Source organism: Rhodococcus sp. GQ147, from assembly GCF_059759155.1.
The window spans coordinates 172514-285108 of the sequence record NZ_JCAXDU010000001.1 but is presented as its reverse complement, the minus strand read 5'-3'; the positions used below and the strand labels follow the sequence as shown (position 1 = coordinate 285108).

Here is a 112595-nt window from a genome sequence, read left to right as displayed (position 1 = left end):
CTCGTGTTCGAGGACACCGAGTGGGACTACGCGACCTTCGACGCGGAAGCCAACCGGCTCGCCCGGCACCTCGTCGCACTGGGCGTGGGGCCGGAGACGCTCGTCGCGGTGGCGATGCGGCGCTCGCTCGAACTGCCGCTCGCGATCTACGCGATCGTCAAGGCCGGTGGTGGGTACGTACCCATCGACCCGGATCATCCCGCCGATCGCACCGCGCTCGTACTCGATGGGGCGCGTCCCGCATGCGTCCTCACCACGAGCCGTGAGGGTGTCGACGTCGCGACGACCGTTCCGGTGATCGACGTGGATCGCCTCGACCTCGGTCACCTGCCCTCTCACCCTCTCGACGACTGCGAACGGCTCGGCTCCCTGAGGCCTGACAACACGGCCTACGTGATCTACACGTCGGGGTCGACGGGCCGTCCCAAGGGTGTCCAGATCACCCACCGGCAGGTCGCCAACCAGTTCCGCTGGGCGCAGCGCACATTCCCGCATTCTGTGGGGGATGTGGTCCTGCACAAGACTCCCGTCACCTTCGACATCTCCACATGGGAATTGTTCTGGCCGTTGCAGACCGGGGCGACGGTCGTGGTGGCCCGGCCCGACGGGCACCGCGACCCGCAGTATCTCGCCGAGACGATCCGTCGCCGGTCGGTGAGCTCGGTGCATTTCGTGCCGTCCATGCTCGATGTCTTCTGCGAGTCCGCGGATTCCGGCGACCTCGCATCGCTGAAGTACGTCTTCGCGGCCGGGGAGGAACTGACCGCCGACACCGTCGACGCCTACCGGGCGATCGGCACGGCGGCACTCGTCAACTGGTACGGCCCTGCGGAAGCAACCGTGGTCACCAGTGTGGACACGGCCCGAGTGCACGGCCGGCCGGTGCCGATCGGTGCACCGGTCGCCAACACGACGGTGCACGTACTCGACAGTCGGCTCCGGCCGGTGCCGGTCGGAAGCGTCGGCGAACTGTACGTCGGGGGAGTGCAACTCTCCCGCGGATACGCCCACGCAGCGGTTCTCACGGCGGAGCGTTTCGTCGCCGATCCCCGCAACACCGGAGCGCGGTTGTACCGCACCGGAGACCTCGTCCGGTGGAGAGAGGACGGCAGACTCGACTACCTCGGCCGGTCCGATTTCCAGGTCAAACTGCGCGGGCAGCGCATCGAGCTCGGTGAGATCGAAGCAGTGCTCGTATCGCGACCCGAGGTGGCGCGCGCCGTGGTCACCGTCGTCGCGGGACCGGACGGAGGCGACCGTCTCGCGGCCTATGTCGTCGCTGCCGAAGGAGTGTCGCTGGATGTCGGCGAACTCGCCGTGCATGCGCGGCATTCGCTGCCGTCGTACATGGTGCCTGCGGTCCTCGTGCCCTTGCACGAACTGCCGCTCAACGCCAACGGCAAGCTCGACCGGAAGGCGCTTCCCACCCCGGTGATCGACACCGTCGCGTACACGGCGCCGCGTACTCCGCTCGAGGAGCTCGTCGCAGGCGTCGTCGAGGAGGTCCTCGGCGTCGAGAAGGTCGGTGTGGACGACGACTTCTTCGCGCTCGGCGGCAACTCGTTGAATGCGACGCAGGTCGCGAGCCGGCTCCGCGACAGCGTGGGCGCCGACGTCCGCGTCCAGTGGTTGTTCACCGACCCCACCGTCGCTGCACTGGCAGGACGCATCTCGGCCGAACGCGACGCCAGCGAGGAGTTCGATCCCTTCGCCGACAGTGCGATGCAGGTGCTGCTCCCGCTCCGGGCACGCGGTTCCCGGGCACCACTGTTCTGTGTCCATCCGATGTACGGACTCGCGTGGACGTACTCGGGCCTGACCCGCTTCGTGCACGATCGGCCGATCTACGGCATCCAGTCGAAGGCGCTGTCGGAGGACGGATACCTGCCGGAGTCCCTGGCCGGGATGGCGGCGCGATACGTCGAGGAGATCCGGACGGTGCAGCCACACGGTCCGTACAACCTCATGGGCTGGTCGCTCGGTGGTGTGCTCGCGCACGAGATGGCCGTGCAACTGCAGGCGGCGGGGGAGAGCGTCGACTGCCTCGCCATGCTCGACAGCCATCTGAATCTCGATGTCGGCGACTTCCGGGGAGCGATCCGCGACGAGCTCGAACAGATCGGCGTCGTCCTCGACGACTCGGCCGACGTGACGAGCCTGTCGGACGAGCATCTCCAGCGCGTGATGGAGACCGTTCCGCAGGAGATGGTCACGCTCACCGCGGAGCGTTTCCGCAATCTGTACGAGAGTGCGCTGCGATCGGCGGAACTCATCGCGTCGCACACCCCCGGGGTGTTCGAAGGAGACCTGATGTACTTCAGCGCGGCCGATCATCCGCCCGCCCAGGACGGTGCCGCGGGACGCTGGTCGCACCTGGTGACCGGAACCATCTCGGACGTTCCGATCGACTGTGTGCACGGCGCGATGACCACACCCGAGTCGCTGGCAGCGATCGGGCCGGTGCTCGAGGAACACCTCCACAGGGAGTGGATGTAACGAGTTGCTCCCGGACGACGACGCATGTAACTGTACGTAGGCCGCCATCGGGTAGGTTCCGTTCGAGCATCGGACCGCACCGCGCCCGACGCCGACCACCACTGCCTATTCGAAAAGGTGAGAGAACCGTATGAGGCATCCGATGCGAGGATCCGGACGACTTCGCGTACTGACCGTCGGCGCGGCATGCGCAGTTTTCTCGGCTGCGTTGTCTGTGGCTCCGGCAATTGCCCAGCCGGCAGACCCTGTGGCCGAGAACCAACAGCCGCTCCAGTCGGTGACCAGCGAAAACGGCTCGAAGATCACCCGTATCGAAAACTACGGCGAGCAGCAGCTGCTCGTCTACGTCTACTCCGCCTCGATGGACAAGGAGATCCTGCTCGACGTCTGGCGTCCCGCCGACACCAGCGAGCCGCGCCCGACGCTGTATCTCCTCAACGGAGCCGGTGGTGGCGAGGACAGCGCGACCTGGCGCTTCCGCACCGACGCGATCGAGTTCATGAAGGACAAGAACGTCAACGTCGTCTCCCCGGTCGGTGGCAAATGGAGTTATTACACCGACTGGAAGGAAGAGGACCCGGTTCTCGGTGTCAACAAGTGGGAGACCTTCCTGACGAAGGAGATCCCGCCGCTGATCGACGCGGCGCTCGGTACGAACGGGATCAACGCGATCGCGGGTCTGTCGTCCTCGGGTACGTCGGTCCTGCAGCTGCCCATCGCTGCACCCGGCCTGTACCAGGGCGTCGCGGCGTACAGCGGCTGCGCCCAGACTTCCGACCCGATCGGGCAGCAGTTCGTCAAGCTCGTCGTCGAGACCTGGGGTGGCGGCGACACCCGCAACATGTGGGGTGAGTTGAACGATCCGGCCTGGGCAGAGAACGATCCCTACGTGCACGCCGAGGAGCTGCGCGGTCTCGATCTCTACATCTCCAACGGCACGGGCCTGCCGGGGCGCTACGACACCCTGAACGGTCCGGAGATCGACGGCCAGGTCGACGTGCTCGCCAACCAGATCGTGGTCGGCGGCGTCATCGAAGCGGCGACCAACTACTGCACGCACAACCTCCGTACCCGCCTCGACGAGCTGGACATCCCCGCCACCTACAACTTCCGCGACTCCGGCACCCATTCGTGGGGTTACTGGCAGGACGATCTGAAGGACTCGTGGCCGGTGCTGCAGAAGGCCCTCGGCCTCTGACCGTCCTCGTCGGTCGGTTCGTGTGACCGACCGGAAAGGCCCCTACCGCTTGGCGGGTTCTAACGGTGGTCGCAACACCCCGAGTTTCGGGAGGTTGCGACCACCGTGTCTTTTTCGGAGACGACCACGTCGTTGAAAGTCCGTTTCCTGGCGTTGATGGATGAGGTCGGGAGCGTGGCTGAGGTCGCGCGTCGGCTCGATGTCGATCGGAACACCGCGTATGGATGGGCTCGGCAGGCCGGGTTGTCGTCGCACCGGTTGGGGCATCCATGCAGGGGCCGAGTATCTGCAACTGCGCGGGCTGGGGATGACGCGGCGAGAGGCCGTGGAGCGTGTCGAGGTCGATGAGCGAACTGCGCGTGGCGCACGGCCACGCCCGAAACCGGCGCTGCTCGCCTGAGCTTGGCACGAGCCGGTTTGTCGACCCGATGGTGATGATCAGCGAGCGTCCCGCCGAGGTCGAGGATCGTGCTGTTCCAGGCCATTGGGAAGGCGACCTGGTGCGCCACGAGGCGCTGTGCAACCGAGCGGAGGTGAAAGACCTGCGCCGTTGTGCTGTCGCAGCAGCATAACGAAGCTGGGGGCAGCCTGAACCGGGAGACGCCGGCGAGGGGTGGCAAGCAGCCCCGACAACGACGGGACAGGCCAGCACTACCGGATGGTCTGGGTCCGGCAAGCATGAGCATTCCTGGGGCAGGTGCGAGAGCAGGTGAAGTCTCGGACCTTTGCTCCTCTTCCGGTGCGGGAGAGAATGATGCCCAAGCCGGGGAGCGGCAAGCTCAGGCGGCTCGGTATCCCCACGGCGATGGACCGCACGGTGCAAGCGTCGCTGTTGTGCTGGTGTTGGAGCCGATCTTCGAGGCGGATTTCACACCGGTCAGCTACGATTTCCGTCCGAGGCGTCGCGCTCAGGACGCGATCGCCGAGATGCATGCTTGGGGGACCCGAAATCATCATTGGGTGTTCGAGGCCGATATCGCGGCGTGTTTCGACGAATTGGACCATTCCGCGATCATGGAGCGGGTCCGCACTCGGATCGTCGACAGGCGCGTTCTAGCTCTGATCAAGGCGTTTGTCGAAGGCGGGCATCATGTCCGGCGACGGAACGGTCAGGGAATCCGACACCGGCACACCCCAGGGCGGCATACTCTCACCGCTGCTCGCCAACATCGCTCTGACGGTGTTGGATGCACATTTCTGTGCGAAATGGGACGCCCACGGCAGTTCCTACGGGCGCGAGGTGCACCGCAAACGCGGCGGCGCCACCTATCGGATCGTGCGGTATGCGGACGGTTTCTTCGATCATGGTGGTCGGAACCAAAGCGCATGCGGATGCACTCTGGGACGAAGTGGCGGACGTGATAGCCCCTTTGGGGCTGCGGCTGTCCGCCGAGAAGACCCGGGTATGCCACCTGGACGAGGGTGTCGACTTTCTGGGGTTCCGCATCCAGCGGCGTCGCAGGAAGGGCACGAACAAGATGAGTGTCTACACCTATCCGTCGAAGACGGATCACGTGGGCGGATCTCTACCGACGGTTCCTGACCGGCAGGCCAGGTAATCGTCCGCAGGAGAACGGGATCGTCATGTTCGACACCACCACCGTTGCGGTTACTCGGTATCGGTGGCGAGCGAGCAACATCCCCACACCATGGTCCAGCACGGGAACGTCGGTTCCCGCCTGAGGGTGGCAGTCCGTGGAGCGCCGGATGCGATGAGAGTCGCACGTCCGGTGCGGAGGGCGGGCCGGGGAAACGGACCGGGGGTAATCCCGACACCGCGCCCCGGTCCCACCCCTACATCACCGGGGAGCAGAACAGTCCGCGATCGTCACGCTCGTCGAACGCACGACCCGTTACGTGATGCTCGGGCACCTGCCCGACGGGGACCACCCTGCCGAGACGATCCGTGATGTCCTTGTGACGCTGGTCGGCACGCTGCCGGTCCGTGTCGACGAGCGAATCGCCGGGTGGCCCTATCCGTTCTCGGGTAGGTCGCACGGCACCGCGTGGGCCGCAGCGTATCCGGGGTCGAGCGCCGACTTCACGAGGTGGAGCGATTCGGGTCGTACGAGGATCGTGGAGTGGTCGGCGGGCGAATCCGGGCAGCCGTCCTGAACCCACACGTTGTGGACCTCGGCGTCCGGTCCCGGGCGCAGGAACGAGCTCTCGGGCGGTGTGACGATCTGATCGTGGCGCGTCGCGATCGAGGTGTAGGTCACGCCGGGAAGCGTGTCGCCACCCTCGTTGAGATTGCTGAGCATGCGCGACCCGATCAGCTGCTGCTGCCCGGCCGCGCCGAGATTGCTCCCGCGGAACAGCAACTCGGCCAAGGCATCGTTGCCGTTCGTCACGCCGAGCACCGCGAGCACCGTGTACAGCTGCTGCAGGCCGTTGAAGGTGGTGCCGTGATTCGTCGCGCCCAACATGACGAGGTTCCGGACCCGGTTGCGGGAGGGATCCGTCGCGTCCGTCCCACCCTCGAACTTGAGGTACTGACGGGAGACGACACCCCCCTGCGAGTGGCCGACCAGATCCACCTGCTCGGAGCCGGTGTGCTCGCGAACGGCATCGACGAACGTTCCGAGTTCCACGGCGGACCGTTCGATGTCCGAGACACCCCAGACCGTGCGCTCGGGATCGAAGTATCCCTGCGCAGCGCCGTAGTTCAACGCGTACACGCAGTAGCCGAGCCGTGCGAGTTCGGGAGCGACGTAGACCCATGTGGGGTACATGCCCGTCCCGGTGCCGTGCACGAGGACGACCGGCCGGGGATGGTCCGGCGACGGGACGCAGCCGAGGTCGTTGGCTCCCTCGACCCCCTCACCCATCGTGCTCAGCAGGGTCGCGAGGGGGCTCCCCGGAGCGTCTGCCGAGGTGGGCAGGGGAGCCGGATCGGGCACGGTGATGGTAGGCGCCGGCGCGGCAGGGGCAGGATCGGCCGCCGATACCGCCGGGGTGGCGAACATCGACGACGCAAGGGCGAGGGCAGCAGTGGCTGTGGCTACGACGCTGCGACGCGCACGGATCATCGGTACTCCTCGACGAACATGGGGATCGTATGTTCGTGCTGGTTGGGGGATCGCCGAGTAGGATAGCAGCCCGTCGGGGGACGTTCCGGGCAGCGGAAGATCAATTCTGTTCGGCCGAGCGCCGGTAACCGACGACGGCGGGGACCACGAAGACCGCCACCATCCCCACCGACCACGCGACCGTCTTCAGGAAGGGCTCGGCGACAGGCCCTCCCATCGCCAGCGCGCGCATCGTGTCGATCGCGCAGGACATCGGCTGGTTCGCCACGACGGGTTGCAACCAGCTCGGATACGCCATGACCGGCACGAACCCCGAGTTGAAGAACATGAGCAGGGTGCACAAAATCGAGACGGTCTCGACCAGGGGCGTGCGCCCCGGCAGAGTCGCCAGAGCGGTCACCATCATCGCGAAGCCCAGACCGAAGATCAGTGGGACCACGAGGATGAGCAGGGTGGGACCGAGGCCCTGGGTGAACCGGAAGCCAAGCGCCATGCCGGCGGCGAAGATCACGAGAGAGGTGACGAACACGCGCACCATCTCGGCCATCAACCGGCCCACGAGCCCCGCCGAACGATGAACGGGCAGCGTGTGGAAGCGGCTCAGCAGGCCGGAATCACGTTCGGTGCGCAATCCCACCGCGCTGACCACCGAGCCGAACATTGCGCCGACGAGCACGATCATGGGGACGGTGCCGAAGATCGACGAATAGCCGGTCGCGGCGGTGATGCTGTCGCCGAGCACGATGCGGAACATCACCAGGGTGAGCGCCGGATAGATGAGCGCCTGGATCATCGTGGCGGGATCACGGGCCCATCTGAGCAGCAGTCGACCGCACTGCAGGCGGCTGTGCTCCCACAACGCACCGAGGGAACTCTCGCTGCGGATGCGATCCGGTTCGGGATAGGCGAAGGCGCGGCCCGGCGTCCCTGCCCGCTCTCGCGATCGGGCCCGCGCCCGCTGTGTCTCGACGGTCTCGCTCATCGATTCACTCCCGCCTCGTCGCGGCCCACACGGCGCCCGGGATGCAGATCACGGCCAGCCCGATCATCCAGAACAGGCTCGGCCGGAAGACTTCCCAGGTCACCCCGTCCTGGGCCATATCGCGCATCGCGAAGGAGAACTGCGAGATCGGCTGGTTGCGGACGAACGGTCTGATCCACTCGGGAAATCCCTCCTCGGGCACGAAACCGCACGAGAGCATCCCGAGGATCAGCTGCGGCAGGGTCAGCGCCTGCGCTGTCGCCTCGGGGCTCCGGGACAGACATCCGATCGCGTCGGCGCCCAGGCACAACAACAGGCTGATGATCAGTGCGGTCGCGCAGAACAACACTGCCTGCCCGGGGCCGGCGGAGAAACGGAAACCGATGAAATAACCGAATCCGATCGCGGCGGCCAAGGAGATGACCGACCGCACCATGCTCGCCGTCATCCGTGAGGCCAGGGGCGCCGCCGGGGCGACGGGCAGCGTCTGCAGACGCGAGGTCACGCCGGTCGTGCCCTCCTGCGCTGCCAGCTGCGCCGCCGAGATGGCGGTGAAGGCCATCGACTGCAGCACGATGATGGGCATCAGGAATTGCGCGTAGTCGATGCCCTGCAACTGCATGACGAATTTGAGCGGCAGATAGAAACCGAGACCGAAGACGAACGGTGCCAGGACCGCGAGGACCAGCTCGCCGTACCGCGCCATCGTGCGCAACGACCGGAGCGTCAGCACCCACCACTGCTCGACCCCCGACGGCGTGATCCGGCGGTGGACGCCTCCCCGGCGTGCGGGAAGGGTGGACGAGGAGTCGGTGAACGAGACCGTGGGGGTCTCCGTCCCGCGGACCGTCTCGTCGGTGCGGGCCGTCACGGCCGCTCACCTGCCGACGCAGGCTCCGCCCGCTCCGGGTCGGGAAGTGCTGCCGGGCCGCCGTCCGTGAGGCCACCGTCCGCCGGGTCGCTGCCGTCGGGAGCGGATGCGGAGTGCCTGGTGAGGCGGAGGAAGACGTCGTCGAGCGAAGGACGTCGCAGGCCGATGTCGGCGAGTTCGATGCCCAGGGGTTCGATGCGCCGCAGCACCTCGGTGAGGGTCGCGGCGCCGTCGGGCGCCGGGACGGACACCCGATCCGTGTCGGGGACCGTGCCCACGAGCACGTCCTGGGGGAGGAGACCGTCCAGGACGTGCAGGATCTCGGGGATCGCCCGCGGGTCCACCGGAACGATCTCGCAGTGGGTGCCACCGGCGGAGGACTTCAGCTGGTTCGCGCTGCCCTCCGCGATCACGGTGCCCTTGTCGATGACGATGATGTTGTCGCTCAGCACGTCGGCCTCTTCGAGGTACTGCGTGGTCAGCAGCACCGTGATGCCCTGCTCCTTGAGCGCTGCCACCAGCGACCACACACCCTGCCGGCTGCGCGGGTCGAGACCGGTGGTCGGCTCGTCGAGGAAGACCACCTTGGGCCGGACCACGAGGCCGCACGCGATGTCGACCCGTCGACGCATACCGCCGGAGTAGCCCTTCACTGGACGGCGACCGGCGTCGACGAGATCGAACTCCCGGAGCAGCTCGTCGGCGCGTCGGGTAGCGGACTTCTTGTCCAGGCCCATCAGGCGCCCGAACAGGATCAGGTTCTCCCGGCCGGTGAGAGTGTCGTCGAGTGCTGCGAACTGGCCGGTCATCATGATCGAACGCCGGACCGCCGCGGCGTCGGCGACCACGTCGTGCCCGGCGACCACGGCGCGACCCGAGGTGGGGCGCAACAGCGTCGACAGCACCTTGACCATCGTGGTCTTGCCGGCGCCGTTGGGGCCGAGGATGCCGAGGACACGGCCCGGCGGTGCAGAGAAGCTGATCCCGTCGAGTGCGTGGACGTCGCCGAACGACTTGTGGACGTCCTCCACGAGAACTGCCTGGTCGTGATCGCTCACATCACACCCCGCCGTAGATCTCGGTCCCCGTCGGGGACGGGTCGGTCCGTCACCGTCGGAATCGTACCGGGGCGAACGGTCCCGGGAGGGGCGGACGGACATGCGCGTCGGCGCCGACGCCCTGCCCCTTGGGGTGTCCACGCCGGCCGGTCAGGACCAGACGCCGAGATCGTCGAGGTGTTCGACGAGTCGATGGGCCCCGTCGGTGAAGTGTTCGCGCGTCTCGCGTCCGGCGGCCTCGACGTCACCGGTGCGCAACGCCTGCAGCAACCGTTCGTGCGAGGCGACCGCATCCGTCCCCCAGCTGCGCGCCTTCTCCTAGTACATGATCCGCCTTGTCACTTCACGGTCTCGGTAGCATCACAGCCGGAGGTGACATGTGGCACACCTACCGTGCCCTAACCTGGCTCGCAACGCACTGGATGGTTTGGTTGGCGGGTGAGCACCGGAGTATCACGCCGACGGTTACTGGGAGGGGCCGCCGGCGGATTGTTCGCGTGGGGTGCGACCGCGGGGAGCGGTCGTGCGGCTCCGCCACGCAGGCTTCCTCCACCCGACACCGTCACCGATCCCGCGAGGATGAGTGCGGTCGAGGCGGCAGCGCTGCTGCACGCCGGCGAACTGCACCCGCGCGAACTGCTCGATGCCTGTCTGGACCGCACGCGCTCGTACGACGGAGCGATCGGTGCGTGGATCCGGCTCTACCCCGAAGTGGCCTACGCGGCGGCCGAGGCGGCGGGGGAGCGGCTCGCCCGTGCGCGCCGCGATCGGACCCCGGCGCCGCTCGTGTGCGGGCTCCCGATCGCTCTCAAGGACATCTTCGCGGTGTCCGGGCTTCCGCTCACCGCGTCGAGTCGCGTCCTCGAGGGCAACATCGCGGCCGGGCACTCGGGTGTGTGGCGTCGACTCGAGGACGCCGGTGCGGTGCTCATGGGGCACGCGCACACCGACGAGTTCGCGATCGGTGTCGCCACCCCTCAGGTGGGCAATCCGTGGAACACCGAGATGTCGCCCGGCGGATCGTCCGGCGGCAGCGCGGCCGTGCTCGCCGCGCGGTTCGCGCCCCTCGCGATCGGTAGCGACACCGGCGGTTCGGTCCGGTTCCCGGCGAGCGCCTGCGGTGTCTCGTCGATCAAGCCGACCTACGGGCGCATCACCTCGCACGGCATGATCCCGCTGACCTGGACCCGCGACCACGTGGGTCCGATGGGCCGCAGCGTCGCCGACGCGTCCCTGATGATGACCGTGCTCGCGGGCGCGGATCCGGCCGACCCGATCACGGCACTCGGCCCCGACGTTCCCGAGGGCGGTTATCCCGTGACGGCCGTCGGGGGAGCGAGTCCCCTCGCCGGCGTGCGGATCGGACTGCCCGTGAACACGAATCCCGCACCCCCCGAGGCGGTGCAGCGCGTCGTCGACGACGCGGCACGGGTGGCGGAATCGCTCGGTGCGGTCACGGTCCCGGTGACGATGCCGTCCCTGCCGGAATCCCTCGCGACCGGCGACCAGGTCGAGATGGGTGCCTACCACCAGCAGTTCACCGACCGGCTCGGCCTGTATCGCCCCGAGAACGCGGTGGCCGCGGGCACGGCGGTGGCCTCGCTGGCCGTGCCGGTGGGCGACTACCTCACCTTCGAACGCGACCGTCTGCGGTACCAGAGCGACTACAACCGGATGTTCGTCGACCAGGATCTCGACGCGATCATGCTGCCCGGCGCCTCCGTCGACGGCGCACGACGCCAGGAGTTCCTCGGCATCAGTGTCACGGCCGGAGTGACGGGCCCCGTGCGATGGGCGAACTACTCCGGTGCCCCCGTGGTGACCCTGCCCGCCGGGTACTCCGCCGCGACGGGGATGCCGGTCGGTGTGCAGCTCGGTGCGCGGCCGTGGCAGGACGAACATCTCATCGGCATCGGGCTCGAACTGCAGGAGGCACTGCCGATCTGGCGCGACGAGCCGCAGCTCGTCGCCGCCGGCGCACGGGTCCCCGAGGTCGCGCAGGTGCAGCCGGGCCCCGGTCCCGACCCGACGAATACGATCGGGGCGGCCGCTCCGGTTCGGACCCTGCCGATGAACCCCATCGGCTAGGTTCGACCACGCGGATCCGACCGCACGGCGTATCGCCGAGGTGTACATCACGCACCGTCGTGAGTTGAACTCTCGGCCGTGCTCCTGCATACTGGTCGGGTTGCCTTGACCGGGCCATGGATGTTTCGCGGCTCGGATCGGGAAAGACGTGACAGTCGCGGATCGAGCCTCACGGCCTGGTCGCGGCCACATGCAAGACGGAAGCAGTACCCCTGTGTGCTCCTGTGGAGCGCAGCCGGTTCCGTTCCTTGCGGTGTCGAAGCCTTCCAGCATCGACGCCGGGGAATGAGCGGCGGGCCGACACGCCCGACCGCGTGGACCGGAGAACAATGACAGATGAACAGCGGCAAGCGGATCGGATACGTCCGGCTCGCACTGTGTTCGAGTGCTGTTCTCGGTCGCCGTTCCCTGGGGAACTGTGCAGACGAGGTGGTTTCCGGCTCCGCCGGGGATCACGAAACGCGGCAAGAAAAGGACACTAAGCGTGGCGGGACAGAAGATCCGCATCAGGCTCAAGGCCTATGACCACGAGGCGATCGACGCATCTGCGCGCAAGATCGTCGAGACGGTGACCCGTACGGGTGCCCGCGTGGTCGGCCCGGTGCCGTTGCCCACTGAAAAGAACGTGTACTGCGTCATCCGCTCGCCGCACAAGTACAAGGACTCGCGCGAGCACTTCGAGATGCGGACGCACAAGCGGCTCATCGACATCCTCGACCCGACGCCGAAGACCGTCGACGCGCTCATGCGCATCGATCTCCCGGCGAGTGTCGACGTCAACATTCAGTGACATTCGATTACAGCGAGCTTGTGAAAGACGCAGCGGAGACAACACATGACTAACCAGATCAAGGGAATCCTGGGCACCAAGCTCGGCATGACCCAGGTCTTCGACGAGAACAACCGGGTTGTCCCGGTCACCGTCGTCAAGGCCGGACCGAACGTGGTCACGCAGATCCGCACCGAGGAGCGCGACGGCTACAACGCCGTGCAGCTCGCCTACGGTGCCATCGCGCCGCGCAAGGTCAACAAGCCGGTTCGCGGCCAGTTCGAGAAGGCCGGCGTCACGCCGCGCCGTCACCTGGTCGAGCTCCGGATCGAGGACGCCTCCGAGTACGAGGTCGGCCAGGAACTCACCGCCGAGGTGTTCGAGGACGGCGCCTACGTCGACGTCACCGGCACCTCGAAGGGCAAGGGCTTCGCCGGCACCATGAAGCGTCACGGCTTCGCCGGCCAGGGTGCGTCGCACGGTACGCAGGCCGTGCACCGTCGTCCGGGCTCCATCGGTGGTTGCGCCACCCCGGGCCGCGTGTTCAAGGGCACGCGCATGTCCGGCCGTATGGGCTCCGACCGCATCACGACGCAGAACCTCTCGGTCCACAAGGTGGACGCCGAGAACGGTCTGCTGCTGATCAAGGGCGCGATCCCGGGTCGCAAGGGCGGCCTCGTGATCGTCAAGACCGCAGTGAAGGGTGGTGCACGGGCATGACCAGCACCGAGACCGCAACCAAGCTGACCCTGGACGTCAAGGCCCCCGGTGGCCAGACCTCCGGCTCCGTCGATCTCCCCGCCGAGATCTTCGACGCTCCCGCGAACATCGCGCTGCTGCACCAGGTCGTCACCGCGCAGCTCGCCGCGGCCCGCCAGGGAACGCACGCCACCAAGACCCGCGGCGAGGTCCGCGGCGGTGGCAAGAAGCCGTACCGCCAGAAGGGCACCGGCCGCGCACGTCAGGGCTCGACCCGTGCGCCGCAGTTCGCCGGCGGTGGCACCGTCCACGGCCCGCAGCCGCGCGACTACAGCCAGCGCACCCCCAAGAAGATGAAGGCCGCCGCCCTGCGCGGAGCCCTCTCCGACCGGGCGCGCAACGAGCGCATCCACGTGATCACCGAACTCGTCGCGGGTCAGACCCCGTCGACGAAGAGTGCTCGCACGTTCCTGGGCGAGATCAGCGACCGCAAGAAGGTCCTGCTCGTCGTCGGCCGTGAAGACGTGGCGGCGTGGAAGTCGGTTCAGAACCTTCCCAACGTCCACGCGCTCGCGCCGGATCAGCTGAACACCTACGACGTGCTCTACAGCGATGACGTCGTGTTCAGCGTCGAGGCGCTCAACACGTTCATCCACGGGCCGGCCGAGTCCGGCCAGGAAGTGAAGGAGGAGAGCAAGTGAGCACGATCGCCGATCCTCGCGACATCCTGCTGGCTCCCGTCGTCTCCGAGAAGTCCTACGGGCTGATGGAAGAGGGCACCTACACCTTCCTGGTCCACCCGGACTCGAACAAGACGCAGATCAAGATTGCCGTCGAGAAGGTCTTCGGCGTCAAGGTGAGCAGCGTCAACACCGCCAACCGTCAGGGCAAGCGCAAGCGGACCCGGTTCGGTTACGGCAAGCGCAAGAACACCAAGCGCGCGCTCGTGACCCTCACGGCCGACAGCAAGCCCATCGAGATCTTCGGAGGCCCGGTCGCCTAGCGATCGGAACTCTCGAGAGATAGAGGACGAGAAGACTCATGGCAATCCGTAAGTACAAGCCGACTACGCCGGGCCGTCGTGGCGCCAGCGTGGCGGACTTCGCCGAGATCACTCGGTCGACGCCCGAGAAGTCGCTGGTGCGCCCGCTGCACGGTCGCGGTGGACGTAACGCGCACGGCCGCATCACCACCCGTCACAAGGGTGGCGGACACAAGCGCGCCTACCGCCTGATCGATTTCCGTCGCAACGACAAGGACGGCGTGCCGGCCAAGGTCGCTCACATCGAGTACGACCCCAACCGCACCGCGCGCATCGCGCTGCTCCACTACGTGGACGGCGAGAAGCGCTACATCATCGCCCCCAAGGGCCTCGTGCAGGGTGCTCCCGTCGAGTCGGGCCCCAACGCCGACATCAAGCCCGGCAACAACCTGCCGCTGCGCAACATCCCGACGGGTACGACCATCCACGCGGTCGAGCTGCGTCCGGGTGGCGGCGCCAAGATGGCCCGCTCCGCCGGTGCGAGCATCCAGCTCCTCGGTAAGGAAGGCACCTACGCCACGCTGCGTATGCCCTCCGGCGAGATCCGTCGCGTCGACGTGCGCTGCCGCGCCACCGTCGGCGAGGTCGGCAACGCCGAGCAGTCGAACATCAACTGGGGCAAGGCCGGCCGTATGCGCTGGAAGGGCAAGCGCCCGACCGTCCGTGGTGTCGTGATGAACCCGGTCGACCACCCGCACGGTGGTGGCGAGGGCAAGACCTCGGGTGGTCGCCACCCGGTCAGCCCATGGGGCAAGCCCGAGGGCCGCACCCGCAAGAACAAGGCGTCCGACAAGCTCATCGTCCGTCGTCGCCGTACCGGCAAGAAGCGCTAGTCAAGGAGGGAGTTAGAGAATGCCACGCAGCCTCAAGAAGGGCCCGTTCGTCGACGACCACCTCCTGGCGAAGGTGGACACGCAGAACGAGAAGGGCACCAAGCAGGTCATCAAGACCTGGTCGCGCCGTTCCACGATTCTGCCCGACTTCATCGGTCATACGTTCGCTGTCCACGATGGACGCAAGCACGTGCCGGTGTTCGTCTCGGAGTCCATGGTCGGTCACAAGCTCGGTGAGTTCGCGCCGACCCGTACGTTCAAGGGCCACATCAAGGACGACCGGAAGAGCAAGCGTCGATGAGCACTGAAACCACCACCAACAGCGCTCGGGCTGTTGCGCGCCACGTGCGCGTGACCCCGATGAAGGCGCGCCGCGTCGTCGACATCGTTCGCGGTAAGTCCGTCGAGGAGGCCCTGGCCATCCTCAAGTTCGCGCCGCAGGCCGCGGCCGAGCCGGTCGCCAAGGTGATCGCGTCGGCCGCTGCGAACGCGCAGAACAACTACAACCTCGACCCCAGCACGCTCGTCGTCGCGACTGCGTACGTGGACGAGGGTGCGACCCTGAAGCGGTTCCAGCCGCGTGCCCAGGGCCGTGCGTTCCGCATCCGCAAGCGGTCGAGCCACATCACCGTGATCGTGGAAAGCGTCGGGTCGGCCTCGACTCGTAACCGCCGGAAGGGAGCTCAGTAGTGGGCCAGAAGATCAACCCGCACGGCTTCCGTCTGGGCGTCACCACCGACTGGAAGTCTCGTTGGTACGCGGACAAGCAGTACGCGGACTACGTCAAGGAAGATGTCGCGATCCGCAAGTTCCTGGCCTCCGGCCTCGAGCGCGCCGGCATCGCGAAGGTCGAGATCGAGCGCACCCGCGACCGTGTGCGTGTGGACATCCACACCGCTCGTCCCGGGATCGTCATCGGACGCCGCGGCGCCGAGGCCGATCGCATCCGCGCCGAGCTCGAGAAGCTGACCGGTAAGCAGGTCCAGCTGAACATCCTCGAGGTCAAGAACTCGGAGTCCGAGGCTCAGCTCGTGGCGCAGGGCGTCGCCGAGCAGCTCTCGAACCGTGTCGCCTTCCGTCGTGCGATGCGCAAGGCCATCCAGTCGGCCATGCGTCAGCCGAACGTCAAGGGCATCCGCGTGCAGTGCTCGGGCCGCCTCGGTGGCGCCGAGATGTCGCGTTCGGAGTTCTACCGCGAAGGTCGCGTCCCGCTGCACACGCTGCGCGCGGACATCGATTACGGCCTCTACGAGGCACGGACCACCTTCGGCCGCATCGGCGTGAAGGTCTGGATCTACAAGGGCGACATCGTCGGTGGCCGTCGTGAGCTCGCTGCTGCTGCAGCTGCTCCCGCCGACCGGCCGCGTCGTGAGCGTCCGAGCCGCCCGCGTCGTTCCGGCGCGTCGGGCACCACCGCGACGAGCACCGAGGCCGGCCGCGCCGCATCGAGCGACGCTCCTGCCTCGACCGAGAACAAGGAGGGCTGACGCAATGTTGATCCCCCGGCGGGTCAAACACCGCAAGCAGCACCATCCGAGCCGTACGGGTGCCGCCAAGGGCGGAACCCAGGTGGCCTTCGGTGACTACGGCATCCAGGCTCTCGAGCCGGCCTACATCACCAACCGGCAGATCGAGTCCGCTCGTATCGCCATGACCCGGCACATCAAGCGTGGCGGCAAGATCTGGATCAACATCTTCCCGGATCGCCCCCTCACCAAGAAGCCTGCCGAGACCCGCATGGGTTCCGGTAAGGGTTCGCCGGAGTGGTGGGTCGCGAACGTCAAGCCCGGTCGCGTGCTGTTCGAGATGAGCTACCCCAACGAGGAGATTGCGCGCGAGGCTCTGCGTCGCGCGATGCACAAGCTCCCCTGCAAGTGCCGCATCGTGACGAGGGAGGAGCAGTTCTGATGGCTACCGGTACCCCCGCCGCGGAACTCCGCGAGCTGAGCGACGAAGAGCTGACCGACAAGCTCCGCGAAGCCAAGGAAGAGCTGTTCAACCTCCGCTTCCAGATGGCCACCGGCCAGCTGGACAACAACCGTCGGCTCCGCGTGGTGCGCAACGAGATCGCCCGTATCTACACGGTGCTGCGCGAGCGCGAGCTCGGACTGGCCACCGGCCCGAATGCGGGTGACGTGGCATGAGTGAGGAAAAGGCAGTGAGCAACCAGGAACAGCGCGCGAGCCGTAAGGTCCGCATCGGTTACGTCGTCTCGGACAAGATGGAGAAGACCATCGTCGTCGAGCTCGAGGACCGGGTGAAGCACCCGCTGTACGGCAAGATCATCCGCCGTACGACCAAGGTGAAGGCGCACGACGAGAACGGCCTGGCCGGCATCGGCGACCGCGTGCAGCTGATGGAGACCCGTCCGCTGTCCGCGTCGAAGCGCTGGCGTCTGGTCGAGGTGCTCGAGAAGGCCAAGTAAGGCCTCCTCGTCCTCGACAGGACCGAGAACATGCAGCACCCCACCACCCGCACCGCGGGCGGTGGGGTGCTGTGCGTCGGGTAGTAGGTGCAGCCCTCGCGTGGGGGAGCGGTGGACGTCGCTGCGACACGCCCGGTTCCGGGGTGGGGAGTGACATCACAATTCGCGAATTTGCCCTGCGTACGGTATATGGCCTACTCTGGACGGGTTGCTTACGGGACCCGTGTGTGATTCGCGCGTGCGCCGCAGGCAACCGACGACCGCGTACGTCCAGGTCGGAAATCTGACGTACACACCAATCCAGGTCAAGGAGAAGTAAGTGATCCAGCAGGAGTCGCGACTGCGCGTCGCCGACAACACGGGTGCCAAGGAGATCCTCTGCATCCGCGTTCTCGGTGGCTCGTCCCGTCGCTACGCCGGAATCGGTGACGTCATCGTCGCCACCGTCAAGGACGCGATCCCCGGCGGCAACGTCAAGCGTGGCGATGTCGTCAAGGCCGTGATCGTGCGCACCGCCAAGGAGCGCCGCCGTCCGGACGGTTCCTACATCAAGTTCGACGAGAACGCTGCCGTCATCATCAAGGGCGACAACGATCCTCGCGGCACCCGCATCTTCGGACCCGTCGGTCGCGAGCTCCGCGACAAGCGGTTCATGAAGATCGTCTCGCTCGCTCCGGAGGTGCTGTGATGAAGGTGCACAAGGGTGACACCGTGCTCGTCATCTCGGGCAAGGACAAGGGCGCCAAGGGCAAGGTCATCGCGGCCTACCCGGCGACCGGCAAGGTCCTCGTCGAGGGCGTGAACCGTATCAAGAAGCACACCGCCGTCTCTGCGAACGAGCGTGGCGCCTCCTCCGGCGGCATCGTGACGCAGGAGGCCCCGATCCACGTTTCCAACGTTGCGGTCGTCGACTCGGACGGAAACCCCACCCGCGTGGGCTACCGCACCGATGAGGAAACCGGCAAGCGCGTTCGGATTTCCCGGAAGAACGGGAAGGACCTCTGACATGACTTCCACCGAGAACAAGACCCAGCCGCGCCTGAAGGCCCGCTACCGCGCCGAGATCAAGGACGCGCTGAACGCGGAGTTCGACTACGCGAACGTCATGCAGATCCCCGGCGTCGTGAAGGTCGTCGTCAACATGGGTGTCGGCGACGCCGCCCGCGACGCGAAGCTCATCAACGGAGCCGTCAACGACCTCGCGCTCATCACCGGTCAGAAGCCGGAGATCCGTAAGGCCCGCAAGTCCATCGCACAGTTCAAGCTGCGCGAGGGCATGCCGATCGGTGCGCGCGTCACGCTGCGCGGCGACCGCATGTGGGAGTTCCTGGACCGTCTCGTGTCCATCGCGCTTCCCCGTATCCGGGACTTCCGCGGCCTCAACGGCAACCAGTTCGACGGCAACGGCAACTACACGTTCGGCCTGAACGAGCAGTCGATGTTCCACGAGATCGACGTGGACAAGATCGATCGCCCGCGCGGCATGGACATCACTGTCGTGACCACCGCTACCAACAACGAAGAAGGCCGTGCCCTGCTCAAGCACCTCGGCTTCCCGTTCAAGGAGAACTGAGCCCATGGCTAAGAAGGCACTGGTCAACAAGGCCAACAAGAAGCCGAAGTTCGCGGTGCGCGCCTACACCCGCTGCCAGCGCTGCGGGCGCCCGCACTCGGTCTTCCGCAAGTTCGGACTCTGCCGCATCTGCCTTCGCGAGATGGCACACCGCGGAGAACTTCCGGGAGTTCACAAGAGCTCCTGGTGACGTGAGCGGTGGGCGGAGGACCGAGAAGTTCTCCGCCCACTGTCACGCTGTCATGGGTTCGTCGCCGATCCGTCGACGAATCCGCTATCGAAACCGAGTTTCGATGTAGGCCCACGGCCGGCATGTTCCGGCGTTGCATGGGAACCGCATCGAGAAAGGTGAACAGGTCAGCCATGACCATGACCGACCCCATCGCAGACTTCTTGACGCGTCTGCGTAACGCCAACACGGCGTACCACGACGAGGTCAAGCTCCCGTCCTCGAAGATCAAGGTGAACATCGCCGAGATCCTCAAGCGCGAGGGCTACATCTCCGACTACCGCACCGAGGACGCCGAGGTGGGCAAGACCCTCATCGTCGACCTCAAGTACGGACCTTCCCGTGAGCGCAGCCTTGCCGGCGTGCGCCGCGTGTCGAAGCCCGGCCTGCGCGTGTACGCGAAATCCACCAACCTGCCCAAGGTCCTGGGCGGCCTCGGCGTGGCGATCATCTCCACGTCCTCCGGCCTGCTCACCGATCGCCAGGCGGCCAAGCAGGGAGTGGGCGGGGAAGTCCTCGCCTACGTCTGGTAAAGGGAGGCCACCACAATGTCGCGAATCGGAAAACTCCCCGTTGCAGTTCCTTCGGGCGTCGAGATCACCATCGACGGCCAGGATGTTGCAGTCAAGGGCCCCAAGGGCAACCTGTCCCTGACGATCGCCGAGCCGATCGCCGTCGCCAAGGGTGAGGACGGGGCAATCAACGTCACGCGCCCGAACGACGAGCGTCGCAGCCGCGCGCTGCACGGCCTGTCGCGGACGCTCGTGCAGAACCTCATCGTCGGTGTCACCGAGGGTTACACCACCAAGATGGAGATCCACGGCGTCGGCTACCGCGTGGCCCTCAAGGGCAAGGACCTCGAGTTCTCGCTCGGCTACAGCCACCCCGTGCTGATCGAGGCGCCCGAGGGCATCACGTTCGCCGTCGAGAACCCCACGCGCTTCTCGATCTCGGGCATCGACAAGCAGAAGGTCGGCCAGATCGCGGCCAACATCCGCCGGCTGCGCAAGTCCGACCCCTACAAGGGCAAGGGCATCCGCTACGAGGGTGAACAGGTCCGTCGCAAGGTCGGAAAGACGGGTAAGTGATCATGAGCCAGACCGAGAACCAGAAGGCCAAGCGCATCCCGCGCGGCAAGGACGCCTCCACCACGCGTCGCCTTTCGAAGACGCGTCGTCACTTCCGCCTCCGCAAGAAGATCTCCGGCACCGCCGAGCGTCCCCGCCTCGTCGTCAACCGGTCCTCGCGCCACCTGCACGTGCAGCTGGTCGACGACCTGACGGGCACCACTCTCGCCGCAGCGTCGTCCATCGAACCCGATGTGCGCGCTCTCGAGGGCGACAAGAAGGCTCGCGGCGCGAAGGTCGGTCAGCTGATCGCCGAGCGCGCGAAGGCTGCCGGCGTGGAAGCCGTGGTCTTCGACCGCGGTGGCCACACCTACAGCGGACGCATCGCGGCCCTCGCGGACGCGGCTCGCGAAAGCGGGTTGAAGTTCTGATGACCATTTTCTCGAACGGAAGGAACGCCTGATGCCGGGACGTCAGCGGCGTGACGGCGGCAACGGCCCCGCCGGACAGAACCCCAACAGCGGTGACAACCGTGGCGGTCGCGACCGCCGCGACCGCGACTCGCGCGGCGGCAACGCTGCCGAGAAGTCGAACTACATCGAGCGTGTCGTCTCGATCAACCGTGTGTCGAAGGTCGTCAAGGGCGGTCGTCGCTTCAGCTTCACCGCTCTGGTGATCGTGGGCGACGGCAACGGCCTGGTCGGCGTCGGCTACGGCAAGGCCAAGGAAGTTCCCGCGGCCATCCAGAAGGGTGTCGAGGAAGCTCGCAAGAACTTCTTCCGCGTCCCGCTCATCGGCGGAACCATCACCCACCCCGTCCAGGGAGAGGCTGCAGCCGGTGTCGTCCTGCTGCGTCCGGCTTCCCCCGGTACCGGTGTCATCGCCGGTGGCGCTGTGCGCGCGGTGCTGGAGTGTGCGGGTGTCCACGACATCCTGTCGAAGTCGCTCGGCTCCGACAACGCCATCAATGTGGTGCACGCGACGGTTGCGGCCCTCAAGGGTCTGCAGCGTCCCGAGGAAGTCGCGGCTCGCCGTGGCCTCACCCTCGAGGAAGTTGCCCCCGCCGGCATGCTGCGCGCACGTGCACAGGCTGCTGGGAGCGTGAAGTAATGGCAGAGCTGAAGATCACCCAGATCAAGAGCACCATCGGGGCCAAGTCGAATCAGCGCGACAGCCTCCGGACCCTCGGTCTGCGGAAGATCCGCCAGTCCGTCGTCCGCGAGGACAATGCGCAGAATCGTGGCCTCATCAACGTGGTGCGTCACCTCGTCACCGTTGAGGAGGTCTGAGAATGACCATCAAGCTGCATCACCTGCGCCCGGCTCCGGGTGCGAAGACGGACAAGACCCGCGTCGGACGCGGTGAGGGTTCGAAGGGCAAGACCGCCGGCCGCGGTACGAAGGGCACGAAGGCACGCAAGAACGTGTCGCCGGCCTTCGAGGGTGGCCAGATGCCCATCCACATGCGTCTGCCGAAGCTCAAGGGCTTCAAGAACGCATTCCGTACCGAGTACCAGATCGTCAACGTCGGGGACATCGCTCGCGTGTTCCCCGAGGGTGGACAGATCGGTGTCGCGGACCTCGTGGCGAAGGGTCTGGTTCGCAAGAACCAGCTCGTCAAGGTCCTCGGCGAGGGCGAGCTGACGGTGGCCGTGCAGGTCACCGCCGACAAGTTCTCGGCCTCCGCTCAGGAGAAGATCGCTGCAGCCGGTGGCAGCGCGACCGTCCAGGCCTGACCTGTACTTTCGCGTGTGAGTCACGGCTGTCGAACGGCCGCGGTGCAGATACCTGCACCGCGGCCGTTCGCGCGTTCGCACCGGTGTCCCAAGCTGCGTTCGCAGCGGTGACATAGGCTACCGGGCTACGCCTCTCATCGGGGCCCACTGTTAGAGTTTCAGAGTTGTCTACCGTCCGACGGATCCCTCTCGATCCGTCGTCCCCGATCGGCCCGCCAGGAGGATCTTTGCTTTCCGCCTTCGTCTCGGCCCTCAGGACACCGGACCTGAGGCGGAAGATTCTCATCGCCCTCGGGCTCGTGGCGCTGTACCGCCTCGGTGCTACCGTGCCGTCCCCGGGCGTCGACTACGGCAACGTCCAGGCCTGTGTCGATCAGCTCGCCGGCAGCGAGCAGGCCGGCATCTACTCGCTGATCAATCTGTTCTCCGGCGGCGCGCTACTGCAGTTGTCGGTCTTCGCGATCGGCATCATGCCGTTCATCACCGCGAGCATCATCGTCCAGCTGCTCACCGTGGTCATTCCACGCTTCGAGGAACTGCGCAAGGAGGGCCAGTCCGGCCAGGCCAAGATGACGCAGTACACGCGTTATCTCGCCGTCGCGCTCGCCGTCCTGCAGGCCACCGGCATCGTCGCGCTCGCCGCCCGAGGGCAGCTGCTGCAGGGCTGCTCGGAGCCGATCCTCGCCGACGACAGCATCTTCGGGATGGTCGTCATCGTGCTGGTGATGACCGCCGGTGCCGCCGTCGTCATGTGGTTCGGTGAGCTCATCACCGAACGCGGTGTCGGCAACGGCATGTCGCTGCTGATCTTCGCCGGTATCGCGGCCGCGCTGCCGAGCGAGGGTCGCATGATCCTCGAATCCCGCGGCGGCCTCGTCTTCGCGATCGTCTGCGTCGTGGCCCTGGCCCTCATCACGGGTGTCGTGTTCATCGAGCAGGGTCAGCGCCGGATCCCGGTGCAGTACGCCAAGCGCATGGTCGGCCGTCGTATGTACGGCGGTTCGTCGACCTACCTGCCGCTGAAGGTCAACCAGGCGGGCATCATCCCCGTCATCTTCGCGTCGTCGCTGCTGTACCTGCCCAATCTCGTCGCGCAGCTCACCGGTGCCACGACGAACCCGGATCCGAGTTGGTGGCAGCGGATCATCAACGAGTACCTGGTCAATCCGAACAACCCGGTCTACATCGCGATCTACTTCGCCCTGATCGTGTTCTTCGTCTTCTTCTACGTCGCCATCACCTTCAATCCGGAGGAGCGGGCCGACGAGATGAAGAAATACGGCGGCTTCATCCCGGGCATCCGCCCCGGTCGCCCGACCGCCGAATATCTCAGTTTCGTGCTCAACCGCATCACGGTTCCGGGCTCGATCTACCTCGGCCTCATCGCGACGCTGCCGAACTTCTTCCTGTCCGGCAGCCAGACGGCCTCGAGCATCTTCGGTGGCGCCGCGGTTCTCATTCTCGTCAGTGTCGCGCTGGACACTGTCAAGCAGATCGAAAGTCAACTGATGCAGCGCAACTACGAAGGGTTCCTCAAGTGAGACTTGTACTGCTCGGTCCTCCCGGTGCCGGCAAGGGCACACAGGCCGCGATTCTGTCCGAGAAGCTCGGCGTCCCCGCCATCTCGACGGGCGATCTTTTCCGCGCGAACATCGGGCAGGGCACCCCGCTCGGCGTCGAGGCCAAGAAGTACATCGACGCGGGGGAGCTCGTTCCCGCCGAGATCACCAACAACATGGTGCGTGAGCGTCTGGCCGAGCCCGACGCCGCCAACGGCTTCCTCCTCGACGGCTTCCCGCGCAGCGTGGAGCAGGCCAAGGAACTCGAGAACATCCTGAAGGATCTCGGTGTCGAGCTCGATGGCGTGCTGTCCTTCGTCATCGACGAGGACGTCGTGGTCGAGCGCATGCTCGCCCGCGGTCGCGCCGACGACACCGAAGACGTGATCCGCAACCGTCTCCGGGTCTACCGTGAGGAGACGGCCCCGCTGCTCGACTACTACGCCGACTCGATCATCACGGTCGACGCGATCGGTGAGGTCGAGGAGATCAATTCGCGGGCTCTGTCCGCACTCGGAAAGTAGACGGGTAGTTCGACATGGGTTTCGGGCGCAAGCGCTCAGTGGTTCCGTTCCGCACCTCGGGTGAACTCGACGCGATGGCGGCGGCGGGAGCCGTGGTCGGTGCCGCACTCGTCGCAGTGCGCGAGGCCGCCAAGCCGGGCGTGAGCACCCTGGAACTCGACCAGGTGGCGGAATCGGTCATCCGCGATGCGGGGGCCGTTCCGTCCTTCCTGGGCTACCACGGCTTCACCGGTTCGATCTGTTCGTCGGTCAACGAGGTCGTCGTCCACGGCATCCCGTCGGTGTCGGTGGTGCTCGCCGAGGGCGACCTCGTGTCGATCGACTGCGGCGCGATCCTCGACGGCTGGCACGGCGACTCGGCATGGACCTTCGGGATCGGGGAGCTGTCGCAGGCCGACATCGACCTGAGCGAGGCCACCCGTCTGTCGCTCGAGGCCGGTATCGCGGCGATGCTCCCGGGCAACCGCCTGACCGACGTCTCGCATGCGATCGAGCAAGGCACGCATGCCGCCGAGAAGGTGCACGGCCGCTTGTACGGCATCGTCGACGGCTACGGCGGTCACGGTATCGGGCGCGAGATGCACATGGATCCGTTCCTCCCCAACGAAGGCAAGCCGGGCAAGGGCCCGAAGCTCGTCGTCGGATCGGTGCTCGCCGTCGAGCCGATGCTCACCCTCGGTACCTACGAGACCGAGGTCCTCGACGACGAGTGGACGGTGGTGACCGTCGACGGCAGCCGGGCCGCGCACTGGGAGCACACGGTAGCGGTCACCGAGGACGGCCCCCGTATCCTCACCGTCCGGCCGGAGTGACGCGAGCGGTCGTACTCCGCGGCGTCATACGTCGACGAGGAGCGTGACCGGTCCGTCGTTGACGAGGCTCACCTCCATGTGGGCCCCGAACTTCCCGGTCTCCACCGTCGCGCCGAGATCTCGTAGAGCGTTCGCGAACGCATCGACGAGAGGTTCGGCGATCGGGCGGGGAGCGGCGGCCGACCACGACGGACGCCTGCTCTTCCTCGTGTCGGCCATGAGCGTGAACTGGCTGACCACCAGGATCGGGGCGTCGACGTCGGAGGCGGATCGCTCGTCCTCGAGGATGCGCATCGTCCACACCTTCCGGGCGAGCGTCGCGGCCTTGGTCTCGTCGTCGTCGTGCGTGACGCCGACCAGCACGAGCAGACCGTGACCGTCTTCGGCCGGCGTGATGCGGGCCACCTCGGCTCCGTCGACCGCCACCGCCGCCGTGGTCACCCGCTGGATCAACGCCCGCACGTGCGGTCCTCCTCCTGGTCGTGGGCACGAGTGTGCCGGAGCTCATTTGTCCTGGACGGTCAACTTCCCGTACCATTGATCGGTGGTGCGCGCTGCGCTCCGATCGGTCCCGTGTCGAATTCCTTCGAATCTCGGTTCGTGTCCGGTCCCGGAGTTGCCGAGCGTCACGGTAACGGATGCCGATGCAACCACAACGCCGAACAACGGATCGCGGAGGATATGGCTAAGAAAGACGGGGCAATCGAGGTCGAGGGCCGGGTAATCGAACCGCTGCCCAATGCGATGTTCCGCATCGAGCTGGAGAACGGGCACAAGGTTCTCGCCCACATCAGCGGAAAGATGCGTCAGCACTACATTCGTATCCTTCCCGAGGACCGCGTTGTCGTGGAGCTTTCTCCCTACGACCTCACGCGTGGACGCATCGTCTACCGCTACAAGTAACGAAGCTTCCCCGGCCACACGGTCGGGGAGAATCATGTCGCCGGGCCGGCTCTGCCGTGTCCGGCGGCGCACATACAGGAGATCGGACTTACGTGAAGGTTCAGCCTAGCGTCAAGAAGATCTGCGAGAAGTGCAAGGTGATCCGCCGTAACGGTCGGGTCATGGTGATCTGCGAGAACCTGCGTCACAAGCAGCGTCAGGGCTAGATCCACCTTCGTCTCGAAGATCTGCTTGGCAACAAGCACGAAGACCTTCCAGCACCAGTCGCGTGGTTACGATCCTCGATCCGTCGAGGAGCTGCGCGATCAACCCCCGGTACGGAGGCCGGGGCCCCACTGTGTTTTTGAATCACACAGTTCTTCGACGCAGGGGACGGGCTGGGAGCAGACCTCCGCACACCGAATAGGAATGCCACATGGCACGTCTCGCAGGTGTCGATCTTCCCCGCGAAAAGCGGATGGAGATCGCACTCACGTACATCTACGGCATCGGCCGTACCCGCTCCCAGGAGATCCTCGAGGCCACGGGTGTCAACCCGGACCTGCGCAGCAAGGATCTGACGGACGAGGACCTCGCCAAGCTCCGCGAGTACATCGAGGAGAGCTACAAGGTCGAGGGTGACCTCCGTCGCGAGGTTCAGGCGGACATCCGCCGCAAGATCGAGATCGGCTGCTACCAGGGCCTGCGACACCGTCGTGGTCTGCCCGTGCGTGGACAGCGCACCAAGACCAACGCCCGCACCCGCAAGGGTCCGAAGCGCACCGTCGCAGGAAAGAAGAAGTAATGCCTCCCAAGTCACGCAGCACCGGTCCGAAGAAGACCCAGAAGGCACGGCGCAGGGACAAGAAGAACGTTCCGCACGGTGCCGCTCACATCAAGAGCACGTTCAACAACACCATCGTGTCCATCACGGACCCGCAGGGCAACGTGATCTCCTGGGCGTCCTCCGGCCACGTCGGCTTCAAGGGTTCGCGCAAGTCGACCCCGTTCGCCGCACAGCTCGCCGCCGAGAACGCCGCCCGCAAGGCGCAGGAACACGGTGTCAAGAAGGTCGACGTCTTCGTCAAGGGCCCGGGCTCGGGCCGCGAGACGGCGATCCGTTCCCTCCAGGCCGCAGGCCTCGAGGTCGGCACCATCTCCGATGTCACCCCGCAGCCCCACAACGGTTGCCGTCCGCCCAAGCGGCGTCGCGTCTAACGGGAAAGGAAGGTAAAGAAAAATGGCTCGTTATACCGGTCCCGTTACTCGTAAGTCGCGTCGTCTCCGTGTCGACCTGGTCGGAGGCGATCAGGCCTTCGAGCGTCGCCCCTACCCGCCCGGCCAGCACGGCCGCGCGCGGATCAAGGAGAGCGAGTACCTGCTCCAGCTGCAGGAGAAGCAGAAGGCCCGCTTCTCGTACGGCGTCATGGAGAAGCAGTTCCGTCGCTACTACGAAGAGGCCGCAAGCCGCCCCGGCAAGACCGGTGAGGTTCTGCTGGTCATCCTCGAGTCGCGCCTGGACAACGTCGTCTACCGTGCCGGCCTCGCCCGCACGCGTCGTCAGGCCCGCCAGCTGGTGAGCCACGGCCACTTCCTGGTCAACGGCAAGAAGGTCGACATCCCCAGCTACCGCGTCTCGCAGTACGACATCATCGATGTCCGCGAGAAGTCGCTGAGCACGCTGCCCTTCCAGGTCGCCCGCGAGACCCAGGGCGAGCGCCCGGTTCCGGGTTGGCTGCAGGTCGTCGGCCCGCGTCTGCGAGTGCTGGTCCACCAGCTCCCCGAGCGCGCGCAGATCGACATCCCGCTGCAGGAACAGCTGATCGTCGAGTACTACTCGAAGTAAGACACCTCGGTGTCGTGGTGTCCTCCGGTCCGTCCGGGCGGGAGGACACCGCTCCATTCCACTAGGGCGTCATATGGCGGACGCCCACAAGGAGGCAACAGATGCTCATCTCTCAGCGACCCGCACTGACCGAAGAGGTCATCGCTGAAAACCGCTCGAAGTTCGTCATCGAGCCGCTCGAGCCTGGCTTCGGGTACACCCTCGGCAACTCGCTTCGTCGCACCCTGCTCTCGTCGATCCCGGGCGCCGCTGTCACCAGCATCCGCATCGACGGCGTTCTCCACGAGTTCACCACCGTTCCCGGGGTGAAGGAGGATGTCACCGACATCATCCTGAACCTCAAGGGTCTCGTGGTGAGCTCCGAAGAGGACGAGCCGGTCACCATGTACGTCCGCAAGCAGGGGCCGGGCACCGTCACGGCCGGCGACATCGTGCCCCCGGCCGGTGTCACCATCCACAACCCGGATCTGCACATCGCCACCCTGAACGACAAGGGCAAGCTGGAGATCGAGCTCGTCGTCGAGCGCGGTCGCGGCTACGTTCCTGCCGTGCAGAACAAGGCGTCCGGCGCCGAGATCGGCCGTATCCCGGTCGACTCGATCTACTCGCCGGTGCTCAAGGTGACGTACAAGGTGGAAGCGACCCGCGTCGAGCAGCGCACCGACTTCGATCGGCTCATTCTCGACGTGGAGACCAAGAACTCGATCAGCGCGCGGGACGCGCTCGCCTCGGCGGGCAAGACCCTCGTGGAGCTCTTCGGTCTGGCTCGTGAGCTGAACGTCGAAGCAGAAGGCATCGAGATCGGTCCCTCGCCCGCCGAGGCCGACCACATCGCCTCCTTCGGACTTCCGATCGAGGACCTCGACCTCACGGTCCGGTCCTACAACTGCCTCAAGCGCGAAGGTGTCCACACCGTCGGCGAGCTCGTGGCACGGACGGAATCCGACCTGCTCGACATCCGCAACTTCGGCCAGAAGTCCATCGACGAGGTCAAGGTCAAGCTGCACTCGCTCGGCCTGTCCCTCAAGGACAGCCCGGCATCGTTCGACCCCAGCACCGTCGCCGGCTACGACGCCGCGACCGGTACCTGGAGCGATACCGAGGCCGGCTCCTTCGGTGACAACGACGGCAACGAGGACTACGCCGAGACCGAGCAGCTGTAGCAGCTCACGGTCCGTTACTAGGAGAAAATCATGCCCAAGCCCAAGAAGGGCGCCCGCTTCGGCGGATCGGCCTCGCATCAGAAGGCGCTCATGGCCAACCTGGCCACCGCGCTCTTCGAGCACGGCCGCATCACCACCACCGAGGCCAAGGCCAAGGCCCTGCGCCCGTACGCCGAGAAGCTCGTCACGCACGCCAAGGCCGGCACGCTGGCCTCGCGTCGTGAGGTGCTGAAGGTCATCCGCAACAAGGACGTCGTCCACTCGCTGTTCGCGGAGATCGGTCCCTCCTTCGAGGACCGCAACGGCGGTTACACCCGCATCATCAAGACGATGCCGCGCAAGGGCGACAACGCCCCCATGGCCATCATCGAGCTGGTGCGCGAGAAGACCGTCACCTCCGAGGCCGACCGCGCTCGCCGCGTCGCCGCCTCGCAGGCACCCGCCGAGGACAACGCGGTCCAGGCCGTCGAGGCCGAGGCCACCGACGCCGAGGTCGCGAACGCCGACGCCGTCGTCGAGGGTGTCGAGGACACCAACGCCACGGCTGCCGACGCACCCGAGGCGGACGAGGCCAAGAAGGACTAATCCACTTGGTTTCGGCATCTGCTGAAGCTCACGAGCCCGCCGACCCTTCCGAGGGCGGCGGGCTCGTGGCTTCTCACGAGACAACCCGTCTGCGACTCGACATCGCGTACGACGGCACCGACTTCTCCGGCTGGGCACGGCAGCCCGGACGTCGCACGGTGTGCGGGGAGATCGAGGAAAAGCTCTCCGCGATCGTCCGCACCCCCGTGCTGCTCACCGTCGCCGGTCGCACCGACGCCGGCGTGCACGCTTCCGGGCAGGTCGCCCACGTCGACGTCCCCACCGCGGTGCTGCCCGACGATCCGTCGCGCTGGGTCCGCCGTCTCGCACGGTTCCTGCCCCGCGACGTGCGGGTCACCGGGATCTCCGTCGCCCCCGAACATTTCGACGCGCGTTTCTCGGCGATCCGGCGCCACTACGAATACCGCCTCACCACAGCGGTGTACGGCGCCGAGCCGCTGCGTGCCCGCGACACCGTCGCGTGGCCGAAGGCCGTCGATCTCGATGCGATGCAACGCGCGTCGCAGTCGCTGCTCGGCCTGCACGACTTCGCCGCCTTCTGCAAGCGGCGGGAGGGTGCGACGACCGTACGTGAACTGCAGCGATACGACTGGACCCGCGAAGGCGACATCCTCACCGCCTATGTCAGCGCCGACGCCTTCTGCTGGTCGATGGTGCGCAGCCTCGTCGGCGCGGCCCTGGCCGTGGGGGAGGGGCGTCGCAGCGTCGAGTGGATGACGGCCCTGCTCGACGAACGCGAACGTGCGGCGTCCGTCGCGGTGGCACCGGCCCACGGCCTGTCACTGGTTCGCGTCGACTACCCTGCTGACGAGGAACTCGCCGCGCGCAACGCTGCGACGCGGGAGATGCGCGGGCCCATCACGCCCGGCTGTTGCGGATGAAGGGAACGAATGTGCGCGCACGACGGTTTGCGTTGATGGGGACGATCGGGGCGCTCGCCGTCTCGTCGCTGGTCCTGTCCGGTGCCGCGGTCGCCCACGCCGAGGATCTCCCGGCCGCCGCGACCGGCGAGACTCGGTCGCAGAGCGCGACTGTCGAACGCATCGAGAAGCACACCGACCGCGATTGGTCGCTGTTCGTGTACTCGCCGTCGATGGAACGCACCATCGAGCTGCAGGTGCTGCGACCGGCCGACACGAGCGCGCCGCGACCGGTCTTCTACCTGCTCAACGGTGCCGGCGGGGGACTGGACCGGGCGACCTGGCGCGAGCAGACCGACATCGTGGAGTTCTTCGGCGACAAGAACGTCAACGTCGTCACTCCGGTCGGTGGCGCGTTCAGCTACTACACCGACTGGCTCGAGGACGATCCCGTTCTCGGACGCAACAAGTGGACGACCTTCCTCACCGAGGAGATCCCGTCGGTGGTCGACGAGACGCTCGGCGCGAGCGGCCGCAACGCGATCGCCGGTGTGTCGATGTCGGCGACGTCGGCGCTGGCGCTCGCCCAGCAGGCGCCCGATCTCTACCAGGCGGTGGGTTCGTACAGCGGATGCGCCGAGACCGCCTCGGAGATCGGTTCGCGCTATGCGGAGATCGTCGTCGCGTTCGGCGGGGGCGAGGTCGAGAACATGTGGGGACCGGTCGCCGGTGAGCACTGGACGGAACAGGACGTCGTGCTCAACGCCGAGAAGCTGCGCGGCAAGGCCGTGTACGTCTCCACGAGCAGCGGTGTCCCGGGCCCGTACGAATTGAAGGCATGGGAGCAGGACGGTGTCGCCGTCCTTCCCGATGTGGCTCTGCTCGGGATCATCGAGGCCGGCGTGAACGATTGCACGACGCGACTGCGCGGTGCGCTGGACGCAGCCGGGGTCGAGGCGACCTACTCGGTCCGGCCCGACGGTACCCACACCTGGGGCTACTGGCAGGAGGCCCTGCACGAGTCGTGGCCCGTGCTCGGCGAGGCCATCGGCGCCTGAGCCGAGAGCGCTGCGCTCGATAAGACACCCGGGGGGTGAGGTCCGCGACCTCACCCCCTCGGGCGTTCTCACATGTTCGTCGGATCAGCCAGTCCAGGAACTCGAGGACGTTGCTGATGAGCGCATCGAGCGAACCGGGAAGCGGCCGAGCGCCTCGGCGATCATGCGGTGGCCCTCGGCCTCGTAGCAGTCGTCGCCCACATGGAAGGCCCACACCGCGACCGCGACCGCCGCGCGGACACGTCGGCGGAACCAGGCGTCCTCCTCACGGGGATCCTCGCCGTAGCCACGCAGGAAGGCCTGCTCGGCACCGGGGACCCGGAGGAACTCGCGTACCGCGAGCCGCTCGAAGTCCTCACCCGCCGGGCGCATCGCGGCACGCCCGAAGTCGATCACCTTCACCACACCGATGTCGTCGGCGAGCCAGTTGCGGCTCTGCCAGTCGCCGTGGGTGGGCACCAGGGTGGCCGTCGGTGTCGGCCATCCCTCGACCATCGAGCGCAATCGGCCGGCGACGTCGGGACCGATACGGTGCGGCGCCGCGAGCCACCGCAGCGTCTTCGTGTTCGCCGATCGCTCGTACCCCTCGTCCACCACATGCTCCTGGCGATGGAACTGGGCGAGCAGCGCGCCGGCCTGTTCGTAGACGTCGAGACGGGACGACGCGGCGGTGCCCAGGACGAGCCGTCCCGGAAGGTATTCCGTCACGACGAGTTTCGTCGCGCGGTCGGCGAACACCATGCGGGCGGCCCGACCGCACCGTACCCACGGAGCGGTCCACCGCTCGTGCGCGCTGATCTCGCGGCCGATGTGCCGATCCGGAGTTCCGCCCGCCTTCACGACCAGCAGCCCGTCGTCGGTGTCGACCTCGAGGACAGTGGTCGACACCAGTCCCCAACTCATGTCGGAGACCACGACGATGCGGCCGAACCGCTGCGTCAGCAGGTGGCGTTGCTGTGGAGTGAGCCGCTCCAGGGCGTCCGGCATGAAGGCACTCTAGCGATCTTTCGCCGCGAAAACCCCTGTCGCTTCCGGCTTGTGATCGTTCACCCCGCGAGGGACCGCGCGATCACGAGTCGCTGAATCTGATTGGTGCCCTCGAAGATCTGCGTGATCTTCGCGTCGCGCATGAAGCGCTCGACCGGGAAGTCGCGGGTGTAGCCGTATCCACCGAGGACCTGCACAGCGTCGGTCGTGACCTTCATGGCGGCATCCGTCGCGACGAGCTTGGCCACCGACGCCTGCCGCGAGTAGGGCAGGCCGGCGTCCTTGCGCCGGGCAGCGTCGAGATAGGTGGCGCGGGCCGAGTCGACGGCGGCGGCCATGTCGGCGAGAACGAAGCCGAGGCCCTGGTGGTCAATGATGCGCTTGCCGAAGGCCTGCCGTTCCTTGGCGTAGGCCGTCGCCTCGTCGAGGGCGGCCTGGGCCAGACCCGTCGCGACGGCGGCGATCCCCAGGCGTCCGGAATCCAGTGCGCTGAACGCGATCGGCAGTCCCTGTCCCTCGGCGCCGATCCGGCGCTCGGCCGGGACGAAGGCGTCGTCGTAGTGGGCGGAGGTGGTGGGGATGGCGTGCAGGCCCATCTTCTCCTCGGGCTTGCCGAAGGACAGGCCCTCGGTGCCGGCGGGCACGAGGAAGCACGAGATGCCCTTGCTGCCGGTGTCGGCCGTGCGGGCGAACAGGGTGTAGAAGTCGGCCTTGCCGCCGTTGGTGATCCACGCCTTCGAGCCGGTGATGCGGTAGCCGCCGTCGACGGGCTTCGCGCGGCACGCGAGGGCCGCGGCGTCGGATCCGGCCTGCGGCTCGGAGAGGCTGTACGCGCCGATGGTGTTGCCGCCAAGCATCTCCGGGAGCCACTTGTTCTTCTGCTCGTCGGTGCCGTGGGTGGCGAGCGCGAAGCACGACAGCCCGTGCACGCTCACCGCGACCGCCACGGCCGCCCAGCGGGCGCCGAGTTCCTCGAGGACCTGCAGGTAGACCTCGTAGGGCTGGTCGCCGCCGCCGAACTCCTCGGGGTACGGCAGGCTCAGCAGTCCTGCGGCGCCGAGTGCGGGGAAGACGCCCTCGGGGAAGGTCTCCTTGCGCTCGTGCTCGTCGACGCGCGGGGCGAGTACCTTGTCGGCGACGTCGCGGGTGAGGTCGATCAGGTCGTAGGCCTCGCGGGTGGGAAGCAGACGCTCGACGGGCACGGTGGTTCCTCCTGGAAGGCTGGGGACCGAAAATAGTACTGAGGACGATACTGCAGTACTGTTTTCGGTATGGCAAGAGTCGGTAGCCGGCGACCCACCGCCCGGCAGGCGCAACTGTTCGACGATCTGGTCGCGTTGTTCCTGGCAGAAGGCTTCGCACACCTGACCCTCGACGACATCGCCGCGCGCCTGCGCTGCTCGAAATCGACGCTCTACACACTCGCGGAGAACAAGGACCGGCTCGTCTACGCGGCGACCGTCCACTTCTTCAAGGGTGCCGCCGAACGGGTCGAGGCCGACGTCGCGCGGGCCGCGGACGCCCAGGCACGCATCGGCGTCTATCTCGAGGCCGTGGGGCGCGAACTCGAACCCGCCTCCACGCGGTTCATGGAGGACATCGCCCACACGCCGGTCGCGCGCGAGGTCTACGAACGCAACACCCGGTTCGCCGCCGACCGCGTCCGCCAGCTCATCTCCGAGGGAGTTGCGGCCGGCGAACTGCGCGACGTCCACGCGGCGTTCGTCGCCGACGTCGTGGCCTCGGTCATGGTGCGTATCCAGCAACGGCAGGTGGCCGAGGCAACCGGTCTCGAGGACGCACGTGCCTACCGGGAACTCGCCGCACTGCTCGCGCACGGGCTCTCGACCGCACCGCACCTACGATCGACCCTATGACCACGGCTGCACCGAACGATCCGATCCGCCTCGAGGTCGTCGTCGCGAGTGTCCGCGCCGGTCGCATCGCGCCGGTCGTCGCAGACTGGTTCGCGGCCACCGCACGGCGTCGGCCCGAGTTCGACGTCGGCGTTCTCGATCTCGCCGAGACTCCGCTCCCGCACGACCTCTCGGGCGGTCCCGACGCCGACGCCTTCACCGGTCGCATCGGTGCTGCGGACGCCTTCGTGGTGGTGACCTCCGAGTACAACCACGGCTATCCCGCCGCGCTGAAGACGGCCATCGACACCGTCAAGCACGAATGGCGCACCAAGCCGGTCGGATTCGTCTCCTACGGTGGCCTGTCGGGCGGATTGCGCGCGGTCGAGCAGTTGCGGCAGGTCGTCGTCGAGGTCCACATGGTGCCGGTGCGGCAGTCGGTGAGCTTCCACCGCGTCAAGCACGCCTTCGCGGCCGACGGCACCACCACGGACGAGGCCGCGATCGACGGCGCAGAACGCATGCTCGACCAGATCGCCTGGTGGGTCCGCACCGTCCGCGCCGGAACCGCCCTCGACCGCTATCCCGGCTGAGGCGCCGGATCCGGCATGCGCGACCGGCCGAGATGGGTGCTCTCCGCCGCGATCGTCACGAGGGTGAGAGACGTGCGTTCGCCGCCTACCGTGAGCACCACACGGCCCCCGGCCGCTCCGGGTTGGAGCAACGACACCGTGGGGCGCTCGCGCGGCCATCCGTCCGGGTGGATGTGCACGTGGATCGCGGTCGCGTGCGGCATGGACGAGGTGGGCGGGACGCCGTCGTAGACGACCGTGTCGAAATCGTGGTCGCCCGCGTACTCGCCCGCCAGACGCAGCCGGTCGGGTCCGGCCGCGGATCCGACCAGGCCGCGCCACGCACCGGACCGGTCGGTGTGGACGACGACCCGCGCCCCCACCGCTACGGCGCGGAAGACCACCTGCTGGGCGAGATACAACTCGCCCGCGATGTGGACCGAGCGGACTCCGGGACCGGTGAGACGCGCGGTGACGGCGCGACCGGCGTCGTCCGATCCGATGAGCTGCCCACACCCACCGGCCGGAAGAGCGAGGGCGTCGAGTTCCCCGCTACGCGATTCGCGCAAGGGAACCCGGTCTTCCAGTTGCGGAACCCCGAGGGGCAATGCCGCTGTGAGGAGTTCGGCGTGACGTCCGTACGCCGGGAACAGTCCGGCCACCGAGGGGACGTCCGCCTCGCGCGTGGTGAACCGTGCCAGCGCCCCGACCCGAACCGACCCGTCATCACCCGGTCGCAACCGGAGGACCAGTGTCGACGCCAAAGTTGGATGCGACCAGATCGCCGCCGTGTGGCGGCGGTCGATCCGACGTGGGTCGAAGGCGCCGCCCGAGTCGAACGCGGAGGCCAGGGCGACGTGCCGGCGCGTCGGGGCCCACTCCGTCGCCGGGACCCCGTGGGAGATGCGCAGCGCGGCCTGTTCGATCTCGCTCGCGGTGAGCAGTCGCGCACCGTACCCGGCGTCGCCGAGCGCGCGGATCACGCGCCGCGCCGCCGCGACGACGGTCCGGGCGGCACCCTCGGAGCCTCCGCCCCGACGGGCGGCAGCGGCCGCGCAGGACGTGACGTCGAGTCGGAGCACCACCCGCACCGTGCGTTCGGCCGCGGCGGGAAGCGGGCCCAGCAACTGTGCGTAGGCCTGCCCCGCGGGGGTCGAGTCGCGAACCCGGCGCCCCTGCACCACGACATCGATCCCGTCCAGGACGACGTCGTGCCGGTACAGGCAGGCGGCGATCGCGTCGAGGGGGAGCGTTCGCCCCGTCTCCTCGCTGTCGCGCCCGAGTCGGGTGATCGCACCGGCCGGTGAGAACGGTTCGAGAACCACGGTCGCGTACGGGCCGTCCCATAGCACCCCCACCGGGACTGCCGACCCGACGTGGAAGTCGCGGAGGACACCCGAGACGGAGACGTCGTCCGGGCGTCGGCGCAGAACGGTCGCGATCCATTCGGCTGTGCCGCGTCCGCCGATCCGCACGAGGCACAGCGCGGCCGGTGGCACGGCGATCGCGCAGGCCACCCACACGGACGCCCCCGACACCACCGCCAGCGTCCATACGAGGGCGGCGACGCACTGGGCACCCACGAGCCGCACGGCGACACGGCTTCTCGCATCACCTGCTGCTGTGCTGATCCGTGCACCGGTGGGCGCTGTGCTGACCCGTGCACCGGTGGGCGCTGTGCTGACCCGTGAATCCCCCGACTCGAAGACGGTTCGTTGCATCGATCCCCCCCGAACGACGGCCGGCAATGATTCCGGCGCGGTGCCGACCTTCCCCCTGACCGCGCGGAGCGCCTGTGGTGGACGCCCGACTGGACTGTACTGTGTTGCGCCAGAGAGCGTGCCGTACGGGGGGAGATCGATGGCAGCGCAACCGACCACGCGATGGCAGGTCAGTGGATACCGTTTCCTGGCACGACGCATGGATCATGCGTTGGTGCGGGGCGACGTACGAATGATCCACGATCCCATGCGTTCCCAGTTCCGGGCGTTCGTCGTCGGAGCCGTCGTCGCGTGTGTCGTGCTGGGAGGCTGTGCCGCCCTTGCCCTGTTCCGCCCCCAGGACCGGATCGGTGATGCTTCCGTCGTCGTCGGACGCGACTCCGGTGCGCTCTACGTCGCGATCGGCACGACCTTCCATCCCGTCCTGAATCTCGCGTCGGCCCGGCTGATCCTCGGATCGCCCACCGAACCGGCGGTCGTAGCCGACGAGGAACTGACGACACGACCACGCGGACCGCTGGTGGGGATCCCGGGTGCGCCGTCCTCCCTGGTCCATGATGCAGAGGAGGTGCCGTGGACGGTGTGCGACGTCGCCGACCCGAACGGTCTGCAGTCCTCGACCACCGCCGTGCTCGCCGGCACACCCGACCACCGGGCAGGCTCGGTGCTCGCCGACGACGAAGCGCTCCTCGTGGCCGCGGACGGCAGATACCACTTGCTCTACGAGGGCAGACGCGCCGAAATCGACCCGAACGACCGGTCGCTCGTGCGCCTGCTGGGCATCGACGTCTCCCGTGCGCGCCCCGCGAGTCCCGGACTGCTCGCCGCCGTGCCGGAATCGCCGAAGCTGGCGGCACCCCACATCACCGGCGCCGGAGGTGTCCCGGGCATGTCGATCCCGGGTGTGCGAGTCGGGTCGGTCGTCGCGGTGTCCGAACCGGACGGGCAGAGTTTCCACGTAGTGCTCGAGAACGGTGTGCAGGAGGTCTCGCGGGCCACCGCACATCTCATCCACTTCTCGGATTCGCAAGGAGCACCCGAGATTCCGGTGATTCCACCCGACGTCCTCGCAGCCGCGCCGGTCGTGCACGAACTGCCGGTCGACACCTTTCCCGAGGTCGTCCCGCGCATCGTCGATCCGGGGGAGAGGCCTGTGGCGTGCTCCACCTGGCAGCCCGGCACAGGCGAGAACGACCGGCACCGCTCGACTCTGCGGTTGTCCGCGGGGACGGCCCTGCCCACCGGCAAGGACGCCGTGCCGGTGGTCCCGGCCCAGGCGGACGATGCCGGACCGCAGGTCGACGCGATCCACATCCCGCCGGGCCGCGGCAGATACGTGCAGACCACCTCGCTGACCTCGGACACCGACCGTCTCGGTTCGTTGTTCTACGTCGCCGACACCGGCGTGCGGTACGGCATCACCGATGCGGACGCCGCTGCGGCACTCGGCTTCACGGATCCACCCGCCCGGGTCCCGTGGCCCATCCTGCAGTTGCTCGCTCCGGGACCCGCGCTCGGCCGGGAACAGGCGCTGCTCGCACACGACGGTGTCGCCGCCGACCCGGAGGCGGTCCCCGTCGGGGCGGGCAACTGATTCAGGTCCGTGATCGGGCGAGTCGTCGTGCCGGTGCAGTGAGGACGAGAACGAGGGCGGTCGCGGCGATCACGGCCGCAGCCGAGATCAGTGCGATGGTGCGCGGCCGGTGATCCGGTACCGGGGGAGGAGTCGGCTCGGCGACGGCAACCGCCGGCATCGGCTCCGCGCGCCCGGCCGGCAGCGGCGCGGTGACGGCGGCGAGCGGGTCGACGACCCCGTGGCCCACCTGAGGATTCCATCCTTCCGCGGGGGAGTGGGCGGTGCTCTCGATGCGCGTCATCACCTCTCGGGCGGACAACTGCGGGTACCGCGAGCGCACCAGCGCGACCGTCGCCGCGACGAGCGGCGCCGCGAAACTCGTCCCGGACACCGGTCTGCCGCCCTGGGGGCCGGGGATCAGGTCGGCCAGACCGTCGGTGCCGGGATTGAGTGAGACGAGCCCGCTCCCGGGAGCGGCGACGTCGACCCACGGCCCGGGCAGACTGTACCCGGCCGGTGTGCCGTCGTCCTCGACCGCGCCGACGGTGAGGACGTACTCGTCGTACCAGGCCGGTGATGCCAGGGTGACGACCGAATCCCACGGATCCGCACCGGGATCGGCCGGATCCGCCGAGCGCGGATTGCCTTCGCGGCAGGTGTCGGTGTTGCCGGCCGCCGCGACGACGACCGCGTCGTGTACATCCGTCGCGTACTGCACTGCCGCTCCCAGCGGACCGTCGACGAGGCCTTCGGCGACCGTCCGGCAGGCGACCTCGGAGATGTTGACGACGGTGGCGCCGAGATCCACCGCCTGCCGGACGGCCGCCGCGAGGGTCCGTACGTCGCCGTATCCGGAGGCGTTGCGCGCGGCATCGTCGTCCGATCGGGAGCGGTCGGAGAAATGGCCGCTCGACTGGCGGATGGCGATGATCCCCACGTCGGGTGCGCCACCGGCGAAACCCGATCCGGGTGTCGGCCGCGCCGCGATCAGGCCGGCGACGAGGGTGCCGTGCGCGTCGCAGTCCTCGGTGCCGTCACCCGTGGACACGTAGTCGCCACCCGGCCTCGGGGCCGGCAACCGCGGATGCGGATGGACCCCGGTGTCGATGACGGCGACCACCTGCCCCGCTCCCCGGGTGATCGGCCACACGGACGCGAAGTCGAGGATGCGTTGTGCCCGAGGGATCTGCGGTCCGTCGGGAGCATCCGGCAGTTCTGCGCACAGCACCCGCATCTCGGTGGCCTCGGGAGGCGCAGGCGTCGCGCCGGCGGGCAGTTGCGCCGGATCGGGTACCGGGGGCGCGGCGGTCGCGAGACCCGGAGTAGTGGTCGCTATCAGGGCGGCGAGGGCCAGGACCGCGAACCGGTGTGACAGCCGCACCGTCACAGTCCGCGGATCGCTGCGTACACACCGGCGACCCAGCAGGCCAACGGCACGACGGTGGCGATGGTCGCGTACTCCGCGATCTCGGCGATCCGGCGTTGTACCGGGGTGAACGTCCGTCGCGGCGCGACCACACCGAAGAGGAAACCGGCACACGCGAGACCCGTAGCGGATGCGAACACCGCCCACGGCGGCAACGCTCCGCTCGCTGCCGCACCGACGAGCAGCCCGAGCAGCAGTACCGCGCCACCGGCCACGAGGGGAGCCGCCTGCGCGGTCGCGGTGTAGGTGCGGCCTCGGAAGACCAGGACCACGGCCGACGCCACGGCCAGTGCTACCGCGGGCACGGACACGTCTCCGTCCAACGGGAACGCGGCGCACCACGCTCCGCCCGCCGTGAGTAGGACGACGGCGTGGACGATTCCGGTGAGCGCGCTCCGTGCTCGATTCGCACGGTGCTCGAGCTCCGCCTGTGACGGCAACCCGGACACGCTGCTCTCGGGGGTCTCCGGTTCGAGCGGAGCGCCCGGAGCAGGGACCGGGGGGATGGGGAGTTTCGCGAGCATCGCCGCGAGGCGTGGTGCCGTGCCGGCGAGCAGCAGCGCCACCACCACCGTTCCGGCTCCGAGGGCGCGCGCCTCGAGTTCGGTGGTCGACGCGAGGGTGGCCGTCACGACGACGCCCGCGGCGGTCGCGGCGACCGCCGTGCACGGTGCGAGGCCGATGCGGGTGGCACGCACGGCGAGCACTGCGACCGCACCGGTCAGTGCCGCGGCGAGGACGAGACGCGGCGCCGGCGATTCGCCGGGAACGAGCAGCGCCCCGGCCGTCGCTGCGAGCGGGAAGGCGCACCACAGCAGCGCGGTCGCGGTCCGTCGATCGTCGTGGAGCCGGGCGAGGATGCCTGCGGCGAGCAGCACCAGGAGAGGCAGCGCGGCGCACACGGCTCCGAGGGCGAGACGGCTCGCGCCGTCGGGCAGGAACAGCAACGGTACGCAGCCCGCGGCGAGGGCGACCGGACCCAGGACGGCCGCGATGAGACCCGACGGGCCCGCACCCCACGGCGTCGTGGTCCGGTCCGAGGCCGCGACGCTGTACATGACGTCGTCGAACAACGGTGGAGGAGCGGGGGATCCGGCGTCCTCCAGGACGAGGATCTCCCCGTCGCGGACGCCGTGCTCGTCGAGACTCAGCGCACCGGACAGCGGGGCCCGACCGATCCGGGCGAGCGCCCAGCCGTCGGGTTCCGTGCGTTCGGGTGTCGCGTCGAAGTCGTTGTCGGGCCGGTGGCCGGCGACGAGATTCACGATCCCCGGGAGCAGCAGCGCCACCGGAACGTCGAGGGGCAGTGCGAGATCGACCTCGGTGTGGCGGGCGAGCACGGTGATCCGGCACAGATCCGGGGCGCCCACCTGCCCCGGGGTCTCGGATCGCGCACGCACAGATGTCATCGGCCTCGGTTCCCCCCGTCACTGCAGTCCGAACGACGCAGACCATACGACATCGTCCCGACCGGTGTCGTGCCCGAGTTGTCCGTCGAGGGGCCGAGGGGCGAACAGGAGCACGGAAGGTCGCAGCCATGGGTTAGTCTTCCACGACCGTGGGGCCGTAGGGGGCGGCCGACGGCGTTCCGGGGGGTGACGAACGTGAGTACCGTGCGTTTCGTACGCAGAGCACGGCGGGAGGCACCGCGCGCTCCCAGCGGCGAGGTGAGTGTCCAACCGCCACCGGACATTCCCCGGGCCACGCCCGGCAATCTGGTGACCAGACTGCTCCCGCTCGTGATGGTCGCGGCGATGATCGGGATGGTCGCGCTGATGTTCACCACCGGCGCCGCACGCAGCCCCATGGCGATGATCTTCCCGCTCATGATGGTCGTGTCCCTGGTGGGCATGCTCGCCAACGGTGGTCGCAGCGGGGGAACGAAGACCGCCGAGGCGAACGAGGACCGCAAGGACTATCTGCGCTATCTCGACCAGCTCCGGCGCGAGGTCACCGAGACGGCGCACGAACAACGTCGGGCGCTCGAATGGTCGCATCCCGACCCGGCCCTGCTGTGGACCCTCGCCGGCACCGTCCGGATGTGGGAGCGGCGCAGCACCGATCCCGACTTCGGTCACCTCAGGGTGGGGCGCGGCGGGCAGCGACTCGCGACCCGACTCGTGCCTCCGGACACCGGGCCGGTCGAGGATCTCGAACCCGTCGCCGCCCTGTCGCTGCGCAGGTTCGTGCGCGCGCACTCGGTGGTGCAGGCGCTGCCCACGGCTGTGTCGCTGCGGGGTTTCGCGGCGATCGGCCTCGAGGGCGATCGCCGCGCGGCGCGCTCGCTCGCTCGGGGGATGCTCGCGCAGGCGTGCACCTTCCACGGTCCCGACACACTGCAGGTCGCCGTCGTGTGCGGGCCCGACACCGCTGCGGAATGGGAATGGATCAAGTGGCTGCCGCATGCGCAGAACCCGGTCCTGCGCGACGGTGCGGGCAGTGCACGCACGGTGTTCGGTTCGCTGTTCGAACTCGAGACCGATCTCGCGGCGGTCCTCGCCGGTCGCAGCAGATTCGTCCGGAACGCCCCGGCCACCGAGGGTGCCGTGCACCTCGTCGTGGTCGTCGACGGCGGGGTCACGGGATCGGGTTCGGGGGTGCTCGACGACGGTCTCGACGCAGTGACCGTGCTCGACCTCTCCGGTTACGCCACGCGGCTCAGCGCGACGCGCGGCCTGCGCCTGGTGGTCGAGGAAGGACGGGTCGGGGTCGCCACCGGCACCGACGTCGACATCTTCGCCGATGCCGACGGCATCGGGACTCCGCAGGCACAGACGTTGGCCAGACTGCTCGCGCCGTACCGGGTGACGAGCGGAGCGGTGGACGAGAGCGCCGGCGACGACCGGCCGTCGAGCTGGCAGGAGCTGCTGGGCCTCGGGGACGTGGCCCGCTTCGACCCCGCGCAGGTATGGGTGCCACGCCGCGGGCGCGACCGCCTGCGGGTACCGATCGGTGTCGGCATCGACGGTGCGCCTGTCGAACTCGACCTCAAGGAGGCCGCCGAGAACGGGATGGGACCGCACGGACTGTGCATCGGCGCAACCGGATCGGGAAAGAGCGAGTTCCTGCGGACGCTGGTCCTCGGTCTCGTGGCGACGCACCCGCCGGAGGCACTCAACCTGGTCCTCGTGGACTTCAAGGGCGGCGCGACCTTCCTCGGTCTGGACCGGATCTCGCACGTCGCGGCGGTGATCACCAACCTCGCCGACGAGATCGCGATGGTCGACCGCATGAAGGACGCCCTCGAAGGCGAGATGAACCGCCGCCAGGAACTGCTCCGGACCGCAGGCAACTTCGCCAACGTCGGCGACTACGAGAAGGCCAGGGCGGCAGGTGCACCGCTCGACCCGCTGCCCGCGCTGTTCATCGTGGTCGACGAGTTCTCCGAACTGCTCTCTCAACAGCCCGAATTCGCCGACCTCTTCGCGGCGATCGGACGCCTGGGCCGGTCGCTGCACATGCACCTGCTGCTCGCCAGCCAACGACTCGACGAGGGTCGCCTCCGCGGTCTCGACAGCCACTTGTCGTACCGCATCGGCCTGAAGACCTTCTCCGCAAACGAATCGCGGAGCGTTCTCGGCGTTCCCGACGCCTACCACCTGCCGTCGACACCCGGCGCCGGATATCTGCGGACCGATTCCGCCGACATCCAGCGGTTCTCCGCGGCGTACGTCTCGGGGCCGTACGAGCCCGGCCGCCCCACCCGGCGCACCCGATCGGCGGTGCCGGCCGGCACGTCCCGGCCCCGGCTCTTCACCGCGCGGGCGGTGCCGGTCGACGCCGGTCCGCCCGCCCCGGTCACGGAGCCGCTCCCGGTTCTTCCCGCGGGCGACGGCCGGAGCGTGCTCGAGGTGGTCGTCGACCGGATGCGGGGGCACGGAACACCGGCGCACGAGGTGTGGCTTCCTCCGCTCGACGACTCCCCGTCGCTCGACATGCTGCTGCCCAGGTCGGTGCTCACCGGCGACGTGCCGCGTCACGCAACCTTGCGCACCGTCGTCGGTGTCGTCGACCGGCCGTTCGAGCAACGCCGCGACCCGCTGGTGGTCGACCTGTCCGGGTCGGCCGGCAACGTCGTGGTGGTCGGCGGCCCGCAGTCCGGGAAGTCCACACTGCTGCGCAGCCTCGTCCTGTCGATGGCCCTCACGCACACCGCTGAGCAGGTGCAGTTCTACGGTCTCGATTTCGGTGGTGGCACGTTGTCCGGTCTGGCCGGCCTGCCGCACGTCGGTTCCGTCGCGGGGCGGCACGACACCGACCGGGTGCGCCGCACGGTCGCGGAGATGATGTCGCTGCTGCGTCGTCGCGAACGGTCCTTCGCCGAGAACGGCATCGAGTCCATAGCTCAGCTGCGGCGGATGCGCGCCGACGCGGTCGCACCGGCCACCGGCGATCCGTTCGGCGACGTCTTTCTCGTCGTCGACGGTTGGCCGAGCATCCGGCAGGACTTCGAGGCACTGGAACAGACGATCGGGATCCTCGCCGCCCAGGGTCTGTCCTACGGCATCCACGTGGTGCTCAGCGCCCCGCGCTGGGGTGACGTGAGGCCCGCCATGCGCGACCTGCTGGGTACGCGGCTCGAACTCCGCCTCGGCGACCCGTCCGACTCCGAGTACGGCCGAAAGAGAGCGGCGATGGTGCCGGAAGGGCGGCCGGGACGCGGTATCGACCGCGATGGCCTGCACATCCTGGGGGCGCTGCCGCGGGTGGACGGAAGCTCCGATCCGGCCGATCTCGCGGTCGGCGTCGCAGCGGCGGTCGAGGCTGTCCGTGCTGCCACGCCGGGGCGTTCGGCGCCACCGGTGCGCATGCTGCCCGAACGCATCGACCGGCCCGACCTTCTCACAGCTCTGCCCTCAGGGTGGCCGCCACCGGCCGACGCGTCCCCGGCGGCCCGGCTCTCCGTCCCGATCGGCATCGACGAATCCGAACTCGCGCCCGTATCGGTGGATTTCACCGACCATCCGCACCTGCTGATCTTCGGCGACTCGGAGTGCGGCAAGACCAATCTGCTGCGAGGGCTGTGCCGCGGACTGGTCGAAGCCGGCAGCGGTGCGCAGACCAGGATCATCGTCGGCGACTACCGCCGCACGCTGCTCGGTGTCGTGGGCGGCGACCATCTCGGGGGATACGCTGCGTCGGCAACGGTCCTCGCAGCCATGGTCCGCGAACTCGCCGGCATCTTCGAGCGCCGGCTGCCGGGCCCCGGCACGACGCAACAACAGCTGCGCGATCGATCGTGGTGGACCGGACCCGAAGTGTTCGTGGTGATCGACGACTACGACATGGTCGCCACCTCTGGCCAGAATCCGCTGCTGCCGTTGCTCGACTATCTCCCGCAGGGACGCGACATCGGCCTGCACCTGGTGGTCGCACGTCGCTCGGGTGGTGCCGGACGCGCGATGTACGAACCGATCCTCGGGCGTCTGCGGGAGTTGTCGACTCCGGGTCTGATCATGAGCGGTAGCCGCGACGAGGGAGCGCTCGTCGGCGCGGTCCGTCCGTCGCCGGTGCCGCCGGGCCGCGGCACACTCGTACGACGCGACGGCACGGCGCTCGTCCAGACCGCGTGGGCGCCGGAGGTGTGATGGCGCTCCGGGACGAGACGGTCGTCGCGGTCGCGTTCACGCTGACACCTGGATCCGTCCACATCGGATGGTCCGGAACCACGCGCAGCGTGCCCGCTCTCGCCGCGGATCTCGGCGACCGACGGGTCTACGGAGCGGCAGCGGAGGAACCGTCGGAGCCGGCCGGCGTCGCAGGACTCATGGATGTCACGGAACTCGTGGATGCGGCCGCGGTCGAAGGGGAAACCGAACTCGGAGAACTGCTGAGCGGGCTCGTCTCCTACGCCGCAGCGACCGTGGGCGCACCGGACATCGGCGGGGTGGCGTGCGCGATACACCCGACCTGGTGGAACGAGCGGCGCCGCGATCTCTTCCGGACCGCCGTGCGGCAGGTCGCAGGCGATACGATCCTGCTTCCGGCCGCGGTGGCCGCCGCGCGCGCCGCCGATCCTGCGCCGCACGAGCGGTGTGCGGTGCTCGAATTCGCCGCCGGGGGAGTCACCGCCGTGAGCATCGCTCCGCCGGGGCCCGACGGGCCGACCGTCGAACGACTCGCACGCGATCCGGGTCTGTCGGTGCACTCCCCGGACGCCGCGATGCGACTCGAGAACCTGCTGACCTCGGTGTGCGGCGGGGCTGGGCCGGAGGTCGTGGTGGTGACCGGCGGCCCGGGCGAACCGTCCGGTGTCGAATTCTTCTCTCTCGCAGTTGATTTCGTGGGTTCGGGTCGGCGGGTCCTGCCCGTCGCGGCCTCGGAGATGCTCAGCGCCGTGACCGGCCCTCCGGCGCCACCGGCAGGAACCGGAGGGACCGCGAGAGCCGCGGCCATCGCTCCGACGACCGACGGACCCGACAGGACACTGCCGTGGCTCAGCGAGGTGCGCGCACGCCCGGATCCCCCTCGTGGCGGGCGGGCCGGCACGGTGCCCGCGCTGGTCGTCGCCGGGGCGGTGATTCCGTTCCTGCTCGCCGCTGCGATCTTCCTGTGGCCGCTTCTCACCGGAGAAGGTGGAGACGCGGAGGTCCCGGCTCCGCCGGAAGTCGTTGCTGCAGAGGAGCCGCCGACCGACGCTCGTGAGCCCGAGTCGGCCGCCGACGCCGGTCCCTCCCCGTCGACGCGGATCGACGCCGGTCCGCTGCACCTCGACCTGCCGGAGGGCTGGCGCGTCCGCGACCCCGCGACCGTGCCCGAGGGGCGCGCGGAACTGATACCGGTCGGCGGAACCGATCGCCGGATCCTGGTCGTGTACCGCGATCTTCCCGACGGGATCGACGAGCGCTCGGTCGCCTCCGCGTTGGCGGAGCGGGCCGCCGAACGTGCACCTGTTGTCCGCGACCTCGACACCGACACGACCTTCGCCGACCGCAAGGTCGTGGCGTACACCGAAGTTCCCGACGACTACTCGGTGGTGCGGTGGTCGGTCCTGGTCTTCCCCGGACTTCAGGTCTCCGTGGGATGCCAGTACCTCGAGGGGGAATGGACCCGTATCCGGAGTGAATGCGAGCAGGCCGTCCACACCCTCCGGGGCGGGTGAGAAAAGTAGGTCCACGAATTTCGGAAGGCGCGGAACCGATACCGGATCGGGTGCGTCCAACCAGATGTAGGAGCCAGGACCGGCTCGACACCGAGCCGGATGATCCACGCACGAGCGAAGGAGTACGCCGTTGACCCAACCGACCGGCAATTCGAATCACCTCACCACCGATGTAGCGACGATGGAGGTCGTCGCGGGACAACTCCAGGACTCCCGCGCCGAACTCGACGCGATCCTCGGTCGTCTGACGGGCGTGGTGCAGTCCGCGCCGTCGGTCTGGCGGAGCCGCTCGGCGGAACAGTTCGCCGGAATCATGGAGCGCTGGAACGTCAACCACACCAAGCTGTCGAACGCCCTGGACGAACTGGCAGAAGCCGTGCGCACCAGTGGACGGTCGTACGCCGCTGCCGAGGACCAGCAGGCCCAGTCCTTGTCGGCGATCGACCCCGATGGCGGTTCGGTGCTCAACGGGTCGTTCAACTGATCGCCGGTCGCTCCGGCACACAGCCCTCCGGCACACATTCGAGAACAAGGAGAACGATCCGTGTCCGAGATCTATCAGAACTTCGCCGGCGTCGCCGACCTGCACGCCCAGCTCGTGTCCGGTCAGAAGGCGATCGAGGCGACGCTCGACCGCATCGAGGGGCAGGTGGCGCCCCTCATCGCCACCTGGGACAGTGGGGCGCAGGAGCGCTACGCCGCCACGCAGGCTCGCTGGAACGAGGCCGAGGCCGGCCTCATCCAGGTGCTGCACGACATCGGTCGGGTGGTCTCGACCGGTAACGACAACATGCAGGAGGTCGAGCGACTGAACCAGCAGCGCTTCCCGGGCTGATCCGGGTCTGCCGGATCCGGACCGATCCGGCGCTGTCACGTCCCGGTGGTGGAGAGGCCGCCGGGACGTGCTGCTGCTTCCGGGGTGCTCCAGCGGAGGGTGCGCAAGGGCAGGGCTGCTGCGGCGCTTTGACCGGCCCGGCGTCCGCCCGGTAGAGTGTCCCCTCGGCGTGTCGCACGTCGTCGTGCCCTGTGGTGCGACGAACACCTCTCCCGGGTCCCAACTGGCCGCCGGGCGTGGCAACCGTCGGCATGCAGGCCAGCAGCGAAACGATAGACGAGGAAGATCTGTGTCTACGTACACACCGAAGGCCGGCGACGTGACCCATCAGTGGCACGTCATCGACGCCACCGACGTGGTGCTCGGCCGCCTCGCGGTGCAGGCGGCAAACCTGCTCCGCGGCAAGCACAAGCCCACATTCGCGCCGCACGTCGACGGTGGTGACTTCGTCGTCATCATCAACGCCGACAAGGTTGCCGTCTCCGGCAACAAGCGGACCGACAAGTTCCTCTACAGCCACTCCGGTCACCCGGGCGGTCTGCGGGCTCGTTCCGTCGGCGAGGTTCTCGAGAAGAACCCCGACCGTCTCGTGGAGAAGGCCGTCACCGGCATGCTCCCGAAGAACAAGCTCGGTCGCGCCATCGCGAAGAAGCTGAAGGTCTACGCGGGCCCGAACCACCCCCACGCCGCGCAGCAGCCGGTGCCGTTCGAGATCAAGCAGGTGGCACAGTGACGACGCCCGAGGAACAGAACGTGAACCCCGAAGAGTACGTCGAGAACGTCGAGGTCGCTGCAGACGAGTACGTCGAGGACGTCGTCGAGGCACCTGCTGCCCCGATCGTGTTCGACCGTCCGGTCCAGACCGTCGGTCGCCGTAAGGAGGCTGTCGTCCGCGTCCGCCTCGTGCCCGGCACCGGCAACTTCACCCTCAACGGCCGCACCATCGAGGACTACTTCCCGAACAAGGTGCACCAGCAGCTCGTGAAGTCGCCCCTGGTGACGGTCGAGCGCACCGAGTCGTTCGACATCCACGCACGCCTGCACGGCGGCGGTCCGTCCGGCCAGGCCGGCGCGCTGCGTCTCGCCATCGCGCGTGCACTCACCGAGGTCACCCCCGAGGATCGCCCCGCGCTCAAGCGTGCCGGCTTCCTCACGCGTGACCCGCGTGCCGTCGAGCGCAAGAAGTACGGCCTGAAGAAGGCCCGTAAGGCATCGCAGTACTCCAAGCGCTGATGTGCCGCCGACGCTGATTTCGTCAGAGTCGGCACCTGTTCCATCACGAGAGCAGGCGTCGGTAGACATCTCCTACCGGCGCCTGCTTTCGTGCATTCTGTCCTCTATCGACACCCGCGGCGGGGGCCGCACACGACTGGGAGGCTGTGTACATGGGTCGGTTGTTCGGCACCGACGGAGTCCGGGGCTTGGCCAACGCCGAGCTCACATTGGAGCTGGCAGTACGCCTGGCAGGCGCTGCGGCAGCGGTCCTGGCCCCGCAGGGTGCCGAGCGGCGACCGGTCGCGGTCGTGGGTCGAGATCCACGCGCGAGCGGGGAGATGCTCGAGGCGGCCGTCACGGCCGGACTCACCGCAGCCGGAGTCGACGTGGTGTCGGTGGGCGTACTGCCCACCCCAGCGGTCGCGTACCTCACGGGTGACTACGGCGCCGACCTCGGCGTGATGATCTCCGCGTCGCACAATCCGATGCCTGACAACGGCATCAAGATCTTCGCAGCCGGCGGGCACAAGCTCGACGACGAGGTCGAGGACCGGATCGAAGCGGTGCTGCACGGCGACGCCGAGAGCGCCGCACGCCCCACCGGCTCCGGTATCGGCCGGGTGCGCGTCGTGTCCGACGCCCTCGACCGCTATCTCGCGCATCTCGCGACGGCCGTGCACCAGCCGCTCACCGGTACGACCGTAGTGGTCGACTGCGCGCACGGCGCCGCCTCGCAGGCCGGCCCGGCCGCCTACGCGGCCGCAGGTGCCACGGTCATCGCGATCAACGCCGAACCCGACGGACTGAACATCAACGACGGCTGCGGATCCACGCACCTGTCCGTGCTGCAGCAGGCCGTGCTCGAGCACGGCGCCGACCTCGGTCTCGCGCACGACGGCGACGCCGACCGCTGCCTCGCCGTCGATGCGACCGGCACGGTGGTCGACGGTGACGCGATCATGGCGATCCTCGCTCTCGGCATGCACGAAGCCGGTGAACTTCCCGACGACACCCTCGTCGCCACGGTGATGAGCAATCTCGGTCTGCATCTCGCGATGCGCGCGGCGGGGATCCAGGTGCGCACCGTCGGCGTGGGCGACCGCTACGTGCTCGAGGAGCTCCGCCGCGGTGGCTACGGCCTCGGCGGTGAGCAGTCCGGCCACATCGTCCTGCCCGCGCACGGTACGACCGGCGACGGCGTGCTCACGGGCCTGCGCCTGATGGAGCGGATCGCCACGACGGGTCTGCCGCTCGCGAAGCTCGCCTCGGTGATGACATCGCTTCCGCAGGTCCTCGTGAACGTGCGGGTCCACGACAAGGTCGCCGTCGCGAGCGATCCTGCGGTGGCGGACGCGGTCGCGGAGGCCGAGCGCGAACTCGGTGAGACCGGCCGGGTGCTGCTGCGTCCGTCGGGCACCGAGCAGCTCGTACGCGTCATGGTCGAAGCCGCCGACGACGATCACGCCCGGGCGGTCGCCGACCGTCTCGCGGGAGTCGTCGCCGCCGTCTGACCTGCGCGGTCCCTGCCCTTCGCTGCCGGTTTCCGCTCGCAGTCACGCTGCGGTGGAACCGGATCGTCCTGCGCTGCGTCCTAACCCTTCGAGAGGGTTCGGTGGGTGAAGGGCGGACATGGACACACAGCACAGCACGATCCAGGTCGACGGCGACGCGGTGCGAGCCGTCGCGGCACGACTCGAGGAGGTCGCCGAGGACGCCGACGACGAGATCCGTCGTGGCTTCGGCGGTCTCGTCTTCGACGGCTCCGGTGCCGGATCGACGCACCGGTCGGCCGGCGTTCGCGTCGAGACCGGATATCGCAGGATGCGTGCGACGTGTGAGAGCTGGGCGGCGACCGTGCAGGCGCACGCCGACGCATTGCGCGCGGCGGCAGACAGATACCGGCACCAGGACGACGCGACCGGCATCGCCCTCACCGCTGTGACCGGTGCCGAACTCGACAGCGTCGGGTTCGGCGACGCAGGGACCCGGCAGCCGTGAGGACCCCTCCCGAGAGCGCAGGCGACATCCTCGACGCGGGAGCGCCCGGCCTGGCCCGTCTGACCGACCTCGTGCAGTCCCTGCACACTCTCGGGCTCGAGTCCGGCTGTTGCGTCGCGGACGTCCGGGCACGCTACGACGAGGAACGAACCCTCTCGTTGCCCGCCCTCGCCGACGACGCCGCCACGACGCGCTCGCTCGCGACCTCGCTCGGTCGTCGGACCGACGAACAGCGTCGCCTCCTGCAGCAACTCGACGAGTCGTGGGACGGATCCGCCGCCGACCGGGCTCGCGCCGAGCTGACGGCCACCGTCCGTTCCGGAGTGGCGCTGTGTGCGTCGCTGACCGATCTCGCGGTCGCGCTGGAATCGGCGGCCACCGCGATCGCCGCAGCGTTGCGTGAGAAGGCCCGCGTCGTCGGGGAACTCGCGGAAGGCACCGTCGACGGTCGCACGAGGGACGAGATCGACACGATCGTCGCCGGAGCGAGCGGTGGCCCGCACGGACCGAGCCCGGAGGAGCATGCCCGCTGGTTCGGTAACCCGCCCGGTGGCAACCTGGGCGACCCGCCCGGTGGCAACCTGGGCGACCCGCCCGGTGGCGACGTGGCCGACCCTGCCGCCGAGTGCCGGAGATGGATGGAGGAACGTCTGGTCCCGGCGGTCCGGGACGCCGTCGACGTGGTGCTCGGGGCATGTGAGGAGGCCGGCCGCCGGATCGCCGGCAGCGTCACCGACCTGGCGACGACCACCGAACGCGTCGCCGATGATGCCGGAGCGGCGGCCGCGGGCGTATCCGGTGCCGGGACGGTGGCTCCCGTCGTCGACGACGGGTCGATACAGCACGGACCGAGCGACCCGCCGAATCAAGGTGCACTGCTGACGGTTCCCGGGATCCGACCGGGCGAACGCAGACGCGAACATGCCTCCGGACCGATCGAGGACGACCGCCGGCAGGACGAGAACGACGAGGGCGATACGGGAGTCGTGCTCGCAGAAGCCGGGCCGCTGTGACGCGAACGACGGAACGGAGGTCCGTCAGCGCCCGAGGAGCAGGTTGACCTGCGTGCCGAGATCGCGATCGACGACGTCGGGGTCGGAGATCACCGTGGAGCCGGGCAGCTCCGTGGTGAGGTCGGAGAAGATCGCGTACGTCTTGTCGCCCGTGAGACGGTGCAGCAGGAAGCCGGTGAGCAGCGCACGAGTGCGTTCCTGGGTGCGACGCTCGGCACCACCGACGCCGAGCACTCCGAGCAGGCGGCGCCCCTCGACGAGTCCTTCGTCGTTCGCCTTCTCGACGACCCGCAGCTGCACGTCGTCGCTGCCCCAGCCCCGGGCGACCGCGACGGCGTCGCTGGTCATCGACCCGATGCTCTTCTCGCCGACGAGGACGAGGCCCGGTGCCCGCACGCGGCCCGCGGCTTCGGAGGCAGCGGGGGAGACGGGCGAGGGGTAGAGCGCGGCGACGGCCGCGACCTCACGCCTCGCTGCGGCGAGTACCGCCGCCCCGGCACCCGATCCGTGGCCCACCAGCGCGAGCTTCGACGGATGGACACTGATCCGCCCGGTACCGAGACGCACGCCGGTGCAGATGTCGAGGGTGGTGAGCAGGTCGGTCGACAAGCCGATCGCCGACGGCACCGGTCCGCGTTCGGTGTTGGGTGCGCCTACCACGATTCCCCAGGACGCGAGGTGCTCGAAGAGCTTCGAGTACTTCGTGACCCCGGTGAGCCAGCCGTGCCCGAACGCGATCGCGGGCAGGTCGAAGCCTTCCGCTGGGGTGTACACGACACCCGGCTGACCGGCGAGCGCCAGGTCGCCGCGCAGCACCGAGTGCGGGCCGCGCCGGGAGAGTTCCTGAGCCAGTTTCTTGGGGTTCGCCGCCACGGCCTGAACGTTAGCGGATGGCGCTGCCCGCCGGGGTCGGTGCGTACCGGACGGCGTGCCCCGATGCAGGTGTACGGGCTCACCGGTGTGTTGTTCCCGGGCGGGGGTCGACCAGTACCCTGCTAGGCATGTGCGGAATCGTGGGCTATGTCGGGCACCGTCGTGCTCTCGACGTCGTGGTGGAAGCGCTGCGGCGGATGGAGTACCGGGGTTACGACTCGGCGGGAATCGCCATCCTCGACGGCAAGGGTGGTCTGGCCGTCGAGCGGAAGGCGGGGCGGCTGGTCAATCTGGAGGCCGAGCTCGCCGAGATCGGCGAGGAGCACTTCGCCGGTACCGCGGGGATGGGGCATACCCGGTGGGCCACCCACGGTCGTCCCACCGACCGCAATGCGCATCCGCATCGCGACGCGACCGGCAAGGTCGCGGTGGTGCACAACGGCATCATCGAGAACTTCGCGCCGCTGCGTGAGGAGCTCGAGAAGTCGGGTGTGGAGCTGGCCAGCGACACCGACACCGAGGTCGCGGTGCATCTGGTGGCCCGCGCCTACGCCGAGGGTCCGACGGCGGGCAACTTCGTCGACAGCGCTCGCAGTGTGCTGCGCCGCCTGCAGGGTGCGTTCACACTGGTCTTCGCCCACGCCGATCATCCGGGCACGATCGTCGCGGCGCGCCGGTCGACGCCGCTGGTCGTCGGGGTCGGCGACGGTGAGATGTTCATCGCCTCGGACGTCGCGGCGTTCATCGAGTTCACCCGGGAGGCGGTCGAGCTCGGTCAGGACCAGGTCGTGGTGATCACGAACAACTCCTACGAGGTCACCGACTTCGACGGCAACACCGACGTGGCGACGCGGCCGTTCACCATCGACTGGGATCTTGCCGCCGCCGAGAAGGGCGGCCACGACTACTTCATGCTCAAGGAGATCGAGGAGCAGCCGTCCGCGGTCGCCGACACCCTGCGCGGTCACTTCGTCGACGGGTGCATCGTGCTCGACGAGCAGCGCCTGTCCGATCAGGAACTGCGCGACATCGACAAGGTGTTCGTCGTCGCCTGCGGCAGCTCGTACCACTCGGGCCTGGTCGCCAAGTACGCGATCGAGCACTGGACCCGCCTGCCCGTCGAGGTCGAGCTGGCCTCGGAGTTCCGCTACCGCGATCCGGTGCTCGACCGGTCCACGCTGGTCGTGGCGATCTCGCAGTCCGGGGAGACCGCCGACACCCTCGAAGCGGTCCGGCACGCCAAGGATCAGAAGGCGCGGGTGCTGGCGGTGTGCAACACCAACGGCGCGCAGATCCCGCGGGAGGCCGACGCGGTGCTCTACACCCGCACCGGCCCGGAGATCGGTGTGGCCTCGACGAAGGCGTTCCTGGCGCAGATGGCCGCGAACTACCTCGTGGGTCTGGCGCTGGCGCAGGCGCGCGGCACGAAGTATCCCGACGAGGTGGCCCGCGAGTACCAGGACCTGGCGGCGATGCCGGAGAAGATCGCCGAGCTGCTGACCGGCATGGAGCCGGTGCGGGCGCTGGCGCGGGAGCTGTCTGCCTCGCCGGCCGTGCTGTTCCTGGGTCGGCACGTGGGCTACCCGGTCGCGCTCGAGGGTGCGCTCAAGCTCAAGGAGCTGGCGTACATGCACGCCGAGGGTTTTGCGGCCGGTGAGCTCAAGCACGGCCCGATCGCGCTGATCGAGGACGGGCTGCCCGTCATCGTCGTGATGCCGTCGCCGAAGGGCCGCGCCGTGCTGCACAGCAAGCTGCTCAGCAACATCCGCGAGATCCAGGCCCGCGGGGCCGTCACCGTCGTCATCGCCGAGGAGGGCGACGAGACGGTCCGGCCGTTCGCCGATCACCTCGTCGAGATCCCGTCGTCGGCGTCGCTGCTGCAGCCGTTGTTGTCGACGGTGCCGTTGCAGGTCTTCGCCGCGGAGGTCGCGCAGGCCCGTGGTTACGACGTCGACAAGCCCCGCAACCTCGCCAAGTCGGTCACCGTCGAATAGCGACCCACCCGCCGGTGCAGGAGGGACGATGCGCAGTTTTCACCCGTCCGACGTGGTCCGCGCGGCGGAGGCGCCGCTGCTGGAGTCTCTCCCCGAGGGAACCCTCATGCGGCGCGCGGCCTACGGACTCGCGCGGGTCGTGGCTTCCGAACTGCGTGAACGCACCGGTGGGATCGCCGGTCGGCGGGTGAGCCTGCTCGTCGGGTCCGGCGACAACGGCGGCGACGCGCTGTGGGCGGGAACCTTCCTGCGCCGGCGGGGCGTGTCCGTCACTGCACTGCTGCTCGACCCCGACCGGGCGCACCCCGCGGGTCTGCGGGCACTGCGGAAGGCCGGCGGGCGGATCGTCCCGGCGACTCCAGAGCACCTCGGCGACCCGGACCTCGTGCTCGACGGCATCGTCGGCATCTCCGGGCGCGGCCCGCTGCGACCGGCGGCGGCCGCGCTCGTGGACGAGATCACCGCGCCGATCATCGCCGTCGACATCCCGAGCGGTGTCGACCCCGATACCGGTGCCGTCGACGGACCGGCGATCACGGCCGCGGTGACCGTCACCTTCGGCGCCTACAAGCCGGTCCATGCACTCGGCGCCACGCGCTGCGGTCGCGTCGAACTCGTCGACATCGGACTCACACTCCCGGAGGCCGGGCTGGTCGCGGCGGAACCGTCCGAGATCGGCGCGATCTGGCCGGTGCCCGGCGCCGAGGACGACAAGTACTCCCAGGGTGTGGTGGGTGTCCGTGCCGGCAGCGCCCGGTATCCGGGGGCGGGTGTGCTGTGCACGGGAGCGGCCGTCGCCGCGACCTCCGGCATGGTGCGCTACGCCGGGTCGGGTGCCTCCGAGGTGCTCGCGCGGTTCCCCGAGGTCGTCGTGTCGCCCTCGGTGGCCGAGACCGGGCGGGTGCAGGCCTGGGTCGTGGGGCCGGGTGCCGGTACCGACGATGAGGCCTGCGCGAACCTGCGCGACATCCTCGCCACCGACCTGCCGGTGCTCGTCGACGCCGACGGACTCACGCTCCTCGCCCGCGAACCCGGTCTCGTGCGGGGCCGGTCCGCGCACACCCTGCTCACCCCGCACGCCGGCGAGTTCGCACGCCTGACCGGGAACCGCCCCGAACCGGACCGGGTCGCGGCGGTACGTTCCCTCGCCGCCGACTGGGGAGTGCACGTGCTGCTCAAGGGGCGCGCGACGCTCGTGGCACGGCCCGACGGGCACGTCTTCGTCAACGATGCGGGCGGTTCGTGGGCGTCGACCGCGGGTGCCGGGGACGTGTTGGCCGGTGTCATCGGGTCGTTGCTCTCGTCGGGCATGCCGGTGGACCTGGCCGCGGCGGCCGGTGCTCGGGCCCACGCCCTCGCCGCGAACCTGGCCGCGCAGGACCCCGAGTCCCCTGGAGCGGCGCCGACCTCGGCGAGCGCGATCCTCTCGCGACTCGGCGACTCGATTCGTCTGCTGCGCACCCACATTGCCGAATCGTGACGTGGTACACGGGGACACGACGTCGGCGTCCGACGGCACAGTGGCAGGATCGACAGACGTGACCACGACCCAACGCACCCCGCGACCTGCACGTACCGTCCTTCCCCAAGCCGAAGCCCTCATCGATCTCGATGCCGTGGCGGAGAACGTACGAGCGCTCCGGGAGTACGCGGGTCCCGCTGCGGTCATGGCCGTCGTCAAAGCCGACGCCTACAACCACGGGGCCGTGCCGGTCGCGCGTGCCGCGCTCGCCGCAGGCGCCCGCGAACTGGGTGTGACGACGCTCGGCGAGGCCCTCGAACTCCGCGCCGCGGGTATCGAGGCTCCGATCCTGTCGTGGCTGCACACCGCCGACTCCGATTTCGCTCCCGCCGTCGAGGCCGGGATCGAACTGGGCGTGTCCTCGCCGCGGCATCTAGCGGCCGTCGTCGAGGCGGCGCGGCAGGTCGGGGTCACCGCGACCGTCACGGTCAAGGTCGACACCGGCCTCAACCGCAACGGTGTCGCCGTCGACGAGTGGGACGACATGGTGCGCGACCTGGGCCGGGCACAGGCCGAAGGTGTCGTGCGGCTGCGTGGAGCCTTTTCGCACCTCGCCCACGGCGACGAACCCGAGCATCCGGGCAACGCCGAGCAGCGCGACCGGCTGAGCGAGGCCGTCGCGGATCTGCGGCGGCACCATCTGGCTCCCGAAGTGGTGCACCTGTCGAATTCCGCGGCCACCGTCACCCGTCCCGACCTGCGATTCGACATGGTTCGGCCCGGAATTGCGATGTACGGGTTGACACCGATCCCGGAACTCGGCGACCTGGGCTTCCGGCCGGTGATGACCGTGCGGGCGAGGGTGGTGCTGGTGAAGAAGGTGAAGGCGGGAGACGGGGTGTCCTACGGGCACACCTGGACTGCTCCCGCGGATACGACGGTGGCGCTGCTGCCCATGGGATATGCGGACGGGATCCGCCGCAATCTCAGCGGGCGCATCGAGGTGCAGCTCGGCGGGCGCCGGTGCCCGCAGATCGGGCGCGTGTGCATGGATCAGGTCGTCGTCGACCTCGGCCCCGATGGGGCAGGAGTAAGCGAGGGCGACGAGGTGTTGTTCTTCGGTGACGGGCGTCACGGAGAGCCGAACGCCCAGGACTGGGCGGACAAGCTGGGCACGATCAACTACGAGATCGTGACCGGCATCGGCGGACGGACCGTCCGGACCTATGTCGGAGCGAAGGGAGCGTGACGTCATGTCCCTCGTGAACAGGATGGGACTCCTCGGTGCGAGCCTTGCGACGCTCGCATCGTCGGCGGGACTGTACGCGGTCAAGACCGCGGGCGCGCCCGCCCATGAGATCTATCAGAACGAGGACTTCGACGAGATCCTCCGGCTCCCGCGCCGCATCGTGACCACCGAGGACGGTGTCCCGCTCGTGGTCCGCGAGAGCGGCTCGGCCCTGGCTCGGCTCACCGTCGTGTTCGTCCACGGCTACTGCCTGCGCATGCAGGCCTGGCATATGCAGTACCGCCACCTGCGCGAACAGTGGGGGCGTGACGTGCGTGCCGTCTTCTACGACCAGCGTGGTCACGGCGAATCCGGTTTCTCCGGTGCCGCGACGTGCACCATCGCGCAGCTCGGCCGCGACCTGGGCCGGGTGATCGACGAAGTCGCGCCCACCGGTCCGGTGGTGGTGGTGGGCCACTCGATGGGCGGCATGACCGCGATCGCGCTCGCCTCCCAGCGGCCCGACCTGTTCGGTGAACGCATCGTGGGCGTCGGTCTGCTGGCGACCACCGCGGCAGGGCTCAGCAAGACCGGTATCGGACGCAATCTCGAGAACCCGGTGATCGACGCGTTCCGGTACGCGGCGCGTACCGCACCGGGATTCGTGCAGTTCGCGCGCGGCGCGGCCCGTGCCGTCGTGACGCCGATCCTGCGTGCGGCGTCCTACGGCACGGTCGTGAGCCCCCGCCTGGTGAAGTTGTCCGACCGGATGCTCGACGAGACGTCGGTGCTCACCATCGTCAACTTCCTCCGCACCCTCGAACTGCACGACGAGTCCGCGGCGCTTCCGGTCCTGGGCACCGTGCCCGTGCTGGTGCTGTCCGGCGACGCCGACATGGTCATCCCGTACGCGAGTTCCGAGGCGCTGGCGGAGCAACTGCCCGATGTCGAACTCAAGCGGGTACGTGGTGCCGGGCACCTCGTGCAGCTGGAGTTCCCCGAGGTGGTCGACCGTGCCCTCGATCGTCTGATCCAGCGGAGTTTCACGCAGGGAGTGAACGGAAGGCAGATCGCAATTGGGTGATTCGCAATCGAGTGGGCCGCAGGTGGGGGAGCAGACCATCGAACTGCCGACCGTGGAGGACACCGAGGCGTTCGGGTGCAGGCTTGCAGCCGGGCTGCGGGCCGGCGACCTCGTCGTGCTCGACGGGCCGCTCGGCGCGGGAAAGACGGCGCTGACCCGCGGAATCGCCGCCGGCCTCGGGGTGGAGGGACGCGTGACCTCCCCGACCTTCGTCATCGCCCGCGAACACCGTCCCGGTAGTCCGGAGGGACGCGAACCGGTCGGGCTCGTCCACGTCGACGCCTACCGTCTCGGCGACGGACCGAACGCCCTCGACGAACTCGACGCGCTCGACCTCGACACCGACCTGACCGACACCGTCGTGGTGGTCGAATGGGGCGGTGGCTTGGTCGAACAGCTCGCCGAACGGCATCTGAGGGTCCGGCTCCGGCGCGACCCGGGCACCGACGTCCGTCGTGCCTCGTGGGAATGGATCGGCTGAGCCACCGGCAGTCCGCATGCCGGTGGCTTCCGTCACTGCACACCGACCGGGCAGGTCGCGCGGGGTAGGCTGGTACATCGTGCTCGTGCTCGCTGTCGATACCGCCACCCCCGCCGTGACCTCGGGAGTCGTCCGTCTCGACCGCGGTCGGGACGATGCCCGACCCGAGACGGTCGCTGCGCGCGTGCTCGACAATCCGCGAGCGCACGCCGAAGTCCTCACTCCGCAGATCCTCGAATGCCTCGCCGAGGCCGGCGCTGCCCCCACCGATCTCGACGCGATCGTCGTCGGCATCGGACCCGGCCCGTTCACGGGTCTCCGCGTCGGCATGGCCACTGCTGCGGCCTTCGGTGATGCGCTCGGCATCCCCGTGCACGGGGTGTGCAGCCTCGACGCGATCGCCGCGGACGTCCACCGGGAACACGGTACGGACGACGATCTGCTCGTCGTCACCGACGCCCGTCGTCGCGAGATCTACTGGGCACGCTATTCCGGCGGCCGCCGCGTCGAAGGACCCGAGGTGCGCAAGCCCGCCGACGTGCCCGCCGAGCCGTCGGTGCGGGTGGCGGGCTCGTCGTCGCACGTCGCGCTGTTCGACCTTCCGGCGGTGGACGTGCAGACGCCGTCCCCGGCGGGCCTGGTGACAGTCGCGGCCGACGCCCTGCGCGCGGGCGCCGAACCGGAGCCGCTCGTGCCCCTGTACCTGCGCCGCCCCGACGCGGTGGAGACCGCGAACCGCCGAGCATGAACACCACACCCGAGGAGAATACGGCCGCAGAGAACGCGGTCGTCATCGACGCACTGCGCCCCGAGGATGCACCCCGCTGCGCCGAACTCGAACAGATCCTGTTCCCCGGCGACGACCCGTGGAGCGCCGACGCCTTCCGTTCGGAGCTGGCCTCGCCCCACAACCGCTACTTCGCGGCCCGCGACCCGCAGGGCCGGCTGATCGGTTACGCGGGACTCGCGCGACTCGGTACGGCCATCGAACCCGAATCCGAGGTGCACACCATCGGTGTGGACCCCGTGGCGCGCCGCCGGGGGATCGGCGGAGCCCTCCTGGGGGAGTTGCTGGCCGTCGCCGACCGCTGGGGAGGGCCAGTCTTCCTCGAGGTGCGCACCGACAACGACGCGGCGATCGCCCTGTACCGGCGCGAAGGCTTCGAGATCGTCGGAACCAGGAAGCGTTACTACCAGCCGAGCGGCGCGGACGCGTACACGATGCGTCGTCCGGATCCGCGAGAGGAGTCACCGGCGTGAGCACCACCAGCCCCCGATTCGAGCTGCCCGAGCGCCCCGTGGTGATGGGCATCGAGAGTTCGTGCGACGAGACCGGTGTCGGCATCGTCCGCTGGGTGGGTGACGGCACCCTCGAGCTGATGGCCGACGCCGTGGCGTCGAGCGTGGACGAGCACGCCCGCTTCGGTGGTGTGGTGCCGGAGATCGCATCCCGCGCCCACCTCGAAGCCATGGTGCCGACGATGCGGCGCGCCCTCGACGAGGCCGGGATCGAGAAGCCGGACGCGGTGTGCGTAACCATCGGGCCGGGTCTCGCGGGAGCACTTCTCGTCGGTGTCGCCGCTGCCAAGGCCTACGCGGCAGCGTGGAACGTGCCGTTCTTCGCGATCAACCACCTCGCGGGCCACGTCGCGGTCGACACCCTCGAGCACGGACCGATGCCGCCCTGCGTGGCGCTGCTCGTCTCCGGTGGTCACACCCACCTGCTGCACGTCGAACATCTCGGCAAACCCATCGTCGAACTCGGCACCACCGTCGACGACGCCGCCGGGGAGGCCTTCGACAAGGTCGCGCGACTGCTGGGGCTCGGTTATCCGGGCGGTCCCGAGGTCGACAGGCTGGCCCGCCAGGGCGACCCCTCCGCGGTCGTCTTTCCGCGGGGTATGACCGGTCCGCGCGACGCGCGTCACGACTTCTCGTTCTCCGGTCTCAAGACCGCGGTGGCCCGCTTCGTCGAAGCGAAGGAACGTGAGGGCGAGCCGGTGCCGGTCGCCGATGTCGCCGCGGGCTTCCAGGAGGCGGTGGCGGACGTGCTCACCATGAAAGCTGTGCGGGCCGCCCAGGATCTCGGTGTCGACACGCTCGTCCTCGGTGGTGGAGCGACCGCCAACAGCCGGTTGCGCGCACTCGCCGAGGAACGGTGCACTGCTGCGGGTATTACCCTGCGCGTGCCGCGGCCGAAGTTGTGCACCGACAACGGCGTCATGATCGCGTCGCTGGGCGCGCATCTCATCGCCGCGGGGGCGCAGCCGTCCTCGCTGGGCGCTGCGACGGATCCGGGCCTGTCGGTGTCGGTGTCGCAGGTCGTGGCCTGACCTTTCCCGACCGACCCCCACCCGAGGAGGGCGCGCTGCCTAGGTGGGGGCGATCTCCGAGGTCCCGGATCCGGTGGTGGTCTCCCCGGTGGTCGTTTCCCCCGTCGTGGTCTGTCCGTTGGATGGCACGGTCGTGCCCTCCTCCGTGACGGACGCGATCGTGGAGGACACGTCGGTCGGATATGCGCCGGTGGACGACGCGGACGGCGTCTCGGTCGGCGAGGTGGTCGACGGGGGTGTCGGGCTCACACCGGTGCTCGGTTCGGTCGTCTCCGGATCGGTGGGCGCAGGGCTCGTCGTCTCCGGCGGTGTGGTCGGCTCGGTGGTGTCGGGAGCCGTCGTGTCGGGAGCCGTGGTGTCCGGAGCGGTCGTGTCCGGAGCCGTGGAGTCCGGAGCCGTGGAGTCGGGATCGGGCCTCGGTGCGGTCTCGGAATCCGGCGACGTGAACGGTCGGTCCGGGTCGGACTCTTCCTCCGCTGTCGACCCGGGGGTCGGCACCTGATCGATCGGCGTGGGCGTCACGGTGGTGCTCGACGACTCGGGCACAGTGGGCCACGGATCTTGGGTCGACGGAACGGTGTGCTCGACGGTCGGCAACGGCCAGGGAACCGTCGTCGGCGCGGGTGCGTCCCGGGTGCTCCGGGACGTCACGGGTTCGGGCGGCGGGTTGTGGGACGGGACGGCCGACTCGCCGGGACCGGCCTCCTGCGTGGGGACGTCGCCGCTCGTGAAACGCGGCGACACCTGGGCGTCGCTGCTGTCGCGTTCGGTGAAGTGCTGGGTGGCGAAGCCGGCCATGATCGCACTGAGCACCAGGAGCCCGGCGACCGCACCGGAGACACGACCCGAGGACCGGTTGCCGGTGCGCGACAGGGCGCCGACCACGGTGTATCCGACCGAGGACGGGGAATCGGCCGACAGTGCCGCACCGATCGCGGCAGCCGCTCCCGGTTCGGGGACGGTGACGATCTCGCCGTCGAACTCCGCCGAGATCGCCGCGGCGAGGACGGGGGACGCGGCCGCGCCCCCGATGAGGGCCATGGTCTCGGGGACCGGATCGGTGCTCGAGCAGATGCGCCGCGTGAACGCCGCCGCTTCGTCGGCGAGATCGGTCGTCAGTTCGTCCAGTTGCGCTCGGGTGATGGTGACCGTCGCGTCGGGACCGGCCTCGGCGATGTCGATGCGGGTCGTCGTCGCCGAGGAGAGTGCCTCCTGGGCGCCCTGGCACCGGGCCGCCAGCAGGCCGGGGTCGATCTGCCTCCGGGTGCGCATCCGCTCGGTGGCGTTGCGGACATGATCGAGCACACGTGCGGTCAGGGCGTCGCCGCCGACGGTCTCGGTACGTGCGGACCGCAGCAGGGTGCCGGTCTCGCGGTCGAGGACGGAGACGGTCGTGCCGGTGGCTCCGATGTCCACGAGCGCGATCGCGCCGGGTTCGCGACGGACCCCCACTGTGTAGAGATACTCGAGGGCGGCGGTGGTCTCCGGAACGAGGCGGACCATGTGGCCCGTCCGCTCGGCGGCCGTGCGGATCTCGTGCGCCTGTTCCTCGGTGCGGTATGCGACCGTGATGATGGCGGGACTGTCGGCTCCGCGGGCGGTTCCGCGAGGAGACGTGAGCGAGACGGCGTCGAAGACGAGATCTCCGAGATCGCGCCCGGGCTGCGACTCGGAGGCGAGTCTGCGGAATTCCGTTGTGGGCGCGTGTGCAGCATCGACGCGCAGGGCCGAGCCGGCGCCGGAGGCGCCGACGGAGATGCCGAGCGACGTGGGCATTGTTCACCTTCCGTGCGTGATCGACGACCAGGCGTCCAGGGCCTACCTCGGCTGAGGTCACCGAACGATCACGCTCATGGGTTTCCGTTATTCAACCGTAACATGACGTCGGGTTCCACGCAGGTCGGCGTGTTTGCACCCGTTGCCCTTGAGCGCTGGCACTCTCGTGTATAGAGTGCTAGTGACACCGAGCGCCGGCCCGGCACCCGCGACGACGGGACGCGTGCGGAGTCACCGTGATGACTGAACACACCCGTGTCCGAGAACACCGGTTCTCGGACCCCATTACCCCTGAAAGTGGAGGGCTCATCGTGGCGAGCGTGAACATCAAGCCGCTCGAGGACAAGATCCTCGTCCAGGCCAACGAGGCCGAGACGACGACTGCCTCCGGCCTGGTCATCCCGGACACGGCGAAGGAGAAGCCCCAGGAGGGCACCGTCGTCGCCGTCGGACCCGGCCGCTGGGACGAAGATGGCGACAAGCGCATCCCGCTGGACGTCAAGGAAGGCGACGTCGTCATCTACAGCAAGTACGGCGGAACCGAGATCAAGTACGCCGGCGAGGAGTACCTGATCCTGTCTGCGCGCGACGTCCTGGCTGTCGTCGCCAAGTAGGCCGCTTGCATTCCGCCCCGGTGTCCCGTTTCGGACCCGGGGCGGAATACGTTGGGGAACATCCGAGTCCAGGAGTAGTCGCAGAACATGTCCAAGCAAATCGAGTTCAACGAGACCGCGCGGCGGGCTCTCGAGCGCGGTGTCGACCAGCTGGCCGACGCCGTCAAGGTGACGCTCGGCCCGCGTGGCCGGCACGTCGTGCTCGCCAAGGCCTTCGGTGGTCCCACCGTCACGAACGACGGTGTGAGCATCGCCCGTGAGATCGAGCTGGAGGATCCGTTCGAGAACCTCGGCGCCCAGCTCGTCAAGAGTGTCGCGACCAAGACCAACGATGTCGCGGGTGACGGCACCACCACCGCGACCGTTCTCGCCCAGGCGCTCGTCAAGGCCGGCCTGAAGAACGTTGCCGCAGGCGCCAATCCGATCGCGCTCGGTGCCGGTATCGCCCAGGGTGCGGACAAGGTGAGCGAGGCTCTGCTCGCTGCCGCCACTCCCGTCGAGGGCAAGACCGCCATCGCGCAGGTCGCCACCGTGTCCTCGCGCGACGAGGAGATCGGTGAGATGGTCGGCGAGGCGCTGACCCGCGTCGGGGAGAACGGTGTCGTCACCGTCGAGGAATCCTCCACCCTGAGCACCGAACTGGTCGTCACCGAGGGCGTGCAGTTCGACAAGGGCTTCCTGTCGCCCTACTTCATCACGGACATCGACGCGCAGGAAGCTGTCCTCGAGGACGCGCTCGTCCTGCTGTACCGCGAGAAGATCAGCTCGCTTCCCGACTTCCTCCCGCTCCTCGAGAAGATCGCAGAGTCCGGCAAGCCGGTCCTGATCATCGCCGAGGACATCGAGGGCGAGCCGCTGTCGACCCTGGTGGTCAACGCGATCCGCAAGACCCTCAAGGCCGTTGCCGTCAAGGCTCCGTACTTCGGTGATCGCCGGAAGGCCTTCCTCGAAGACCTCGCCGTTGTCACCGCGGGTACGGTCATCAACTCCGATCTGGGTCTGTCCCTCAAGGAGGCCGGACTCGACCTGCTCGGCTCGGCCCGCCGCGTCGTCGTCACGAAGGACAGCACCACGATCGTCGACGGTGCCGGTACCGCCGAGGACATCGAGGCGCGCGCCGCTCAGCTGCGTCGTGAGATCGAGGCCACCGAGTCCGACTGGGACCGCGAAAAGCTCGAAGAGCGCCTCGCGAAGCTCGCCGGTGGCGTCGCCGTCATCCGTGTGGGTGCGGCGACCGAAACGGACCTCAAGGAGCGCAAGTTCCGCGTCGAGGACGCAGTCAACGCCGCGAAGGCGGCCATCGAGGAGGGCATCGTCCCCGGTGGCGGGTCGGCTCTCGTACAGGCCGCACGCTCGCTCGAAGAGCTCCAGGCGTCCCTCTCCGGCGACGCCGCCACGGGCGTCGCCGCGCTGCGCACCGCGCTCACCGCGCCGCTGTACTGGATCGCCACGAACGCCGGCATCGACGGTGCGGTGGTCGTGAGCAAGGTCGAGGAGACGGGTAAGGGCTTCAACGCCGCGACCCTCTCCTACGGCGACCTCGTCGCCGAGGGCGTCGTCGACCCGGTGAAGGTGACGCGTTCCGCCGTCGTCAACGCCGCGTCGGTCGCACGCATGGTGCTCACCACCGAGAGCGCCGTCGTCGACAAGCCGGAGGAAGAGGCCGAGGCCGGGCACGGCCACGGTCACGCGCACTGAGCGACCGGTCAGGGCCGCGGACCCGCCGCCCGGCGGGTCCGTAGGTCGAGCCGGACGTGAAAGTCGTTCCGGACGGCACGAATACAGCGAGGCCCCGCAAGGAATGTTCGCATTCCCTGCGGGGCCTTCGTCGTATCGACGCAACTCCTCCAACCGGCCTCCCGGTCGTACCGTCACGGTCGTGTCGACATGATCACGACCGTGACGGTGTTGACATGGTCACGACCGTGACGGTGTTGACATGGTCACGACCGTGACGGTGTTGACATGGTCACGACCGTGACGGTGTCGTCACGGGGCGGGTGACCGCCTCACACAGCGACCTTCCGCCGTCGTTGCCTCGTGTACATCTCCCGCTCGGTCTCCGACATGCCGCCCCAGATGCCGTACGGCTCGGCGACGGCGAGGGCGTGGTCGCGGCAACGGGCCAGCACGGGGCAGGTGCGGCACAGCTCCTTCGCGCGGTTCTCCCGCTGGGCGCGGGCACGACCGCGCTCTCCGTCGGGGTGGAAGAACACCGAGGAGTCCACACCACGACACTTACCGTGCATCTGCCAATCCCAGAGGTCCGCGTTGGGGCCGGGCAGTGTGTGTGGTGCGGGCATGTGGCACTCCTTTGCAGCAAGCTCGCGTGAATCGTGCGAGCGGACCGTGGACACATCGGGATTCCCGCTGTGATCCGAATCAAACAAACTCACCGTAGGATCTGTATCGATTCGTCGTCAATGTTTTCGATGAGTGGGATAGTCCATAACCGAACAGCCAAGATTTAACCGCGGAAATATTTACTTTCGTGAGGAGTCGTGCCTGTGCGCTGCGGGCGGGGGTGATCCGGGGTATCTTATGCTCCCGATGTGGGTAAAAAGCCCCTTACTCCCTGGTAACCCGGCCTTTCGGCGGCTGGATGCGGACTCCGACTCGGCCTCGGAGGTCGGGGCGGCACCATACATGCACCACGCATGTTTTAACTCGATGTTTAACAAAATGTTCGGAAATGTCTTCTGTGCATCCCTGCGTTCCAATCATCGAGACTATTTGCGCTCGCGGTGATAATTTCTCTCCGACAAATGCCCGGCGTCGGCCCGGAGCCCCGCGTATCGTCGGTATCCGCTGGTGCGATGATTCCGCGATGGCACATTCCGACGCCCGCCGGTACACGGCACCGACACCGTCCGACCGCCATGCGATCCTGGTCGCCGCGGCCTTCGGCTCGTCCCCGGGGGCACATCCGCTCCCTGAGGCGCACGGACCCGAACAGAACTGGTTGCGGGCCGTCGCGCTCGGTGGACAGGGACGTTACGCCGCCGCGCGGGCCGAGCTGGCCCGAGTGCGTGGAACCGGAGGAGTGTGGTCGTCGTTCGGAGCGAGCACCGAGGCCTCCCTTCTCCGTCAGTTGGGCGGACATCGCGCGGCCGCCGTCCTGGACGGACGTGCTCTCGCGGAGGCGGGGTCGCTGCGAACCAGCTCCGGGAGCACTGTCGCCGCACGGCGCGACGTCGGCACTGTCGCCGCACGGCGCGACGTCGATGTTGTCGCTGCATGGTGTGACGCTGCCACGGGGTTGGCGGCCGATGCGCTCGGGCGGGGCCGTCTCGCGGTGTGCGGGTCGCTGCTCGACCGATGCGCAGCCGCTCTCGACGCTGCCGAATCGGAAGCGGGGGAGAAGGCCTTCGTGCGACAGCGGATCCGTCTCGCATGGGTCGGGGCCGAATCCGCTCTCGCGGCAGGCGACTTCACCCGTGCGCGCAGCCGGGCGGACCGCGCGGTGGAACTTGCGGACGGATTCGGATCGATCCGGCACTCCGTGAAGTCGGACCTCGTTCGGTCGGCCTCTTTGACCGGACTGCCCGACCATGGTCCGGCTATGGATCTGGCCGCCGACGTCCTCGCGCGCGCGGAGGAACACGAACTCATTCCGTTGCAATGGGCCGCGGCGATGCTCCTCGACGGGCTGGGGGCAGGGAGAGATGCGGGTCGCGTCCGTGATCTCGATGCGGGTCGCGTCCGTGACTTCTGCGCGACCGTGATCAAGGGGCGTGGGGGTCGCTTCGTGACCTTGTCTGCCTGCTGAGTTCCATTCGCGCGCGGGGGGTGACCGGACCGGTCGGTCGTTGTAGTTACTCTGGGGGTGTTCCACGGTCAGGTGGAAGCCCGCCCGGGGGGGTGGTGCCGTCTGTAACGCCAGGACTTGCGCAATCGATGACTGTTATGGGTGAGGAGTTGGACTCCGCGGTTGCTGCGGCTGCGCAAGGCGACCGGGCGGCTCTCGCTCAGGTTCTTGCAAGTGTCCGGCCCCTCGTCGTGCGGTACTGCCGCGCACGGGTCGGATCTGCAGAGCGCGGCCAGCTCTCTGCAGACGACGTTGCACAGGAGGTGTGCCTGGCCGTGATGACCGCTTTGCCGAGATATCAGGACCAAGGCCGCCCCTTCATGGCGTTCGTGTACGGGATCGCTGCTCACAAGGTCGCCGACGCGCACCGCAGTGCGGCGCGCAACCGCGCGGAACCCGTGGCGGATGTGCCGGAGGTGATGTCGCTCGACGACAGCCCCGAGGAATACGCGATCAACTCCGAGGCGGGCCGGCAGATGAAGCAGCTGCTGGGCATCCTCCCGGAGAAGCAGCGCGAGATCCTCATCCTCCGTCTCGTCATGGGATTGTCGGCCGAGGAGACGGCCGCAGCAGTGGGTAGTACTGCAGGAGCGATCAGGGTGGCCCAGCACCGGGCCATCGCGAGACTCAAGAAGGAAGTCACGAGAGCAGGTGAGCGGAATGGGTAGGGGGCGTTTCTCGGGCGACGGCTTCGACGACGAGTTTCCCGACGACGAAACCTCCGTGGACCTCGCCGCCGTGCGTCGTGACGACGCGCTGATCGATGCGATCTCCGGTAACGGGCTCGTCGAGACGAAGGACAACGAGGAGTACGAACTCGCCACTCTGCTCGCCGACTGGCGTGCAGAGATCCTCGCCGAACCGATGCCCGCCGGCCCCGACCTCGACGAAGTGGTCGCCGCCGTCCACCGGGAACTGGGAACACGGGAAACGCTCGCTCGGGCCCCGGAGGTCACCCCTCTGCGCCCGCGATCGAAGGGGCAACTCCGGTTGCTCCGTCCGCTCGCAGGTGCAGCAGCGCTCGTCGCCATCGCCGTCGGCAGCGCGACCGCCGTGTCCTACGGCGCCGAGCCCGGCGACCCGTTGTGGGGCGTCAAGCAGGTCGTGTTCAGTGAGCAGGCGCAATCCACCGAGGCCCGGATCGACACCACATCGACCCTGGAGCGTGCCGAACAACTCATCGCCGAGGGCAACACGGAGGAAGCACGCGAGTTGCTGACGTCCGCGGAGTCCCGTTCGGGCGACGTCCGGGACGCGGAGGAGCGCGATGCGCTCGGCGACTGGGTGCAACGCCTCGCCGAGGAACTCGGCCGGTTGGTGCCGCAGGTGCCTCCGCCGCCGGCAGCGCCGGTGGCACCCGAGGTGCCGGTGGTTCCCGGTGCCGTCGTGCCCCCGCCGGTCACGAAGCCCGGCACGGATGGGCAGCAGCCTGCCCCGACGACCGGTGCGGAAACCGGCACGACCGTGCCGCCCACTTCCACGACGGTGGATCCGACCATCCTTCAAGCGCCGCCGCCTCCGGTTTCGAACACCACGACGCCGTCGCAGACCGCGCCACCGCCCCCGTCGAGCACGCCGGGTCCGTCGGTGCCCAGCGAGGCTCCTCCGTCGACCTCGGCTTCTTCCCCGACTCCCGCTCCGACGACGACGGCATCGTCGCCGCGGTCGACGCAGGACGGACCGGGAGCAGATTTCGCTCCGGGGTCCGTGACCACTTCGGAAGGCGGCTAGAAGTACAGAACGACCCGGGCCCGGCAGCATGTGCTGTCGGGCCCGGGTCGTTCGTGGAAGTGACGTGATGCGTGGTCCGCGTGGGGAACAGTCGGTCAGGAATCCAGACCGTAGGGGTCGACGGGAAGAGCCTCGTTCATGGACGCGTCCGCGTAGCCGCGGCAGTAGTCCCAGGTGACGTAGGCGTCGGGGGACGGATCGAAGGCAGGCTCGTGCGGTCTGACGGTGCCGTCGACGAGCAGCTGCAGCAGGTTCGCCCGCAGCATGTCCCAGTCGTGGTAGTGGTCCTGGTGGCAGTCCTCGCAGCACACCACGAGTCCGCGGACGCCGCGGGGAGCCAACAGCGCCTCGTAGACGGCCAGGTCTGCGAGGTCCTCTTCCACCGCGAGCCGCTCCGCAGGATCCAGGGGCTGGCCCGGCTCGATCGCGTCCAGTGCTGCGGACGGATCGTCGGGGTCTCCTGCGAACGGGTCCGGTGGGAGTCCGGGAGGCAACTGATCACGCACGACTCCACGGTACGCAGACCGAGGGGGTCTGCGCCAGCGGTCGCCAGGGGACACGCCGTGAAATCACACGGGGTGATGTGACGAACATCGGGGAACAGGGTGGGAGCCGAGCTTGTTCCCCGAACAGATAACATGAAGGGGTGCGTGCCGCTCTCCAACCGCCCGTCGGTGCGACGAGCGCGCACAGCCTTCATTCATTCCTGCTGTCGGACGGTTCTGCCGTCCGCTCCCATCGACTGTCACGGAGGGTCCGAACCGCATGAGTAGTACCGGAGGGCGCGTGCACACCGGCGGTGACGACCCGAACAAGGTCGCAATGCTGGGTCTGACCTTCGACGACGTGCTGCTGCTTCCCGCGGCTTCCGACGTCGTCCCGAGTCAGGTCGACACGTCGAGTCAGCTCACCCGCGAGATCCGCCTGCGGATCCCGCTGGTCAGCTCCGCGATGGACACCGTCACCGAGTCCCGCATGGCCATCGCGATGGCCCGGGCCGGTGGTATGGGCGTGCTGCACCGCAACATGCCCACCGAGGTGCAGGCCGCGCAGGTCGAGACCGTCAAGCGGTCGGAGGCCGGCATGGTCACCGATCCCGTCACCTGCAAGCCGACCGACACGCTGGCCGAGGTCGACGCGAAGTGCGCGCGATTCCGCATCTCGGGTCTGCCGGTCACCGACGACGAGGGTCAGCTCGTCGGCATCATCACCAACCGCGACATGCGCTTCGAGGTCGACCAGAACCGCCCGGTCGCCGAGGTCATGACGAAGGCTCCGCTGGTCACGGCCCGCGAAGGCGTCACCGCTGAGGCCGCGCTCGGTCTCCTGCGTCGCCACAAGATCGAGAAGTTGCCGATCGTCGACGGTCAGGGCAAGCTCACCGGCCTGATCACCGTCAAGGACTTCGTCAAGACCGAGCAGCACCCCAACGCCACGAAGGACCGCGACGGCCGTCTGCTCGTCGGTGCCGCCGTGGGCGTCGGCGACGACTCCTGGACACGCGCCATGACGCTGGTCGATGCCGGAGCCGACGTTCTCGTCGTCGACAGCGCCCACGGCCACTCGGCCAACGTGCTGTCGATGATCTCGAAGCTCAAGAGCGAGGTCGGCGACCGCGTCCAGATCATCGGCGGCAACGTCGCGACCCGCGAGGGCACCGAGGCGCTCATCAACGCCGGCGTCGACGCGGTCAAGGTCGGTATCGGCCCCGGCTCGATCTGCACCACGCGTGTCGTCGCGGGTGTCGGCGCGCCGCAGATCACGGCGATCCTCGAGGCGTCCACGGTGGCGCGCGCCCACGGCGTGCCGGTCATCGCCGACGGCGGTATGCAGTTCTCCGGCGACGTCGCCAAGGCTCTGGCGGCCGGTGCGTCCACCGCGATGCTCGGTTCGCTGCTCGCCGGCACCACGGAGTCCCCGGGTGAGCTGATCCTGGTGAACGGCAAGCAGTTCAAGAGCTACCGCGGCATGGGCTCGCTGGGCGCGATGCAGAGCCGCGGCGAGGCCAAGTCGTACTCGAAGGACCGCTACTTCCAGGACGACGTGCTCTCCGAGGACAAGCTCGTGCCCGAGGGCATCGAGGGACGCGTGCCGTTCCGCGGCCCGCTGCAGCAGGTCACGCACCAGCTCATCGGTGGCCTGCGCGCAGCGATGGGTTACGCCGGCGCGACGACGATCGAGCAACTGCAGGAGGCGCAGTTCGTGCAGATCACCGCCGCCGGCCTCAAGGAGAGCCACCCGCACGACATCACGATCACTGCCGAGGCGCCGAACTACGTGGTCCGGTAGTTTTCGCGTTCGCAGCAGGGTCCCGTTCCGATTAGGACGGGAGCATCGTCCAAGAGGAGAAAGGGGCGCGCGTGCGCGACCTCGTTGAAATCGGCATGGGTCGCACGGCCCGACGTACGTACGAGCTGGGCGACGTCGACATCGTCCCGTCGCGCCGGACGCGGTCGTCGAAGGAGGTGTCGACGGCCTGGCAGATCGACGCCTACCGTTTCGACATCCCGGTGCTGGCGCACCCCACCGACGCGCTGGTGTCGCCCACCTTCGCGATCGAGCTGGGCAAGGCCGGCGGTCTCGGTGTCATCAACGGCGAGGGCCTGTGGGGTCGTCATGCCGATGTCGACGCCGTCGTCACCCGTCTCGCGGAGATCGCGAGCACGGATCCGCGCGCAGCCGTCCGTTACCTGCAGGAACTGCACACGGCTCCGCTGCAGGGCGATCTGCTGGCCGCGGCCGTCGCACAGGTGCGGGATGCCGGGGTGACCACCGCGGTCCGCGTCAGCCCGCAGAATGCGCGCGCCCTCACGCCCGAACTCGTGAAGGCGGGCATCGATCTCCTCGTCGTCCAGGGCACCATCATCTCGGCCGAGCATGTGGCCCACGGTGAGGACGAGCCGCTGAACCTCAAGACGTTCATCTCGGAGCTCGACGTGCCGGTCATCGCCGGTGGTGTCAGCGACCACCGCACCGCGCTGCATCTGATGCGCACGGGTGCGGCCGGTGTCATCGTCGGCTTCGGCTCCACGAAGCAGGCGACCACCACGTCCTCCTCGCTCGGTATCGGCATCCCGATGGCCACGGCCATCGCCGACGCCGCTGCGGCCCGGCGCGACTACCTCGACGAGACCGGGGGCCGTTACGTCCACGTGCTCGCCGACGGCGACATCGAGAACGCCGGCGACCTCGCGAAGGCGATCGCGTGCGGCGCCGACGCGGTGGTGCTCGGCGCGCCCCTGGCTCTCGCCGAGGAGGCCGCGGGTAAGGGCTGGTACTGGCCGTCCGTGGCCGGGCATCCGTCGATGCCGCGCGGCGCTGCGGTCCGGGTCGCCGAGGACGGGCGACCGGGCCTCGGTCGGGTGCTGTTCGGCCCGTCCGATGACCCTTCCGGTTCGCTCAATCTTGTGGGCGGCCTGCGTCGATCGATGGCGAAGGCCGGATACTCCGATCTGAAGGAATTCCAGAAGGTCGGTCTGTCGGTCCGCGGATAAGGACCTTCCCGGTACATCCCGATGGCCGGTCACAGCGTCGCAGGACGCGGTGACCGGCCATCGATTTTTCTCACACTTCGTTTTCGTGCAACTCCACGTAACGGGTAGAGTCGGGGCTGTGCCTGTAGTCACACCGCCGAAGCGCATACTTGCCGGTAACAACTCTCGCCGCTGGAGGTTCCATGGGTAAGCAACGGGTCACGGACTACGACGTCCTGATCGTCGGATCGGGTTTCGGTGGGAGCGTCACGGCGTTGCGCCTCGTGGAGAAGGGCTACAAGGTCGGCGTTCTCGAGGCCGGTCGCCGCTACGCCGACGCCGACTTCGCGAAGACCAGCTGGGACCTGCGCCGCTTCCTCTGGGCGCCCAAGCTCGGCTGCTTCGGCATTCAGCGCGTGCACCTGCTGCGCGACTGCCTGATCCTCGCCGGTGCCGGCGTGGGCGGCGGGTCGCTGAACTACGCGAACACCCTGTACAAGCCTCCGGCGCCGTTCTTCGAGGACCGCCAGTGGGCGCACATCACCGACTGGCAGGACGAACTGAGCCCGTACTACGACCAGGCGAAGCGGATGCTCGGCGTGGTGCAGTACGGCCGGATGACCGACGCCGACAAGGTGATCAAGTCGGTGGCCGACGACATGGGCGTCGGCGAGACCTTCATCCAGACGCCCGTGGGCGTGTTCTTCGGCGAACCCGGCCGCACGGTCGCCGATCCCTACTTCGGTGGCGTGGGTCCCGACCGCACCGGCTGCATCGAGTGCGGTGAGTGCATGACGGGATGCCGCCACGGTGCCAAGAACACCCTCGTGAAGAACTATCTGGGTCTCGCCGAGCGGGCGGGAGCCGAGATCGTCCCGCTGACCACCGTCACCGATCTCCGTCAGGCCGCCGACGGCACCTGGGACGTGATCACCGAACGCACCGGCGCGTGGGTCCGCAAGCGGCGGCGCACCTACTCGGCCGCGCACGTCGTCCTTGCCGCCGGAACGTGGGGCACGCAGCACCTGCTGCACCACCTCAAGGACACCGGTGCGCTGCCCGAACTGTCCGACAAGGTCGGCGAACTGACCCGCACCAACTCCGAATCGATCGTCGGCGCCGGGAAGATGCGGATCGATCCCGATCTGAAGCTCACCGAGGGCGTCGCGATCACGTCGTCGTTCCACCCCACCCCCGACACGCACATCGAACCCGTGCGGTACGGCAAGGGATCGAACGCGATGGGCTTGCTGCAGACCCTCATGACCGACGGCGACGGACGCACCCCGCGCTGGGTGAAGTTCCTCGGGCAGGTCGTGCGGAACCCCGTGAAGATGCTGCGGATGCTCTCGGTGCACCGGTGGAGCGAGCGCACCATCATCGCGCTGGTGATGCAGAACCTCGACAACTCCATCACCACCTACACGACCAAGGGTGTGTTGGGCCGCCGCAAGGTCACGAGCAAACAGGGCCACGGGCAGCCGAATCCCACCTGGATCCCGGCCGGCAACGAGGCCACGCGCCGCATCGCCGAGAAGATCGACGGTGTCGCGGGCGGCACGTGGGGTGAGATCTTCAACATTCCGCTCACCGCACACTTCCTCGGTGGCGCCGTGATCGGATCCGATCGCGACCACGGGGTCATCGATCCGTACCACCGCGTCCACGGCTACCCGACGCTGAGCGTCGTCGACGGCGCCGCGGTCTCCGCGAACCTCGGTGTGAACCCCTCGCTCACCATCGCGGCGCAGGCTGAACGCGCTGCGTCGTTGTGGCCCAACAAGGGTGAGGACGACCAGCGTCCCGAGCAGGGACAGCCCTACCGTCGTATCGCGCCGATCGAACCGAAGAACCCCGTGGTGCCCGTCGACGCACCTGGTGCGTTGCGACTGCCGGTCGTCGAGGTCAAGCACAGCGGCGTCGCGTAGCGACCCGGAAGTGATCGGATGAGCGGCCGCGTCGGGAACACCCGGCGCGGCCGCTTAGACTGTTCGGGTGTCGTCGCAAAGCCAGCAGTCCAGACCGGTCGTCGTCGTCGATTTCGGAGCTCAGTACGCGCAACTGATCGCTCGGCGCGTTCGTGAGGCCAACGTCTACTCGGAGGTCGTGCCCCACACGGCCGGTGTCGAGGAGATCGCGGCGAAGAACCCGCGCGCGGTGGTGCTGTCCGGTGGCCCCGCCAGCGTGTACGAGGAGGGCGCACCGCGTCTCGATCCCACGCTGTTCGATCTCGACGTCCCCGTCTTCGGCATCTGCTACGGCTTCCAGGCGATGGCGCAGGCGCTCGGCGGCACGGTCGCGCACACCGGCTCGCGCGAGTACGGCCGCACCGAGCTGTCGGTCTCCGGAGGTGTGCTGCACGACGGTCTGCCCGAGACGCAGCCCGTCTGGATGAGCCACGGCGACGGCGTCACCGAGGCCCCCGAGGGCTTCGAGGTCACGGCGACCAGCGCCGGTGCCCCGGTCGCGGCGTTCGAGGACCGCGCCCGTCGCCTCGCCGGTGTCCAGTACCACCCCGAGGTGCTGCACTCGCCCCACGGCCAGCAGGTGCTGAGCCGGTTCCTGCACGACATCGCCGGAATCCCGGGCGACTGGACTGCAGCGAACATCGCCGACGCGCTCGTCGAGCAGGTCCGCGAGCAGATCGGCGACGGTCGTGCCATCTGCGGCCTGTCCGGCGGCGTCGACTCCGCCGTGGCGGCCGCGCTGGTGCAGCGCGCCATCGGCGACCGCCTGACCTGTGTGTTCGTCGACCACGGCCTCATGCGCGAGGGCGAACGGCAGCAGGTCGAGAAGGACTTCGTCGCCGCGACGGGTGCCCGTCTGGTCACCGTCGACGCGTCCGAGACCTTCCTGCGCGAGCTCGCCGGCGTCACCGACCCCGAGACCAAGCGCAAGATCATCGGCCGCGAGTTCATCCGTTCCTTCGAGGGCGCGGTCTCCGAGGTGCTCGGCGAGGGTGCCGACAAGGGCGAGACCGTGAAGTTCCTCGTGCAGGGCACCCTGTACCCGGACGTCGTGGAGTCCGGCGGCGGTTCCGGCACCGCGAACATCAAGAGCCACCACAACGTCGGTGGACTTCCCGAGGACCTCGAGTTCGAGCTCGTCGAGCCGCTGCGCCTGCTGTTCAAGGACGAGGTGCGCGCGGTCGGACGTCAGCTCGGTCTGCCCGAGGAGATCGTCGGCCGCCAGCCGTTCCCCGGCCCCGGCCTCGGCATCCGCATCATCGGTGAGGTCACCCGCGAACGCCTCGAGATCCTGCGCCGCGCCGACTCGATCGCCCGCGAGGAACTCACCTCCGCCGGCCTCGACGGACAGATCTGGCAGTGCCCGGTCGTGCTGCTCGCCGACGTCCGCAGCGTGGGCGTGCAGGGCGACGGCCGCACCTACGGACACCCGATCGTGCTGCGTCCGGTCTCCAGCGAGGACGCGATGACCGCCGACTGGACGCGCCTGCCCTACGAGACCCTCGAGCGGATCTCCACTCGTATCACCAACGAGGTGACGGAGGTCAACCGAGTGGTGCTCGACGTGACGAGCAAGCCCCCGGGAACGATCGAGTGGGAGTGATTTCCGCTCGCCGTAAGCGGTGAGACGACGTCCCCCGGACCGGTCAGGTCCGGGGGACGTCGCGTAGGTGGGGGTGGTTATCTCCGGCGGTTGGGGAGGAAGACCAGCACCGCTCCGATCAGCAGGGCCGCGCCCACCAGGACCCATCCGAGGTCGACGGCGGCGAGGAACTCGACGGAGAACGGCCCGATCATGGCCCATCCGCTCACGACCAGCGCTGCCAGTGCGGCGAGCAGGAGCAGGAGCGACGGTCCCTTGCGGGTGCGCTCGGTCCGATCCTCGGTGTGTGTTCCGGTTTCGTGATCAGCCACGACGCACCTCCAGAGATCCGAATTCCATGTTCGCGTTCAGGTCCAGGACCGGCCCGTCGTCGACTCCGTCGGCACCACCGTCGATGCCGGGGGCGGGGCATCCCCTGATCTCACCGGGACCGACCGTGCAGTCGGCGCGGACGTCCAGGTTCTCCGGCAACAGCACCTCGACGCTGCCGAACCGGCCGTCGACCTGCACCGTGCGGTCCTCGGTGAGTTCGAGTCCCCGCAGATCGAGGGTCATCGCCCCGAACTGGAAGCTGTATTCGGACTCGAGCTGATCGGTACTGGTCGGAGCCCAGGTCCGGTCGCCCCAGTTGGAGGTGTCGACCGGGCCGGCGATCGAGGCGAGGACGACGAATCCGAGGAGGGGGCCGGTGACGACGAGCAGTCCGTGCCCGCGGTGCAGGAACGCGCCGATCAGCAGGCCCAGACCGACGACCGCGAGGGCCGCGGCACCCACCCGGGCGGGGGTCACCCAGGCCAGGTCGGCGGCGGCACCGAGCGCGCCGGTCACCGCAGCGGCGATCACGGCCAGTCCGAGAACCGTCGTGGTCAGGCGCGAGCGTCGATTCGTGACGATTGCAGGTTCGTGCTTCGGTGCCGGTTCGGGCAGATCCCATGCGAACGGGGCGACCCCGAGGGGATCCCATGCCGGCGGTGCCGAACGGTGGGGGGAGAGCGCGTCGACATCCGGGAGCGGAACGTCGGTGTCCTTGCGGTCGGTGTCCTTGCGGTCGGTGTCCTTGCGGTCGGTGTCCTTGCGTAGGTCGGGCATCGGGGACGTCTTCCTCTCAGTCGCCTCGGTGGGCGCTGTGGAATCGGTGCCCGAAGCAGGGGTGTCCGAGGCGTCGGTGGTGCTCAGGACCTCCGTCGCGTCGGTGGTCTGCGCAGGCGGGGTTGCCGCTGTGCTGGTTGTCTTTGTGCCGGCTGCCTCTCCGCCCGGTGTCGTCGTGGCCGCCGGACCCGCCTGCATGTGCCATGCACCGGTGTGTGCGCCCCACGGGGAGCAGTACGCGTTCGTCACCGGAGGCTGAGGAAAGGCCGCCTGGGTGGGGAAGGAGGTTCCCTCGGGCGCCGGCAGCACCGGCGGTTCGGGACGCCGCTGATAGAGCAGCCACCAACCGCCGAGCAGCAGGAGCGTTCCGATGAATCCGGAACCGCCCGAACCCGCACCCACCGGACCGATGGCACCCGCCGCGATCGCCAGGGCCACGAGGAGTACGACGACCTTGGTGGTCGAGTCCGAGCTCGCACCCCGCCCGACGAGCGATTCGAGCGAGGAGACCTGGTCGCCGTGACGGGGGAACATCAGCCAGGCGGCCAGATAGAGGACGAGACCGCCACCGCCGAACAGCGCCGACGCGACGAAGACGACACGGATCAGCACGGGATCGACGCCGTAGCGCACTCCGATACCCGAGCACACACCCGCGATGTGCCCCTCCTTCGGCAGACGCACGGGGCGGGTCCGCCACATGTCCGCCACCTGGTCCTGAAAGCTCCTCGTGTCCATGGCACCCATCCTGCTGGGCTTCCGCGCGCGGCACATCAGGGACCAACCCTGATTTCCGAGGGCCCGATCGGAACCCGGACATCAGGGTTCGTCCCCGATGCCGGGCCGGCGATCTCCGTGCCAGTATCGAGGTGTGCAACCGGTACCTGGATTACCCGTGACCGTTCCCCGCCTCGAACGACGGGTGGGCGGTCGCATCGTGGGCGGTGTGGCCGGCGGTGTCGCCGACCATCTCGGCATCGACGCCACCAAGGTGCGGGTCGCGTTCACAGTGCTCGCCGCCCTCGGCGGGTTCGGGATCGCGGCCTACGGCTTGCTGTGGATGTTCGTGCCCCCGGGCTCCGACACCGATCGCCCCACCGGCCCCGAACGGCGCCGAGCCATCGGCCTCGCCTTCATGGGTATCGGCCTGGCGGTGGGTCTTTCGTGGCTGTTCAGTGGTGGTGCCGCCGGGGTGGTGCTGCCGATCGTCGTGGTGGTCGTCGGTGCGGCGCTCGTATGGCGTGAATTCGACGTCGAAGGCCCCCGATCGGTACTCGGTCTGCCCGCACATCCGACGGTCCTCACATGGGCCCGCGTACTCGGCGGCCTGACCCTCGTCGTCACCGGACTCGGAGTGATGGTCATCGCGCAGGTCGACGTCGCGGCGCTGCGCTCGTCGCTGGTCGCCGTGGTGGTCACGCTGGTCGGTGCCGCCCTGCTGTCGGTGCCGCTGTGGATCCGGATGTGGCGTGCCCTCGAGACCGAGCGTGCCGCCCGGGTGCGCAACGAGGAGCGCGAGGAGATCGCGTCGCACCTGCACGACTCGGTACTCCAGACCCTCGCGCTCATCCAGAAGCAGGCCGGCGACCAGCAAGAGGTCGTGCGACTGGCGCGCAGCCAGGAACGCGAACTGCGCCGCTGGCTGTTCGGTGGGGACGAGACGCCGAGCACCTCGCTCGCCGAGACGCTGCGCACCATCGCCGGGGAGGTGGAGGACCAGTACGGTCTGTCCGTTCAACCCGTCATCGTCGGTGACGTCGCGCCGGATGACAGCGATCTGACCCCCGAGGCCGCGACCGCCGTGCTCGGCGCGACCCGCGAGGCTCTCGTCAACGCCGCCAAGCACGCCGGGGTGGACAGCGTCGACCTCTTCGCGGAGGTGGAACCGCATCAGGTGAGCGTGTTCGTGCGCGATCGCGGCGTCGGATTCGATCCCGACGAGGTGCCGGCCGATCGGCAGGGTCTGGCCAAGTCGATCCGGGCGCGCATCGAACGTCGCGGCGGCCGGACGGTCGTGAAGTCGAGTCCCGGAAAGGGAACCGAGGTGCGCATCCATGCACCGCGCGCCGGCCGGACGGAGACCGAACGCGAACAGGACACCGAGTCGACCTTAGAGTGGGGGGTGAACGACCCCCACCCCGAGGAGCAGACACAGTGACTTCGATTCCGGCGACATCGTCCGATGCCACCGAGAACAACCGTCCCTATCGTGTCTTCCTGGTGGACGACCATGCGGTCTTCCGCTCCGGAGTGCGCGCCGAACTGGGGCGCGAGGCCGACATGGAGATCGTCGGCGAGGCCGGGGGAGTCGCCGAGGCCGTCGCCGGGATCGAGGCGACCAAGCCGGATGTCGTGCTCCTCGACGTCCACATGCCCGACGGCGGCGGCGTCGCCGTCCTCCAGCGGATCCCGGACGGGCCGGTCTGCCTGGCGCTCAGCGTGTCCGACGCAGCCGAGGACGTCATTGCCGTCATCCGCGCCGGCGCCCGCGGGTACGTGACGAAGACGATTTCCGGTCCGGATCTGGCCGACGCCGTCCGGCGGGTCGCAGGGGGAGACGCCGTGTTCAGTCCGCGTCTGGCCGGTTTCGTGCTCGACTCGTTCACCGGCCGGTCGGCCGCGCCGGAACCGCCCCTCGATCCCGAGCTCGACTCGCTGACGCCGCGGGAACTCGAGGTGCTGCGCCTGCTCGCTCGCGGCTACACCTACCGTGAGATCGCCGAGGAACTCGTGATCTCGGTGAAGACCGTCGAGACGCACGCGTCGAACGTGTTGCGCAAGACGCAGCAGTCGAACCGCAACGCGCTGACCCGTTGGGCACACCGCCGCCGCATCGACTGAGCGTGACCGGTGCTCGTCGTGCCGATGCCGGCGGCGTGCAGTTCTCGTCGCTCGCGAGCGAAATCATCGACGAGGACTGCGCAGCCGGCGCGGATCAGACGACCAGCGCGATGATGACGGCGACGAGCAACGCCACCAGGATCACCGCGATCATCGCCGCCATCGCCAGGGGTGCATAGGCGACGATGCGGTCCTGCGGGTTGTCGGGCACGGGGCCCTTCGGGAGCAGGCGGTCGAGCAGATCCGCCGGGGCGAAACCCTTCGCCGACTTCTTCGGACCACCGGTGGCCTGCGTCGCGGCACCGAGGGGGCGGTCGACGAAGGAACCACGGGGGCGTGCGGGTTCGGCGAAGTGCGCGGAACGCTGTGCCCACGACGGGATCGTGCCGTCCTCGTTCTGGATGGGACGGCCGCGCAGGGCCGCCGCCGATCCGCTCGGTCCGAGGACCACGCGGGCGAGGAGATCGCGCGCCTGCGCCATCGTCGGGCGTCGCGCCGGATCGGGCTGGAGCATCTCGAGCAGGGGCTCGGTGAGCGGACCGGTGTGCGTGGGCATGATGATCTCCGCCCGCGCGACCCGGTGCAGCAACGCGATCGAGTCGGTCTCGAAGCCGAAGGGCGGTTGCCCCTCCACCGCGGTGTAGAGGGTGGCGCCGAGCGAGAAGACGTCGCTGGCCTCGGTGGGATCGTTGCCGCGCGCGACCTCGGGTGCGAAATAGGCGGGGGTGCCGATGATCACGCCGTCGGGGTCGTTGTCGCCCTTCGCGCGAGCGATGCCGAAGTCGCTGATCTTCACGATGCCGGCGTCGCGGCCGCGTTCAGCGATGAGGATGTTGCCGGGCTTGACGTCGCGGTGGACGATCCCGGCGGCGTGCGCGGCGGTGAGGGCGTCGGCGACGTTCGCGCCGATCTGCGCCACCACGTACGGCGGGAGAGTGTCGACGACGTTCATCACCTGCGCCAGGCTGCGGGACGGCAAGTGCTCCATGACGAGCCACGGTTCGCCGTAGTGCAGAGCCATGTCGTACATCGAGATGGCGTGCTCGTGGGCGAGTTGGGCGGCGGCCCGGCCCTCCCGGAGCGCGCGGCGGCGAAGATCCTCGGCCTCGTCGGGATCGAGGTCTGCGGTGGAGATCACCTGCTTGACGGCGACGTCGCGGCCCAGACGGTTGTCGCGGGCGAGCCAGACGGCACCCATGCCGCCACCGCCGAGCTTGGAGTCGAGCCGATATCGACCGGCCACCAAGTGATCCGGTCCTACGGCCCGTCCTGCCCATGCCTGCTCCGCCACTCGATCGAGAGTAGTCGATCGGAGGTGTTCGCCCCGGCCGAAAAACGTGTGAGCTGCACTGTAGTCACCGTCGGGGGCGGTGTTCCCGGCTTGACGGGAAGGATTCGGGTCGGTTCTACTTGATGGGGATCGAAAGTATGTTCGAATAGAGTGCGAGCCGGGCCACGACTTCCCCGTGGTCGGCCGGTCGTGTGTGTCAGGCGGCAGGCGGATGACAGGGGTGACAGTGGGCGAGGTGGCCGAATTTCCGGTGGACGACGAGGAAGCGGGTCGCGCGGAGCGGATCGAAGCGTTGCGACGTCGGATCGCGGCAGTGCCGGCGCGGGGCGAGGTCCAGTCCGTCGCGCGAGGCCGGGTCGAGGCCCCCTCCGACCGCATCCTGCCCGTCCCGGCTCCGCTCGCGGAACTGTTGCCCCAGGGCGGATTGGTGCGTGGCAGCGTCGTCTCGGTCTCGGGGGCCACCTCCCTTCTCCTCGGGATGCTCGCGTCCGTGACTGCCTCGGGCGGATACGCCGCCGTGATCGGTCAGCGCCGGCTGGGTCTGCTCGCCGCCGCGGAGATGGGAGCCCGTCTGCACCGGTTGGCTGTGATCCCCGATCCCGGACCGGATCCCGTGGAGATCGCCGCGGTGCTGCTCGACGGGATCGACCTGGTGGTGTTGGGGCTCGGTGGGGCATCGGTGCCGCCGTCCCGCGCTCGTGCGGTCGCCGCCCGGGCGCGGAGCAAGCAGTCCGTCCTCGTGGTCACGGACGGTCGCTGGGAGGGTGCACACGTGCGACTGGAGGCGCGGGTCGACGGTTATCGGGGTGTGGACGGTCCCGGCCGGGACCGGCTGTGCGCGACCCGCTTGTCGGTCCGGGCGCACGGGCGTGCGTTTCCTCCGCGCGCCACCCGCGTGGAGGTGTGCGCCGGCCGCAGTGCCGTCGAATGGGCGAGTGAGGAGCGAAATCGGCTGGAGGACGGGCATTTCCGTAAAGCGGTCCGGTGAACGACTCGTCCTCTCGACGGGCGCCCGCGCGGGTCGCGGCCCTCTGGTGCCCCGACTGGCCCGCCGTCGCCGCCGCCACCGCCGCGGAGTTGCCCGCGACCGTCCCGGTGGCGGTGGTCTCGGCGAATCGTGTCGTCGCCTGCTCGGCCTCGGCGCGGGCTGCGGGTGCCCGGCGCGGCCTGAGACGACGTGAGGCGCAGGCACGCTGCCCGGAACTGCATGTGGCCCGCTCGGATCCCGACCTGGAAGCGCGGACGTTCGAGGCGGTGGTGGCCGCAATCGATGCGGTGGCCCCGGGCGTGGAGGTGCTGCGCCCGGGTCTGGTGGTCCTCGCCGCGCGCGGTGCAGTCCGGTGGTTCGGTTCGGAGGAGGCCGCCGCGGAGGCCCTGATCGACGCGGTCGCGGCGACCGGCGTGGAATGCCAGGTCGGTGTCGCCGACGAGTTGTCCACAGCGGTCCTCGCCGCGCGCCGGAACGCGCTGGTCCCGACGGGGAGGGGCGCCGAGTTCCTGGCGCCGCTGCCGGTCTCGTATCTCGCGGTGGAACCGGCGCTGGCGGCTCCTCGGCGGGCCGACACGGTGGATCTGTTGCGCCGTCTCGGTATCCGCACCATCGGAGCGTTCGCCGCGTTGTCCCCGATCGATGTTGCGTCACGCTTCGACGCGGACGTCGTCGCTGCGCACCGGAGCGCACGGGGCCTGCCGGAACGTCCCCCGTCGGGGCGGCCGATCCCTCCGGACCTGACGGTCGAGCAGCCCTGCGACCCGCCGGTGGAGCGGGTCGACGCCGCGGCCTTCGCCGGTCGCGCACTGGCCGAACTGCTCCACACCAGGCTCGCGGCAGCGGGAGTCGCATGCACGCGACTGCTCGTGACGGCACGCACCGGGGCAGGGGAAGAACTCGCGCGCACCTGGCGCTGCGCCGAGCCGCTCACCCCCGAGGGTACGGCCGATCGTGTGCGATGGCAGCTCGACGGATGGCTCACCGGCCGCAACACGAACCGGCCCACGGCGGGAATCGTGCTGCTACGTCTCGAACCGGTCGAGGTCGTGGCCGCCGGCGCGCTGCAGCTCGGGCTCTGGGGCGGTGTCGGCGACGAGGACGAACGCGCACGTCGGGCGCTCGTCCGAGTGCAGGGCCTGCTCGGTGGGGACGCCGTCCGGATCGGAGTGCTCGGCGGCGGCCGGGGACCCACCGAACGGATCGTCCTCGTGCCCGTCGGCGACGAGGCGATACCGCACTCCGACCCGGACGCACCGTGGCCGGGCCGGCTCCCGCCCCCGGCTCCCGCGCTGGTGTTGCACACACCTCCCGCGATCCGGCTGGACGACGACGTGGGGAATCCGGTCTCGGTGACCGAGCGCGGACTGCTCAGCGGGTCACCTGCTCGGCTGCGATGGGGAAGTCGCAGCTGGACGGTGATCGGATGGGCCGGTCCGTGGCCGGTGGACGAGTACTGGTGGGATCCGGCCGCCGCCCGGTGCGCCGCCCGTCTGCAGGTGCTGCTCGAGGAATCACGGGCCCTGCTGGTGTTCTTCGGTGCCGACGGCTGGCGGGTGGAGGGCGTCTACGACTGAGTAGGCTCGAGCATCATGAGATCTCCGGTCCTCACCGTCGCGCCGAACGGGGTCGCCCTGGCGTATCGCGAATACGCTGCGTCCCGCGAATCCGCGGGGTCCGCCGCCCGTTCCGTGCCCGTACTGCTTGTGCACGGGATGGGGGGTGACGGGCGCACATGGACCCGGTTCGCCGGAAACCTGGTGAAGGCGGGCCGACGGGTGATCACCGTCGACCTGCGCGGGCACGGACGCAGCGGCCGGGCCCCCTCGTACCGTTTCGACGAGTTCGCCGCCGACGTCGCCGGCCTGTGCGCCCACCTGGGTGTCGAGGCCGTCGATCTCGTCGGGCACTCGCTCGGCGGTCATGTGGGATCGCTGGTCGCGCAACAGAATCCCGGCCTCGTCCGGCGACTTGTCCTCGAGGAGACACCTCTGCCGTTGCGGGAGGGGGATCCGGTTCCGGAGGTGCCGGCCCACCGCCCGACTCCCGCGGAGTTGTGGCACGCCGCGACCAGCATGGCGCTCAACCCGCGCGCGGTCACCGCCTTCGACCGCTCGATGACGCCGTCGGTCGTCGCCCAGTTCCACACGCCGAATCCGGTGTGGTGGAAGCATCTTCCGTCCCTCGACGCTCCGACCCTGCTGTTGCGCGGAGCGCGCCGCGGCAGCATGGTCGACCCGCGCCTGCTGACGGCGGCAGTCGACGCGCTGCCTTCGGCCTCAGTGCGGGAGATCGGCTGCGGGCACAGCATCCACCGCGACCGTGCCCGCGATTTCGCAGCGGCCGTCGTCCCGTTCCTCACGGATCGAACGATTGCCTAGACTGGACGATCGTGCGCATCGCGACCTTCAACATCAACGGAATCCGCGCCGCACAGCGCCGCGGATTCGAGGACTGGTTGCGTGAGCGCAACCCCGACGTGGTGGCCCTGCAGGAGGTACGCGCTCCGGCGGCTGCGATCCCGCAGGGAGTCTTCGGCAAGTACCACCTCGCCTACGACGAGGGCACCCTTCCCGGCCGCAACGGCGTCGGAATCCTGACCCTGCACGAACCTGCCGCCGTGCGCACCTGGAGCGGCACCGCACTGCTGCGACTTCCCGGTGAGGAACACGTCGACCGGATCGAGTTCGATCGGGGAGCGCTGGCACGCGGACTGTCCGAATTCGCCCACGAGGGGCGGTACGTCGAGGTGGATCTCGCCCACGCACCGATCACCGTGGCGTCGCTGTACCTGCCGAAGGGCGGGCTCCCGGCGCACCTCCAGAAGCCCGGGCGCATGCGCGACGAACCGGACGGTGGGATGCGCTACCAACGCAAGATGCGGTTCCTGTCGGCCTTCGCCCGGCAGCTGACCCGTAGCCGACTCGCGGCGCGCGCCCAGGGGCGGGAGTTCCTGATCATGGGTGATTTCAACGTCGCCCACACGCGCTACGACGTGCGCAACTGGCGGCGTCGCGGACAGGCCGAGGGCTTCCTGCCCGAGGAACGCGCCTGGTTCGATTCACTGTTGTCGCCGCGCACGCTCGTCGACGTCGTCCGCCGGCATCATCCCGAGGTCGACGGTCCCTACTCGTGGTGGTCGTGGCTGGGGGAGTCGTTCGCCTCCGATTCCGGGTGGCGGATCGACTACCACCTCGCCACGCCGCGACTGGCCCGGACCGCGATCTCCGCAGCAACCGACCGCGATCCGGCGCCGGACCGGAGGATCAGCGATCACGCGCCGGTCGTCGTGGACTACGACATCTGAGTGACTGTCGTGGACTACGGCATCTGAGCTTGATATGTAGGGCTCGTGGTCAGTCCATGGTGAGGATCTGACGGAGGGCGGTTCCGTCGGCCAGGGCGTCCATCGCCTCGTTGATCCGACCCAGCGGCAGACGGTCGGTGACGAGTCGCTCGACCGGCAGTCGCCCCTCGCGCCACATGTCCACGAAGCGGGGGATGTCGCGGGCCGGGACGGCGGATCCGAGGTAGCTGCCCACCAGTGAGCGGCCCTCGCCGACGAGAGCGGTGGGCGAGATCTCGAGCCGGGCGTCGGGGGCGGGCAGGCCGACAGTGATCGTAGTGCCTCCCGGTCCGGTGAGCGCGACCGCCGTGGCGAGCGCGGGCACGCTCCCCGCGGCCTCGATGACCAGCCGCGCCTTCACGCCCTGTTCGACGGCCTCGTCCGGTGAGAGGACGCGTTCGGCTCCCAGCGACCGGGCCGTATCGCGCTTGCCCGGGGAGGTGTCGACGGCGATCACGGTGACGCCGTCGTGGGCCAGCGCCACGAGCAGCGCGGCCATCCCCACTCCGCCGAGACCGACGACGACCAGCGTGTCCCCGGCCTGAGGACGAGCAGTATTGACGACCGCACCGCCACCGGTCAGCACGGCGCAACCCATCAGCGCGGCGACCTCGGCGGGGACGTCGTCGCCGACACCGACGAGCGACCGCGTGTCGACGACGGCGTGGGTCGCGAAGGCCGATGCTCCCAGATGGTGGTGGACGTCGTTCCCGTCGCGGTGCAGCCGCCGGGCGCCCGACAGCAGGGTTCCCGCCGCGTTCGCGGCCGATCCCGGGATGCAGGGGCGGATGCCGTTGCTCGCGCAGCCCTCGCACTCACCGCAGCGGGGCATGAAGGTCATGACGACCCGCTCGCCGACGGAGAATCCGGTGGTGTCGTCGCCGAGTTCGACGATGCGTCCGGCCGCTTCGTGCCCGAGCAGCATGGGAACCGGACGAGGCCGGTTGCCGTCGACCACGGACAGATCGGAGTGGCACACACCGGCGCATTCGATCTCGACCAGCGCCTCACCCGGGCCCGGTGGGTCGAGTTCGAGAAGGTCCACGCTGAGCGGGGTGGACTCCTCGTACCGCCGTCGACGTCCGATCTCCTCCAGGACTGCTCCGGTGATCTGCACGAGTCTCCCTTCCGTAGAGTCGCGGATTCTCCGCCTCTAGCATCACGAGCATGACACTCACCCGGGCCGACCGCTTCCTCATCGGTGCTACCGCAGTCTTCCTCGTGTCCCAGGCGAACATCGGTCGGGTTCTCGGCTCCACGGCCCCGACGGTGGGCACCCTCCAGACCACCTTCTCGGCCGCGAAGTACCGAAAGATCCTCGACAATCTCGGTCCTGAGGAGATCGAGCGCTACCGGCAGCACTACTACTGGGACATGGTCCATCCGGCGACCTTCGCGATCGCATTGCGGGCCGGTGCACGATCGCTCGACGAACACCGCCCGCTGTCGCCGAGCACGCGTCGGATCCTGATGGCGGCGCCCGTCGTCGCCGCGGCGGGGGACTACGTCGAGAACGCCGTCGGCCTGTACCTGCTGGATCACCGCACCCGGATCGACGATCGGACGGTCCGGGCTGCCTCGACCGTCAGCCTCACCAAGTGGGTGCTGGCGCTGGGCAGTTTCGCGTACCTGTCGCAGGGATTCTTGCGGATGTGGGGCGGTGCGGCACAGCGGCTTCTTCGCCGCGGCTGACCGGTCACCGCGGGGTGCCGGGCCGTCACGAGGGTGTCCGGGCCACAATGTCCGCGTGACCACCATCTCCGTTCCCACCTGTTCCGCACTGTCCGCGCTCGACGAGCCGCTGCCCGGTACGGCGGCCACCGCGCCCGGCTACGTGTGCCTCGAGGTGCCGACGGGCTGGGGCCGCGACGTGCTCGACGGCACCGCCCTCGGCGCCGAGTTGTCGGACGAATTGTCCGCCCGGGCGAAGGCCGCGGACGTGCGGATCCTGTTCATCCGGAGACCCGGCCGCGACGTGGTGCGGGAGACCCGGACCGTCCTGCTGGCCCGCACCGAACCGGAGAACACCTGGTGCGAGCGGCTCGAGATCACCGAGCCGGCGGAGCTGCTCGACATCGTCCCCCGTGTGGTCGCAGGTCCGGCCCCCGGTTTCGGCACGGCCGTGCAGGACCCGATCGCCCTGGTGTGCGCTCACGGAAAGCGGGACCGGTGCTGCGCTGTGCTGGGGCGCCCGATCGCGGCCGCTCTGACCGCCGAGTTCGGGCAGGACGTGTGGGAGTGCTCGCACACCGGCGGACACCGTTTCGCGCCGTCGATGATCATGCTGCCCACCGGTTACACCTACGGGCGGCTCGACGAGGACGACAGTCTCGCCGCCGTCCGCGACGCCCGGAACGGGTATGTCCACGCGGGTGGCCTGCGGGGTCGCAGCACCTGGGTTGCGGCCGGGCAGGCCGCCGAGATCGCGGTGCGCGAGGCGATCGACGAGTTCGCGATCGACGCCGTGACGGTCGAGGACGGGGACGAGCCGATCGTGCGTCATCGCGACGGCCGGGCATGGCAGGTCGGGGTGGAGACCTCGGAACTACCGGCCCGGCCGGCGAGCTGCGGTGCCGCGGCCAAGCCGGCGCGTCCCGTCGTCGCGACGACGATCACGCCGCTGTAGCGACACCCCGACCACCCGGCCGCTCTGCGGTCTAGTGATCCCGCCGCTCTGCGGTCTAGTGACCCAGTCCGACCTTCGCGTGCACGCGCTTCATCCACGCCGGTGCCCACCAGTTGGCCTCGCCCATGAGCTTGACCAGTGACGGCACGAGCAGCATGCGCACGACTGTAGCGTCGATGATCAGCGCGACGATCATGCCGACGCCGAGGAACCGCATGATCGACAGGCCGGAGATGGTGAAGGCCCCGGTGACCACGATCAGCAGCAGTGCAGCGGCGGTGACGACACGTCCGGTGCGGGCAATGCCGTACTCGACGGCTTCTACCGTCGTCGCTCCGGCCGCGCGGGCCTCCATCATGCGCGACATGAGGAACACCTCGTAGTCGGTCGACAGGCCGAACACCACGGCGAGGATGAGGACGACGAAGGTCGGCTCCATCGCCGCGGGAACGACGTGCAGCCATGAAGCACCGTGGCCCAGCTGGAACACCCAGGTCAGCACGCCGAAGGTCGCGGCGAGGCTCAGTGCCGCCATGAGCACCGCCTTGATCGGCAGTGCCACCGACCCGAATGCCAGGAACAGCAGCACCAGGGTCGAGAGCACCATGATCGTGATCATCCAGGGGAGCGAATCCGAGACGGCTTGGTTGGCGTCGTCGACGAGAGCCCGGCCGCCGCCGACGAGCAGGTCGGTGCCGTCCGGCACGTCCAGGGCGCGCAGTTCGCCGGTGATCTCGCTCGCCCGTGCGGTGCCGTCCACGCCCTGAGCGTAGAGGCCTTGCAGGACCACCACGTCGGACTCCTGCCCGACGATGACGGTCTGCGAGATGCCGTCGACCTTGGCGACCTCGGTGGACACCGTGCGCACGGCAGTGCTGTCCGGGGCCTGTCCGTTCTCACCACGCAGGACGAGCGTGGCGCCGTTGCCGGTGCTCGGGAACTCGTCGAGCAAGGTCTGGGTGGCTGCGCGGGCCTGGCTGTCCTCGGGCAGGGCGGTGTATTCGATCTCCCCGAACCGTGCTTCGAACAGGGGCGACGCGAGTACGAGGAGACCGCCGGTGATCACCACCGCGATCAGGGCGGGACGGCGCACGACCTTGCGGACGACCCCACCCCAGAAACGACGTGCCCGCGCTTCGGCGCGGGTGGAGGTCTCACGGTCCCAGGTCCACGCGTTGATGCGGTGGCCGAGCATCGTCAGCAGGGCGGGAACCGCGGTCAGCGACAGGACGGCGGCACCGAGGACGGCGGCCATGGCACCGAGGCCGAGCGACCGCAGCACCGTCTGCGGGAAGACGAGCATGCCCGCGAACGCGCAGATCAGCAGGGCAGCGGAGAACATCACGGTGTGACCGGCGGTGGACATCGTCCGCTTGACCGCCGAGGTGACGTCCGAACCGGCCGCGAGTTCCTCGCGGTAGCGGCTGACGATGAACAGGCCGTAGTCGATCGCCAGGCCCAGACCGATCAGCGACGTGATGTTCAGCGCGTACGACGACACCTCGGTGAAATTCGACAGCAGGCGCAGGGTGGCGAGGGACGAGAAGATCGCGAGCACACCCACGAAGACCGGGACCGCGGCGGCGATCACCCCGCCGAAGATGAACACCAGCAGCACCAGCGTGATGGGCACCGCGATGAGCTCGGACCGGACGAGATCGCTCTCCAGGGTGTCGGTGAACTCGATCGCGACCACGGTGTTGCCGGCGAACTGCGATTCCACGCCGGGCACCTCGAGCAGGTCGAGGGCTTCGGGGAAGCTCGCGGCGGTGAGCCCGGAGTTCGCGCCGAGCGTGATCGAGGCAGCCACGCTGCGTTGGTCGGTCGACAGCAGCAGCTGGTTCATCGGCGGCGGAGCGGTCCAGTAGGTCTGGATCGACTCGGCGGGGACGGCGTCCTGGAACTCGGCGAGGGTTCTTTCGATGTCGGGACGGATGTCGTCGACCGTGCGTCCCTCGGGTGCGGTGTAGAGCGCGATGATGTCCGCGGCCTGCGACCCGAAGTTCTCGTAGATGATCTGCTCGACCTCGACGGCCTCGCTGTTCGGGTCGTAGTAGCCCGTGCCGGTCAGCTTGCCGAAGATCCCGACGCCCCAGGCGCCGGCGAAGAGCACGACGAGCAGCACGATCGCCAGTACCCATCGGCTCCTGGTGACGACGATCTCGGCCCAGCGACTCATGCCCACTCCCGGTTCCGCTGACGATTGTGACGATCGGCAACTGTACTGGCGTGGAGTGGGAGGGCTTCACCCTGCTCGGCCGGAACGGCCGCGAGATCAGGGGAGGAAGAAGGTGGACCGACGCGCCGGATGCCTCACGGCACGTTGCGCAACGTGGCTCCAGCCGGACGGTATTCCACGAAGGCGGTTTCTCATTGGCTCCGGGGCGTACGCGACGCGCCGATCCACACTCCTCAACAGGGGTGGGCAAGGATCCATTCCCGGCCCTGCCGGACGTGACCGGGTTCACCCGCCGTCGTGGGCATGGTGGGCGGTGCCGGCCGCCTGCGTCACGTCGTGCACCTCGTCGGCGCCCACCACCACGAACTGTCCCATCATGCCGCTGTCCTCGTGCTCGAGCAGGTGACAGTGGTACATGTACGGCATCGCCGGATCGGTGTGGCTACCGAACGGAACGAGCAGCCGCACGGTCGCCGCCGGCGGGACGAAGACGGTGTCCTTGCGACCGGCCAGGGACGGGTGGTCGGGACTCACCCCGGTCATGCCGAGGACCTCGAACTGCACGTCGTGGATGTGGAAGTTGTGGATCGTGCCGCTGACATTGCGCACCTCCCACAGTTCGGTGGTGCCGGCGACGACCACCTCGTCGATCCGGCCCATGTCCATCTCGCGATCGTTGATGGTCGTCGACGAGGTCAGGTCGATGCGGCGGGTGCTGCTCGGTTCCCCGAGCTCCGGAAGGGTGGTCAGCCTCTCCGGGATCGCGGCCGACGACCCGAGGACGGGTGCCGCCCGCAGCTCGAGGACGTCCATGCGGTCGTCGCCACCGGAGAAGCGGTCCTGCCAGAAGCCGGCCTTCAGCTCGGGCGGGGTGCTGCGCAGCACATGCCTCGAACCTGCTTCCGGCCGGACGACGATCTCGGCGCGCTCGCCCGGCGACAGCTGGAGACTGCGGACGGCCCGCGGCTCCTCGAGCAGACCACCGTCGCTGCCGACGAGGAGGAACGGCATCCCGGTGTCGAACGAGAAGTTGTAGACGCGCGCGTTCGACGCGTTGAGCACCCGGAGCCGGACCGTCTCGGTGCCGACGTCCAGGAACGGCCGCGGTGTGCCGTTGACGAGGATCTCGTCGCCGAGCGTGCCGACGTCGGCGAAGATCGCGTTGCTGTCGTCGAGCTGGTCGCCGTCGAACTTCCGGTCCTGAACGATGAGGGGGATGTCGTCGACCCCGTAGTCGTGGGGGAGCGGCGACGTGCCGGGCTCGTCGATCAGGAACATGCCCGCGACGCCCCGGTACACGTGCGCGGCGGTGGAACCGTGCAGGTGCGGGTGGTACCAGAGGGTCGCGGCCGGCTGATCGACGGTCCAGTACGGCGACCATGTCGTTCCCGGCTCGATCGGCTGGTGCGGTCCGCCGTCCATCGCCGCGGGCAGGTGCATGCCGTGCCAGTGCATCGTGCTCGTCTCGCCGAGTTCGTTCGTGACGTTCACGCGCACGTTCTCGCCGCGCACGGCGCGGAGAGTGGGTCCGAGATAGCTGCCGTTCACGCCCCACGTCCGGGTGTCGGGGCCGTGCCCGAGGTCGGTCGTGCCGCGCTGCATGGTCAGGTCGAACACGCGCGTGCCGTCGGCGTCGACGGTGCCCGACTCGACGGGAGGGATCCGCAGGGCGGTGTCGAAGTCGACGCGTCCGGTGGTGTCGAGTGCGCGCGTGGTCCACGCGTGGACGGCCAGGCCACCGATGACCGCCACGAACCCGATGAAGAGCACGAAGGGTATTGCGAGCAGACGCACCAGGATTTTCACGACATCCATGCTCGTTCTCCCACACCCTCGGCACATCCGGCGTGGCACCGGATTTCGTAATGGGGGAGAACCCTGACGGAACCTCAGGAAGCGCTGTGCAGTCGTGCTGCCTGCCGCACGAGATGGTCGCGTTCGGGCACGCTGGTCGCCAGGTGCGCGGCCTCCGCATAGAGCCGGGCCGCCGTCGCGGTGTCGCCGGCGCGTTCGTGGAGATACGCCGCGGCCGCCGTGTACCGGGGAAGGCTGGGGTCGAGCTCGGCCAGCGCTGCGAGACCGGCGCGGGGTCCGTCCGCCTCACCGACCGCGACGGCACGGTTGAGGCGGACCACTGGGTTGTCGGTGAACTGCAGGAGCTCGTCGTACCACTCGACGATCTGCACCCAGTCGGTCTCCTCCGCGGTGCGTGCGTCGGCGTGCAGGGCGGCGACGGCGGCCTGCGCCTGGAACTCGCCGAGCCGGTCGCGAGCGAGTGCGGCCTGCAGGATCTCCACGCCCTCCCAGATCATGCGCGTGTCCCACAGGCTGCGGTCCTGTTCGGCGAGGGGGACGAGACTGCCGTCCGACCGGATGCGCGCCGCTCGCCGGGCGTGGTGGAGCAGCATCAGCGCGAGCAGACCCGACACCTCGGGGTGGTCGATCACCGCTGCCAGCCGGCGCGTGAGCCGGACGGCCTCGGTGGCCAGGTCGACGTCACCCGAATAGCCCTCGTTGAACACGAGATAGAGCACCCGCAGCACCGTCGCGACGTCGCCCGGCCGATCCAGCCGGACGTCCGCGATCGTGCGCTTGGCCCGGCTGATGCGTTGGGCCATCGTCGCCTCCGGGACGAGATAGGCCTGCGCGATCTGCCGGGTGGTCAACCCGCCGACGGCACGCAGCGTGAGCGCGACCGCCGACCCGGGCGTGAGCGACGGGTGGGCACACAGGAAGTACAACGCGAGCGTGTCGTCCACCGGTGTGCCCGGACCCGGCCGGGGCTCGGCGTCGACGAGGATCTCGCGGCGTCGACGAGACGCGTCGGCGCGCACGGCGTCGAGGAATCTGCGCCACGCCACCGCGACCAGCCAGCCCTTCGGGTCGCGCGGCGGATCCTCCGGCCACACCCGCAGGGCTTCGACGAGCGCGTCCTGCACGGCATCCTCGGCCGACGCGAAATCCGCTCCGCGGCGGACGAGGATGCCGATCACGGTGGGGACGAGTGTGCGCAGTAGAGCCTCGTCCACGTCTACTCCGTGACGGTGTCCACGGCGTCACTCCGTGACGGTCGGCGGCTCGGACATGAACGGGCGCACCTCCAGCCATTCGTAGATCGGCTTCCCGCCGGCTCCCGGCGCGGCCGACAGTTCGCCGGCCAGTTCCAGTGCCCGGTCGTAGCTGTCGACGTCGATCACCATCCACCCGGCGATGAGATCCTTCGTCTCCGGGAACGGCCCGTCGGTGACCGGGGGACGTCCCTCGCCGTCGTAGCGGACGAAGGCGCCTTCCGGGGAGAGCGCCTGCGCGTCCACGAACTCACCCGTGCTCTCGAGACGGGCGGCGAAATCCTGCATGAAGCGGACGTGGGCCGACACCTCCTCCGGTTCCCACTGATCCATGGGTACGTCGTTCACCGCTGCCGGGGCGCCGCGGTAGTGCTTGAGCAGCAGGTACTTGGCCATGATGTTCTCCTCCGTGCGGTACGGCCCATTGTGGCCGCGTTCATGGAGGAGACGGAACCGCTTCACGATTCTCGACATCCCGTCCCCGCCCGTTCGCGGTTAGGGTCACGGTATGCGTGTTCATCTCGGCCCCGGCCACGACGACCACCTCGCCGCAGCGATCGTCTCCGGCGGCGGAACCCTCTCCGAACTGCACGACGCCGATGCCCTGGTGTGGGACGGCAGCGCCGAGGAGTTCCCCGACCTGCCCGACACCGTGCGGTGGGTGCAGCTCACCTATGCCGGCATCGAACCGTTCTTCCGGGCCGGTCTGATCGACGACCGGCGGGTGTGGGCGAACGCGTCCGGTGTGTACGCCGACAACGTGGCCGAGTACGCGGTGGGAGCACTGCTCGTGGGGTTGCGCCAGTTCCACGCCTCGGTCGCCGCGAAGCGGTGGACCAAGGACGTTCTCGACCCGCGGGTGCAGAACCTCCACGGCTCGACCGTGGCCATCGTCGGATGCGGCGGTATCGGCCGGGCGATGATCCCGCGCCTGCACGCCCTCGGCGCGGACGTCGTCGCGGTCAATCGTTCGGGCCGTCCCGTCGACGGCGCGAAGGTCACGCTGCCGGCCGACCGCACGCCGGAGGTGTGGTCGATGGCCGATCACTTCGTCGTCGCCGCACCCGCGACCGCCGAGACCGATCATCTCGTCGACGCTGCCGCGCTCGCGGCGATGCCCGGGTCGGCGTGGCTCGTGAACGTCGCGCGGGGCAACCTCGTCGACACCGACGCGCTGGTGAAGGCGCTCGGGGACGGTACGATCGCCGGGGCGGTTCTCGACGTGACCGATCCCGAACCGTTGCCCGAGGGTCATCCGCTGTGGGATCTCGACAACGCCGTGATCACACCGCACATCGCCAATACACGCAGCCGGCTGACGCAGACGTTCGCGCCGACCCTCGAGGAGAACGTGCGCCGGTTCGTCGCGGGCGAGGAGTTGATCGCCCGGGTCGATCCGAACGCGGGTTACTGAGGCCGTTCGGCCGCCTTCTTGATCGCGGACAGGCGACGGTCCCAGCCTGTCCCCACGGCGTCGATCGCACGCCCGACCGCGCTCAGCCGCGATCCGACGGCGGAGAAGCGGATCTCCCGTCCGGCGCGCTCGGAGGTCACGAGACCGCACCGTTCGAGCACCGCCAGATGCTTAGCGATGGCCTGACGGGAGACCGTGAACTCGGCCGCGAGTCCGGACGCCGACGCCGGAGACCGGCCCAGTCGCTGCAGGATGCGCCATCGGGTGTCGTCGGCCAGGGCCGCGAAAACGGGATGCAGATCGGCGGAGAACTCAGCGTCGGGCAACGCTTCCGTCCTTCTCGAGATGGTGCTTGGCGATTTCCAGTTCGGCCGTCCAGCCGCGGGAGTTCTCCTCGAAGCGGGTGCGGCGTTCGCTCGCGTCGCCGGGCAGGGAGTCGAATCCGCTTTCCGTGACTCGTAATTCGGTCGTGCCGGTGTCGAGGGCGGTGAGCCGGAACTCGACGAGGGTGGACGGGCTGTCGGGATCGGTGTGGTCGGCGAGCCAGCGGAAGGCGGCGTAGTGCGGTTCGTCGAGGGTCACGGTGCGGAAGACGAAGGCGCCGTGGACCGGATCGTGCACGGTGGTGAGATCTCCGTCGTGTTCGATGCGGTGCTCGGTCCACTCGTTGTCGTTGATGTACCAGCCGGGTTCGGCCACGAGTGTCCATACCCGGTCCACAGGGGCGTCGATGGTGATGTCGCGTTCGATGCGGTCGAGTTCGTCGGTCATGACTGTCTCCTCCGATGGGAATGCAACTCCAGGGTTGCACCCCTATCGCCCATGGTGCAACCCCCTGGTTGCAGTCGATTGTGCAGTTCTCGTCGACATGCCTGGATGCATCGACGAGATCTGCACGCGTTCGAGCATCGAACTCGAACACATGTGCGATACTGAACCGGTCGAGGAGGTGCCGGAGTGGGATGGGGAAACGGTCCGCCGACCTGGTCGGAGATGGAGCGCGTGCTCTCGGGACGACCCGGCACTTCCCGTCGCGATACCGAACATCCCGGCGACGGGAGCGACAGCCCGGCGTGGTCGCGCACCCGCGCCGAGTACGAGGCGCGGGTCCGACGTCCCGAGGGGCCGGTCGTGCCCTACGCCGAACTGCACACCCACTCCGCGTTCAGCTTCCTCGACGGTGCCTCCACGCCGGAGGAACTCGCCGAGGAGGCGGCACGACTCGGACTCGAGGCCCTCGCGGTGACCGACCACGACGGACTGTACGGAGCGGTGCGATTCGCCGAAGCCGCACGCGAACTCGACATCCGCACCGTCTTCGGAGCCGAGCTGGGCCTCGACGATGCGCACCTGCTCGTCCTCGCCCGCGGTCAGGAGGGTTATCGACGCCTGTCGCGGCAGATCGCCGACGCCCACCTCGCAGGAGGGGAGAAGAACAACCCGACGTACGACTACGACGCGCTCACCGACGCCGCCTGTGGGCACTGGCAGATCCTCACCGGTTGTCGCCGGGGGCACTTCCGACAAGCATTCGCCACGGGCGGGATCCCCGCCGCCGAAGCGGCATTGCTCGATCTCGTCGACCGGTTCGGTGCCGACCGCGTGACCGTCGAACTCACCCGTCACGGATATCCCGACGACCACGAACGCAACGCAGCCCTCTTCGAACTTGCCGGGCGACACGGAATTCCGTGCATCGCGAGCACGGCAGCGCACTTCGCGCACCCCCGTCGGCGACGCCTGGCAATGGCCGTGGCGGCGATCTCCGACCGGCAGAGCCTCGACGACGCCGTCGGCCGGATCCCGCCGACCGGAGGCGGACACCTGCGGTCGGGGGAGGAGATGGCGTGGCTGTTCGAGGCCTTTCCGGGTGTCGTGCACCGTGCCGCCGAACTCGGCCGTGAATGCGCCTTCGACCTGCGTCTCGTCGCCCCGAAACTGCCGCCCTTCGATGTTCCCGACGGGCACACCGAGTTCACCTGGCTGCGCGAACTCACCTACGACGGGGCGCATCGCCGCTACGGTCCGGTCGAGCGCCGCCCCGACGCCTATCGGCAGATCGAACACGAACTCGATGTCGTCGGCCGGCTGGGATTTCCGGGATACTTCCTCGTCGTCCACGACATCGTCGACTTCTGCAAGCGAAACGACATCCTGTGCCAGGGAAGAGGATCAGCCGCCAACTCGGCGGTCTGCTACGCGATCGGCATCACCAACGTCGATCCCGTCGGCAACAAGCTGCTGTTCGAACGCTTCCTGTCGCCCGAACGCGACGGCCCACCCGACATCGACCTCGACATCGAATCCGACCGGCGCGAGGAGGCGATCCAGTACGTCTACCGCAAGTACGGGCGGATCAATGCCGCGCAGGTCGCGAACGTCATCACCTACCGCGGTCGCTCCGCTGTCCGCGACATGGCCCGTGCCCTCGGATACTCGCAGGGACAGCAGGACGCGTGGAGCAAGCTCATCGGCCGGTGGGGTGGGGTGCGGGTCGAGACCGACGAACGGATCCCGGAGACGGTTCTCGATCTCGCCGAACAGATCGAAGGTCTCCCACGGCATCTCGGCATCCACTCGGGCGGAATGGTGATCTGCGACCGGGCCGTCGCCGACGTGTGCCCCGTCGAATGGGCGCGGATGGAAGGGCGCACCGTCCTGCAGTGGGACAAGGACGACTGTGCTGCAGCGGGTCTCGTGAAGTTCGATCTGCTCGGCCTCGGCATGCTCTCCGCGTTGCATTACATGATCGACCTCGTCGACGAACACGAAGGCGTCCGAGTCGACCTCGCACACCTCGATCTCTCCGAGCCGGGGGTCTACGAGATGTTGTGCCGCGCCGACTCGGTGGGGGTCTTCCAGGTGGAGTCGCGGGCGCAGATGGCCACTCTGCCGCGGTTGAAGCCGCGATGCTTCTACGATCTGGTCATCGAGGTGGCCATCATCCGGCCCGGCCCCATCCAGGGCGGTTCGGTGCACCCCTACATCCGGCGGCGCAACGGTCTCGAACCCGTCACCTACGACCATCCCTGCCTCGAGAAGGCCCTCGAACGCACCCTCGGCGTTCCGCTCTTCCAGGAGCAACTCATGCAGATGGCCGTCGACGCCGCGGGATTCACCGCGGCGGAGGCCGATCGATTACGTCGCGCCATGGGATCGAAACGCTCGACGGAGAAGATGGAACGTCTGCGCGGACGCCTCTATCAGGGCATGCGGGACCTGCACGGCATCACGGGGGACGTCGCCGACCGCATCTACGAGAAGCTCTACGCCTTCGCGAATTTCGGTTTTCCCGAAAGTCATTCGCAGAGCTTCGCCTCGCTGGTGTTCTATTCGGCATGGTTCAAACTGCACCATCCCGCAGCGTTCTGTGCGGGCCTGCTGCGTGCTCAGCCGATGGGTTTCTACTCGCCGCAATCGCTGGTCGCCGATGCCCGCCGTCATGGTGTGGTCGTCCACGGCCCCGACATCGCGGCGAGTCTCGCGCACGCCACCCTCGAGAACGAAGGGAAGGAGGTCCGGCTCGGCCTGGCCACGGTGCGGCACATCGGCGACGACCTCGCCGAACGCATCGTGACCGAACGCAGTGCCCACGGCCCGTACACCTCGCCCGCCGACCTCGCCGCCCGCGTCGGTCTCACCACCACGCAGGTCGAGGCGCTGGCCACCGCAGGAGCTTTCTCCTCGTTCGGCGTCACCCGCCGCGAAGCCCTCTGGGGTGCGGCCCCGGCCGCGGCACAACGCCCCGGGCGGCTCCCCGGGATCGGGACGGTGCCGACTCCGGCCCTGCCGGGGATGAGCGCTCTCGAACTCGCCGCCGCCGACGTCTGGGCCACGGGAATCTCGCCCGACAGCTATCCGACGCAGTTTCTGCGCGAGCGGCTCGACGAACTCGGGGTGATCCCGGCCGCGGAGTTGTGGCAGGTCCCCGACGGGACGCGCATCCTCGTCGGCGGGGCCGTGACACACCGGCAGCGACCTGCAACAGCCGCCGGTGTCACCTTCCTCAACCTCGAGGACGAGACCGGAATGGTGAACGTGGTGTGCTCGGTCGGTCTGTGGGCGCGCTACCGGACCGTGGCCCACACGGCTCCCGCCCTGCTCGTCCGCGGCCGGCTCCAGAACGCCGAGGGCGTGGTCACGCTCCTCGCCGACCATCTCGAAGCCATGGATCTGCGAATGCCGAGCAGATCACGCGACTTTCGCTAACATCGCCGAGTGTGAAACGCCTGTGGCCGGTCTCGTTGGCTCTGTTCGCTCTGGTCGTCACCGGCTGCGACGAGGGTGGTGGAGGCGAGGGCTCCTCGGCGTCCGCGCCTGCGATCTCGGCACCGGCGATCGTCGACGGCGGTCTCCGCGAGTCGCAACCCGAAGAGGCCGACCGCAAGGAGGTTGTCACCGGCTACCTCGAGATGGATGCCGGCGATCCCGTGGCGACGGGCCGCCGGGTCGTGACGGTCGTCGAGGAAGCCGGTGGACGCGTCGACTCGCTCACCGAACAACCCGAGGCGAGCAGCGTGCTCACGGTGCGGGTGCCCGCCGACCGGCTCGACGAGGTCGTCGACGAGATCCGCACACTCGGCCGTGTCACCAGCCTGAGCACCACCCGCGACGACGTGACGATGCAGTACACCGACCTCGAAGCCCGGGTGGGTGCGTTGCGGGCCTCGGTGGACCGCCTGCGGGCACTGCTCGAGTCGTCGGCCGACGTCGAGGCGCTGATCGCTGCAGAGACCGCGCTGGCCGAACGACAGGCCGAACTCGACAGCCTCGAGGCGCAGCGACGGCAGCTGGGCGACCGGATCGAACTGTCCACGCTCACCGTCGACATCACCACCGACCGCCTTCCCTCCGAACAGGACAGTTTCTGGGACGGGCTGGTCGCAGGATGGAACAGCCTGTGGGCCGCGCTGGGGGCAGCGGTGGTCGGTATCGGCGCCGCGCTACCGTGGGTGGCGTTCCTGTTCGTGTGTGCAGGTGTCCTCTACCTGGTCATCCGGCTCATCACCCGACGGGGACGTTCGTCCGGAACCACCGGGACGCCCGACACCGAGAGGACCGACAGCGATGCGTGAGGTCGACCTGGCCGCACTCGAATCCGCGCTCACCGACGGGGCGACCGTCATCGACGTGCGTGAACGCGACGAATACGCCCAGGTGCGCGTACCCGGCGTCACGAACATCCCGCTCAGCGAGTTCGTCGCGCGGATCGACGAGATCCCCACCGAGGGCACCGTCTACGTCGTCTGCGCCGTGGGTGGCCGCAGCCTGCAGGCCGCGCAGTATCTCGCCGGTCGCGGTGTCGACGCCGTGTCCGTCGCGGGTGGCACCGACGGATGGGCCCGCTCGGGTCGTCCGGTGGAGAGCGGCGCCTAAACCCCTTCGGGGAAACCGTGCTGCCGCCACGCCTCGTAGCAGGCGACGGCTGCGGCGTTCGACAGATTCAGCGAACGCCGCCCGGGCAGCATGGGGATACGGATCTGCTCGGTGATGTGCGGGTCGGCGAGCACCTCTGGCGACAGCCCTGTCGGTTCGGGTCCGAACAGCAGCACGTCGCCGGCCCGGTACTCGATCTCCGCATAACTCGACGTGCCGTGCGCGGTGAACGCGAGCACCCGCTCGGGGACCAGCGCCGCCCACGCCGCCTCGAGGCTGCTGTGCACGGTGACCGACGCGAGATCGTGGTAGTCCAGGCCTGCGCGGCGCAGCTTCGGCTCGGACAGGTCGAAACCGAGGGGTTCCACCAGGTGCAGTTCCGCGCCGGTCGCGGCGACCATGCGTATGGCATTGCCGGTGTTGGGGGGAATGCGCGGCTCGTGGAACATCACTCTGAACACGATGCAGGTTAACAAGTCGGCACTGTGTGGCCCGGCTCGCACGCCCCGCCCACCCACCTGCCTCGGTGAGTTTTCCGAATTGGCGGTGTAACACACCGATCGGTACCGGCGACGTTCTGCGGAACGTATTCCTCAGAACGGATCGAGCATGAATCCTCCTGCCGGTTGGCATCCCGACCCCTACGACCCGTCCATCGATCGCTACTGGGACGGTCAGCAGTGGACGAACCAGACCAGACCCAGGGGCAGCGGCGACCCCACTCGGGTGTTCGGGGCTGTCGGCCAGGGCGGCAATCCCCCTGCTGCAGGTGGGTCGAAGCGGCGCAAGTGGCCGTGGGCGCTCGGCGCCGGCCTCGTCGGACTCGTGGCGCTCGGCGCCGCTGTCGGTGACGAGGAACCGAAGACGGAAACCTCCTCGGTGGTGTCCACGACGAGCAGTTCGGTGGCTCCGACCACGACGACGGCGAAGCCCGCCACGACCACGCCCCGGGCGACGACACCGGCGCCCACCACGACCTCCGACTCGCCTGCTGTGGTGCCGTTGGTTCCCCAGGTCGGAACGACCGTCGTGGAAACGACGACGGAGTACACCCCGCCGCCCGCTCCCGCCTACACCCCGCCGGCGACGACGGAGTACACGTCGCCGCCGGTGATGGAGTACACGCCCCCGCCCGCTCCTGCGTACACGCCGCCGCCGGTTCAGCAACCGTCGGCGTCGTACGACAACTGCGCCGAAGCGAGAGCAGCAGGTGTCGCCCCGATCCTGAAGGGAGAACCCGGATACGGCACACATCTCGACAGGGACAAGGACGGCATCGCCTGTGACAAGTAGTGCGCGCTCCGGTGTTCGGATGTGCCTGTCACATCCGAACACCGGTGATGGTGCATTGTGCGCAGTCTGAGCGGAACCGGTGACAGTCCGGAAGTGCCCGTGATCGAGTGTCGTGGACCCGAATTTCCGCTGGAACCGAAAGGCGAACCCCGCCCGATGTCGCACGGCACCGTCGTAACCCCTACACCGCATCCGAGAACCGTTACGAGACGATTCCCTACCGGCGCTCGGGGCGGTCCGGGCTCGACCTGCCGGCCTTCTCGTTCGGGCTGTGGCAGAAATTCGGCACCGACTACCCGTTCGAGACGCAGCGGGAGATCATCCTCCACGCCTTCGACCTCGGAATCACCCACTTCGACAACGCCGACCGGTACGGTCCGCCGCACCGCGCCGCGCAGAAGAACTTCGGCCGCATCCTCGGCAGGGACCTCGCGCCCTACCGGGACGAAATCATCCTGTCGACGAAGGCCGGCAACCCGATCGGTCCCGGTCCCTACCAGAGGGGCGGGTCGCGCAAGTCGCTGCTGGGCTCGCTCGAGCACAGCCTGCGTGACCTCGGCACCGACTACGTCGACATCTTCTACAGTCACAGTCCCGACCTGTCGGCCCCGCTCGAGGAGACCGTCGGGGCACTCGTCTCCGCCGTCGAGTAGGGGAAGGCGCTCTACGTCGGCATCTCGAACTACCAACCGGATCGTGCGCATGAGGCCGCGACACTTCTGCGGGAAGCCGGTGTCCCACGGCTCGTCCACCAGCCGCGTTACTCGATCTTCGACCGCAGCATCGAGCAGAACGGTCTGCTCGACGCGGCCGAGCAGGACGGCTTCGGACTCGTCGTGTATTCGCCGCTCGCACAGGGACTTCTGACGGACAAGTATCTCGAGACCATCCCGGACGGTGCGCGAGCGGTAAACAGTGCGTTCCTCTCCCCGGACGTGATCGACGAGATCTACCGGCAGCGCGTCACCGAACTCGACAAGCTCGCCCGGTCGCGTGGGCAGTCGCTGGCCCAGCTGGCGCTGCAGTGGGTGCTCCGGCAGCCCGCCGCGACCTCGGCGCTCGTCGGCGCGAGCTCGACCTGGCAGCTCGACCACAATCTCGAGACACTGAGCTTCCCGCCGCTCACCGACGACGAGCTCGCGGTCATCGACGAGTACGGTGTCCACGGCACCGGCCTCGGTCTCTGACATGACCGCCATCCGGCTCTACGAGAAGCTGGGATTCACGTTGCGCGAGCGATCCGTGCCGACCCGCGTGCGCACACCGACGGTGTAGCCGGGAGACGCGTGCTTTCATTCTCGTGTCGGGTTCGATCCGGTCGGCCGCGGGAGATGTCATGGAATCGCCGGTAGCGACGTATGTCTCGGCGGTACGCAGCTTCGCGGAGTTGGTCCGTGCCGTGCCGGAGGGCCGCTGGGACGGTCCGGGCCTGGGTGAGTGGGACCTCCGAGCACTGATCGGACACACCTCACGCTCGTTGACGACCGTCATGACCTATCTCGACAGTCCTGCCGACACCGAGGACCTCGCGAGCGCGGAGCAGTACTACGTCCACGTCAAGGAACTGACCTCGGTCCTCGGCGCGGAGGACATCGTCGAACGTGGACGGCGTGCCGGTGCCGACCTCGGTGACGACCCGGTGGCGACGATCGGTGCCCTGTCGGCTGCGGTGATCGAGCGGCTCGGTACCGGGGAGGATCGTCTGATCCGGGTGATCGGAGGATTGGGGATCCGGCTGCATTCCTACCTCCCGACACGCACCTTCGAACTCGCCGTCCACGGTCTCGACATCGCCGCCGCCGCGGATGTTCCCTACGAACCTCCCGCCGAGGTTCTCGAGCAGTCCGCCCTGTTGGCGGCGAGAATCGCTCTGGCACTCGGCGACGGCACGACCGTGCTGCGGGCATTGACCGGTCGGATGGCGTTGCCGAACGGCTATTCCGTCGTGTGAGCGGAGAGGTTCAGCGCAGCCGGGACCGGAACATCCGATCCTCGAGCAGCGCGAGCACGGATGCCGGGGGAGGCAATCGTGAGATCTCGTCGCGCAATTGCTCGGCCCCGCGGCGGAGAGAGCGCGAGGACAGCGCGTCGAGGGTGATCCCTCCGATCTCCGCCGAGGTTACGGTGACGGGATCGACCGTGGTCCCTGCGCCCAGCGCGACCAGCCGTCGGGCGTTGAGTTCCTGGTCCGCGCCCATCGGAAGCGCGACGACCGGAACGCCGTGGGTGAGCGCACCGATGACGCTGCCCGATCCGCCGTGGTTTACGACGACATCGACGTGCGGGAGCACGGCCGACTGGGGCACGAACCGCTCGATGCGGACGTTGCCGCCCGGTGACGGCAGGGTGGCCGGGTCGATGTCCCGGCCGACGGTGACGAGCACGCGCGCAGGTAGTCGGTGCAGCCCCCGGAGGAGACGGACGATGAGATCACCGGACTCGGTGTTGAAGACGGTACCCAGCGTGACGTACACGCGGTGGGGCTTCTCGCCGCTTCGAAGCCAGTCGATCGCAGGGTGTTCGCGGGATGCGAGCGACGGGCCCGGCCCTGTCGAGACGGCTGTGGGAGACAACGGGACATCAGGATCACGGAACGACGGTGGGAACGGTGAGATGACCAAATCCTGTGTCAGGAAAGAGCACTCGTGATCGGAAGGGAGGTCGTGGGCGGCCCGTAGTCGTCCCAGTGGCTCACGGATGCGGTCGATCCGGGTGAGTGCTCCGGACGCGATGACGGCGACCACCACGCGGGGAACGGCGGCGTGCTCGGCCGCCGTCATCGCACCGAAGTCCATCTCGTCGCAGATCACCAGATCCGGATGCCAGCGGTCGATGACATCGCGGACCAGGTCGAATCGTCGCGCCGCGAGCACACCGGCGAAGTGGGTGCCGATCACCGAGTACTCGTGGTCGAGGTCGGGAGGAGCGAGCGTGCCCGTGGACCGACCGGAAGGAGAGGTCGTCTCCCCCTTGGGGAAGTGTGCGTCGAAGCCTTCGGTGCCTGCGAGGACGTCCGCCTCCCCACACACGCCGATGCGATGGCCGGCTCCGCGCAGGACGTCGGCGATCGGGAGCATCGGTGCGAGATGGCCGAGGCCGCCTGCGAACGCGAACAGGACGCGACGCGCGGCCCGGCCTCGTGTGCTGCCGGTCGTCGATCCGACTCGGTGTGCCATGGCCGAATTACACCGCGTGAGGCTCGTGTTCGCGAATCGCCGATCGGGTGTGGCCCCGAGCGGTACCTGGTTCAATCGACAGGGCATCAGCAGCGGGCGACCCGGGAGAGAACCATCACGATGACACGCCGACGCGGAATCCGACTGGCCGCGCGGGACGCACTCCACGTCTTCGTGGAGGACACGGCCCCCGAGGCTCCGCCGTCGACCATGGTGAGTGTCTACGTGTTCGACGCCCGAGCGGGCGACGCTCCCATCCGCACCCGTGAGGACGCCGTCACCTGGATCGGGGAGCGCCTGCACCGCACACCGGCGCTCACCCGCCGTCTGCACCGGGTGCCGGCGAACCTCGACTTTCCGTACTGGGTCGAGACCGGCGTCGATCCGGACCGTCACGTCCGGTACGAGACGATCGGCCCGACCTCACGCAGCGAGGTGCATCGGCTGCTCGCCTCGATGAAGGAACGCCGTCTCGATCTGTCCGCACCCCCGTGGGAAGTGCACGTCCTGGCCGACATCCGCGGTGTCGACGACCTCCCCGACGGCGCCACCATCGTCGCGTTGCTCCTGCACCACTCGGTGACCGACGGGCTCGGAGCCGTCGAGATCGCTCGTGCACTGCTCGACGATCCGGCTGCCGCCCCTTCGACGGGAGGACGCGTCGTCGCCGTGCCGGGACCGGTCCGCGCGGCGGTCTCGCTGCCCTTCCGGTACGCGAGGATGCTCCCGGCTCTGGTCGCAGCACGTCGCGCTCGACGAGCACTGGGTGGTCTCACCGCATCGGGGGAGATCACCGCCCCCCGGCCGCAGCGTCCCCGCACCCGCTTCGACACCGACGCCGGCAGCGCCTGGCAGCTCGGCGTCGTCCGTATGCCGTTGCCGGAGGTGCGTGCCGTCGCGCGCGCCACGGATACCTCGGTGAACGACGTGATCCTGACGGTCGTCTCGGGCGGACTACGCGCCTACCTCGCGTCCTACGAGGAAATTCCCACCGATTCACCGGCGGCGATCGTTCCGGGATCCCTCCGGGACGGAGCGGGAGCGGAGTCGGAGAACAAGGTCACGCTCATGTATGTCGACCTGCACCTCGATCGGGCTGATCCGCGCGAGCGACTCCGCCGAGTCCACGAGTCGGCTGCTCTCGAGAAACAGCGCATCCGGCGTCCGGAGTCGGCTGCCTCCGTTGCGGCGGTGGATGCATCGCCCGCGTTCGACCTGGCGATGACGATCCGGAGAGCGCACCGCGGGCGGGTGGGGCCCACGGGAGACGTGGTGCCGCTGGCCAACACCACCGTGACGAATGTGCCGCGCGGGCCGGTCGAGGGCCTCCGATTCGGTGGCAGTCCCGCCGTCGAGGCGATCGGTACTCCGATGCTCAACCGGAACTACGGTCTCGTCCACTCCGTGACCTCGCTCGGCGAGGTTCTCACCTTGTCCTTTCTGGCCTCGGACTCTTGCATGCCCGACCCCGAGCAGTACGAGCGGCACCTCGCCGAAGCCTTCGCGGAACTATCCCGGGACTGCCTGCCTCCCGGCGCGCGGACGGTTTCCGGTACCGGCCGCGATTCGACGCCGGACGGGCGCCTGGAAGAATGAACGACGTGACTGCGACGATCCTGGACGGCAAAGCAACCCGCGACGAAATCTTCGAGGACCTGAAGGTCCGCGTGGATGCGCTGAAGGCCAAGGGCGTCACGCCCGGTCTCGGCACGATCCTCGTCGGCGACGATCCGGGATCCGCGGCCTATGTGCGCGGTAAGCACAACGACTGCGCGAAGGTCGGCATCACGTCGATCCGCAAGGATCTGCCCGCCGACATCACCCAGGAACAGCTGTTCGAGGCGATCGACGAGCTCAACGCCGACCCTGCCTGCACCGGCTACATAGTCCAGCTCCCGCTGCCGAAGCATCTCGACGAGAACGCGGCGCTCGAGCGCATGGATCCGGGCAAGGACGCCGACGGATTGCACCCGGTCAACCTCGGCCGGCTCGTGCTCGGCAAGGAGGCTCCGCTGCCCTGCACGCCGCGCGGCATCATCCACCTGCTGCGCCGCTACGACGTGGAGATCGCCGGCGCGCACGTGGTGGTGGTCGGTCGTGGCGTCACCGTCGGCCGCCCGATCGGTCTGCTGCTGACCCGTCGTTCGGAGAACGCGACGGTCACCCTCTGCCACACCGGCACTCGTGATCTCGCTGCAGAGGTGCGTCGCGCCGACATCATCGTCGCCGCCGCAGGTGTTCCCGGGCTGGTGACGGCGGACATGGTCAAGCCCGGCGCCGCTGTGCTGGACGTGGGTGTCTCCCGCACCGAGGACGGACTGCGCGGCGACGTCGCCGCGGACGTGCGCGAGGTCGCGGGCTTCGTGTCCCCGAACCCCGGTGGCGTCGGACCGCTCACCCGCGCCTTCCTGCTGACCAACGTCGTGGAGCGGGCCGAGCTGCTCGCGACCCGATAAGCGGGTCGACGACCCCGGGAGACGAGATGGCTCAGGCTATGCGATTCACGCGTCTGAACCTGCCGCTGCTCGCGGTCACCCTGGTGATCGCGGCAGCGGTGATCTTGGTGATCGCCGACCGGTGGCGACGCGGAGCGTTCGTCTTCGGCGGCGCCACCATCCTCGCCGGCCTGTTCCGCTGGGCTCTCGACGAGGACAAGGTCGGTGTCCTCGCGGTACGCGGCAAGGCGTTCGACGTCGCCTCGATGATGGTCGTCGGCGGAATCGTGGTGGCGCTCGCCGCGTCGATCGACCCGCTGGGAACCGACTAGCCCTCGGCGAGCTTCATCAGTTCGACGAGGAGCTTCGCGACCTCGTCGGCCTCGGTGAGGAATCCGTCGTGTCCGTCGCGGGAGACGAGCACACGCAGGTCGCCCGATCCCGGGAGCAGATCGGCGATCTCCTGCTGCAGGCGCAGCGGGTACAGGCGGTCGGAGTCGACGCCGGCGACGATCGTCGGGACCGGGGTGGACGCGAGTGCGGCCTCGACGCCGCCGCGTCCGCGCCCGACGTCGTGCCGGTTCATCACGTCGGACAACACCACGTAGGTACCGGGATCGAAACGCGCGACGAGCTTACGCGCCTGGTGCTCGAGATAGCTCTGCACGGCGTACCGGCCGCCGCGCCACGGGTCCTCGTCGTCCTGGGGTAGATTCCCGAAGCGCGTGTCGAGTTCGAGTTCGGTCCGGTAGGTGAGGTGCGCGATGGTCCGGGCGATGGCGAGTCCGGCTTCGGGACGCCGCCCCGTGCCGTAGTAGTCGCCGCCCTGCCAGTCGGGGTCGGCCGTGATGGCAGCCATCTGCGCGGTCTGGGTGCCGATCTGGTCGGCGGTCGCGCGGGCACCGGTGGCGAGGACGAGCGACGCTCGCACCCGCTCCGGGTACGCGATGATCCACTCGAGGGTGCGCATGCCACCCATCGATCCGCCGGTCACGGCGGCGAGGACGTCGATGCCGAGCCTGTCGAGCAGCGCCACCTCGGCCGCCACCTGGTCGCGCACGGTGATCAGCGGGAAGCGGGATCCCCAGGCCTTGCCGTCGGGTGCGGTGCTGCCGGGGCCGGTGGTGCCGCGGCACCCGCCGAGAATGTTCGTCGAAACCACGCACCAGCGGTCGGTGTCGATCGGAGCACCGGGGCCGACCATGCCCGACCACCAGCCGGGGGACGGATGGTCCGGTCCGGCGGGGCCGGTGACGTGCGAGTCGCCGGTGAGGGCGTGTTCGACGAGCACCACGTTGTCGCGGGCGGGGGACAGTTCGCCCCACCTCTGCACGGCGACGGTGACGTTCGGCAGCGTCTCGCCGCTCTCGAGCGCGAGATCGCCGATGTCGATGGTGTCGAGGCGTCCGTCTGCCGGGGGCAGTTCGACGCGACGCCGCTCGGTGCCCGCCGTCAAGAGATGACCGCCTCGAGGCTCGCGGTGGGCTGGCAGCGCCGGCTGCGGATGTCGGTCATCGTGTCCTTCCGGCGGTGATGGGAGGTGTGATCGTGGCTTGGGTGCGACAGCACATCATCATCTCAGTCCTCCCGACAACAGGCTTGTCGGTGGGGTTCCACCGACCGTGTCATCACCCGGAGCACCCCACCCCGGTCGGAGGGTTGCCGGCCAGCAAGCCGGGGCTTGACGCTGGCACTCATGACTTTCCCGGCAGTCTAGCGACTCTCCGTTGCAGGGTCTTTATGCACCCTCTGAACATCCCTGACCAGCAGGAAAGTTACCGGTCGGTAGGGCGTGAGGGTGGAACGAGGCGCTTTGCGGTCGTCGGTAATAGCAGTACGCTTGTCATGTTTGGCCGCGGTTCAGGACGTGGACACGGCCATGCTCGCTGCTCGCGAGCCGACGGCGACCGCACCCACAAAGTGCGGTCGATTGGGGACCTACAGAAACGTCCTAGGAGGACACGAAACGCATATGTCCAAGATCAAGGTTGAAGGTAAGGTCGTCGAACTCGACGGCGACGAGATGACCCGCATCATCTGGCAGTTCATCAAGGACAAGCTGATCCACCCGTACCTGGACGTGGATCTCGAGTACTACGACCTCGGCGTGGAGAACCGCGACGCCACCGACGACCAGGTGACGGTCGATGCGGCGAACGCCATCAAGAAGCACAACGTCGGCGTCAAGTGCGCCACCATCACCCCCGACGAAGCGCGTGTCGAGGAGTTCGGCCTGAAGAAGATGTGGCGGTCGCCCAACGGCACCATCCGTAACATCCTCGGCGGCACCATCTTCCGCGCGCCCATCATCATCTCGAACGTGCCGCGTCTGGTTCCGGGCTGGACCAAGCCCGTCATCGTCGGCCGCCACGCGTTCGGCGACCAGTACCGCGCCACCGACTTCAAGGTCGACCGCCCGGGCACCGTCACCATCACCTTCACGCCCGAGGACGGCAGCGAGCCGATCCAGCACGAGGTCTGCCGGATCCCCGAGGACGGCGGCGTCGTCATGGGTATGTACAACTACAAGAAGTCCATCCAGGACTTCGCGCGCGCCTCGCTCTCGTACGGCCTGCAGCGCAACTACCCGGTCTACCTGTCGACCAAGAACACGATCCTGAAGGCCTACGACGGCATGTTCAAGGACGAGTTCCAGCGGATCTACGAGGAAGAGTTCAAGGCGGAGTTCGACGCCGCCGGTCTCACCTACGAGCACCGCCTCATCGACGACATGGTCGCATCGTCCCTCAAGTGGGAGGGCGGCTACGTCTGGGCCTGCAAGAACTACGACGGCGACGTCCAGTCCGACACCGTTGCCCAGGGCTACGGCTCGCTGGGGCTGATGACCTCCGTCCTGATGACCCCGGATGGCAAGACCGTCGAGGCGGAGGCCGCACACGGCACCGTCACGCGGCACTACCGCCAGCATCAGCAGGGCAAGCCGACGTCGACCAACCCGATCGCGTCGATCTTCGCCTGGACCCGCGGCCTCGAGCACCGCGGCAAGCTGGACAACACCCCCGAGGTCATCGAGTTCGCGCAGCAGCTCGAGGACGTCGTCATCAAGACCGTCGAAGCCGGTCAGATGACCAAGGACCTCGCACTGCTCGTCGGCCCGGAGCAGGGCTGGCTGACCACCGAGGAGTTCCTCGGCGCACTCGACGAGAACCTGCAGAAGGCTCGCGCCTGACCTTCGGCTCGTTTCTCGGCAGCACGAACACGGGACGCCCGCACCGGGCGTCCCGTGTCGTGTTTCCCGAGCACTCCGGGCACGGGCTACCGTTCCGTGTACCACTGTCAGTCGCATCACCGCCGTAGTGCCCGGGAGGAGGACGGCCGTGACCACCACTGGTGCCGACTCCGAAGGTCGCGGCGGGGCGCATGCCCGCCGGCGCTTCTGGACCCGGGTGTGGGCGCTGATGTTCGGCTCGGCGCTGGCCTACCTGCCCGTCGCGCTCGCGCCGAATCTGATCCACGCGATCGCCCGCCGCACCGACGAACTGGCCTACGACCGGTCCACGCCGGTGCGCAGCGGCGTGCTCACCACCCTCACGATGGGTGAGGCCGCCGCCGTCCTCGGGGTGCTCGCCGCCCTCGTCATCGCGCTCAATCTCATCGCGTGGTCGCTCGGACCGGTCATCGCCGCCGAGGGTTCGTCCCGATCGACCGAGGCGTTGCGCCTCGAGCACCTCGAACTGTGCGGGTCGGTCTTCGGAGTGGGAGCGACGATGACCTTCGTCGCAGCGCTGCTCGACGGTCTCCCGCACTCCGTGGATCTGGCGGCGCTGCTGCTGTTCCCGGCGGTCTTCGTGATCGTGGTACTCAGCCAGGACCTGTTCCTCGCGACCCAACGCGGCGTCGGTGCCCGCCGTCGTCTGCGCCGGGAGGCGTCGCTGCTGCGCCGACGTGAACTGCTCGCCACGGCGGCGAGGCTGCGACCGGGCGACCCGCGGGTCGCCGGCCACCCCTTCGCGGCGCTCGCCGTCGAACTCGCGGTCCTGGCCGTCGTCACGGTGGTGACGGGGCTCCTCATGATCGTGGTGTTCGACGACGAGTCGGGCTCCGGGCCCTTCCTGGATTCCTCGGACATGGTCTTCGTGGTGGTCACGTCCGCGATCACGATGTTCACGGCCGTCGTCCTCGTGCTGTGGACGGTCCGCTGCTGGTTGCTCCGCCGATACGTCGGCGCGGTCCTGGCCGCGGCGTTGGGTGGCACCCTCTACGTCGTGGTCGGTGCGGGAATCGTGTGGGCGGCACTCGACGAGGACGCCGTCGCCGAGGCGATCGCCTCCGCCGCCGTCCTGTACGCCTGGATAATCCTGCCGGCCGCCGTCCTGCTCCTCGGCACCGTCGGGGTGGGCCGTCGGGGTCGCTTTCCGGGTGTCACCGCCGCCCTGCGCGCCGCGGTGCTGCGCGAGCGGTACCGGGTGCGGCGCGCCGAGCTCGACGGTGGTCGGAGAAACGGTCGAGCGGAGGGTTCCGTCCCGCCGCTCCGTCATCTGATCGTGCGGGCGCGCACCGTCGCCCGTGTCGCTCCGGCGGACCGGACATGACGACGGGGACGTCCTCCTCGGAGGACGGCCCCGTCGATCCACTCGTCTACCGGTGCGCGCCCACCGGATCGCGGTGCGTAGCGCGCTGCCGCTCCGTCTGCTCGGTCAGCAGGTGGCCGAACAGACCCCCGGCGCGCAGCCATTCCCACTCGAGGGGAGTGTCGATCCGGGAGAGCGCCGTGCCCTCCCACACGATCTCGCCTGCACGGCGGACCCGGACGGTGATCTCGGTGGTCGATCCGAGAGCGGCCAGTCCACCACCGTCGACTTGGGGAGCCCGGTGATCCCGACGAGTTCGCGCAGCGTCCGGATCGGGTGCTCGGCGTCGAATGCGTTGAGCAGATCGAACGCGCGGGCGACGCTCCGCACGCCGCCGTCGGCTCCAGCGACCGTCGATGCCTGTGTCATGCGAGTCACTCCAGGCCCACAGAACAGTCCGAACAATCCGCAGAATGGAACACATGAGTGTTTCCCCAGTAGATTTAACCGTGCAGTCGCCATCTCTGATGAGGTGGCTGATCTCCTGAAGCAGTAGTCGGGTGCTGAGCGCTCACACGCTCAGGAGCTTGGTCCCCTCCAACGACGAATTCAGATCATCGTTGAAATTCTTCACCGCCAGGCGCAAGACCAAACCGATCAGCAGGACCGGCAGAGTGAACAGCAGCAGGAAGCCTAGCGCCTTCCAGTAGTCGGCATCGTAAATTCCCGCGATAGCCGCGCGCACCGCTGTCGTGGCATGGGAGACCGGGACGAACGGGCTGATGTTCTGGAACCACTCCGGCAGGACC

General features: G+C 68.7%; 116 protein-coding genes, 4 pseudogenes and 1 riboswitch (2 of these 121 running past the window's edge). Of the genes and pseudogenes, 89 read left to right on the top strand and 31 right to left on the bottom strand.

What is annotated here, in order from left to right; translation table 11 throughout:
* The 6 genes and pseudogenes from AC6CID_RS01430 to AC6CID_RS01405 all read left to right on the top strand — a co-directional run.
* On the top strand, window positions 1-2496 hold the final stretch of the coding sequence (locus tag AC6CID_RS01430) for an amino acid adenylation domain-containing protein (RefSeq protein ID WP_498353483.1). Its footprint begins 14166 nt before the window's first position; the window shows 2496 of its 16662 coding nt (coding positions 14167-16662); the start codon falls outside the window, past its left edge; its stop codon occupies window positions 2494-2496.
* Window positions 2497-2638: 142 nt separating this feature from the next.
* Window positions 2639-3694 carry an alpha/beta hydrolase gene (locus AC6CID_RS01425; RefSeq protein WP_115311488.1) on the top strand — a complete coding sequence of 352 codons (1056 nt, stop codon included), beginning with the start codon at window positions 2639-2641 and terminating at the stop codon, window positions 3692-3694.
* A 156-nt stretch (window positions 3695-3850) separates the two neighbouring features.
* Entirely contained in the window at window positions 3851-4042 is a 192-nt protein-coding gene (locus tag AC6CID_RS01420; protein WP_367889067.1) for a helix-turn-helix domain-containing protein, read from the top strand.
* Window positions 4039-4266, top strand: a complete 228-nt coding sequence (locus AC6CID_RS01415) for a hypothetical protein (protein ID WP_072740413.1) — start codon at window positions 4039-4041, stop codon at window positions 4264-4266. Before AC6CID_RS01420 ends, AC6CID_RS01415 begins: the two co-directional genes overlap by 4 nt.
* Window positions 4267-4998: 732 nt before the next feature.
* Window positions 4999-5253: a hypothetical protein gene (locus AC6CID_RS01410; RefSeq protein ID WP_064060448.1), complete on the top strand. Its 255-nt coding sequence runs from the start codon at window positions 4999-5001 to the stop codon at window positions 5251-5253.
* A gap of 250 nt (window positions 5254-5503) precedes the next feature.
* Window positions 5504-5644: pseudogene (locus AC6CID_RS01405) on the top strand (IS30 family transposase); the annotation flags it as partial.
* A 23-nt stretch (window positions 5645-5667) separates the two neighbouring features.
* Here the strand turns inward: AC6CID_RS01405 and AC6CID_RS01400 are convergent.
* From AC6CID_RS01400 to AC6CID_RS01380, 5 genes and pseudogenes are all read right to left on the bottom strand, one after another.
* Complete coding sequence (locus tag AC6CID_RS01400; RefSeq protein WP_019288606.1) at window positions 5668-6723, bottom strand: esterase/lipase family protein; 1056 nt, start codon at window positions 6721-6723, stop codon at window positions 5668-5670.
* A gap of 100 nt (window positions 6724-6823) precedes the next feature.
* Complete coding sequence (locus tag AC6CID_RS01395) at window positions 6824-7705, bottom strand: ABC transporter permease (RefSeq protein WP_064060447.1); 882 nt, start codon at window positions 7703-7705, stop codon at window positions 6824-6826.
* A 4-nt stretch (window positions 7706-7709) separates the two neighbouring features.
* Window positions 7710-8576, bottom strand: coding sequence for an ABC transporter permease (locus AC6CID_RS01390; RefSeq protein ID WP_019288604.1), 867 nt, complete (start codon window positions 8574-8576; stop codon window positions 7710-7712).
* Window positions 8573-9634: an ATP-binding cassette domain-containing protein gene (locus AC6CID_RS01385; RefSeq protein ID WP_220666895.1), complete on the bottom strand. Its 1062-nt coding sequence runs from the start codon at window positions 9632-9634 to the stop codon at window positions 8573-8575. Before AC6CID_RS01385 ends, AC6CID_RS01390 begins: the two co-directional genes overlap by 4 nt.
* Before the next feature lie 150 nt (window positions 9635-9784).
* Window positions 9785-9931 (bottom strand): annotated as a pseudogene (locus AC6CID_RS01380) (GntR family transcriptional regulator); the annotation flags it as partial.
* Window positions 9932-10213: 282 nt separating this feature from the next.
* On the opposite strand from AC6CID_RS01380, the gene AC6CID_RS01375 reads away from it, so the two are divergent.
* From AC6CID_RS01375 to map, 25 genes are all read left to right on the top strand, one after another.
* The gene (locus AC6CID_RS01375; RefSeq protein WP_498353482.1) at window positions 10214-11722 is read left to right on the top strand and encodes an amidase; all 1509 of its coding nucleotides are present in this window, start codon (window positions 10214-10216) and stop codon (window positions 11720-11722) included.
* A gap of 484 nt (window positions 11723-12206) precedes the next feature.
* Window positions 12207-12512 carry a 30S ribosomal protein S10 gene (gene rpsJ, locus AC6CID_RS01370; RefSeq protein ID WP_003938093.1) on the top strand — a complete coding sequence of 102 codons (306 nt, stop codon included), beginning with the start codon at window positions 12207-12209 and terminating at the stop codon, window positions 12510-12512.
* A 45-nt stretch (window positions 12513-12557) separates the two neighbouring features.
* Complete coding sequence (gene rplC / locus AC6CID_RS01365) at window positions 12558-13211, top strand: 50S ribosomal protein L3 (RefSeq protein WP_006554610.1); 654 nt, start codon at window positions 12558-12560, stop codon at window positions 13209-13211.
* The gene (rplD, locus tag AC6CID_RS01360) at window positions 13208-13891 is read left to right on the top strand and encodes a 50S ribosomal protein L4 (protein WP_006554609.1); all 684 of its coding nucleotides are present in this window, start codon (window positions 13208-13210) and stop codon (window positions 13889-13891) included. The genes rplC and rplD overlap by 4 nt, the downstream gene beginning before the upstream one ends.
* A complete protein-coding gene (gene rplW / locus AC6CID_RS01355; RefSeq protein WP_006554608.1) occupies window positions 13888-14193 on the top strand; it encodes a 50S ribosomal protein L23 in 306 nt (101 codons plus the stop codon). The genes rplD and rplW overlap by 4 nt, the downstream gene beginning before the upstream one ends.
* Window positions 14194-14231: 38 nt before the next feature.
* Window positions 14232-15065, top strand: coding sequence for a 50S ribosomal protein L2 (rplB, locus tag AC6CID_RS01350; RefSeq protein ID WP_024101620.1), 834 nt, complete (start codon window positions 14232-14234; stop codon window positions 15063-15065).
* A gap of 19 nt (window positions 15066-15084) precedes the next feature.
* Window positions 15085-15366, top strand: coding sequence for a 30S ribosomal protein S19 (gene rpsS / locus AC6CID_RS01345; protein ID WP_003938088.1), 282 nt, complete (start codon window positions 15085-15087; stop codon window positions 15364-15366).
* Complete coding sequence (rplV, locus tag AC6CID_RS01340) at window positions 15363-15755, top strand: 50S ribosomal protein L22 (protein WP_006554606.1); 393 nt, start codon at window positions 15363-15365, stop codon at window positions 15753-15755. Before rpsS ends, rplV begins: the two co-directional genes overlap by 4 nt.
* Window positions 15755-16552, top strand: coding sequence for a 30S ribosomal protein S3 (rpsC, locus tag AC6CID_RS01335; protein WP_006554605.1), 798 nt, complete (start codon window positions 15755-15757; stop codon window positions 16550-16552). Before rplV ends, rpsC begins: the two co-directional genes overlap by 1 nt.
* Before the next feature lie 4 nt (window positions 16553-16556).
* Window positions 16557-16973 carry a 50S ribosomal protein L16 gene (gene rplP, locus AC6CID_RS01330; RefSeq protein ID WP_006554604.1) on the top strand — a complete coding sequence of 139 codons (417 nt, stop codon included), beginning with the start codon at window positions 16557-16559 and terminating at the stop codon, window positions 16971-16973.
* Window positions 16973-17209, top strand: coding sequence for a 50S ribosomal protein L29 (gene rpmC / locus AC6CID_RS01325; RefSeq protein WP_006554603.1), 237 nt, complete (start codon window positions 16973-16975; stop codon window positions 17207-17209). Before rplP ends, rpmC begins: the two co-directional genes overlap by 1 nt.
* Window positions 17206-17490: a 30S ribosomal protein S17 gene (rpsQ, locus tag AC6CID_RS01320; RefSeq protein WP_024101619.1), complete on the top strand. Its 285-nt coding sequence runs from the start codon at window positions 17206-17208 to the stop codon at window positions 17488-17490. Before rpmC ends, rpsQ begins: the two co-directional genes overlap by 4 nt.
* A gap of 319 nt (window positions 17491-17809) precedes the next feature.
* Entirely contained in the window at window positions 17810-18178 is a 369-nt protein-coding gene (gene rplN, locus AC6CID_RS01315) for a 50S ribosomal protein L14 (RefSeq protein ID WP_006554601.1), read from the top strand.
* Window positions 18178-18495 (top strand): 50S ribosomal protein L24, encoded by a 318-nt coding sequence (gene rplX / locus AC6CID_RS01310; RefSeq protein ID WP_006554600.1) that lies wholly within the window; start codon window positions 18178-18180, stop codon window positions 18493-18495. Before rplN ends, rplX begins: the two co-directional genes overlap by 1 nt.
* Window position 18496: 1 nt before the next feature.
* Window positions 18497-19063: a 50S ribosomal protein L5 gene (gene rplE, locus AC6CID_RS01305; protein ID WP_006554599.1), complete on the top strand. Its 567-nt coding sequence runs from the start codon at window positions 18497-18499 to the stop codon at window positions 19061-19063.
* A 4-nt stretch (window positions 19064-19067) separates the two neighbouring features.
* Window positions 19068-19253: a type Z 30S ribosomal protein S14 gene (locus AC6CID_RS01300; RefSeq protein ID WP_006554598.1), complete on the top strand. Its 186-nt coding sequence runs from the start codon at window positions 19068-19070 to the stop codon at window positions 19251-19253.
* A 173-nt stretch (window positions 19254-19426) separates the two neighbouring features.
* Entirely contained in the window at window positions 19427-19825 is a 399-nt protein-coding gene (gene rpsH / locus AC6CID_RS01295; RefSeq protein ID WP_006554597.1) for a 30S ribosomal protein S8, read from the top strand.
* Between the two features lie 15 nt (window positions 19826-19840).
* A complete protein-coding gene (gene rplF / locus AC6CID_RS01290) occupies window positions 19841-20380 on the top strand; it encodes a 50S ribosomal protein L6 (protein WP_006554596.1) in 540 nt (179 codons plus the stop codon).
* A gap of 2 nt (window positions 20381-20382) precedes the next feature.
* Window positions 20383-20790 (top strand): 50S ribosomal protein L18, encoded by a 408-nt coding sequence (gene rplR, locus AC6CID_RS01285; protein WP_006554595.1) that lies wholly within the window; start codon window positions 20383-20385, stop codon window positions 20788-20790.
* Between the two features lie 31 nt (window positions 20791-20821).
* On the top strand, window positions 20822-21469 hold the full coding sequence (gene rpsE / locus AC6CID_RS01280) for a 30S ribosomal protein S5 (RefSeq protein ID WP_006554594.1): 648 nt from the start codon (window positions 20822-20824) through the stop codon (window positions 21467-21469).
* A complete protein-coding gene (gene rpmD, locus AC6CID_RS01275; RefSeq protein ID WP_006554593.1) occupies window positions 21469-21648 on the top strand; it encodes a 50S ribosomal protein L30 in 180 nt (59 codons plus the stop codon). Before rpsE ends, rpmD begins: the two co-directional genes overlap by 1 nt.
* A 2-nt stretch (window positions 21649-21650) precedes the next feature.
* A complete protein-coding gene (gene rplO / locus AC6CID_RS01270) occupies window positions 21651-22094 on the top strand; it encodes a 50S ribosomal protein L15 (protein ID WP_006554592.1) in 444 nt (147 codons plus the stop codon).
* Between the two features lie 227 nt (window positions 22095-22321).
* Complete coding sequence (gene secY / locus AC6CID_RS01265) at window positions 22322-23635, top strand: preprotein translocase subunit SecY (RefSeq protein WP_006554591.1); 1314 nt, start codon at window positions 22322-22324, stop codon at window positions 23633-23635.
* Window positions 23632-24177, top strand: a complete 546-nt coding sequence (locus AC6CID_RS01260) for an adenylate kinase (protein ID WP_006554590.1) — start codon at window positions 23632-23634, stop codon at window positions 24175-24177. Before secY ends, AC6CID_RS01260 begins: the two co-directional genes overlap by 4 nt.
* A gap of 14 nt (window positions 24178-24191) precedes the next feature.
* A complete protein-coding gene (gene map, locus AC6CID_RS01255) occupies window positions 24192-24989 on the top strand; it encodes a type I methionyl aminopeptidase (protein ID WP_006554589.1) in 798 nt (265 codons plus the stop codon).
* Window positions 24990-25013: 24 nt separating this feature from the next.
* Here the strand turns inward: map and dtd are convergent, their stop codons facing one another.
* The gene (gene dtd / locus AC6CID_RS01250) at window positions 25014-25451 is read right to left on the bottom strand and encodes a D-aminoacyl-tRNA deacylase (RefSeq protein ID WP_033096992.1); all 438 of its coding nucleotides are present in this window, start codon (window positions 25449-25451) and stop codon (window positions 25014-25016) included.
* Window positions 25452-25670: 219 nt separating this feature from the next.
* Here dtd and infA point away from each other — a divergent pair, with 219 nt between their 5' ends.
* The 9 genes from infA to AC6CID_RS01205 all read left to right on the top strand — a co-directional run bounded on the left by infA (window position 25671) and on the right by AC6CID_RS01205 (window position 31404).
* The gene (gene infA, locus AC6CID_RS01245; protein WP_006554587.1) at window positions 25671-25892 is read left to right on the top strand and encodes a translation initiation factor IF-1; all 222 of its coding nucleotides are present in this window, start codon (window positions 25671-25673) and stop codon (window positions 25890-25892) included.
* A gap of 92 nt (window positions 25893-25984) precedes the next feature.
* The gene (rpmJ, locus tag AC6CID_RS01240; protein ID WP_003938068.1) at window positions 25985-26098 is read left to right on the top strand and encodes a 50S ribosomal protein L36; all 114 of its coding nucleotides are present in this window, start codon (window positions 25985-25987) and stop codon (window positions 26096-26098) included.
* Window positions 26099-26307: 209 nt separating this feature from the next.
* Window positions 26308-26676, top strand: coding sequence for a 30S ribosomal protein S13 (rpsM, locus tag AC6CID_RS01235; protein ID WP_006554586.1), 369 nt, complete (start codon window positions 26308-26310; stop codon window positions 26674-26676).
* Window positions 26676-27089 carry a 30S ribosomal protein S11 gene (gene rpsK / locus AC6CID_RS01230; RefSeq protein ID WP_006554585.1) on the top strand — a complete coding sequence of 138 codons (414 nt, stop codon included), beginning with the start codon at window positions 26676-26678 and terminating at the stop codon, window positions 27087-27089. The genes rpsM and rpsK overlap by 1 nt, the downstream gene beginning before the upstream one ends.
* A 22-nt stretch (window positions 27090-27111) precedes the next feature.
* The gene (gene rpsD / locus AC6CID_RS01225) at window positions 27112-27717 is read left to right on the top strand and encodes a 30S ribosomal protein S4 (RefSeq protein WP_006554584.1); all 606 of its coding nucleotides are present in this window, start codon (window positions 27112-27114) and stop codon (window positions 27715-27717) included.
* Window positions 27718-27818: 101 nt separating this feature from the next.
* A complete protein-coding gene (locus AC6CID_RS01220) occupies window positions 27819-28880 on the top strand; it encodes a DNA-directed RNA polymerase subunit alpha (protein ID WP_006554583.1) in 1062 nt (353 codons plus the stop codon).
* 30 nt (window positions 28881-28910) lie between these two features.
* Entirely contained in the window at window positions 28911-29465 is a 555-nt protein-coding gene (gene rplQ / locus AC6CID_RS01215) for a 50S ribosomal protein L17 (RefSeq protein WP_006554582.1), read from the top strand.
* A 65-nt stretch (window positions 29466-29530) separates the two neighbouring features.
* Window positions 29531-30367: a tRNA pseudouridine(38-40) synthase TruA gene (gene truA, locus AC6CID_RS01210; protein WP_231414039.1), complete on the top strand. Its 837-nt coding sequence runs from the start codon at window positions 29531-29533 to the stop codon at window positions 30365-30367.
* Window positions 30368-30402: 35 nt separating this feature from the next.
* Window positions 30403-31404: an alpha/beta hydrolase gene (locus tag AC6CID_RS01205; protein WP_064060443.1), complete on the top strand. Its 1002-nt coding sequence runs from the start codon at window positions 30403-30405 to the stop codon at window positions 31402-31404.
* Window positions 31405-31488: 84 nt separating this feature from the next.
* Here AC6CID_RS01205 and AC6CID_RS01200 read toward each other — a convergent pair whose 3' ends face one another.
* Both AC6CID_RS01200 and AC6CID_RS01195 read right to left on the bottom strand, forming a co-directional pair.
* Complete coding sequence (locus AC6CID_RS01200) at window positions 31489-32391, bottom strand: phosphotransferase family protein (protein ID WP_033096995.1); 903 nt, start codon at window positions 32389-32391, stop codon at window positions 31489-31491.
* Window positions 32392-32450: 59 nt separating this feature from the next.
* Window positions 32451-33593: an acyl-CoA dehydrogenase family protein gene (locus tag AC6CID_RS01195; RefSeq protein WP_033096996.1), complete on the bottom strand. Its 1143-nt coding sequence runs from the start codon at window positions 33591-33593 to the stop codon at window positions 32451-32453.
* Between the two features lie 69 nt (window positions 33594-33662).
* On the opposite strand from AC6CID_RS01195, the gene AC6CID_RS01190 reads away from it, so the two are divergent.
* Both AC6CID_RS01190 and AC6CID_RS01185 read left to right on the top strand, forming a co-directional pair.
* On the top strand, window positions 33663-34268 hold the full coding sequence (locus tag AC6CID_RS01190) for a TetR/AcrR family transcriptional regulator (RefSeq protein WP_498353481.1): 606 nt from the start codon (window positions 33663-33665) through the stop codon (window positions 34266-34268).
* Window positions 34265-34840 carry an NADPH-dependent FMN reductase gene (locus AC6CID_RS01185; RefSeq protein WP_220666889.1) on the top strand — a complete coding sequence of 192 codons (576 nt, stop codon included), beginning with the start codon at window positions 34265-34267 and terminating at the stop codon, window positions 34838-34840. Before AC6CID_RS01190 ends, AC6CID_RS01185 begins: the two co-directional genes overlap by 4 nt.
* Here AC6CID_RS01185 and eccE read toward each other — a convergent pair.
* Window positions 34828-36411, bottom strand: coding sequence for a type VII secretion protein EccE (gene eccE / locus AC6CID_RS01180; RefSeq protein WP_498353480.1), 1584 nt, complete (start codon window positions 36409-36411; stop codon window positions 34828-34830). The genes AC6CID_RS01185 and eccE overlap by 13 nt on opposite strands.
* Window positions 36412-36679: 268 nt before the next feature.
* Here eccE and eccB point away from each other — a divergent pair, with 268 nt between their 5' ends.
* The gene (gene eccB, locus AC6CID_RS01175; protein ID WP_498353479.1) at window positions 36680-38134 is read left to right on the top strand and encodes a type VII secretion protein EccB; all 1455 of its coding nucleotides are present in this window, start codon (window positions 36680-36682) and stop codon (window positions 38132-38134) included.
* Window position 38135: 1 nt separating this feature from the next.
* On the opposite strand, the gene mycP is transcribed toward eccB, so the two are convergent.
* On the bottom strand, window positions 38136-39503 hold the full coding sequence (mycP, locus tag AC6CID_RS01170) for a type VII secretion-associated serine protease mycosin (protein WP_033096999.1): 1368 nt from the start codon (window positions 39501-39503) through the stop codon (window positions 38136-38138).
* Window positions 39500-40951 (bottom strand): type VII secretion integral membrane protein EccD, encoded by a 1452-nt coding sequence (eccD, locus tag AC6CID_RS01165; protein ID WP_228044602.1) that lies wholly within the window; start codon window positions 40949-40951, stop codon window positions 39500-39502. Before eccD ends, mycP begins: the two co-directional genes overlap by 4 nt.
* Window positions 40952-41146: 195 nt before the next feature.
* Here eccD and eccCa point away from each other — a divergent pair, with 195 nt between their 5' ends.
* The 9 genes from eccCa (at window position 41147) to AC6CID_RS01120 (ending at window position 51705) form a co-directional block, all read left to right on the top strand.
* The gene (gene eccCa / locus AC6CID_RS01160) at window positions 41147-45130 is read left to right on the top strand and encodes a type VII secretion protein EccCa (RefSeq protein WP_498353478.1); all 3984 of its coding nucleotides are present in this window, start codon (window positions 41147-41149) and stop codon (window positions 45128-45130) included.
* Window positions 45130-46644, top strand: a complete 1515-nt coding sequence (locus tag AC6CID_RS01155; protein WP_498353477.1) for a type VII secretion-associated protein — start codon at window positions 45130-45132, stop codon at window positions 46642-46644. The genes eccCa and AC6CID_RS01155 overlap by 1 nt, the downstream gene beginning before the upstream one ends.
* Before the next feature lie 130 nt (window positions 46645-46774).
* Window positions 46775-47128 (top strand): WXG100 family type VII secretion target, encoded by a 354-nt coding sequence (locus AC6CID_RS01150; RefSeq protein WP_019288588.1) that lies wholly within the window; start codon window positions 46775-46777, stop codon window positions 47126-47128.
* 60 nt (window positions 47129-47188) lie between these two features.
* Window positions 47189-47479, top strand: coding sequence for a WXG100 family type VII secretion target (locus tag AC6CID_RS01145; protein ID WP_016690931.1), 291 nt, complete (start codon window positions 47189-47191; stop codon window positions 47477-47479).
* A 289-nt stretch (window positions 47480-47768) separates the two neighbouring features.
* On the top strand, window positions 47769-48212 hold the full coding sequence (gene rplM, locus AC6CID_RS01140; protein ID WP_006550055.1) for a 50S ribosomal protein L13: 444 nt from the start codon (window positions 47769-47771) through the stop codon (window positions 48210-48212).
* Window positions 48209-48712 (top strand): 30S ribosomal protein S9, encoded by a 504-nt coding sequence (gene rpsI / locus AC6CID_RS01135; protein ID WP_006550056.1) that lies wholly within the window; start codon window positions 48209-48211, stop codon window positions 48710-48712. The genes rplM and rpsI overlap by 4 nt, the downstream gene beginning before the upstream one ends.
* A 152-nt stretch (window positions 48713-48864) precedes the next feature.
* Window positions 48865-50205 carry a phosphoglucosamine mutase gene (glmM, locus tag AC6CID_RS01130; RefSeq protein ID WP_193902430.1) on the top strand — a complete coding sequence of 447 codons (1341 nt, stop codon included), beginning with the start codon at window positions 48865-48867 and terminating at the stop codon, window positions 50203-50205.
* Between the two features lie 118 nt (window positions 50206-50323).
* Window positions 50324-50692 carry a hypothetical protein gene (locus AC6CID_RS01125; RefSeq protein ID WP_064852618.1) on the top strand — a complete coding sequence of 123 codons (369 nt, stop codon included), beginning with the start codon at window positions 50324-50326 and terminating at the stop codon, window positions 50690-50692.
* Entirely contained in the window at window positions 50689-51705 is a 1017-nt protein-coding gene (locus tag AC6CID_RS01120) for a WXG100 family type VII secretion target (protein WP_498353476.1), read from the top strand. Before AC6CID_RS01125 ends, AC6CID_RS01120 begins: the two co-directional genes overlap by 4 nt.
* A 24-nt stretch (window positions 51706-51729) precedes the next feature.
* Here the strand turns inward: AC6CID_RS01120 and AC6CID_RS01115 are convergent, their stop codons facing one another.
* Window positions 51730-52578 carry an alpha/beta hydrolase family protein gene (locus tag AC6CID_RS01115; RefSeq protein WP_255025864.1) on the bottom strand — a complete coding sequence of 283 codons (849 nt, stop codon included), beginning with the start codon at window positions 52576-52578 and terminating at the stop codon, window positions 51730-51732.
* A 128-nt stretch (window positions 52579-52706) separates the two neighbouring features.
* Here AC6CID_RS01115 and glmS point away from each other — a divergent pair, with 128 nt between their 5' ends.
* The 8 genes from glmS to tsaD all read left to right on the top strand — a co-directional run bounded on the left by glmS (window position 52707) and on the right by tsaD (window position 61160).
* A complete protein-coding gene (glmS, locus tag AC6CID_RS01110) occupies window positions 52707-54572 on the top strand; it encodes a glutamine--fructose-6-phosphate transaminase (isomerizing) (RefSeq protein WP_498353475.1) in 1866 nt (621 codons plus the stop codon).
* 28 nt (window positions 54573-54600) lie between these two features.
* Window positions 54601-56052 carry a bifunctional ADP-dependent NAD(P)H-hydrate dehydratase/NAD(P)H-hydrate epimerase gene (locus tag AC6CID_RS01105; protein ID WP_006550062.1) on the top strand — a complete coding sequence of 484 codons (1452 nt, stop codon included), beginning with the start codon at window positions 54601-54603 and terminating at the stop codon, window positions 56050-56052.
* A gap of 58 nt (window positions 56053-56110) precedes the next feature.
* Window positions 56111-57283 carry an alanine racemase gene (gene alr / locus AC6CID_RS01100; RefSeq protein WP_039584927.1) on the top strand — a complete coding sequence of 391 codons (1173 nt, stop codon included), beginning with the start codon at window positions 56111-56113 and terminating at the stop codon, window positions 57281-57283.
* Between the two features lie 4 nt (window positions 57284-57287).
* Window positions 57288-58346, top strand: a complete 1059-nt coding sequence (locus tag AC6CID_RS01095) for an alpha/beta fold hydrolase (protein ID WP_006550064.1) — start codon at window positions 57288-57290, stop codon at window positions 58344-58346.
* A 22-nt stretch (window positions 58347-58368) separates the two neighbouring features.
* Window positions 58369-58827 carry a tRNA (adenosine(37)-N6)-threonylcarbamoyltransferase complex ATPase subunit type 1 TsaE gene (tsaE, locus tag AC6CID_RS01090; protein WP_498353474.1) on the top strand — a complete coding sequence of 153 codons (459 nt, stop codon included), beginning with the start codon at window positions 58369-58371 and terminating at the stop codon, window positions 58825-58827.
* Between the two features lie 79 nt (window positions 58828-58906).
* On the top strand, window positions 58907-59575 hold the full coding sequence (tsaB, locus tag AC6CID_RS01085; protein WP_006550066.1) for a tRNA (adenosine(37)-N6)-threonylcarbamoyltransferase complex dimerization subunit type 1 TsaB: 669 nt from the start codon (window positions 58907-58909) through the stop codon (window positions 59573-59575).
* Window positions 59572-60087 (top strand): ribosomal protein S18-alanine N-acetyltransferase, encoded by a 516-nt coding sequence (rimI, locus tag AC6CID_RS01080; protein WP_231414027.1) that lies wholly within the window; start codon window positions 59572-59574, stop codon window positions 60085-60087. Before tsaB ends, rimI begins: the two co-directional genes overlap by 4 nt.
* Window positions 60088-60131: 44 nt before the next feature.
* On the top strand, window positions 60132-61160 hold the full coding sequence (gene tsaD, locus AC6CID_RS01075) for a tRNA (adenosine(37)-N6)-threonylcarbamoyltransferase complex transferase subunit TsaD (RefSeq protein WP_033097166.1): 1029 nt from the start codon (window positions 60132-60134) through the stop codon (window positions 61158-61160).
* A gap of 39 nt (window positions 61161-61199) precedes the next feature.
* Here tsaD and AC6CID_RS01070 read toward each other — a convergent pair whose 3' ends face one another.
* Window positions 61200-62936, bottom strand: coding sequence for an Hsp70 family protein (locus AC6CID_RS01070; protein WP_498353473.1), 1737 nt, complete (start codon window positions 62934-62936; stop codon window positions 61200-61202).
* Between the two features lie 311 nt (window positions 62937-63247).
* On the opposite strand from AC6CID_RS01070, the gene groES reads away from it, so the two are divergent.
* Together groES and groL are read left to right on the top strand one after the other, a co-directional pair.
* The gene (gene groES, locus AC6CID_RS01065) at window positions 63248-63550 is read left to right on the top strand and encodes a co-chaperone GroES (RefSeq protein WP_006550071.1); all 303 of its coding nucleotides are present in this window, start codon (window positions 63248-63250) and stop codon (window positions 63548-63550) included.
* An 87-nt stretch (window positions 63551-63637) separates the two neighbouring features.
* Window positions 63638-65248: a chaperonin GroEL gene (gene groL / locus AC6CID_RS01060; RefSeq protein ID WP_217579597.1), complete on the top strand. Its 1611-nt coding sequence runs from the start codon at window positions 63638-63640 to the stop codon at window positions 65246-65248.
* Window positions 65249-65559: 311 nt separating this feature from the next.
* Here groL and AC6CID_RS01055 read toward each other — a convergent pair whose 3' ends face one another.
* Window positions 65560-65853 (bottom strand): WhiB family transcriptional regulator, encoded by a 294-nt coding sequence (locus AC6CID_RS01055; protein ID WP_006550073.1) that lies wholly within the window; start codon window positions 65851-65853, stop codon window positions 65560-65562.
* Between the two features lie 524 nt (window positions 65854-66377).
* Between AC6CID_RS01055 and AC6CID_RS01050 the strand changes: the two genes are divergently transcribed.
* The 3 genes from AC6CID_RS01050 (at window position 66378) to AC6CID_RS01040 (ending at window position 69089) form a co-directional block, all read left to right on the top strand.
* On the top strand, window positions 66378-67319 hold the full coding sequence (locus AC6CID_RS01050) for a hypothetical protein (protein ID WP_498353472.1): 942 nt from the start codon (window positions 66378-66380) through the stop codon (window positions 67317-67319).
* A 128-nt stretch (window positions 67320-67447) separates the two neighbouring features.
* On the top strand, window positions 67448-68026 hold the full coding sequence (locus tag AC6CID_RS01045; protein WP_019288580.1) for a sigma-70 family RNA polymerase sigma factor: 579 nt from the start codon (window positions 67448-67450) through the stop codon (window positions 68024-68026).
* Complete coding sequence (locus AC6CID_RS01040; RefSeq protein ID WP_498353471.1) at window positions 68019-69089, top strand: anti-sigma-D factor RsdA; 1071 nt, start codon at window positions 68019-68021, stop codon at window positions 69087-69089. The genes AC6CID_RS01045 and AC6CID_RS01040 overlap by 8 nt, the downstream gene beginning before the upstream one ends.
* Window positions 69090-69184: 95 nt before the next feature.
* Here AC6CID_RS01040 and AC6CID_RS01035 read toward each other — a convergent pair whose 3' ends face one another.
* Window positions 69185-69595, bottom strand: coding sequence for a DUF5319 domain-containing protein (locus AC6CID_RS01035; protein ID WP_006550077.1), 411 nt, complete (start codon window positions 69593-69595; stop codon window positions 69185-69187).
* A 259-nt stretch (window positions 69596-69854) separates the two neighbouring features.
* Here AC6CID_RS01035 and guaB point away from each other — a divergent pair, with 259 nt between their 5' ends.
* The 4 genes from guaB to guaA all read left to right on the top strand — a co-directional run bounded on the left by guaB (window position 69855) and on the right by guaA (window position 76132).
* Entirely contained in the window at window positions 69855-71378 is a 1524-nt protein-coding gene (guaB, locus tag AC6CID_RS01030; RefSeq protein WP_033097050.1) for an IMP dehydrogenase, read from the top strand.
* A gap of 71 nt (window positions 71379-71449) precedes the next feature.
* A complete protein-coding gene (locus AC6CID_RS01025) occupies window positions 71450-72583 on the top strand; it encodes a GuaB3 family IMP dehydrogenase-related protein (protein ID WP_094980202.1) in 1134 nt (377 codons plus the stop codon).
* 182 nt (window positions 72584-72765) lie between these two features.
* Entirely contained in the window at window positions 72766-74490 is a 1725-nt protein-coding gene (locus AC6CID_RS01020) for a GMC oxidoreductase (protein ID WP_024101588.1), read from the top strand.
* A gap of 67 nt (window positions 74491-74557) precedes the next feature.
* Complete coding sequence (gene guaA / locus AC6CID_RS01015; protein WP_039584863.1) at window positions 74558-76132, top strand: glutamine-hydrolyzing GMP synthase; 1575 nt, start codon at window positions 74558-74560, stop codon at window positions 76130-76132.
* Window positions 76133-76209: 77 nt separating this feature from the next.
* On the opposite strand, the gene AC6CID_RS01010 is transcribed toward guaA, so the two are convergent.
* Both AC6CID_RS01010 and AC6CID_RS01005 read right to left on the bottom strand, forming a co-directional pair.
* The gene (locus tag AC6CID_RS01010; protein ID WP_006550082.1) at window positions 76210-76443 is read right to left on the bottom strand and encodes a hypothetical protein; all 234 of its coding nucleotides are present in this window, start codon (window positions 76441-76443) and stop codon (window positions 76210-76212) included.
* Window positions 76436-77959, bottom strand: a complete 1524-nt coding sequence (locus tag AC6CID_RS01005; RefSeq protein WP_498353470.1) for a PspC domain-containing protein — start codon at window positions 77957-77959, stop codon at window positions 76436-76438. The genes AC6CID_RS01010 and AC6CID_RS01005 overlap by 8 nt, the downstream gene beginning before the upstream one ends.
* Window positions 77960-78056: 97 nt before the next feature.
* On the opposite strand from AC6CID_RS01005, the gene AC6CID_RS01000 reads away from it, so the two are divergent.
* A complete protein-coding gene (locus AC6CID_RS01000) occupies window positions 78057-79379 on the top strand; it encodes an ATP-binding protein (RefSeq protein ID WP_231414021.1) in 1323 nt (440 codons plus the stop codon).
* Complete coding sequence (locus tag AC6CID_RS00995; protein WP_006550085.1) at window positions 79376-80062, top strand: response regulator; 687 nt, start codon at window positions 79376-79378, stop codon at window positions 80060-80062. The genes AC6CID_RS01000 and AC6CID_RS00995 overlap by 4 nt, the downstream gene beginning before the upstream one ends.
* Before the next feature lie 94 nt (window positions 80063-80156).
* Here the strand turns inward: AC6CID_RS00995 and AC6CID_RS00990 are convergent, their stop codons facing one another.
* Entirely contained in the window at window positions 80157-81305 is a 1149-nt protein-coding gene (locus tag AC6CID_RS00990; RefSeq protein ID WP_019288573.1) for a serine/threonine-protein kinase, read from the bottom strand.
* 274 nt (window positions 81306-81579) lie between these two features.
* Here AC6CID_RS00990 and imuA' point away from each other — a divergent pair, with 274 nt between their 5' ends.
* Genes imuA' through AC6CID_RS00970 form a run of 4 tightly spaced genes read left to right on the top strand, consistent with a single transcriptional unit; the run spans window position 81580 to window position 85648 of the window.
* Window positions 81580-82341: a DnaE2-dependent mutagenesis accessory factor ImuA' gene (imuA', locus tag AC6CID_RS00985; RefSeq protein ID WP_006550087.1), complete on the top strand. Its 762-nt coding sequence runs from the start codon at window positions 81580-81582 to the stop codon at window positions 82339-82341.
* Window positions 82338-83918: a DNA polymerase Y family protein gene (locus tag AC6CID_RS00980; protein WP_498353469.1), complete on the top strand. Its 1581-nt coding sequence runs from the start codon at window positions 82338-82340 to the stop codon at window positions 83916-83918. Before imuA' ends, AC6CID_RS00980 begins: the two co-directional genes overlap by 4 nt.
* Window positions 83919-83933: 15 nt before the next feature.
* Window positions 83934-84722, top strand: coding sequence for an alpha/beta fold hydrolase (locus AC6CID_RS00975; RefSeq protein WP_498353468.1), 789 nt, complete (start codon window positions 83934-83936; stop codon window positions 84720-84722).
* Window positions 84723-84733: 11 nt separating this feature from the next.
* The gene (locus AC6CID_RS00970; protein WP_498353467.1) at window positions 84734-85648 is read left to right on the top strand and encodes an exodeoxyribonuclease III; all 915 of its coding nucleotides are present in this window, start codon (window positions 84734-84736) and stop codon (window positions 85646-85648) included.
* Window positions 85649-85697: 49 nt separating this feature from the next.
* Here the strand turns inward: AC6CID_RS00970 and AC6CID_RS00965 are convergent, their stop codons facing one another.
* Entirely contained in the window at window positions 85698-86804 is a 1107-nt protein-coding gene (locus tag AC6CID_RS00965) for an alcohol dehydrogenase catalytic domain-containing protein (RefSeq protein ID WP_498353466.1), read from the bottom strand.
* Between the two features lie 50 nt (window positions 86805-86854).
* On the opposite strand from AC6CID_RS00965, the gene AC6CID_RS00960 reads away from it, so the two are divergent.
* Together AC6CID_RS00960 and AC6CID_RS00955 are read left to right on the top strand one after the other, a co-directional pair.
* Window positions 86855-87379 carry a hypothetical protein gene (locus AC6CID_RS00960; protein ID WP_498353465.1) on the top strand — a complete coding sequence of 175 codons (525 nt, stop codon included), beginning with the start codon at window positions 86855-86857 and terminating at the stop codon, window positions 87377-87379.
* Between the two features lie 55 nt (window positions 87380-87434).
* Window positions 87435-88313 (top strand): ferredoxin family protein, encoded by an 879-nt coding sequence (locus tag AC6CID_RS00955; RefSeq protein ID WP_498353464.1) that lies wholly within the window; start codon window positions 87435-87437, stop codon window positions 88311-88313.
* A 55-nt stretch (window positions 88314-88368) separates the two neighbouring features.
* Here AC6CID_RS00955 and AC6CID_RS00950 read toward each other — a convergent pair whose 3' ends face one another.
* The 4 genes from AC6CID_RS00950 to AC6CID_RS00935 all read right to left on the bottom strand — a co-directional run bounded on the left by AC6CID_RS00950 (window position 88369) and on the right by AC6CID_RS00935 (window position 93956).
* Window positions 88369-90492, bottom strand: a complete 2124-nt coding sequence (locus tag AC6CID_RS00950; protein WP_498353463.1) for an MMPL family transporter — start codon at window positions 90490-90492, stop codon at window positions 88369-88371.
* 285 nt (window positions 90493-90777) lie between these two features.
* The gene (locus tag AC6CID_RS00945) at window positions 90778-92307 is read right to left on the bottom strand and encodes a multicopper oxidase family protein (protein ID WP_217579603.1); all 1530 of its coding nucleotides are present in this window, start codon (window positions 92305-92307) and stop codon (window positions 90778-90780) included.
* Window positions 92308-92381: 74 nt separating this feature from the next.
* Entirely contained in the window at window positions 92382-93521 is a 1140-nt protein-coding gene (locus tag AC6CID_RS00940) for an RNA polymerase sigma factor (protein WP_498353462.1), read from the bottom strand.
* Between the two features lie 27 nt (window positions 93522-93548).
* On the bottom strand, window positions 93549-93956 hold the full coding sequence (locus AC6CID_RS00935) for a YciI family protein (RefSeq protein ID WP_121209272.1): 408 nt from the start codon (window positions 93954-93956) through the stop codon (window positions 93549-93551).
* 112 nt (window positions 93957-94068) lie between these two features.
* Between AC6CID_RS00935 and AC6CID_RS00930 the strand changes: the two genes are divergently transcribed.
* Window positions 94069-94974, top strand: coding sequence for a D-isomer specific 2-hydroxyacid dehydrogenase family protein (locus AC6CID_RS00930; RefSeq protein WP_498353461.1), 906 nt, complete (start codon window positions 94069-94071; stop codon window positions 94972-94974).
* On the opposite strand, the gene AC6CID_RS00925 is transcribed toward AC6CID_RS00930, so the two are convergent.
* Together AC6CID_RS00925 and AC6CID_RS00920 are read right to left on the bottom strand one after the other, a co-directional pair.
* Entirely contained in the window at window positions 94968-95300 is a 333-nt protein-coding gene (locus AC6CID_RS00925; RefSeq protein ID WP_024101573.1) for an ArsR/SmtB family transcription factor, read from the bottom strand. The two genes, AC6CID_RS00930 and AC6CID_RS00925, sit on opposite strands and share 7 nt — an antisense overlap.
* On the bottom strand, window positions 95287-95745 hold the full coding sequence (locus tag AC6CID_RS00920) for an SRPBCC domain-containing protein (RefSeq protein WP_121208940.1): 459 nt from the start codon (window positions 95743-95745) through the stop codon (window positions 95287-95289). Before AC6CID_RS00920 ends, AC6CID_RS00925 begins: the two co-directional genes overlap by 14 nt.
* A 186-nt stretch (window positions 95746-95931) precedes the next feature.
* Between AC6CID_RS00920 and AC6CID_RS00915 the strand changes: the two genes are divergently transcribed.
* Genes AC6CID_RS00915 through AC6CID_RS00905 form a run of 3 tightly spaced genes read left to right on the top strand, consistent with a single transcriptional unit; the run spans window position 95932 to window position 100350 of the window.
* Window positions 95932-99183 carry an error-prone DNA polymerase gene (locus tag AC6CID_RS00915; protein WP_498353460.1) on the top strand — a complete coding sequence of 1084 codons (3252 nt, stop codon included), beginning with the start codon at window positions 95932-95934 and terminating at the stop codon, window positions 99181-99183.
* 11 nt (window positions 99184-99194) lie between these two features.
* Entirely contained in the window at window positions 99195-100049 is an 855-nt protein-coding gene (locus tag AC6CID_RS00910) for a DUF4349 domain-containing protein (RefSeq protein ID WP_006550104.1), read from the top strand.
* Window positions 100042-100350 (top strand): rhodanese-like domain-containing protein, encoded by a 309-nt coding sequence (locus tag AC6CID_RS00905; protein WP_016692855.1) that lies wholly within the window; start codon window positions 100042-100044, stop codon window positions 100348-100350. The genes AC6CID_RS00910 and AC6CID_RS00905 overlap by 8 nt, the downstream gene beginning before the upstream one ends.
* Here the strand turns inward: AC6CID_RS00905 and AC6CID_RS00900 are convergent.
* On the bottom strand, window positions 100347-100811 hold the full coding sequence (locus AC6CID_RS00900; protein ID WP_498353459.1) for a tRNA (cytidine(34)-2'-O)-methyltransferase: 465 nt from the start codon (window positions 100809-100811) through the stop codon (window positions 100347-100349). The genes AC6CID_RS00905 and AC6CID_RS00900 overlap by 4 nt on opposite strands.
* 148 nt (window positions 100812-100959) lie before the next feature.
* On the opposite strand from AC6CID_RS00900, the gene AC6CID_RS00895 reads away from it, so the two are divergent.
* The 3 genes and pseudogenes from AC6CID_RS00895 to AC6CID_RS00885 all read left to right on the top strand — a co-directional run bounded on the left by AC6CID_RS00895 (window position 100960) and on the right by AC6CID_RS00885 (window position 103594).
* A complete protein-coding gene (locus tag AC6CID_RS00895; RefSeq protein WP_498353458.1) occupies window positions 100960-101643 on the top strand; it encodes an excalibur calcium-binding domain-containing protein in 684 nt (227 codons plus the stop codon).
* A gap of 122 nt (window positions 101644-101765) precedes the next feature.
* Window positions 101766-102830, top strand: a pseudogene (locus AC6CID_RS00890) (aldo/keto reductase).
* Between the two features lie 149 nt (window positions 102831-102979).
* Window positions 102980-103594, top strand: coding sequence for a maleylpyruvate isomerase N-terminal domain-containing protein (locus tag AC6CID_RS00885; RefSeq protein ID WP_498353457.1), 615 nt, complete (start codon window positions 102980-102982; stop codon window positions 103592-103594).
* A 10-nt stretch (window positions 103595-103604) separates the two neighbouring features.
* Here the strand turns inward: AC6CID_RS00885 and AC6CID_RS00880 are convergent, their stop codons facing one another.
* Window positions 103605-104819, bottom strand: coding sequence for a glycosyltransferase (locus AC6CID_RS00880; RefSeq protein WP_498353456.1), 1215 nt, complete (start codon window positions 104817-104819; stop codon window positions 103605-103607).
* 120 nt (window positions 104820-104939) lie between these two features.
* Between AC6CID_RS00880 and AC6CID_RS00875 the strand changes: the two genes are divergently transcribed.
* From AC6CID_RS00875 to AC6CID_RS00865, 3 genes are read left to right on the top strand one after another with little or no spacing between them, the layout of a single operon-like run.
* On the top strand, window positions 104940-106415 hold the full coding sequence (locus tag AC6CID_RS00875) for a wax ester/triacylglycerol synthase domain-containing protein (protein WP_498353455.1): 1476 nt from the start codon (window positions 104940-104942) through the stop codon (window positions 106413-106415).
* Between the two features lie 5 nt (window positions 106416-106420).
* Entirely contained in the window at window positions 106421-107275 is an 855-nt protein-coding gene (locus tag AC6CID_RS00870; RefSeq protein WP_006550113.1) for a bifunctional methylenetetrahydrofolate dehydrogenase/methenyltetrahydrofolate cyclohydrolase, read from the top strand.
* A 26-nt stretch (window positions 107276-107301) separates the two neighbouring features.
* Window positions 107302-107586 carry a DUF3017 domain-containing protein gene (locus tag AC6CID_RS00865; RefSeq protein ID WP_033097065.1) on the top strand — a complete coding sequence of 95 codons (285 nt, stop codon included), beginning with the start codon at window positions 107302-107304 and terminating at the stop codon, window positions 107584-107586.
* Here AC6CID_RS00865 and metX read toward each other — a convergent pair.
* Entirely contained in the window at window positions 107583-108710 is a 1128-nt protein-coding gene (gene metX, locus AC6CID_RS00860; RefSeq protein WP_024101561.1) for a homoserine O-acetyltransferase MetX, read from the bottom strand. The genes AC6CID_RS00865 and metX overlap by 4 nt on opposite strands.
* Window positions 108711-108844: 134 nt before the next feature.
* Window positions 108845-108956, bottom strand: a riboswitch (SAM riboswitch).
* Window positions 108957-109226: 270 nt separating this feature from the next.
* Here metX and AC6CID_RS00855 point away from each other — a divergent pair.
* On the top strand, window positions 109227-110444 hold the full coding sequence (locus tag AC6CID_RS00855) for an NADP-dependent isocitrate dehydrogenase (RefSeq protein ID WP_016692844.1): 1218 nt from the start codon (window positions 109227-109229) through the stop codon (window positions 110442-110444).
* Window positions 110445-110592: 148 nt separating this feature from the next.
* Entirely contained in the window at window positions 110593-111807 is a 1215-nt protein-coding gene (locus tag AC6CID_RS00850) for a hypothetical protein (RefSeq protein WP_217579610.1), read from the top strand.
* A 46-nt stretch (window positions 111808-111853) separates the two neighbouring features.
* Here the strand turns inward: AC6CID_RS00850 and AC6CID_RS00845 are convergent, their stop codons facing one another.
* From AC6CID_RS00845 to AC6CID_RS00835, 3 genes and pseudogenes are all read right to left on the bottom strand, one after another.
* Window positions 111854-112000: a hypothetical protein gene (locus AC6CID_RS00845; protein WP_174556231.1), complete on the bottom strand. Its 147-nt coding sequence runs from the start codon at window positions 111998-112000 to the stop codon at window positions 111854-111856.
* Window positions 112001-112113: 113 nt separating this feature from the next.
* A pseudogene (locus tag AC6CID_RS00840) lies at window positions 112114-112215 on the bottom strand (IclR family transcriptional regulator); the annotation flags it as partial.
* 142 nt (window positions 112216-112357) lie between these two features.
* A protein-coding gene (locus AC6CID_RS00835) for a YhgE/Pip domain-containing protein (protein WP_498353454.1) crosses the window boundary here: on the bottom strand, window positions 112358-112595 show its final stretch. Its footprint extends 1952 nt past the window's final position; only the last 238 of its 2190 coding nucleotides appear in the window; the start codon falls outside the window, past its right edge; it ends in the stop codon at window positions 112358-112360.

What these genes read in the sequence shown, in the direction of transcription:
- AC6CID_RS01190 (WP_498353481.1), top strand. Translation starts at nt 33,663, where the DNA reads ATGGCAAGAGTCGGTAGCCGGCGACCCACCGCCCGGCAGGCGCAACTG.
- AC6CID_RS01050 (WP_498353472.1), top strand. Translation starts at nt 66,378, where the DNA reads ATGGCACATTCCGACGCCCGCCGGTACACGGCACCGACACCGTCCGAC.
- rplD (WP_006554609.1), top strand. Translation starts at nt 13,208, where the DNA reads ATGACCAGCACCGAGACCGCAACCAAGCTGACCCTGGACGTCAAGGCC.
- AC6CID_RS01375 (WP_498353482.1), top strand. Translation starts at nt 10,214, where the DNA reads ATGAGTGCGGTCGAGGCGGCAGCGCTGCTGCACGCCGGCGAACTGCAC.
- AC6CID_RS01410 (WP_064060448.1), top strand. Translation starts at nt 4,999, where the DNA reads ATGGTGGTCGGAACCAAAGCGCATGCGGATGCACTCTGGGACGAAGTG.
- rplR (WP_006554595.1), top strand. Translation starts at nt 20,383, where the DNA reads ATGAGCCAGACCGAGAACCAGAAGGCCAAGCGCATCCCGCGCGGCAAG.
- glmS (WP_498353475.1), top strand. Translation starts at nt 52,707, where the DNA reads ATGTGCGGAATCGTGGGCTATGTCGGGCACCGTCGTGCTCTCGACGTC.
- groL (WP_217579597.1), top strand. Translation starts at nt 63,638, where the DNA reads ATGTCCAAGCAAATCGAGTTCAACGAGACCGCGCGGCGGGCTCTCGAG.
- AC6CID_RS00960 (WP_498353465.1), top strand. Translation starts at nt 86,855, where the DNA reads ATGACACTCACCCGGGCCGACCGCTTCCTCATCGGTGCTACCGCAGTC.
- rpsE (WP_006554594.1), top strand. Translation starts at nt 20,822, where the DNA reads ATGCCGGGACGTCAGCGGCGTGACGGCGGCAACGGCCCCGCCGGACAG.
- AC6CID_RS00865 (WP_033097065.1), top strand. Translation starts at nt 107,302, where the DNA reads ATGGCTCAGGCTATGCGATTCACGCGTCTGAACCTGCCGCTGCTCGCG.
- rplE (WP_006554599.1), top strand. Translation starts at nt 18,497, where the DNA reads ATGACTTCCACCGAGAACAAGACCCAGCCGCGCCTGAAGGCCCGCTAC.
- rplO (WP_006554592.1), top strand. Translation starts at nt 21,651, where the DNA reads ATGACCATCAAGCTGCATCACCTGCGCCCGGCTCCGGGTGCGAAGACG.
- rplQ (WP_006554582.1), top strand. Translation starts at nt 28,911, where the DNA reads ATGCCCAAGCCCAAGAAGGGCGCCCGCTTCGGCGGATCGGCCTCGCAT.
- AC6CID_RS01020 (WP_024101588.1), top strand. Translation starts at nt 72,766, where the DNA reads ATGGGTAAGCAACGGGTCACGGACTACGACGTCCTGATCGTCGGATCG.
- AC6CID_RS01415 (WP_072740413.1), top strand. Translation starts at nt 4,039, where the DNA reads ATGAGCGAACTGCGCGTGGCGCACGGCCACGCCCGAAACCGGCGCTGC.
- AC6CID_RS00875 (WP_498353455.1), top strand. Translation starts at nt 104,940, where the DNA reads ATGACACGCCGACGCGGAATCCGACTGGCCGCGCGGGACGCACTCCAC.
- AC6CID_RS01185 (WP_220666889.1), top strand. Translation starts at nt 34,265, where the DNA reads ATGACCACGGCTGCACCGAACGATCCGATCCGCCTCGAGGTCGTCGTC.
- AC6CID_RS01400 (WP_019288606.1), bottom strand. Translation starts at nt 6,723, where the DNA reads ATGATCCGTGCGCGTCGCAGCGTCGTAGCCACAGCCACTGCTGCCCTC.
- infA (WP_006554587.1), top strand. Translation starts at nt 25,671, where the DNA reads ATGGCTAAGAAAGACGGGGCAATCGAGGTCGAGGGCCGGGTAATCGAA.
- AC6CID_RS01095 (WP_006550064.1), top strand. Translation starts at nt 57,288, where the DNA reads ATGTCCCTCGTGAACAGGATGGGACTCCTCGGTGCGAGCCTTGCGACG.
- AC6CID_RS00945 (WP_217579603.1), bottom strand. Translation starts at nt 92,307, where the DNA reads ATGGATGTCGTGAAAATCCTGGTGCGTCTGCTCGCAATACCCTTCGTG.
- rpsM (WP_006554586.1), top strand. Translation starts at nt 26,308, where the DNA reads ATGGCACGTCTCGCAGGTGTCGATCTTCCCCGCGAAAAGCGGATGGAG.
- rpmC (WP_006554603.1), top strand. Translation starts at nt 16,973, where the DNA reads ATGGCTACCGGTACCCCCGCCGCGGAACTCCGCGAGCTGAGCGACGAA.
- AC6CID_RS01040 (WP_498353471.1), top strand. Translation starts at nt 68,019, where the DNA reads ATGGGTAGGGGGCGTTTCTCGGGCGACGGCTTCGACGACGAGTTTCCC.
- AC6CID_RS01300 (WP_006554598.1), top strand. Translation starts at nt 19,068, where the DNA reads ATGGCTAAGAAGGCACTGGTCAACAAGGCCAACAAGAAGCCGAAGTTC.
- AC6CID_RS01005 (WP_498353470.1), bottom strand. Translation starts at nt 77,959, where the DNA reads ATGGACACGAGGAGCTTTCAGGACCAGGTGGCGGACATGTGGCGGACC.
- AC6CID_RS01155 (WP_498353477.1), top strand. Translation starts at nt 45,130, where the DNA reads ATGGCGCTCCGGGACGAGACGGTCGTCGCGGTCGCGTTCACGCTGACA.
- rpsQ (WP_024101619.1), top strand. Translation starts at nt 17,206, where the DNA reads ATGAGTGAGGAAAAGGCAGTGAGCAACCAGGAACAGCGCGCGAGCCGT.
- AC6CID_RS01220 (WP_006554583.1), top strand. Translation starts at nt 27,819, where the DNA reads ATGCTCATCTCTCAGCGACCCGCACTGACCGAAGAGGTCATCGCTGAA.
- rplP (WP_006554604.1), top strand. Translation starts at nt 16,557, where the DNA reads ATGTTGATCCCCCGGCGGGTCAAACACCGCAAGCAGCACCATCCGAGC.
- eccB (WP_498353479.1), top strand. Translation starts at nt 36,680, where the DNA reads ATGGCAGCGCAACCGACCACGCGATGGCAGGTCAGTGGATACCGTTTC.
- AC6CID_RS01000 (WP_231414021.1), top strand. Translation starts at nt 78,057, where the DNA reads ATGCCGGGCCGGCGATCTCCGTGCCAGTATCGAGGTGTGCAACCGGTA.
- tsaD (WP_033097166.1), top strand. Translation starts at nt 60,132, where the DNA reads ATGGGCATCGAGAGTTCGTGCGACGAGACCGGTGTCGGCATCGTCCGC.
- AC6CID_RS01055 (WP_006550073.1), bottom strand. Translation starts at nt 65,853, where the DNA reads ATGCCCGCACCACACACACTGCCCGGCCCCAACGCGGACCTCTGGGAT.
- rpsD (WP_006554584.1), top strand. Translation starts at nt 27,112, where the DNA reads ATGGCTCGTTATACCGGTCCCGTTACTCGTAAGTCGCGTCGTCTCCGT.
- AC6CID_RS00905 (WP_016692855.1), top strand. Translation starts at nt 100,042, where the DNA reads ATGCGTGAGGTCGACCTGGCCGCACTCGAATCCGCGCTCACCGACGGG.
- AC6CID_RS01200 (WP_033096995.1), bottom strand. Translation starts at nt 32,391, where the DNA reads ATGCCGGACGCCCTGGAGCGGCTCACTCCACAGCAACGCCACCTGCTG.
- AC6CID_RS00920 (WP_121208940.1), bottom strand. Translation starts at nt 95,745, where the DNA reads ATGACCGACGAACTCGACCGCATCGAACGCGACATCACCATCGACGCC.
- rpmD (WP_006554593.1), top strand. Translation starts at nt 21,469, where the DNA reads ATGGCAGAGCTGAAGATCACCCAGATCAAGAGCACCATCGGGGCCAAG.
- rplV (WP_006554606.1), top strand. Translation starts at nt 15,363, where the DNA reads ATGAGCACTGAAACCACCACCAACAGCGCTCGGGCTGTTGCGCGCCAC.
- rplB (WP_024101620.1), top strand. Translation starts at nt 14,232, where the DNA reads ATGGCAATCCGTAAGTACAAGCCGACTACGCCGGGCCGTCGTGGCGCC.
- AC6CID_RS01420 (WP_367889067.1), top strand. Translation starts at nt 3,851, where the DNA reads ATGGATGAGGTCGGGAGCGTGGCTGAGGTCGCGCGTCGGCTCGATGTC.
- rplX (WP_006554600.1), top strand. Translation starts at nt 18,178, where the DNA reads ATGAAGGTGCACAAGGGTGACACCGTGCTCGTCATCTCGGGCAAGGAC.
- rpsK (WP_006554585.1), top strand. Translation starts at nt 26,676, where the DNA reads ATGCCTCCCAAGTCACGCAGCACCGGTCCGAAGAAGACCCAGAAGGCA.
- AC6CID_RS01395 (WP_064060447.1), bottom strand. Translation starts at nt 7,705, where the DNA reads ATGAGCGAGACCGTCGAGACACAGCGGGCGCGGGCCCGATCGCGAGAG.
- glmM (WP_193902430.1), top strand. Translation starts at nt 48,865, where the DNA reads ATGGGTCGGTTGTTCGGCACCGACGGAGTCCGGGGCTTGGCCAACGCC.
- rplC (WP_006554610.1), top strand. Translation starts at nt 12,558, where the DNA reads ATGACTAACCAGATCAAGGGAATCCTGGGCACCAAGCTCGGCATGACC.
- AC6CID_RS00855 (WP_016692844.1), top strand. Translation starts at nt 109,227, where the DNA reads ATGTCCAAGATCAAGGTTGAAGGTAAGGTCGTCGAACTCGACGGCGAC.
- AC6CID_RS00885 (WP_498353457.1), top strand. Translation starts at nt 102,980, where the DNA reads ATGGAATCGCCGGTAGCGACGTATGTCTCGGCGGTACGCAGCTTCGCG.
- rplF (WP_006554596.1), top strand. Translation starts at nt 19,841, where the DNA reads ATGTCGCGAATCGGAAAACTCCCCGTTGCAGTTCCTTCGGGCGTCGAG.
- guaB (WP_033097050.1), top strand. Translation starts at nt 69,855, where the DNA reads ATGAGTAGTACCGGAGGGCGCGTGCACACCGGCGGTGACGACCCGAAC.
- AC6CID_RS00880 (WP_498353456.1), bottom strand. Translation starts at nt 104,819, where the DNA reads ATGGCACACCGAGTCGGATCGACGACCGGCAGCACACGAGGCCGGGCC.
- AC6CID_RS01070 (WP_498353473.1), bottom strand. Translation starts at nt 62,936, where the DNA reads ATGCCCACGTCGCTCGGCATCTCCGTCGGCGCCTCCGGCGCCGGCTCG.
- AC6CID_RS01425 (WP_115311488.1), top strand. Translation starts at nt 2,639, where the DNA reads ATGCGAGGATCCGGACGACTTCGCGTACTGACCGTCGGCGCGGCATGC.
- AC6CID_RS00935 (WP_121209272.1), bottom strand. Translation starts at nt 93,956, where the DNA reads ATGGCCAAGTACCTGCTGCTCAAGCACTACCGCGGCGCCCCGGCAGCG.
- AC6CID_RS01125 (WP_064852618.1), top strand. Translation starts at nt 50,324, where the DNA reads ATGGACACACAGCACAGCACGATCCAGGTCGACGGCGACGCGGTGCGA.
- AC6CID_RS01105 (WP_006550062.1), top strand. Translation starts at nt 54,601, where the DNA reads ATGCGCAGTTTTCACCCGTCCGACGTGGTCCGCGCGGCGGAGGCGCCG.
- AC6CID_RS01045 (WP_019288580.1), top strand. Translation starts at nt 67,448, where the DNA reads ATGACTGTTATGGGTGAGGAGTTGGACTCCGCGGTTGCTGCGGCTGCG.
- AC6CID_RS00950 (WP_498353463.1), bottom strand. Translation starts at nt 90,492, where the DNA reads ATGAGTCGCTGGGCCGAGATCGTCGTCACCAGGAGCCGATGGGTACTG.
- AC6CID_RS00975 (WP_498353468.1), top strand. Translation starts at nt 83,934, where the DNA reads ATGAGATCTCCGGTCCTCACCGTCGCGCCGAACGGGGTCGCCCTGGCG.
- AC6CID_RS01205 (WP_064060443.1), top strand. Translation starts at nt 30,403, where the DNA reads ATGGGGACGATCGGGGCGCTCGCCGTCTCGTCGCTGGTCCTGTCCGGT.
- map (WP_006554589.1), top strand. Translation starts at nt 24,192, where the DNA reads ATGGGTTTCGGGCGCAAGCGCTCAGTGGTTCCGTTCCGCACCTCGGGT.
- rimI (WP_231414027.1), top strand. Translation starts at nt 59,572, where the DNA reads ATGAACACCACACCCGAGGAGAATACGGCCGCAGAGAACGCGGTCGTC.
- AC6CID_RS00895 (WP_498353458.1), top strand. Translation starts at nt 100,960, where the DNA reads ATGAATCCTCCTGCCGGTTGGCATCCCGACCCCTACGACCCGTCCATC.
- eccD (WP_228044602.1), bottom strand. Translation starts at nt 40,951, where the DNA reads ATGACATCTGTGCGTGCGCGATCCGAGACCCCGGGGCAGGTGGGCGCC.
- rpsH (WP_006554597.1), top strand. Translation starts at nt 19,427, where the DNA reads ATGACCATGACCGACCCCATCGCAGACTTCTTGACGCGTCTGCGTAAC.
- rpsS (WP_003938088.1), top strand. Translation starts at nt 15,085, where the DNA reads ATGCCACGCAGCCTCAAGAAGGGCCCGTTCGTCGACGACCACCTCCTG.
- AC6CID_RS00930 (WP_498353461.1), top strand. Translation starts at nt 94,069, where the DNA reads ATGCGTGTTCATCTCGGCCCCGGCCACGACGACCACCTCGCCGCAGCG.